The following is a 115,343-nucleotide window of genomic DNA, read 5'->3' on the forward strand; positions in this document are numbered from 1 at the left end:
TAGCAAGTCGGTACCACCCCTTCCCATCCCGAACAGGACCGTGAAACGACTCCGCGCCAATGATAGTGCTGCAACCAGTGTGAAAGTAGGTCATCGTCAGGCTTTTATTAGAAAACCCCTCAACAGATTACTGTTGAGGGGTTTTTGCTTTGCGAGGTCCAGTCCCGATCCAACTCCCATATATTCGTCTCTTTCCCCTCACTTATCGCATTATTCCCAATACTCTCCCCCAGTATATTTTGTATCGCGCTATCTGCATGCGCAAAGGGAACATTTTCTGAAAAATTATGCAGAGTATATGAATGAGAGGACGAATGCCATCCCTAAAATTTTTTAATTCAATTCAAATCAATTCTCTTATCCTTAAAATAAAATTTGTTATATTGAAACACAATCCATTGCTACAGTTGATGAAAATGAAACAAGAGTATATTCTAAACATGTCATTTAATTACTTATTTAGGTGCTGATATGCTCGTTGTCAAATCAAATGTATCAAAACTAGTAGTTCATAAGACTGGATTTACATTGAATGAGTTACTCATAGTTATATTAATATTTTCAATTATTTTACTTATTGCAGCGCCAAGCCTACGAAATATACTGCTTGAATTTCGACTTTCTGGTCATGTTAATACATTTGTGGCTGCGCATAACTTGGCGCGATCTGAGGCTATTAAGCGCGGGAGATTAGTAACTGTGTGTCGCAGCGTTAATGCGGAAACTGGTAGTAACGTTTGTAATAAAAATACGAGCGGAGATTGGGACTCGAATGATTGGGGTGTCGGATGGATAGTATATGTGGAAGATAGCACTGCTACAGGAGTTGGTGTAGTAGGTCCTGGTGAGGAGATCATCTTACGTCAAGGTTCTCTTCCTGATAAAACATATATTCCGGCCTCTGTGCGATCTGTTACGTACAACGGCTTAGGGGCTCCGTTAGGGAGTATGGCAGGGAGTAACTTTAAATTTAACTATGACGGAAAATTTGATCGTATCGTTTGCATTGCTCGTACGGGACGAATTCGCGTAATTCGCGATATGCTTGCTTGCATTTAAACACAACAGAGTATTTCTCGGAACTGAGTTCCCATGCCGCTTATCTTTGATATTTAACGTTCCGTCGAATATGTCTTGGTCAAGTAATTGACCTGCGTTACAGTGAACTCAAGCCAGCCTAATTTGAGTTATCGCATGAATATTTCAATCTATGTACTAAAAAGTAAAATCCGGAAAATGGAGGGTTTTACGTTTGTTGAGTTGATGATCACAATCACAATTATTGCTATTTTGTTGGCAATAGCGATTCCAAGTTTGTCTGCGTTCATTAATAACAATCGCGTATCAACCTCGATTAATGAGTTTGTTGGAACTGTAGCTTTAGCACGCTCTGAGGCCATCAAGCAAGGACGGTTAGTTACCGTCTGCCGTAGTGCCAACGCTACTTCCGCAACTCCAACATGTGATTCTGGTGCGACTGATTGGGCTTCCGGATGGTTGACTTATGTAGAAAGTAGCACCACTACAAATGTTGGCACATATGAAGCTGCAGAAGTAATCCTGGCGCGTAAAGCAGCACTCCCGAATATCTTAATTCCAGCAAGTGTGGCAAGTATTACCTTCAATAGCAGTGGGCAGCCCATTAGCACAGCGACGACAACTTTTAATTTTAGCTACAAAAATTTGTATCCGAGAGAGGTTTGTATGGAAAGAACCGGGCGTGTTAAAACGATTCGTGATGGCAACTCAGGAAGCTGCTAAAGGTCATATAATGAATAATCATTTACAAACGAACCGTTCCATTTGTCGACGTCAAGCTGGGGTCGGCATGATCGAGGTGCTAGTTGCCTTAGTTATTTCAGCTTTTGCCTTACTTGGTTTGGCTGGCTTGCAGATATCCTCATTGCGTTTTCAAAAGACCGCGCACTTCCGCTCACTGGCAAGTTTTAACACCGCGGACATTGCCGATCGGATGCGTGCTAACGTGGCTGGCTCAGCTAGCTATGTAACGACAGATACTTATCTGGCGAATCCTGGGTTAACTAGCGGCGCTTGTTCCACCACCGCGGGTACTATTGCGAATGTTGCCGCTCGTGATCTTTGTGAGTGGCGACTAAATCTTAAAAATACAGTCAACGGTGGCTGGGGCGAAATTGCTGGAGATGTCGTAAATGGTTTTACGATTACGGTCTATTTCAATGAGCCAAGCAAAAACGATAAGACCACCGCAGGGGTGGCACAAGAAAATAGCTTGGACATAAACTGCAGAGCCGCCGCTCTGTCTGCAACAAATGTTGATGTTCGCTGCTTTAAAACGGTATTTCTCCCATGAATAATAATTACTTACCTCACTTTGGCTTTTCTCGACATCAAGGTTTTACTTTGATTGAATTAATGGTCTCAATCACTATCGGGTTAATTATACTTTTGTTTATTACTAGTCTTTTTGTTAATAGTAAAGCCAGCTATGACATTGGAGATGATAGTTCTCGATTGCAAGAAGATGGACGTTATGCAATGGGAGTGATCGGACGTAACATTATTCAAGCAGGTTATGGCAAGTTATTGACTGCGACGACAACCGATTTTGTAAAGGCAGATGGTAGCCCAGCGCAAGCGATGAAAGGTTGTAATAGCGGTTTTGCAGATCCTAAAGCCACATCTTTGGATCCGGTGTGTGGTACCTCTGGGAAGCCAGCATTTCAGATCAGGTATCGGGTTGATGATACTTACAATGCGAATACCGGTGTCGGCGCGGATTGTAATGGACAAAATGCAGCAATGAAAAATGCAGACGGATCGGCCAATACTACAGCAACTGATCCGGGTATCGTGACTAATCGATTCTATTTGGCGACTAAATCCGGAGAGTCAACGACTTCGCTCTATTGCAACGGAAGTGGCGCATTTACTAACCCGCAGCCAATACTCAGTAATGTGGAAGATATGCTAATTACTTATGGCGCGGATACCTCTGGGAATTTTACCCCTGATCAATATACAACGGATGCTACGGTGATCGAGGCTCTGCCGATTAGTCCAAACAATAACAAAACTAATTGGAACCAGATTATTAGCGTTAAGGTGTGCTTACAGGTCGTCAGTGCGAACAAGGTTACGACTAGCGCCCAAACTTATACCAAGTGTGACGGTAGCTCAGCCACCGCTAGCGATAAAAAATTGCGGGCTACTTTTACAAATGTTTTTACGATACGTAATAACTCGACCCCAAGTTTGAAATGACGATCAGTCGGTAAAAATATGATGAACATACAATTTAAAAATAGGCAGCTAGACAAAGGCGTTGCATTGCCAGTTGTGTTGATTTTCTTGGTGGTGATGATGTTGCTAGGAGTTACAGCAATCCGCAATGTCACACTGGGAGAGAAAATGGCAGGTAATCAGCGCAATCAGCAATTGGCATTTCAAGCCGCCGAGCAAGCTTTGCGATATTGCGAAAATATGGTTCGGACCGATTCAAAATGGGCTTCGGTGATTCAACCGGTTACCACTGGTCCGAATAATTGGGAAGTTGATGCCAACTGGAGTAATACAAAATCTGTGGATATATTGACTACCGCTAAAGCTACCGCGCAAGGTTTAGCGGCACCACCTCGTTGCATGGCTGAGAATGTGAGTAAGACTCTGGCATTAGACGTTACTGAAACGGTGAGAGACCAATCTATACGTGCCTTTCGGGTTACTGCGCGTGCTACCGGCGGTGCAGACACCGCTGTTGTAATGTTGCAGAGTTATTTGAAATTTTGATAAAAATTGGGGAAGCTTCCATGTTGCGAATTAATAATTTAAGCCGCCTAGGTAAAAGTTCATTGGCGAGGCAGTTGTCGCCAGTGTTGCTCGTGTTAATGTCTGCATATTCTGGATCGGCGTTGGCAGCGCTGGCGCAAGAGCCCTTGTTTTTGGCGCTGCCTGCGCAGCCTAACATTATGTATTCTTTGGATAATTCTGGCAGTATGCAGTGGGGCTCCGTCACTGGTTATGATGGACTGTTTGAATATACGGCAACTAGTACCAGCGGGACTTTAACTGGCCCCGTATCAAATGCGACGAGGGATAAGCGTGCGTATTATTCGAGTAGTTATAATAGTATTTGGTACAATCCCGCAACCACTTATGCACCTCCTGTTGACTATTTGGGGAGTAATTTTTCGCCAAGCTCCCCTACTGGGGCAAGGTTGGATCCCTACCCTACAGTCGCTAGTCCTTTTTCAAGCAATACTCTCGATTTAACAGCTGTATGTTATGCACCGAGTAGTACGCCTACCTTGCCAATATTTACTTATACAAAAAACGCTTCGAATATTTGGAGCATTGGGCCAAACACTACCAATTGTAAGACTATCAGCGATACAGGTAGCGGTACATATAAAACAAAAGTGTCGCGGTATGCTTTCTATTATATATGGGACGGTAACACAAATATTAAAACCGCCACTCCCTCAGATAGTGCATTCCCTACTCGAATTGATATATCTACGGGCACTACCTATAGTAAGGTAGCGGGTAAAGATAGTAGACTCGATTGCGGTACAGGCACGACCTGTAGTGGTGTCCAAGAGTTGCAAAATTTTGCGAACTGGTTCAGTTACTATAGAACGCGTATTTTAATGACCAAGAGTGCAATGGGTCTGGCGTTTTCCCCTATTGATCCGGTTGTTACTCCTAACAATACACCAAGGTTTCGGGTTGGATTTAATGCGATCAATGCGCAAGCTTCTGACGGAAGTACCACGGTTGATAATACTGGTGTCACTGACTCGGCAAGTTGGCTGACTATTCGCGCCTTTGATACAGCCCAAAAACAGGATTTTTATACCAAGCTATACGGTATCAATCCTGGCAATGGTACACCCTTGCGTGCGCAAATGGATAGGATAGGCAAGCTGTATTCGGGTACTCTCGCAAGTTTTGACTATACAAATAACGACCCCTATTTTGCGACTAATCCAAGGACGGGAACCGCGGATAAGACCCTATTAAGTTGCCGGGCCAGTTACCATATTATGTCGACCGATGGCTATTGGAATAGTGCGTACTCTGGTGTTAGCGGTGATTACGATGGCACGGCGGATGGTAAGTTTGTTACACAGGCAAGCGGCACTCTGGATGCAAAGAAAACGTCATCTACCTTGGCAGATATAGCTATGTATTACTATATGACGGATTTGCGCCCAACACTCGCGGATAAAGCAGGTACCAAGAATGATCCTTTGGCCACACAACATATGCGTACCTTCACCATAGGCCTGGGCGCAAACGGTAATTTGACGTATCAATCAAATTACGACGTAGCTACGAGTGGTGATTTTTTTGATATTAAAGCGGGCACCAAGAATTGGGGTGTTCCTAAGGATGATGACAAGGCAAACATAGACGATTTATGGCATGCAGCCGTGAATGGCCGTGGTCACTATTATAGTGCAGGTAATCCTACCGATTTGAAGGACGGGCTAGTCAAAATTCTTAAAGAAATTGGCGGTAGTGAAGGTGCAGCTGCATCGGTTGCGACAACTGGTAACAAGGCTAGCGGTGCGACTAACATCATTTATGTCCCGAGCTTCGAGTCGGGCACTTGGGCAGGGCATTTGAAAAAAATTACCTTGAAGGCCAACGGAGACGAGGATGTAATCGTGTGGGATGCTGCGACACTGATCCCTGCTTGGAATAGCCGGAACATCGTTACCTGGAACCCGGTGAGTAAATCTGCCGTGGCTTTTGATTGGCTAAATTTAACTACTGGTGTAAATAGTCAACAAGCGGCATTAGGAGATACTGATGTGCTTGAATATTTGAAAGGTAATAGAAGTAAGGAGCAAGTTTCTGAGAATTCGGCGACGGGTTATCGCTACCGCACAGCTGTCGCTGGTAGTCCTTTGGGAGATATTGTTAATTCAGCACCCAAATATGTGAGTGACGAAGATTTCGGTTATTCGGGCCTATCCAGTATTGGTGCCGCTTATGATACCTATCTCGGTACAAAAACGGCGAAAACACCGATGGTCTATGCCGGTGCAAATGACGGAATGTTACACGCATTTAATGGCACTACCGGTGTTGAAACCTTTGCGTATATCCCTAATTCTGTGTACGGCAATTTAAAGTCCTTGAGTGACAAAAATTATGGACATAGGTATTTTGTTGACGGTCATTTAACTGCCAATGATTTTCATAACGGCAGCGCATGGAAAACAGTATTGGTTGGTTCTACCGGGGCGGGTTTAACCAGCAGCATTTTTGCCTTAGACATTTCGTCGCCAGACAGCTTGGGAACCGGTAGTGTTATGTGGGAAAAAACTGCAGCAGACACGGGGCTAGCTAACTTGGGGAATGTGATGGGAGATACATCAATAGGGCGTCTCCCCAATGGTGAATCAGTCATATTGGTCGCCAACGGCCCAGACAGTGCCAGCTATAAGGCGAGCTTGTTTTTAATTAAAGTCTCCGATGGTACCGTTGTAAAAGAATTTGAAGTCGATGCGACTGCTACAGCGGCTGCACCGAATGGCTTATCTGCACCTGCTCCTTTGTTTAACCGTAACCATGAACTGGTTGGTGCTTATGCAGGTGATATTAAGGGTAATTTATGGAAATTTAGTTTTGTGAATGCGGCAAGCCCGACCACGGTGGCGTACTCATATAGCAAATTGTTCACTACTAATATGGATGCAACCGGGCTGATCAATATTCAGCCTATCGTTCAAAAACCAAATATTCAGATCCATCCCAATGGTGGTTTTTTGGTCACGGTCGGTACTGGTCGGTTTATGGTGGCCTCAGACAAGGCAAATAAAGATATTCAGAGTATTTATGGAATCTGGGATAAGGCTGGCAGCACCGCTGTAATTGACCATGCTGATCTTGTGCAGCAAACTTTGACTGACGTAAGTGAGTCCGGCAAGCTTGTGGGGCGCACCTTAACTAGCAACACCATCGACTGGACCAGCAAGAAAGGTTGGTATATTGATTTATTAGTAGCAGGCGAGCGTGTGGTGGGAGATTTGTTATTTAGCAATGCAAAAATCATAGTTGCGACAACCTTTGTTCCCGTAGCGGATCTATGTGGCTCGAACGGAGATTCCCAGCTCATGGGGTTTAACGGCTTGAGTGGCGCGGCGAATAGTACACCGTTGTTTGGCACCACTACGAATCTTAGCTCAATTGTGGTTGAGGGGACGTTAACCAACCCCACCTTGATCAATACTGGTTCGACATCGATTGCGAAAATTAATACATCGAAGGGAACGCTGGAGGATAAACCATTCAATCCTGGTGCTTCTATATTCAGAACCTGGCGTCAGATTATTTTCAAAAACTGATTTTGCGCACTAAAGGATAAGTATATGCAAACTATGAAACAGAGTAAAAGAAACGGCTTTACCTTGATAGAGGTAATGATCACTGTAGTGATTGTTGGCGTGCTCGCTTCTATCGCCTTGCCAAATTACACCGCCTATGTGAAGCGCGCAAAACGTGCGGATGCAATGGCTGTGTTACTTAAGAATGCAAACTGGATGCAGCAACAATTTACTATCGACAATAAGTTCCCGGCTAGTGCGACGGTTCTTCCGTTCGCACAATCGCCGGAAGCGGGCACTGCGAGATATAACATTAGTATCGTGGTGCCAGCAACGGCGAATACTAGTCAATACACTTTGCAAGCGGTTCCTGTCGCTGCTGACGAATGCGCTACTTTTACCCTTGATCACACAGGTTTGCGTGGGCAGAGCGGTACTGCGAGCAAATCGGCGACTGCTTGTTGGGCGGGGCAATAGTGTTGGCTTTTTGCTATTGTTTGGCCGTCAGAGCTTTACTGGGCCGATGAAAACAAAGCCTTACAGGAGGCTTAGATAGATAGAAAAACGACTTGAATATAGCTGATGTTCAGGTCGTTTTTTTTAGAATTAATAAGGATGTGCGCCTTAAAGGCCCTTATTCCAACAATGAATTTTCATTTTGCAAATGGGACTATTTTTTGATTAGCTTACGTTCGTTAGTCTCAAATTCTTCGATTACATTCTGAAACTCCGACACATCCTCAAAACTCTTATAGACCGATGCGAAACGGATGTAGGCGATTTTATCAAGGCGTTTTAATTCCCGCATGACTAGTTCACCCAGGTAGCCGGAGATGACTTCGCGTTCACCGCTGGCTAAGAGTTTTTCTTCTATGCGTTGGATGGCGGTATCGACTGCTTCTGCCGATACCGGGCGTTTTCTGAGTGCTAGCATCAGGCTGGCGCGTAGTTTCGCTGGTTCAAACTCGGTTCTGCTACCGTTCTTTTTGACGATAGACGGCATCGTCAACTCGACTCGCTCGTAGGTGGTAAAGCGCTTGTCGCATTGCGCACAGCGGCGTCGGCGGCGTATGGTGTTGCCATCTTCAGGGACGCGGGTGTCGATAACCTGGGTTTCGTCGTGATGGCAGTAAGGGCATTTCATGGCGCTGTTTCCGAAGAGGAGTGGCTGGGTCTATGTTGACAGGCTATTTTAATATACTCCCTAGGATTTAATAAGTATTCTGGTCTAGTGCGCATATTCTGTGTGCGTATCAAAAAAATACTGGTAGGGAGTATCTATGGCTGCGGGTATTTCTGGTCGGTATAAAAAAACGCCACCTAACTCAGGTGGCGTTTTATGGCTAGCTTAAGCAGCGTAGACGGGGTGGGCGTCGGTCAATTTTTTAACCTCTGCTTTGACGCGTTCTATGGTCGCTGCATCGTGCGGATTGTCCAAAACGTCAGCCAATAAATTACCTACTTTAATCGCTTCGGCTTCTTTAAAACCACGGGTAGTCATGGCTGGGCTGCCCAGACGAATACCGGAAGTGACGAATGGTTTTTCTGGATCGTTAGGGATGCCGTTTTTGTTGCAGGTAATGTGGGCAGAACCGAGGATGGCTTCGGCTTCTTTTCCAGTCAAACCTTTTGGACGCAGATCGACCAGCATCACGTGTGATTCGGTGCGACCAGAAACGATACGTAGGCCGCGCTCAGTCAAGGTAGTTGCCAATGCGGCGGCGTTCTTGATGACTTGCTCTTGGTAAGCTTTAAATTCTGGGCTCAGTGCTTCTTTGAATGCCACGGCCTTACCGGCGATCACATGCATCAAAGGACCACCCTGGATACCAGGGAAAATCGCCGAGTTGATTTTCTTAGAGATGGCTTCGTCGTTGCACAGGATGATGCCGCCGCGTGGGCCGCGCAAGCTCTTGTGGGTAGTCGAAGTAACGACATCGGCGAAAGGTACCGGATTAGGGTAGACACCGGCAGCGATCAGACCGGCATAATGCGCCATATCCACCATGAAATAAGCGCCGACTTCTTTGGCGATTTTTGCAAAGCGTTCGAAATCAATACGCAATGCAAAAGCAGACGCGCCAGCGATGATCAGTTTAGGCTTAGTTTCGCGCGCTAATTTTTCCATCGCATCGTAATCGATATCTTCTTGTGCGTTCAGGCCGTAAGACACCACGTTGAACCATTTGCCGGACATATTGAGGTGCATGCCGTGTGTCAAGTGACCACCTTCGGCCAGCGACATGCCCATGATGGTGTCACCAGGAGTCAGCAGCGCGAAAAACACGCCTTGGTTTGCTTGAGAACCAGAATTAGGTTGCACATTGGCAAAGTTGGCGCCAAACAACTGCTTGAGTCTGTCGATCGCCAGTTGCTCTACCACGTCTACGTGTTCGCAACCACCGTAGTAACGCTTGCCTGGATAGCCTTCGGCATATTTATTCGTCAGTTGTGAGCCTTGCGCTTCCATGACGGCAGGCGAGGTGTAGTTCTCAGAAGCGATTAGTTCTATGTGTTCTTGCTGGCGCAGGTTTTCTTTTTGTATCGTCGCAAAAATTTCTGGATCGATATTGGCGAGGGTATGGTTCTTGGCAAACATGGTTTTCCTGTTGAGAAAGTAACTCGTGAATGATTGTGATGATTGAGCTTAATACATGAAATGCGGGTAGCCTCAATCGAAATACCATCAGGCTTACCCAGGCGCACGGTCAGACTCGCGTGTTGTCAATACTAGTACTGCTGCGAGCCTGCAAATCTCACGCTTCCCGATGGAACTCCATCATGTACTGCAAATTTTACCAAGTGATTAAAATTTGAGTCTTTGCGCCAGTTACGTGAGACGAAATGGTGGGCAGATTCTACGATATATTAATACGTTGAGCAAGGTTTGTGATTAAAGCAATAACGGTTATTTCTATGAACCAGGTTTCTGATAGCGCGGCGACGAATGTATCGGTTTCTACTGCTTACCCCAATTCGCGATAGAGCCGGTGTCGAACCTGGTGATGCTGCCTCTGCTGAAATTCACGACGCTTGGCTCTGATCTGATCTGGCCTACGCCTAGTGTTCGAAAAACATGAAATCAGGGTGTGTCAGCGCGCATTATCCATGCGGCTTTTCAGGCTGTTGGCTTGGAAAGGCGCATGGATAGTGCGGTGTGGCAGGTGGGGCTAAAAAAACCGGGCGCATCGCGTTATTACCAATTCTCCATTCCGACGAATTGCTCCGGTTTGGGTTTAACGCGGTTTCCCGATGGATGGATTTTGGACGTTCCCAGTTGAAATCTAAAATAGCAGATACCAGCTTACTCGCTATGCTGAAAGCGCATAAGACGTTGATGCGAGTTTTCAGCTGAACTTTTTAGATTAAAAACTGATGACCGTAGAGAGCGCGAATAGATGATTACTTTGCGTGTATTTTTCGTCTGCAGTTTTGAATACATTCGCGTTGGAATAATCAAATCGGTACTCCCCCTTGATACTGACGCCGGTCATTAAGGCATAGCTGAGACCCAGCGACAGCGCGGAACGATTGCTGCCTTTGTCTGGATCACTGACTATCCAATTGCTGCCGTCGTAGCTCATACCCGAGCCAAAACCGTTGCGACCGTCCGGACAGCTGGCGTCCGCTCCGGTGCTGTCTTTGCAAACACCGTCGAAGGTCGAGCCGAACAGGCCGCCGCCGTGACGTGCATTATTGATATAGTCGAAACGGGCTGTCGCATCCAGACGAGGGCTTACTTTGTATGAGGCCAAGCCAGACAGACCGTACCAGTGCTGGCGTTCATTTAAGTATGCGTTGGCCGGCGTGGCACTTTGCCGGCCATAACTCAATTGCGCTTGAAAGTTCCAGTCCCCACGGGTTAGGCTGCCATCGATTTCGACCAGGTCCAGGCGTCCGCTATCTAGCTTGTCGTCAAAGCCGCTATGGATGCCTGAAAAGCCGACGCTGCTAAATTCATCGCGGGTATAGTCGACCCGGTAAAACAGGCCGGGCATTTGTTGTTTGGCGACGTCGACACGGGCACGGTTCATATTGCCTATCATGATTTTGCTATCCCATGCTCCGCGTAGCAGGTCGACACCGGCACCGGTATAAAAATTGGCTGCTGAAAAATCAAACAAGAGATTGTGGGTGATGAGTTTATTTTGTGGCGCGGGGATCGCTTCATAGCCGGTCCAATCGGGGAACTGGCCGGCGAGCAGACGGGTGGCCGGCTCGTACAGAGGCATGGAGATGGACGCTTCGTGCACCAGATTGCCGAAATTATTCGATGAGGCTGAGCTTTTGCTGGGCATTAAAGTGAGTTTGAATTTGGTGCCGCCATCGAGTTCTTTTTCCATATTGAACATGCCGCTACCGAAGGAGCTGTTGTCGTAGCCAAAACTCTCATCGGAACCGTTAATCGAGCTATTGTTATTGAAAAACACAAAACTCGATGTTTTGGCATTGCGGTTGTAAAGGTAAGTCGGATCGACGTAACCGGAAATTTTTAAGGCTCTGAAACCGTTGGCTTCTACCGCTTCTTCCATCGCCTCGGTTTTGACGCGGATACGATTGAATTCTGCCACGTCGACTACATTTGATTTATCTGCCTGTAGCGCCTGTTTGCTCGATTCCACGATAGACAGCACTTGGGCGCTGGTCTCTGCGGCCTGTGCGGTGCTTTGGCTATTTTGCAGCGTGATTTTCTGCATCATGGCTTGCAGTTCTTTGACTTGTTTTTTTAGTGCCTCGATTTCACTTTTTTGCGAGGGTGCAGCTTGTGCCATGCAGGCGGCCGGGAAGGCGCTAGCGATGGCGATACAGATCACGAGTTTTTTTACGGTGTACATGAATCTTCCTTCAAAGGGTGGCACGTTCATATTTTTTCTACGAGTTTTGCTGCGCGCGATCTATGCTGACGCGCGCTCCGCTCGCCGTGTCGGACACAGGCGCTGCCTGTGCCGCTCAGCAAGCTCATCCGCAGGATCAGCAGCAGGATCAAATACCGGATCAAATACCGGTTTTGAATTTGGTATAGATGCGCGTCATGGTGCGCCGTATATCGGAATTGACCATTTCAGGCGGTATCATCCTTTTCATATCCTCCTGGCTTAGATAGACGGTCTTGTTATCGGCGATGTCTTTCCTGACGAATTTAAAGGCGGCAGTATTGGGATTGGCATACAAGACTTTATTCGAGATCTGGGCATGAATTTCCGGACGTAAAATGAAATTGATCCAGGCCATGGCATTATTCGGATGCGGTGCATCGGCGGGAATCGCCATGGTGTCGAAAAATAGCGTTGGATCTTTTTTCGGGATCAGTGTCACGATATGGTTGCCGTTTTTGGCGTCGATGGCGCGCTGGCGCGCGATATTGATGTCGCCCGACCAGCCCATCGCCAGACACAGTGAGCCATTGGCTAATTCATTGATGTAACCGGAAGAGCTAAACATGGTCACGTAGGGACGGATAGACTGCAATAAGCGGGCTGCATCCTGGTAATCAGAATTGACTTTCGAGTAGGGTGATTTGCCCAGATATTGAAGGGCTGGTGGCAGTACTTCTGAGGCGGCATCGAGTAGTGACACGCCGCAGGACTTGAGCTTGGAAATATATTTAGGATCAAAGACCAGATCCCAGGCATTCTCAGGCATCGGTAAGTTGCCTAGCGCCGCCTTTACTTTTTCTTCGTTGATACCGAGTGTGTCAAAGCCCCACAACCAGATGACCAGATGTTTATTGTTAGGGTCAATTTTGCCGATTTGTGCACTCAGTACCGGATCAAGATTGGATAAATTCGGTATCTTGCTTTTGTCCAGTTGGCGGAACAGGCCGCCTTCTATCTGAATTTGTGCCCAGTTTGAAGAGGGCACCACGATGTCGTAACCGGTTTTTCCTGCCACCAGTTTGGCATGCAAGACTTCGTTGCTATCGAACAGATCGTAACGTACTTTGATGCCGGTTTCTTTCTCAAAATCTTTAATGGTATTTTCGCCTATGTAATCCGACCAGTTCGCCACATTCAAGACTTTTTCTTCTTGCGCTAGGGCTTGGTTGCCGGCCGCCAGTGCGACCAGGATCGTGAGCAAGATTTGTTGACAGGTGCGCGTGAAAGGGGTTTTTTTGTGGCGGGTAGAAATGGGAACATGCATCTTTATCTCCTGATTGCTGTGTTAGCAGGCTAATGGTTATTGACAAAAATTTGCACACTGCGCCTTAGCGCAGTGCCGTTGTGTCTTCGTGTTTTATTGGGACGGCTAGCTAGTTGCGCGCTTAGTGATCGTGTCCGCACATATCGTGGCTACGGCGCTGGCGTTTGATCGCAAGCGGCATGCCGTCGCTGCGCATGGCGCTGCTCTGCATGACTCTCTTTTGTTGCATTTTTTGCGTAGTTTGCAGCTTGCTGGCGTCATATACGATGGCGCCGCCGAACAAGGTGTACAAGACCTGAACCTTGTCGAGTTGCGCGGCTGCGGTGCTGCTCAAATCGCTGTCTAGCACTACTAGATCGGCCAATTTACCGACCTCAATGGAGCCGGTGCTGGCGTCTTGTTTTATGGCTTTGGCGGCGTTGATGGTATATGCCGCCAACATGGTGTGCAGATCTGTGCTTTCTTCTATATGCAGTATTTCGCCAAAATGGGGCGAGTCACTTTGCGCGTTTTGCCGGGTGATTGCGATTTGCATAGTGGCCAGAGGTGTGTTTGGCATCGGGTCGCCAGGAATCGCGTCTACCGGCCAGTCGCTGCCGCCTATCAAGGTCGCGCCCGCTGCTTTCAGACTAGCGGCCGGGTACATATAGCGATGGGTTTCTGGACGGATGAAGGGGGCCACCGCGTCCATCGTATATTCGTCAGGTTCGGCCCAGAATAACTGCATGTTGGCGGCCACTCCGAGTTTGGCAAAGCGAGAAAAGTCGGCAGGGTCGACGATTTGCAGATGCGAGATTTGATGGCGGTTGTCACTCACCCCGTTTTTATCGCGCGCATACTGGAAAGAATCGAGCACCGCGTGGGTAGTGAAATCGCCGATGGAATGCACGTTGAGACTAAAACCCTCTTTATCGAGTCTGGCCACATAGCGATTCAAGACCCCAGGTTCAAAATAGCGACCACCGAAATTTTCGGTGGGATTACCATTTTCATCCAGAAAAGGCGACATCATGGCCGAGGTTTGGGTCGGATATTCGATCACCCCATCCGAAAAAATTTTGACGCCGTCAGCGCGTATCAAAGAATGTCCGGCAAAATGGGCGCGGATGGCGAGCAGGCGTTGATATTCGGCTTCACTATCGACGATATCGGATTTTAAATTCACGCGTACCCGCATATTGAGCTGATTGGTTTTTTCCAGCGCTTCATATACTTCCATTACTTGCGGGCTGGCCCAGGCATCCTGGATAGAGGTAATGCCTTTAGAGCGCACCAGATCGAGTGCTTGCTGGGTCAGCGTGAGTTTCTCGCTGAATGACAGTTCCGGAATAATCGCCATCACCAATCCCTGTGCCGCATCTTTTAAGAATCCGGTGGCCTGGCCCTGGCTGTCGCGCTCTATCTGGCCACCGCTAGGATCTGGCGTGTTGACATCGATATGGGCCAAGGCCAGCGCCTTTGTATTGACCCAGGAGGTATGGCCATCGATACCGGCTAACAGTACCGGACGGCTAGTGCTGATGCGGTCGAGATCGGCGGCGCTGGCGGCAAAATTAGCCGGATTGACGTTGACGATCTGTATCCACTTGTCGGCAGCCGGATTGACTTCCTTGGGCAGGCAATCTTGCAGCGCATAGGTAATGATATCGGCCACCGATAAAGCGGCCCCATCGACGCTGCACTGCGCCAGACGCTCGGCACCACTTACTGGATGGATGTGAGTATCAATAAATCCTGGCAATAGGGTCTTGCCATTTAAATTGATGACTTGGGTATTTGGTCCAATATAGCGCGCGATTTCTTCGTCGGTCCCGACTGCAACGATGCGGTTGCCGTTGACCGCCACTGCCTGTGCCGTGCGGTTGTTGGCGTCCATCGTCATGACCTTGCCGCCCCTCAATACGATGGCGGCCGGTTTGATGATGGCCGCACCATCGCCGCCAGACATACATCCAACTAGACCCAATACCAGAATACTGGCACCCGCAAATATTTTCCAAAGCATAGTCTCATCACTTTCGTATGGTCTTATTTAGGGCTTACGCAAAACCGCCCCAGCGTCATTGCACTCGCCTTGTCGTACTAAAGTTAAAGTACTGTCTTCGGCGGTACGCCTAGCTGGAACAATTTTGCGTAAGTCCTATTATTTTTAAAAATGCCAGTAATTACTGGTGTTTTAATTATGCGATCGGAAATATAGCTGTGTCAAGCACGGCCTTGGCCGTTGTATCATTATGGTTTTTTGCTATGACCGAAGATAATCTCCTGTTCTATCGTGAGCCTAGGCAGGCTCGTTCGCGTCAGATGGTGGAGCGTCTGCTCAATGCCACGCTGGTGCTGCTGGAGCGCTCTGGAATCGCTGAGCTCTCTACCAACCATATCGCGCAAGAGGCGGGGGTAGATATCGCTTCGCTGTACCGTTATTTCGGGAGTAAAGAAGCGATTCTGTGTGTGCTGACGAATAATTGGATAGCCAAGGTGCAGGCGGTCTATGCGCGGTATGCCGATTTGAATAATCTGGATTTGCCGTTAGTGGCGATGCTGCGCCAGGTTAATGCAGAGTTGAGTGCGATCCCCGATACCGAATGGGGCTACCGCTTACTGGCAAGTTTGATGGAGTCACTGCCGTGTTTACGCGAACTGGAAAAAGCGCATGAACTCGTCACTGCCAGGTTTTGGGCGCAGGTGTTTCGTCATTATGGAGCACACTGGGACGACGAAAAATTACTGACTTTTGCACGAATGTTTTACGTCGAGGTCGATTCCGCTCTGTCGCTAGCGGGGCGCCTGCCACCGCAGCAAGCGCGTCATATTTTGCGCTGGCAGCGCAGCCAGGCTATACATTTGCTACGCCTATGCTTGCCGAAAAAACGGCGCTAAATGGGCCGAATCACTAGTTTCCTTAGCGCGCTAAATTCTGCCATTTTTTCTAAGGGTGTTAGTGCATTTTTACTCGTAATATCTGGTTCGATAGTAAGCGATAGCATTGCTATTTGATCGATGCGACAAATTTTCTTAATGCGATGTTCATCAGTTCAAGTTGCTCCTTCATTTCCGAGAAAATAATTTCGACACGTTCAAAATCCCCATTTTTACCTTTCAACTCCAATTCCTTAGCAAGATTCTCGATAGGGATCGCGACGAAATTGCTGACCAACCCCTTCATGGTATGGGCACTTCTGTGTAATAAGATTTTATCGTTTTGGGAAATCGCCAGCGCGAGTTCCTGAACTTGTTTCTCGCATCCCTCCAAGAATAGCGGCGCGATGATTTGTAGAACATCACGGTCGCCTTCTAATAAAGCCGCATCGTAATCGAAACTGGCCGAGGACACATGCGCCACGTCCGTTGCTCTGCGCTTGTGGTTGAATGCAGGTTCTGGTATGGGCGTCGCATGGGCAAGTTCGCCAGCATACGACAACAAGAGTTGACGTAATTTTTCGGCGTGGATAGGTTTGGACAGATAATGATCCATACCGGCATCCAGACAGCGTTGCTGGTCGCCAGCCATGGCGTTGGCCGTCATGGCAATAATAGGGATGTGCGTACTGCCATTTTCTAACTGACGGATCAACTGCGTTGCTTCGATGCCACCCATTTCTGGCATTTGCATATCCATCAATATGACATCATAGGCTTGCTGGATAAAACTCTGCACGGCGATCTTGCCGTTCTCTGCAACGTCGGTGCTGTGCCCCCATTTTTTCAATAATGCGAGGACTAGTTTCTGGTTGATGAGATTATCTTCTGCCAGCAAAATACGCAGTTGATTTTTTGAGGTGTAAATATTGGCCTGGCTTAGATCGGTGTAATGCAGCGCAGCGCTGGGTTTGCCCAACAATGCAGATTCTATCAGCGCCTGCAATTCTTGCTGGCTAATCGGTTTTTTCAGGTAGCCTGCGATACCCGCGTCACTGCAGCGCTGGGCATCGTCTACGCTGCCGGCGGAGGATAGCATCAGTAGTTTTGCGCCTGATAATTTCCCCTCGGCTTGCAATTGTCTGGCTACGTCAAAACCGTCCATGTCAGGCATATAGGCGTCGAGAATAATCACGTCAAACGGATTAGCCGCCGCATGTGCCTGTCTCACTTCGATTAGCGCCTCGGCACCACTGGCGGCAGCGGTAGCGTGCATTTGCCAATGGCTGAGCGTTTCCGACAAAAAATGCCGGTTGACGGCATTATCGTCGACCACCAGAACAGATAAACCCCGTAAGTCAATATCGTTGGCGTCGTCAATTAGAATATCTTCACGTTCGACCTCATGCCCTGCTCCGAAGACACCAGTAAAATAAAAAGTACTTCCCTTGCCTAGCTCACTTTGAACGTGGAGCTGCCCTTGCATACTTTCGACTAAACGGGCGGAGATGGATAGTCCTAGTCCAGTTCCACCATATTTTCTAGTGGTCGAGGCATCGGCTTGGCTAAATGGCTCAAAAATTGTGGCTTGCTTGTCTTCGGCTATTCCTATGCCGGTATCGGAGACTGAAAAATAAACCTCGACCAGCGAGCCCATTTGATGTGCCAGGCGTAGCACAAGAGTGATGCAACCCTGATCGCTAAATTTAATCGCATTCGCGATCAGGTTGGTGATGACCTGTCGTACCCGCCCGGGATCACCCTGCAAAATTTTCGGTAATCGTGGATCGATCTTATAGACTAGTTCTAAACCTTTTTGATCCGCCCTCAAAGCCATCGCTTTGAGGGTCGCCGCGATTAATTCTGCCAGCGGAAATTCAATTTTTTCTAATACTAATTTGCCAGATTCAATCTTAGAAAAATCCAAGATATCATTAATAATTCCAAGCAGGGCATGTGAGGATAACTTCACCATCTCCAGATATTCGCGTTGCTCACTGCTTAGCTGCGTGTCGAGCGCCAATTCTGTCATGCCGATAATGCCGTTCATTGGCGTTCTGATTTCATGGCTCATAGTCGCTAAAAACTCACTCTTGGCTTTGCTGGCAGATTCTGCGCCTTCTTTCGCGCGTATCATTGCCGCTTCAAAGACCTTGCGCTCTGTGATGTCACGGCATGAGCCATAAATACTGCCATCAGGTAGCAGGGCGACATTCATCTCGACGGGGACTAAGCCCTGATTTTTTGTTACTAGTTGAATTTCCCGACGTATCAATTTTTCGCGTCTGAGTTTGTCGCCAAAGCGCATTCTTGAAATTTCACGGTATTCTAGTGGCAGCAAATCATAGATAGTGCAGCCGATTAATTCATCGCGGCGAAAGCCGAGCATGCTCAGCGCCAGATCATTGACATAGATCCAGCGCTCGTCTTTGTCGGCGACAAACACGGCATCGGCAGCATTATCCAAGAGCATGCGTTGCTTGGTTTCGCTCTGGCGCAAGGCAGCATCGGCAGCATGTCTGGCCGTGACGTCTTGAAACGCCGCTACCGAGCCGACAATATTGCCGTTCTCAAAAATTGGTGAGGCCACAATAGAAACCGGAAACACGCGCCCGGATTTGTCTTTAAAATATTCGTCTTCTGAGCGGTACACCTGACCGGCATTGATGCAATTACTGATCTTGCAATCGGCTAGCGCCACATGCTTACCTTCGGCATCAATCGCGTGTATCACGTCATGTAATCGTCGACCGGTTAGTTGGGCTAAACTCCAGCCCAATATTTTTTGCGCCTCTGCATTGACGAAGTTGCATCTGCCTAAGGCATCGAGTGTATACACGCCTTCGCCCAAGGTATTCATGACATTTTCCAGCAGGGATTTACTGGCTTCGATTTCTTCCTTCAGTATATGTTGCTCGGTGACGTCGGTACGAATGGAGATATATTGGTAAGGTTTTTTTTGCGCATCTAAAAACGGCACTATTGTGGCATTGGTCCAATACACAGACTGATCTTTGGCGCGGTTTCTGATCTCGCCATGCCAGACCTCGCCGCTACTAATTGTTGCCCACAAATTTTGAAAAAATGCCAGATTGTGTAGGCCAGAGTTGACTATCCTATGATTCACGCCTATCAGCTCGTCACGCGGATATTGGCTGATTTGGCAGAACTGGTCATTGGCATAAATCAGATTGCCGGCGGCGTCGGTAATGCTGACGATGGCATGCTGGTCGAGTGCAAATTGTTGATTTTTTATCGCAGCCAGTGCCTCTTGCAGCTCGCCCCGCGTGCTGAGTAATTCTGTGACCAAGCCAGCCAGTACATGACTCAATTCTTCCAGGCTATCTTCATCGGCTAAATGTTTGCCTAATTGCGACAGCACATCGTTGGTGGTACGCCTGAGCGTGTTAAGCACTTGCTGGCGCGTCTCGGCCTCGTGGCGCAGGGTTTGGTTGGCCAGACTTAATTCATCTGAACTTAGTTCCAGACTGAGTTTTCCTAAAGCCAGATCGCGGTCGGCCTGCGTATATGCTTCATCGACTTGCGACAAATACTGACGCATGCCTTTGAGCGCTGTCTTGGCTTGCTCACTCAATTGCGCCGACTGATCCAGGCTCTCGAACTCGGCCAGCAATGCCGTTAATTGTTCTTCACCCTGGATGCCGAGTAAGCGCTTGTATTGGCGCAAAGACAGCTTGTGTGTCATTACATCGTCTCGGCCAGATAGGTAATCGTCATGGTCTGGTTATGCAGGCTACAGGCCTCTAGTTGATATCCGGGGCAGATTTCTCCGTTAGAATAAAAGCCGCACAAGACCGTGTTTTCGCCCAAAATTTCTTGCACTGCTTCGACTTCTTCATCGACTCGCCCCCCCATCACTAACTTGCGCCCCACGCAGCTGACCAATAAGCCCAGCGCCTGACCTGCGCATTGTTGGCCTGCCGCGATGCTGGCCTTGGCAGCGGTTTCTGCACCGTCGACCAGGTCATTGGTATGGGCATGCATCAGCCGCAAATAGCCATCGGGATTAATCACGCCGGCTAAAATCAAACTTCCGTCATCTTCATTCACGCCCAAGATGGTACGGATCTGCCCCAATGATTCGCGCGCATCGCTGAGCATTTCGAAAGGGAACAGCAGGCCAGAGCCAGGTAAATCTTTGGCGTATTCGCCCAAATATTTTTTATACACATCGAGTGCCGGCGCGCCATCTAGTTCATACAGAATATTGCCTACGCAGCGCGTCACTTTGCGGGTCGGTCCAAAGGCTTTCCAACCGCCGAAACTGCCGTGAGAGAAAATCAGTTTTTCACCTTCGAAGCCGACCGCCACCACACTCGAACTTGATACGCCGGCATTGGATAAAGTATAGGTTTTGACAAAGGCACCATCATCGCCAGCCAGGCCGCCGGTCACCGGCATTGCATCGCCCAATGCGCTGGCCATGCCCGCGATCAATCCGCTGCCGTTGATGTTGACGCCTTGACCTAGAACCAAGACTGCTTTTAGCTCTGGAGTGAGTAGTTTTTTTGCCAAATCAGCACCTGCATCGAAAGATTTTTCCATGCTTTCCAACGCCGCCGTTGCCACTTTAAAAGAGACGGCCTCAAAGTGCAGAGCAGTCACCACGGTGGAATGATTGACCACGCCGGTCGGAGATATTTCACCCGCGGTGGTGCAACCCACTCTTTGCGCATTCGGAAAATACGCGGCCAGACTGGCGTTTAAAGCAGGATCTGCGAAGTGCTCGGTGTAGCCAAACACTAGGATAAGCTGAGGCTCGATTGCCACCAAGCTGGATAAATTATCTAAATCGGCAGGGAGATTCTTCAATACTGTTTGGGCGATTTTCATGAGCTATCCTAGTCGAAGTGCAATTCATAGATGAAATTGAGAGGTGAAATTTAGATGCTGGTGTTACTGCAACAAAAATCAATACAAACCAAAGCTTTGATCCCGCACGGTCTCTTCCTGATAGCGGGCTTTAATCTCTAAAATCTGCGGCCAGTCGGCGACGAAGGCGGCCACGCATTGTGGATCAAAGTGGCTGCCGGCGCCTTCATGCAAGAGTGCCAGGGCCTTATCGATGTCCCAGGCAGCTTTGTAGGGACGCTCTGAAGTCAAGGCATCAAACACATCGGCAACCGCGACTATCCTAGCGAACAGAGGAATTTCTTCGCCTGCTAAACCTTGTGGGTAGCCGCTGCCGTCGTATTTTTCATGGTGCGATAAGGCGATCTCGGCACCCACCTGTAGCATCTCGGATTGGCTGTCAGCCAAAATCTGATAACCCAATAGGGCATGTTTTTTCATGATGGAAAATTCTTCTATCGTTAATTTTCCTGGTTTAAGAAGAATATGATCGGGGATGCCGACTTTGCCTATGTCATGCATAGGTGCTGCTTCGAGTATTAATTGCTGTTGCGCGGCGGATAGCCCGAGCTGCTCGGCGATCACTCTGGAATAATTCGCCATACGGATAATGTGCGCGCCGGTTTCCGGGTCGCGCGAGTCGGCCGCTTTAGAGAGTCTGAGCACGGTCTCCTGTTCGCGTTTTCGGATTTCGGCGGTGGCTTTTCTGACTTCGTCATCTAACCAGGCGGCACGATCTTCCAGATAGCGTTGGTTTTTGCGCAGTGCCAGCATGTTTTTGGTGCGTGCCAGAAATTCTATTTTATCGATGGGCTTGATCAGGAAATCATTGGCACCGGCTTCCAGCGCCTGATAGCGCAACTCGACTTCATTGTTCGCGGTAATCATCAGCACCGGAATATCCTGACAGCCATAAATGCAGCGAAAACGTCGTATAAATTCGACACCATCGATTACTGGCATCATAAAGTCGACCATCACCAGATCTGGGATATGCTCTTCACACCAGGTCAGGGCTGCTTCGGGTTCGAGGAAACTGACGGGCGTGCAGTGATCGATTTTCCCCAGTAGATGGCATTGCAGGGCCACATTCATGGGCGCATCATCGATTACCAAGATGTTCATTTCCATGGAACTGTCCCCTGAGGTTTATCTGCGATGCGCTCGCCACATTTTTTTAAGTATATTTTAATGCGGGCCGTTTGAGTGTCGTTTTTGAAGCCGAAAATAAAACAAATGTTTCTGATTGTTAATTATTATTGGCTTTTATATCTGTTCCTCTGCCAAGTAAAAGTCCCGCGCGAATGATGTGTGACTGTCCGGTGGATTTTTGAGGCAGAGATGTCAATGTGGATTTTGACGGGCGAGCTTTTTGTTCTGCATATTTAAAACATGGCTGGCCTGGTGCGCAGTATGGATGCGCCTGCTGGCGGCGTCTGCCCGCCAAGCCGCATGGCGTATGCGTCTTGGCCTAGGGGGTAGCTAATCGATCTGGTTATGCGATGAGGCAATAGATTTTTTGAGTAAGGCTTACCAGGTGTAACCTACTCCAGCGAGGAAGGTGTATTCATTGGCATGCTGCACGATAGGACTGTTGGCAATGTTTTTATCGAAATGCTCAATATTTAAGGTGACCATCGCTAACCAGTTTTTGTTGTAACGGTAAGAGCTTACCAGCGCCACCATCGGCGACCAAGTGCTGCCGGTGTCGTACTGCGGACGAGTTGGCGTGGCCTCGGCGGCCGAAATTCCGCCAAAATAATAATTGGCCAGCTTGCTATTTCGCTTCATCACTCCAAATCCTGGCATGACCAGGAGCCGGTCTTTGTGTATCGGAAAATCAGCCCACAACAGTGCCTCCTGACCATGGGTGTTGCCGGTGATGTCGCTGGCAAAACGCGTCGAAATGAGGGCGTAAGGGGTGATAATATTCGCGCCCAGACCAGCTTCAAATTGCCATTTGCGTTTGATCATACCTGCCAGTGCCGGAGCATCCGCCGGATCCAGATTGCCGGTACGCACGCGACCATAAATAAAGGTCGCCAGATGTTTATCTTTATAGAAGTAATAACGGGCGCGGTCACCCAAATACATAAAATCATTGCCAAAATAGATCGCTCCCGGGATCGGCCAGACCGCATCTTTTTGTGCCTCGTAGCGTGCGTTATACGCTAATAAAACGCCACCTACGACCAAGCCTTTAGGAATTGGGGCGGTGTCGCTATCTTGAGATAGCATCCCGACTTCCCCTAAATTGATTTCAGCCTGCACCGGCAGGCCTAAACTTAGCAGGCACGCCAGACTGATTACTTTTACTAATTGGGATGCGAATCGCATGATCAAAGCCTTTATGAAAATTCAGAAAAGGCTTTTTGAAACAGAAAAGCCCATGATTAACAAAAGATGAATTATTCGCTCGTATTATAGGGGGCGACTCTCACATTTTTATCAATGAAAGTAAGGGGAACTTCTAAAAAATCCTCAACTCCAGCACTTCGCGGCCTTAGCGATTCTCGCAATATCGGCGCAGTGTTCCGGTTTGCGTCTTGCGCAGCATCCCGATTAACGGGTATTTAGATCTTTCTTAATCAAAAATCTAAAATTAGGCTGCGAACTTTACAGAATGTTGCTGTGAGGCTTACTAGCGAATGGGTTTAACTTTAATTGGAAATATGCTGGTATCTAAGCCGATTCGGCAGGTTTGCATGCCGCCAGCGCGCAGACTCCATGGACCAGCAGCCCGGCATGCCCGCCAACCCGCATGGGATCTGCGCGAGCGGGCAGGGCTTGTTATTTTAGAGCACCTTGGTGCTGTTGATTACAGCGTGACGGCCTGTTGCTCGCCCTTGCGTTCTATCAGTTCAATTTTGTAGCTATCGGGATCTTCGACGAAGGCGATCACGGTATTGCCACCTTTTACCGGGCCGGCTTCGCGCGTGACTTTGCCGCCTTTGGCTTTGACCGCTGCGCAGGCCAGCGCAGCGTCCGGTACGGCGATGGCGATATGGCCGTAGGCGCTGCCCAACTCATAGCTTTCTACACCGTAGTTGTAAGTCAGCTCTAGCTCGGTATGCTCGGGATTGCTGCCGTAGCCGAGAAAGGCGAGGGTGTATTTATATTCTGGATTATCGGACTGGCGCAGCAGTTTCATGCCCAGTACTTCGGTGTAAAAAGCGATGGAGCGCGGCAAATTGCCTACGCGCAGCATGGTGTGAAGTATCCGCATAAATGCTCTCTATGAAATATACTCTGTAGGAGTATGGGTGGTAAAAATTAAATTGCGCACGTGGTTATTGCGCAAACCAGTGATGCATATGGATACTCCCCTAAAATGCAGGAAAATCGGTGGCCGCGTGTTGCCGTAAATGATGCCTGGCCAGTTCAAAATTGGGAAACACCGCCTGTACATGCAGCCAGAAACGCGCACTATGGTTCATTTCGTGTATGTGTGACAGTTCGTGCGCGATCACGTAGTCGATCAATTCTGGCGCAAAGTGGATCAGACGCCAGTTCAGGCGGATTTTTCCTTGCGAGGTGCAGGAGCCCCAGCGCGTGGTGGCACTGGAGAGCGACATCGAGTGATAACGCACCCCGAGTTTTTCTGCATACACAGGCATGCGGGCGGCGAATAATTGTTTCGCTTCTTGCTGCAACCAGGCCTTGAGCTTGTCTTTAATCGCCAGCTCCAGTGCCTCGCCAGTCAGCGCCAGAGCGCCAGTCTGGGGCAGCGTCAGTAGTAGTTCTTGTTGCGCCTGATCGTGTCGTATATTGCTGTGGCCGGCGTGGAAGAGTCTGAGCGTGAGTGGTTTGCCCAGATACAAAAAGCTGGCACCATCTTGCCAGCGCATCGCGGTTTTTTCGCGCTGTGCCAGACGTTCATGGCGCTCGCTGAGCTTACTCAGTATCCAACGTTGTTTCTCCTGGATCGCCAGTTCTATGTCGGCGATCGTGACCCAGCGCGGCGCGGTGACGCGCAAACCATGGTGATTGATCAGGAAGCCTATGCTGCGCCGTTTCGAGCGCAGCAGACTGTATTCCAATAGCTGATCTTTTAATTGGATCTGACGGGCATTGGTGCCGACTGTGCCAACTATTTTGCCACCAGGTGGCAGCGGTGCTAAGGGTTTCGCCCTGCGAATTTTGGGAGCGACAGGCGGCGCGCTCACTTCCGGAGCGGATCTCTCGGTGCTGAAGAGATCATTGAAAAAATCTAGTTGCAAGGCTCTTTGCAGCACTTGTCCCAGTGTTGATTTCATCGTCGACTGTCTTTGATTATGCTGTACATGCGGCTAGATATTGGGGCGCTAGCGATTATCCCAAGTAGCCAAACATCGCCAGTGAGGCGACGCTTAGCATAGACCCCAAAATAATTGCCCTTATTTTTGGATTTTTTGTAGCGACCAAGGCAAGGTTCAGAAAGATGATCGCCAATAACAGGTATTTTGCTTCCACGTCTATATTTTCACTTAGCTTACTTTTTAGTCTGTTCGTGCTGATACACCTGCGGTGAAATCACGCGCATTTCGGCCTCTATCCAGTCTTCTACTTTTTGCATTAGTTCAGGTGCCGTTAAACCCTCGGGTGAAATCGGCTTACCTACCGACACCGTGACTAAGCCCGGGCGCTTGAGGAAAGAATTTTTTGGCCAGCACTCGCCGGAGTTCAGAGCAATCGGAATCACCGGGGTATTAGTTTCTACCGCCAGGCGGGTGCCACCGCCTTTGTAATGGCCTTTTTGGCCAACCGGGATACGCGTGCCTTCCGGAAACATAATCACCCACTGACCATCGGCCAGACGGATACGCCCTTGCACTACCACCTGTGCAAAGGCGTCTTTACCCTTGCTGCGATCGATAGGGATCATACGCATCAAGGCGATGGCCCAACCGAAGAAGGGGATGTAGGTGATCGATTTTTTAAACACAAACACCAGCGGGCGTGGTGTCGCCATCAACAAGAAGATGGTTTCCCAGGCGGACTGATGTTTGGATAAAACGATCACCGGGCCATCCGGGAAATTCTCAAAACCCTTGGTCTGATAGCGTATCCCGCAGATGACTTTTGCCGCCCAGATCATGAACACGTTCCAGCGGGCAGTGGCGTAATAGCGCTGGTTATACGGAAGCGGGGCGAACAAGATGCAGATCGGCGCCCAGATCACCGTGACGATGATCATGATCGATAAGAACAGAAAAGAGCGAATAAAAAGTGTTAACTTGAGCATCGTTTGTCTAATTTAAAATTGTTATTTTTTCTTTGTGGCCGGTGTGTCCGCCACTTTAATTGCCGTAGCTTCAATCGGGAATCTGAGTGCTGACGGTACTAGCTGGGCTACTTAATAAGGCATCGACCATGGCCGCCAGATCCGGGTAAATCTGGGTGCCGGGCGGCAGGCCACCTTTGTCCAAAGTCCGTTGTCCTTTGCCGGTCAATACCAAGTGCGGTAGGCAGCCCAGCATAAAACCAGCCTGCAAATCGCGTAATGAATCACCGACACTATGCACGCCTTTTAAGTTGATTGCATAGCGACGCCCGATTTCCTGCAGCATGCCAGGCTTGGGTTTGCGGCAATCGCAATTATCATCGGCCGTATGCGGGCAGAAAAAAACCGCATCGATGCTGGCCCCCACTTGCTGTGCCGCCGCGTGCATTTTTTGATGGATGGCATTGAGTGTGGACATATCAAATAATTTGCGCGCCACGCCAGACTGATTGGTCGCCACCACCACGGTATAACCTGCTTGATTTAGGCGTGCAATCGCTTGCATGGCACCAGGCAGCGCATGCCACTCATCTGGTGATTTAATGAAGTGATCAGAATCTTGATTGATCACGCCATCGCGGTCGAGAATGATAAGTTTCATGCTGCGCCTTGTGCTTTACGCCGCCAGTTTAGAAATGTCGGCAACCTGATTGAGCATACCGTGCAACTCGGCCAGTAGAGCCAGTCGATTATTGCGCAAGGCCAGATCGTCGGCGTTCACCATTACATCATTGAAAAAGCTATCGACTTCACTGCGTAGGGCCGCCAGGGTTTTGAGTGCGCCAGTAAAGTCACCCTTAGCAAATGCGGTATCGACCAGTGGCTTGACGTCGGCCATGGCTTTCTGCAACGCCCGTTCTGCGGCTTCCTGCAATAGTGCGAGATCGACGCTGCCGGGTGCGCTGTCGGCTTTTTTCAGGATGTTGGTGATACGTTTATTCGCGGCTGCCAACGAGGCAGATTCAGGCAAGGCGGCGAAGGCTTGTACCGCTTGCAGGCGCTCGACGATGTTAGCTAAATTGTTTGGGTTTTGCGCCACCACTGCTTCGACTTCGCTTTGTGAAAAACCCTTGTCGCGCAATTGGCCGCGCAAGCGGTCGTAGCAGAAGTTCAATACATCGGCCGACGGATCTTTGAAATTAGCATTGCCAGCAAACACGCTGACCGCATCGGCCAATAAATGGTTCAGTGACAGCGGTAGACGTTTTTCTACCAACATACGCAATACGCCTAGAGCGTGACGGCGCAAGGCGAACGGATCTTTGTCGCCAGTCGGTTGCAGGCCTATGCCCCAGATGCCGACTAGGGTTTCTAATTTATCCGCCAGTGCAACGGCGGTGCCAGTGTCTGTTGCTGGCAGCGCGTCGCCGGAAAAGCGCGGTTGATAATGTTCGGATGCTGCCGCCGCCACTTCTGCGTGTTCGCCATCGTGCTGCGCGTAATAGCTACCCATGATGCCTTGCAGCTCAGGGAACTCACCGACCATATCGGTCAGCAAATCGGCCTTAGCCAGCATGGCGCCGCGTTCTGCTAGTGCCACATCGTAGCCCAGTGCCTGTGCAATTTTTCCGGACAGGCTGGTGACGCGCTGCATGCGCTCAGCCTGATTGCCCAGTTTATTGTGATACACCACATTGGCGAGCAGCGGCAGGCGTGCTGCCAGGGTTTTTTTCTTGTCTTGTTCGAAGAAAAATTTGGCATCCGACAAACGCGGACGCACCACGCGCTCGTTACCTTGAATGATGTGTTCTGGCGTAGTCGTTTCCAGATTCGAGACGATCAAAAAGCGCGAACGCAGTTTGCCATCGGAGTCCGTCAGCGCAAAATATTTCTGATTGGTCTGCATCGTCAAAATCAGACATTCTTGCGGCACCGCCAAAAATTCCGCTTCGAAATTGCACTCATAGACCACTGGCCATTCAACCAGGGCAGTCACTTCATCGAGCAGCGCTTCTGGCATCAGTACAAGGTCTGCTCCAGCCTTGGCGAGCAGGGCGCTGCGGATTTTTTCCTTACGCTCGCTGACATTGGCGATAACCTTGCCTTGTTGCGCCAGTGCGGCTGCGTAGTCATCGGCATGCGCGATACTGATCTCGCCTTCGGATAAAAAGCGATGGCCCAGCGTGCTGCGATGGCTGTTCAAGCCTAGCAGTGACAGCGCAATGATGTCGCTGCCATGCAAGGCAATAATACGATGCACAGGGCGTACAAAATGTACGGTTTCACCATCCGGGCGCTGATAACTCATGACTTTTGGAATCGGCAATTTGGCGATGGCATCTTCTACTGCGGTTTGCACGCTCGCTGCGAGTTTGCTACCGGCTGCCGTATGGCTGTAGAAAAAACTCTCGGCCTTGCCATCGACAGCACGTTCCAGATCGCTCACTTGTAAATCAGGGAAGCCAAGTGCCGCCAATTTTTTCATTAAAGGTGCGCTGGCATTGCCAGCGGCATCCAAGGCGACCGAGACTGGCAAGACTTTTTCGCGCAATAATTTATCCGGTGAAGTGGCGCGCACCTTGCTGATGCTAACTGCCAGTCGGCGCGGTGAAGCGTAGCTGGTCGCGACCGAATCGCTGTCTAAAAAATCGCGCGATTTCAAACCATTGACGATGCCTGCGGCAAACGCCTCGCCCAATTTGGCGAGCGCCTTGGGCGGTAATTCTTCGGTCAATAATTCGATTAATAATGTTTGATTCATTTTTCGTATCTCAATTTATTCTGTATGGATCTAAGTCGTCTCGGTAGGGCGCTGCGCACCAATGCTTAGCTCTATCGACGGTGGTGCGCATGGCACTCCCTACTTATTTCTTGACTTAGTCTGCTAGCGCTACTATCGGTGCCGGTTTATGTTTGTCGTCCGCGGCACACATAGGAAAGCCTAGCTTCTCGCGCGAGGTGTAATAGGCCGCCGCTACGGCACGCGACAGATTGCGGATGCGGCCTATGTACGCAGCGCGTTCGGTCACCGAAATCGCACCACGGGCGTCGAGCAGATTAAACGTATGTCCCGCTTTGAGTATCATTTCGTAAGCCGGCAATGCCAGCGAAGTCTCTGTTACTTCCAGCAGACGCTTGGCTTCGGCCTCGTAATTGCTAAAAAGCGTGAACAGGAAATCGGTATTTGAATATTCAAAATTGAAGGTCGATTGTTCGACTTCGTTCTGATGGAATACATCGCCGTACGACAGGCGTATCGTTTTGCCGTTTTCTTCGCGCTCGGTCCAGACCAGGTCGTAGACGTTTTCTACGCCTTGCAAATACATCGCCAGACGTTCTATGCCGTAAGTGATTTCACCCAGAATCGGTTTGCAATCGATACCGCCGACTTGCTGAAAATAAGTGAACTGCGTCACTTCCATGCCGTTTAGCCAGACCTCCCAACCCAGACCCCAGGCACCCAGCGTTGGGTTTTCCCAATCGTCTTCGACGAAACGGATATCGTTTTGCTGTAAATCCAGACCCAGAGCCTTGAGCGAACCGAGGTAAAGATCAAGGATATTTTCCGGTGCCGGCTTCAATACCACTTGATACTGGTAATAGTGTTGCAGGCGATTCGGGTTTTCGCCATAACGGCCATCCTTAGGGCGACGCGATGGTTGCACATAGGCGGCGCGCCAAGGCTCAGGGCCGATCGCGCGCAAGAAAGTGCCGGTATGCGAAGTGCCAGCGCCAACCTCCATGTCGTAGGGTTGCAACAAGGCGCAGCCCTGTGCGCTCCAGTATTCTTGTAGGGTCAGGATGATTTGTTGAAACGTAAGCATAATGCGGTCTGCCTTTTTCGCGAATGTTAGATGGCGAATAATAATTACTCAACCTTCGATTTTAACGGGTTTTCGGCGAGATAGGCGAATTTGCTCATGTGCGCGGAAGTAAGCTCGTTGAACTTTGATTATACTTATCTATATTGTTGCTTACTGAGAAAGAGCGCCATGCCTATCGCTAATAAACTTCAGCTCGCCTATGGCCAGCTAGCGCAGAGTATTTTTATCAGAAAAGTGTTTTTTGCGGGCCTATTACTCCTTGGCGTGCAGTGCTCGTCATACGCAGACAGCGCTGAACCAGTGTTGCGCGTGTTTGACGGTCGCCAGGAGCAGGTATTTAGCCGCGCGCAATTACTGGCGCATACCGCCACCCGCGAGCTAGTATTGAGTCTGGATGTGGCGTATCAACAGCCGCGCACGGTCAAGGCAATTCCTGTGCGCATTTTATTGCCGCATCTGGCCGAGTTGGAGTCGCTGCAGTTTGTCGCTCTCGATGGCTTTGTGGCGAATATCCCGGCCAATTTGCTGGATGGAGCAGGGCAGGCATTTGTCGCGATCGAACCGGAGAATGAGGCCTGGCCAGCCTTAAAAAAAGGCTCGGCGCCCACCGCCGGACCGTTTTATCTGGTTTGGCTGACACCAGAAAAAGCACAGATCTCCAGCGAGCAATGGCCTTACCAGATCGCCAGAATAGCGGCAGCAGCACCTTTGTCTCAGCGCTACCCGCAACTATTGCCTAAGTCGACTGGCAGCGAGCTTGCACAAGGATTGCGCGGCTTTCAGGTGTATGTCGCCAATTGCGCTGTGTGCCATCAACTTAACGCGGCTGGTGATGCTAGCATCGGTCCTGATTTGAATCGTCCTTATAGCCCGGTGGAATATTTTAATTCTGAGTATCTGCGCAAATTGATACGCGAGCCTGGCGCAGTCAGGAGCTGGAAGGCCTCCGTCATGCCTGGCTTTGGTCGGCAGGCGATTCCCGATGCCAGTCTGGATGATTTGCTGGTGTATTTCAAATTGATGGCGCAACAAAGGAAATAGGTAGACAGTAAAGTCGGCTTATTTAGGTCTTTTACTACGCATATTTTGCAAGATGGTGGCCAGATCGAGTTCCACATCTTGCCCATGCTGGCGTATCAGGCGTATGTGCAACACCATATTTTCTAACACCAGTTTGGCGGCGACGGCCAATAGTGTCAGATGACGATCTTCCTCGCTGAAATTATCTAAGGCTGCGGCCATCTGGCAAATGTGATTAGCCGTAAGCAAGCGCAAATCGTCTTCTTCAAACGGCAGGTCGGCAAAGTCGATCGGATCTTCGCTTTCGACTTCCTTCATCAGTTCTTGTAGCTGTAGTACGCTGGTCAGCATTGCTCGCTCCTGATTGCCATCATTGTCCTGGACGCTGTTGATTTGATTGTAGCTTGCGGCTAGCCACTTTGCTGGTTTTTATACTGCAGTTTTTACCGCCAAAGTCCCCAGAAGACCGTCTATTCCATGGATTTGACGTCCTGTCTCATGCCCATCGCACTGAATGTATGATGTATTTAAGATGTCATTACTGAATCAAGATTTCCTTATTCAATCACGATAGAAAGAGCGTCGCCATGAAAAACATTACCAGGAAAAATAGTTTGTTGCTGCTCATCGCCTTCATCATCGCTGGCTTGGTGGCAATGTGTTTTATGGATGCGTCGGCGCTACAAATTGATGGCGAACCGATTGGTGGCGTGCTCGCATTTGGTATAGGGACTATAGGCTTGATGATAGGGGTAATTGGGCTATTTTTTGCACTCAGCGTGACTGGTTTGCTGCTGGCAGGAGTGGCGATATTTTTGGCGCTGCTGGTGGTGTTTATCCTGGGCGCACTGGCTTTGGCCTTAACCCCCTTGTTGCTGCCGTTTTTGTTATTGGCGGGTCTGTTGATGTTAATTTCCAGACGTAAAACGGTTTAAGGATGACGGCAGTTCGCTAAGCGCAGTTTCGCCGCGCTTAGCGAACTGCCTGAAAAAACATACAAAAATAAAGCTGGACAAAGTTAAATTACTGGTTTATATTTCGTCCCGTACTTGCATCAGGTCGTAATCTCGTTGGTCCCAATTCTGCATGGCTGTTTCTTCTAGTCGTTCTGTTTTATTTCCTCTGGTTTCATCTCTTGGTTTCAAGTGCCTTCAAGGCAAGCTTGCCTATATTTAAAATTTTTAAGGAAATAACATGAGCACTCAAACAGGCATAGTCAAATGGTTCAACGACGCTAAGGGCTTCGGCTTCATCACTCCAGATGCAGGCGGTCCAGATTTGTTCGCCCATTTTCAAGACATACAATCTACAGGCTTCAAGAGTTTGTCCGAAAACCAACGCGTTTCTTTCGAACGCAGTGTTGGTCCTAAAGGCGACAAAGCCGGCAATATCCAAGTTCTTTCTTAATTGAGTGGACTTCGGCAATCACGTGTTGCCGAAAACTAGAAAGACGGAAGTAGGTTCACTTATACTCTGATTCGCCTGCCTTTTAATGGCACCCTGCAGATAGCAGGGGCTGTTAAACGCAGAGAATAGCTAAGTGAACTGAAACATTCACACATTAGAATTTGGCGCATCGCGCAATTTTCTACAGCGTAGAACAATTCTGACCGGCTGACGGCACCATGCAGATAGCATGGGTTGTTGGGAAAAGGTCTAATTGTTCAGTGATACAAATCACCAGTGACAGAGTGATTGCCATGCTTCAACGCATAGCGGGACTCTGGAGCGCGCAATTAATTCTAATCGGCCAGGCACTGACAATTACAGCGACCTAGGAAAATGATTTAATTAATTTGTGGAGCAATTAATTTGTTTGACAGCATGTTAAAACCGCAAGGAGTATGGTTAACGTGCAGATGACCAGACCGCCATAGGCACCGCGCAGATAGCACGGGTTTTTGGTGTAGTGTGACACCACACAGATAGTGTGGGTTGCCAGTCAGCCAGTGACACCACGCAGATAGCATGGGTTGCAGGCGAGTCGTCGTAAAGAATGAAGAGCCCGCCTTTGGTGGGCTTTTTTGTTTTCAGGGTAATTGTTTAGAGCGTTTTAGCAGCAAATTTTTGTACGTACATATCGCGATCGGCCACTTTTAATAGTCCCACGGCATCGTTGCCATCGTCAGGGAAATGCGAGATACCGATTGCGCCGCCCAGTTGTACCTCTGGTGTCTCGGTCAGATTGGCTAACTTCAGGGGCTGCGCCAGTGCGGCCTCGATATGTTGGCGTATCGGCACAAAGTCTTCACGCTGGGCGACGTCATCGAGCATGATGACAAATTCATCGCCTGCATAACGCGCTACCACATCGCCGGCCCGTACACTGTTGCTGAGACGACGTGCCACTTCGACTAAGGCGAAATCACCGGCATCATGGCCGTACTGATCATTGATCGCCTTGAAGCCATTGAGGTCGATGAACATGACGCCAAACGCTTGCTTTTTATCGGAGGCATGGAATTGGCCGATCTTGGCGTTGAGCCCACGTTCAAATGCATCGCGATTTTTTAAACCTGTAAGTCGATCGGTTTGTAGCCGCAGTTGCATGGTTCTAAAACTATTTGCAAGTACGCCGATTTCGTCGTTACGGATGATTTCTAGCGGCGCATCGATGGCGCCATTGCCCACTTGCACTGCGGCGTACGATAAACGTTGCAGATCCGAGGCCACCCAGGTCAAAATTTTCAGACCGATTAAGATCGCCAATAAGGCCGCGAGCGCGCTAATCAAGGCCGTGCGTTTGATGTTGGTAAGTACATCGCCCATAAAGTCCTTGCTAGGCACAGCGACCACGGTAATCCACTCTAGCCCGGTATTGTCTTTGACTTTTTGATAGGCGACGTGGATGCGCTCATCGGCAGCATCTTCAAAGCTAAAGGTTTTTGCATCACCCTTGCCCTCCTTAGCAATATCGAGCTCTAGTAGCTTGCCATAGATAGCGTTTAAAAACGGATTGCCGCTGTCTTTGGCATTGATGCGGACATTGCTGCCATCTTTAGAGTGTTGTACGTTGGGGCCGCTAGAGGCGGCGATCAGATCACCATTAGGCTCTATGATGAAAGCGAGGCCATGTTGCGACATTTTTAGATTACGCACAAAATCATTGAGCGAACGTAGCGACATATCAGTCGCTACTACGCCAGCCAGTTGGCCGTTTGCGGCTGACACTTTGCGGGCGCGGGTTGCCACTAAATCCTGGGTGCCGAAATCGATATATACCGAAGTCCAGGTGTCGTTTTTTGCATTCGCGCCAGCCGTATACCAGGGACGGCTACGTGGATCAAACAATTTTTCTTCTTTCGAATGGAATTGCAATGGGCCGTCTATGCCTTTAAAACGATAACGTGTGCGGTTTTCTTCCGGCTTAGTTTTGATGCGCAATTCACCTTCTTCTAGCGAGTGGCGATACAGGCCGATCGCCTGACCAGCGGTGTTACCGTAGTAAACGTAATTATTCGGATCTATATGCAGTGAAGTCGCAATCCAAAAACGGCTGCGCAGATTGACTAAATCTTTATCGATATCGGCTTGTGCCAGCATGCCGTTTGGGAAGGCCGCCTCTAGCGTCGCGCCAGATCCGACTAAATGACGATCGATGGCCTGACCTATACGTTCTGCAGTTTCAAGTAACAGATGATCCGATACCGTTAGTACCGCGCTATCACCAGCACGATACGAGAGCCAGCCTATGGCGCTGGCCAATACCAACACCAGGGCAACATAGGGAACGATTAAAATCGTCCTTAAAGAAAATGTATTCTTGACTGCAGAAGTGTGATTCATGTGGTCGCGTTCGGTGCTTGCTAAATATATTAACTAATTAATGACAGCTATGAGGCGCAAATGGTCGCTGATATTGTTCAGCCCAAAGAAGCAAGGCGCGAATATACCATGCGACTACAGGAATTTTTATGACAAAAAGCTATTGATTGAGAGAAATTTTCAATGATTCACACAAGCATTATTTGAAAATTAAGTTTCTGCGCTTTTTACAATACGGCACGGATAGCTACTTGTACTTGCGGGTAGCTCTATGTTCAAGCTCGGTACAAAAGCGCCGCTTGATCCTGGCTTATTCAATCGCACTTAGCTCTTGCGCCAAGAAATCAAATACCGTGCGGATTCTTTGATTTGATTTGAGTTCTCTATGGCTAGTCAACCACACTGGCAAGCTTGGTAATGTCTGCTCCGGCACCACCCTGTGTAAATCCGGATATTGGCGCGCCAGCCACTGCAGGCCTATACCTATGCCCAAACCCGCTCGCAAGGCTTGCCAATTGACTAGATGATTGTCGCAGCGAAACGCAAAAAAACTTGGCTGTATCATGATGCCGGCAGCGCGGAACCCTGCCAGTAATTGGTCCGATTGATCGTAGCCTATCCATCGGTACTCTGCCATCGTTGTCACATCGGCGTCTTCGCTAAGTGTGAGCGTTTGCTTCTGATTTTTAAAGCTGGCGCTGTTCAAGTAGGAGCTATGCGCATACATGCCTAGCGGCCAATCGCCTATGTGCCTGGTGATCAAAGCCGACTGCGTCGGTCTTAGCAGACGGATCGCGATATCGGCTTCGCGCTCTAATAGATTGCTGAGTTGATTGCTGGCCACCAGTTCTATCTGTATCTCAGGATGCAGCTCTGCCAGTTTGACCAAGATGGGTGGCAACACATAGGCCGAGGCGATTTCGCTGGCGGTGATGCGCACCGTGCCGCTTAGGCCCTTATCTTGCGAGGCACTTGCCATGCTTAGCGCCCTTGCTGCCACCATCATATGGCGCGCCGGTGCCACTAAATGATCGCCGGCCACGGTGAGCTTGAGCCCGCGAGCGACCCGTTCAAACAGGGCTGATCCTGTGACTTGCTCTAACTCGGCGATCTGGCGTGATAGGGTGGCCTGACTCAGTCCCAATTGCAGTGCCGCATTAGTCAAAGAGCCATATTCGACAACGGCCACAAAGGCGCGGATCAGGTTCCAGTCGGTCTGGGCTGCTACAAATTGTTGGCTTGCCATAGCGTGGTTCTCGTTCGTTCTTATCTATTCATATTTGCATATGAGGCATGCATGTATGCGTATTGTAATGACATTCGATACGCCTGAAAATAGCGACATCATCAATCGAAGGTCTTTTCAGGGCACAGTATCATGACAGCAAATACACTCTCCACAGCCGAAGTGAAGCAAGCAAGACCTAGCGTGCTGGTGCTGGGCGCCAAAGGCAATCTTGGGCGGGCGGCGGTGCTGGCCTTTGCCGCTGCGGGTTGGCGTGTGATCGCGGTGGCTAGATCGGCGATGGATTTCCCTGTCATGGACAACCTGGAGAATCTGCTGTGCGACGCCTTAGATACAAGCAAAATAATCGCTGCGGTCGGCCAGGTTGATGTCGTGGTGCATGCACTCAATCCTGATTACGCACGCTGGGATACTTTACTCGCACCGACTACAGCGGCCGCGATCCGAATTGCGCAAGGCACTGGCGGCCTGCTCATGGTGCCGGGTAATGTCTACAATTTTGGTACGGAGTTGCCAGCCTTACTGAGTGAAGAAACCGCGTTCGCCGCGCATGCCGGTAAGGGCCTATTGCGCATACAGATGGAGCGCAGCATCGCCGCCGCCAGCGTGCAGGGGCTGCGTAGCGTGGTGATACGGGCTGGAGATTTTTTGGGCGGCAACAGATCCTGGTTAGGTTTGGCGATCACCAAGTCCCTGCATAAAGACGTGGTAACGCGCATGGGACCAGAAGATCTGTCCCACGCCTGGGCCTATTTGCCCGATCTGGCGCAGGTGTTTGTACGAGTGGCCGAGCGCCGCAGCAGCCTGAGCGGCTATCAGGTGTTTCATTACCCCGGTCTGAGCGCCAGCGCTAAGGAAATGCATCAGGCGTTAGAGTTAATCACCGGCCGCAAGCTGCGCATTAAGGCCTTGCCGTGGTGGCTATTTAAATTGATCGCCCTGGTCTCGCCGCTGCTGCGCTCGGTGGTTCAGATGCGCTATCTGTGGCAACGTCCGCATCAACTGGTCAGTACCCGGTTAGAAAATTTTATCGGTCCGCTGCCCGCAACTTCCTTGCAACAAGCCTTAGCGGCGTCAATTCGATAAATCTAAGTTAAGGCCGGCCGGGCGCGCACACCGGACGCGCATAAGCCATGCGCCTTTCCAGCATGCCTGGCCTGCAGCCCGCATGGGATATGCGCGCTGGCAGGGGCCTACTTAAGAAATATTTACCGGCAGTTGCGCTTGCAAGTGCAGTTGCATATTTTTCGCCATGATGCTGCTGCCAGGGCGCATTGCATGCGCATCCCCTACAAAGCTAAAACCAGCGCGTTGATATAGCTTGACGGCCGGTGTATCACCGACCGCGACCCCGAGTTTTACGCAGCGCGCACTGGCCTGGCTAGCCCACACAATCGCAATCTGTAGCAAGGCTGCGCCCACACCGTGTCCACGGGCCACTGGCCGCACCCACATCTGAAAAAGCTCGACTACGTGCGGCACATCGGTGGCGAACTTGGCCCACAGCAGACCTGCTGGTTCAGCCCCGACCTCGGCCAGAAAAACGTTTTCTCTGTCCGTTGCGCAGGCTAGTTGCAGGCGCTCTTGCCAGAGTGCGTCGCTACGCAGTTGCTCAGCTTCTAGCGTACTGCCGTAAGCATGCGGCGCATCGGCCAATGCGGCCAGGCGCAGCTGTTTATGGATGCGCCATTCTTCAGCTTTGAATGTGCGGACGGTGGTGGGTAGGTGCATGGCGATGCTCGATAAAATAGGTTCAGCTGTTGTCTTAGTCGATAAGGTGGATATGGCAGCATAAACTAAATTAACGATGTCAAGCGCATCGCTGTGTGATAACCGCAATGTACTTACTTGTTTTTGATTTATGGCACAATCGTTCACCTAGAGTTTTGTGTAGATAGTCCATGCCCGTTTATCCTCGTTCAGTTGAAATTTTGTTTGATGACGCGAATCGCTGTCTGGAGCAGGGTGATTTAGTCGCGGCTGAAAAAGCCTATCTAGCAGTTTTGGCTGTAGCACCCGAGATGCCCGAGGCGCTGGCGAATCTGGCGTGGCTGGCAGAGCATGCCAGCCAGCTGGATGTGGCACAAAGTTACTACCAACAAGCGCTGGCGCTGGACCCGGATAGTCTGCAGGTGCAGCTCAATCTGGGCGTGTTGCTAACCAAGCGCAAGCGCTTTGGCGAGGCTGAGCTGGTGTACCTGCAACTCTTGGCGCTGGAGCCGGAATCAGCCGCTGCCTGGTCAAATTTTGGCGTGCTGCTGGCGTGCATGCAACGCGAAGAACAGGCCGAAGCATGCTATCGCAGTGCTTTAGAAATCGATGAAAATTACGCTAAGGCGCGTTTTAATCTGGCCTATATTTTGTTGCGTCAGGGGCGCTTTGAGGACGGCTGGCGCTGCCTGGAAGCGCGCGAGTGGTATGACGTCTGGGCGAAAAATTTTAGCTTCCCGCGTTGGCAGGGCCAGGCTTTGGCCGGCAAATCTGTGTTGATAGGGTTTGAGGCCGGGCATGGCGATATGATCCATTTTTGCCGCTATGCGCAGATCCTGAAAAGCATGGGCGCGAGCCAGATCGGCCTGATATGCCATCCTGCACTCAAGCGGCTGTTTGCCAGCTTGCCCGGCGTCGATTACCTGTTCGATTTTAATCGAGAGTTGCCCGATTCAGGCTGGGATTATTGGACCCCGCCCATGAGCCTGCCACATTATTGCCAGACCCGGCTTGAGACGATACCTGCACCGATTCCGTATCTGGCCGCTCAAGCACAGCGCATCGCAGTCTGGGCGCAGCGTTTGCCATCGGATAATTTATGCGAGCTGCGTGTTGGCCTGGCGTGGCAAGGTAATCCCCTGTTTGAAAATGATGCGGATCGCTCGCTGGCCTCAATCGCATTATTGCGCCCGCTGATGGAGGTGGCTGGCGTGCAGTTTGTCAGCTTGCAAAAAGGGCAGGGTCAGGATCAACTGCCATGTGAGGGGTTTGAGCTGCTGCCTTATGGTGCGGAGTTGGAAGATTTCGCCGACACTGCGGCGCTGATCGCCAATCTTGACCTGGTGATCAGCGTCGATACCGCGGTCGCGCATCTGGCCGGTGCTATGGGTAAAACTTGCTGGTTGCTGTTGCCAGATTACCGTGCTGACTGGCGCTGGTTGACCGATAGACAAGATACTCCCTGGTATCCAAGCATGCAGCTATTTCGCCAAAGTCGTGGTGGCGACTGGCCTGCAGTGATACAGCGAGTGGTGACGGCGCTGCAGGAGCTGGCAGGTAGAAGCTAATGCGCGCCGCGCATCTGTTAAAATGTTGCCTTTGCTGCGCTAGGGGCTGGTGTTTGAACTTGCAGCACCCTGCCTTTTTTATCTCCCCTTTTTTCTGTTTGCTCCCATGTCCGATACCAAACCTGCCGACGGCAACAATAAGCCGCTGTTTTATGATCCAACCGAACACCGCATCCGCAGTTTTGTGACGCGTGCCGGACGCTTGTCTGATGCGCAGGGCAGAGCGATAGAAACCCTGGGGCCGCGTTTTTGTATCCCGTATCAAAAAGCCGAACTCGATGTGGCGGCAGCCTTTGGCCGCAGTGCACCTACCGTGTTTGAAATCGGTTTTGGAATGGGTGAAACTAGCGCTAAAATTTCTGCGTTAATGCCTGAAAAGAATTTTATCGGCGTCGAGGTGCATACGCCGGGCGTCGGTAGTTTGCTTAAACTCACCGATGCCATGGGTTTGCAAAACCAGCGCATCATTCAGCACGATGCTTTTGAAGTCTTGACGCACATGATCGCGCCTAACTCTTTGGCCGGCGTCCACGTGTTTTTCCCTGATCCATGGCATAAAGCGCGCCACAACAAGCGCCGACTGATCCAGGGCCCGCTGGTGGCCTTGCTGGCTTCACGCATCGCACCAGGTGGTTATCTGCATTGCGCTACAGACTGGGAAGACTACGCGGTGCAGATGCTGGAAGTATTAGGTGCCGAGCCCGCTTTGGAAAACACCGCAACCGGCTACGCACCACGTCCCGATTACCGCCCGGTGACCAAGTTTGAAAACCGTGGTCTTAAATTAGGGCACGGGGTTTGGGATTTGGTCTTTACCAAAAAATAAGTTGTGGGCGTCGCCGAGTTAAATACTCAGCGGTGCCAACAAAGCCTGCAGATCGGCGGCGTCGAATTTCGGCGCCAGCGCCGCATCGCTGCCCAGCACGCCTTCTGCCAGTGCCGCCTTGCGTGCCTGCAGATCGAGGATGCGTTCTTCTATACTGCCTTGCACTACCAGCTTGTAGACAAACACCGCTTGCTCCTGCCCTATGCGATGGGCGCGCGCGGTGGCTTGCTCTTCGACCGCCGGATTCCACCACGGGTCCATGTGGATCACGGTGTCGGCTGCTGTCAGATTCAGACCCACGCCACCGGCTTTGAGGCTGATCAGCAAGATCGGCACTTGCGTATCCTGAAAACTAGCTACCAACTTGCCGCGTTGCGCGACTGGGGTTTTGCCGGTCAGTGACAAATACGGCAGTGCCAGTTGCTCTAACTGTTCGGCGATCAGCTCCAGCATCTCGGTGAACTGCGAAAAGATCAGCATGCGTCGCCCTTCCGCCACCAGACTGGGTAGCATATCACTGAGCATTTCCAGCTTGGCGCGTTCCATCGTATGCGGGGTTTGTGCGCCTTTGAGCAGATGCGGATCGCAGCAGACCTGGCGCAGTTTTAGCAGGGCATCGAGGATAGTGATTTGCGCACCGGAAAAACCCTTGCGTGTTAACAGCTTGCGCACTTGTTCGTCGGCGGCGACACGCACGCTTTCATACAGGTCGCGTTGCTGGCCTTGCAATTGCAGACGCTTGATCACTTCGGTTTTAGGTGGCAACTCGGTGGCGACATCCTCCTTACGACGGCGCAGGATAAACGGCCGGATTCTTTGTGCCAGCAGTTGCGCGCGCAGAGTCTCGCCGTTGACTTCTATGGGTTTGCGCCACAAGCGGGTAAAGCTGCGCGCATCACCGAGAAAGCCTGGCATTAAAAAATCGAACTGAGTCCACAGTTCGCCCAGATTGTTTTCCAAGGGCGTGCCGGTGATGCATAGTCTATGCCGGGCGCGGATGCGGCGCACCGCATCGGCGCTGCGGCTGGCGGCATTTTTGACGGTCTGGGCTTCATCGAGTATCAAGAGATGAAACTGCTGTTGCTCTAAAATTTCCAGGTCGCGCCAGATCAAGGGATAGGTGGTCAGCACAATATCGGCTTGCTGCATCTCAGCAAAATAGCTAGCGCGTTGCGGCCCTTGCAGGCTCAGTACACGTAAATCCGGTGCCATGCGCTGCGCTTCGGCCTGCCAGTTAAAAATCAAAGAAGTCGGCAATACGATCAGCGCCGGCCTATCGAGTCGCCCAGCCTGTTTTTCTATTAGTAGATGGGCCAGCGCCTGCGCGGTTTTGCCCAGTCCCATATCGTCGGCCAGGATGCCCGCCAGATGTTGCTCGCGCAAATATTGTAGCCAGGCCACGCCGTGTAATTGATATGGTCTTAAGGTAATTCCTAAACCCGCCGGTGCGGCGACCGCTGCGACTTCTCCTATGTGGTGCAGACGCTGGGCCAGGGTGCGCAAACCAGCTTCGCCTTGCAGTTGCCAGCCACCGTGCAAGCCAGCGCGCTGCGCTTGGCTTTCTAACAGGCTTAGGCGCAAGGCTTCCAGGCGCTGGCTATCCCAGCCCGAGATTGCTAAGGGACTGTGCTGGCGCCGCTCATCGCCCAGCAGATCAAGCATATGCCTGACGATGGCTTTGAGTGGTGCAGCCTGTGCATCGATGCGTTTGCCGCCGGGAGCGCGCAGCCGTATCATGGCCATATCGTCGATCTCGGCCAGCTTTTTGGCATTGAGCCAGCGGCTATCTCTTTGCAATAAATTCGCCAGCAGCGGCACCAGATCGATGCTCTGCCCATCGATTTCTATACCTAAACTGAGCAGCCACGAACCTTCGCGTGCCGGTAAGCCCAACCGGGTGATTGTGGGTGGGCGGCCGTGCATAGGCGAAGCCACTTCTTTGCCGAGTATTTCGCCGCTGCTTTCATCGATGATCAAGTGCCAGGCCTCGACCGTGACGCTCTCATGCGCGAAGCCTGGCGCAATCACGATGGACCAGCCCAGCGCCTGCAATAGCGGTAATTGATCGGCCCAGAAATCGGCAAAAAAATCTTCTTGCAGCAAACTCCATAGCTGCCCGGGATGACTGTAGTGACTGGCTGCGGCCTCGCTGCGCCATTGCAGTGCGCTCAGTGGCAGCGGGTGCAAATCAAGCTCCCAGACCTTATCGAGCGCATCGGCCTCAGCTCCCAAATCGCGCAGCAAGGTCACAGGCTGGTCTTGCTTATCGAGAATGATCTGGCTGGAACTTGGGCGGCGATTGAGTAAAACGCTAGGGGCTGGCGTTTGCCAGAGTAACTCTGCGCCATCCACGCTGGCGCTGTACAGCCAGTCTATCTGCACCACAGTGACGTTGCCGCCGCGCGGACCGAATACGCCGGACTTAGTCATGCCGAATAAACCGTCGCCGCGCCCTAAGGTACGCAGTGTCATTCTGGGATGGAAATGGCCTATGGCATTGCGCATGATTAGCGCCAGCTCAAGTGGGAAAGGCTTAGTACTTCTGAAGCGGGAATTTCTAAATAGCTATGCGCATATTCCATGCGCCTTGCCAGCCATTTTGGTCTGGTAAGGCGCATGGAATATGCGGCTAAGCTTTGTGGTTTCATGGTGAGACTACAGCGTATCAACTCATTTCAGCTATCAAGGCCACGATCTCGGCGCCATAGCTTTCCAGCTTCTTGGCACCGACTCCGGTGACGCCGCGCAAATCGTCCAGCGAGCGCGGTTTGGTCTTGGCAATTTCGCGCAGAGTGGCATCGGCGAAAATGATGAAGGCGGCGACGTTATGTGCCTTGGCGGTGGTGATGCGCCACCAGCGTAGTTTTTCGAAAATCGCTTGTTCGCTGGCCGAGAGATCAGTCTCGGCAAAGTCTTTGGCGGACTGGCGTTTATGCTTGGTAGCTTTTTCGGCCTTCTTGTATTGGCGCAACTGTATCTTGGTTTCACCGCGCAAGACCGCACGTGATTGCTCGGTGAGTTTGAGCGAGCTATAGTTTTCATAATCAACCGCCACCAGACCTAGCGCGATGAGTTGGCGCAGCAGGGCGCGCCATTCAGCCTCGCTCTTATCGGCACCAACGCCGAAGGTCGAGAGTTGATTATGCCGCCATTGCTGCACCCGTTCAGTATCGGTACCGCGCAAGACGTCGATCACGTGACCGGCGGCAAAACGCTGATCGACACGGTACACGGTAGAGAGAATTTTTTGCGCTGCGACGCTGCCGTCAAACGAGGTCGGCGGAATTAAACAGGTATCGCAATTGCCGCAAGGCTGCGAGCCCTGGCCGAAATACGCCAGCAATTGCATGCGTCGGCAATTGAGCGTTTCGCACAGGCTGAGCATAGCATCGAGTTTAACGCCCTGCACCCGCTTGTAAGTCTCATTCGCTTCCGATTCATCGATCATGCGGCGTTGCTGCACCACGTCTTGCAAACCGTAGGCCATCCAGGCATTGGCTGTAGCACCATCGCGTCCGGCGCGTCCGGTTTCCTGGTAATAGCCTTCTATACTTTTTGGTAAATCCAGATGCGCGACAAAGCGCACGTCGGGCTTATCGATGCCCATGCCAAAGGCGATGGTGGCGCACATCACGATGCCGTCTTCGCGCAAAAATCTGGCTTGGTTACGGCTGCGTACTGTCATCTCCATGCCAGCATGGTAGGGCAGCGAATTGATGCCGTTTTCATTTAAGAATTCGGCAGTTTCTTCCACCTTTTTGCGCGACAGGCAATATACGATGCCGGCGTCGCCGCTATGCTGGGCGTTGATAAAATCGAGCAATTGCTTGCGGCCGTTGGCCTTCTCGACGATCTGGTAACGGATGTTAGGTCTATCAAACGAAGAGACGAACTGCAAGGCCGTTTCTAGTTGCAGGCAGCGGATAATCTCGTCACGGGTTTGCTGATCGGCAGTGGCGGTCAGTGCGATGCGCGGCACGCTAGGGAAGCGCTCGTGCAGCACCGAGAGCTTGATGTATTCAGGGCGGAAATCATGGCCCCATTGCGAGACGCAATGCGCCTCGTCAATCGCAAACAGGGCGATAGGGCTAGCTTCTAACATATCGAGGCAGCGCGCAGTCATCAAGCGCTCCGGTGCGATATACACCAGATCGATCTCGCCAGTACGCAGCAGCCGTTCGACCCGCTGCGACTCCTCAAAGCTCTGGGTAGAGTTCAGAAATGCGGCGCGCACTCCGACCTCTTCCAGCGCATCGACCTGATCCTGCATCAAGGCGATTAGCGGCGAGACCACGATGCCTACGCCTTTGCGTATCATCGCCGGAATCTGATAACACAGCGATTTACCGCCGCCGGTAGGCATCAGCACCAGAGCATCGCCACCATTGACGACGTGGTCGACGATCTGCCCTTGTTGCGAACGAAAGGCCGGATAGCCGAATACTGTCTGCAATAAATGCAGGGCCTGAGTTTGCTCGCTGGTTTGCTGCGCTGGGTCTGTCATACGATAAAAATTAGTCGGCCCAAACGATAGTGCCGGTATATGCCGTGATCAGGATCATGATGCCGAAGGCGATACGATACCAGGCAAAGGCATTGAAGTTATGCGTGGCGATATAGCGCAATAACCAGCGCACGCAGAAAAATGCCGAGATAAACGCCGCGATGGTGCCCAGACCAAACATAGGGATATCAGCGGCCGATAAGTCTTCACGCGCCTTGTACAGCGAATACACGGTAGCGCCGAGTAAGGTCGGTATCGCCAGGAAAAACGAGAATTCAGTGGCCGCCTTGCGTGACAGACCAAACAACATGCCGCCGATAATCGTCGCGCCAGAACGGCTAGTGCCGGGGATCAGGGCAAAGGCTTGCGCCGCACCGATTTTGAGGGCATCTAACATCGTCATGTCGTCCACACTATGCACGCGCGCATGGCTAGGATCGTGTTCATCCACGCCCTTATGTTTACGCTCTACCCACAAAATGATGAGTCCGCCGACGATGAAGGCCAGCGCCACCGGTACCGGTGCAAACAACACCGCTTTAATCTTTTTGCTGAACAACAGGCCCAGCACTGCCGCTGGCAAAAACGCGATGATGAGATTCAAGGCAAATTTGCGCGCCTTAGGATCTCTGCCCAGGCCGCAACATACGGACGCGATTTTCTGGCGATATTCCCAGCACACGGCAAAGATCGCACCGGCCTGTATCACGATTTCAAACACCTTCATTTTCTCGCCAGTGAAATTGAGCAGGCTACCAGCCAAGATCAAATGCCCGGTGGACGAAATAGGTAAAAATTCAGTCAGGCCCTCAACGATGCCCATGATGATAATTTTTGCGGCGAGAAGAATATCCATGTTTTCTTGAAAAAAGTGGGAGAAATGCGGCGGCACGAAGCTTAACACGAGGGCATCTTGTGCGCTGCGCAAGTTTTAAGCAAAACCAGTGTGCTGAATATACTCCCCTTATTTTTAGTGAAAACACCGTCATTGCGCATATGTGTATTGCGCTATTGAAATGTACTGGGCGGGGGTATGTTAATTAGTGCGGTCAGATAAATAGTTTAGGGCACGCTAAGCTCAGCACACACTGCCCGCAACTTTTCTTTGAGTTTGGAAACTTGCCTCAGACCCGGCCGCTAAAAAAATTGGAAACGCGGTAGGGCTGCATCTACAGCCGATTCGATGAGAAATCAAGATTTCCAGCAATATTTCCACTTTAATATTAGTTACCTTGATACCATGTGAAATTATCTCATTAATAGGACTTACGCAAAATTGTTCCAGCTAGGCGCGTCGCCGAAGACAGTACTTTATTACGGCAAGGCGAGTGCAACGACGCTGGGGCGGTTTTGCGTAAGTCCAAATCAACTTACTTAGGCTTTTCATGAATACTGCTGCAGACGACCCAACTATTGAATACGCAGGTTTTTGGGTGCGGGTAGGCGCGTCTTTAATTGACACTGTGCTCATGTTGATTGTGACCACACCGTTGATCGTTGCTGTCTACGGATGGGACTCTCTTTTCACTGATACATTGCTACGCGGCCCGCTCGATTTAGTCATTAGCTGGATTTTTCCGGCGGCTGCGGTGATTTTATTTTGGATATATAAACAGGCGACCCCAGGAAAAATGGCCTTGTCGCTGCGCGTTGTCGATGCCGATAGCGGTGCGCCACTCTCAAGCCGCCAAAGCATCGTGCGTTATCTCGGATATTTCGTGGCGATGATACCGCTGGGCATAGGCCTGATATGGGTAGGCTTTAGCAGTAAAAAACAAGGCTGGCACGACCTGCTGGCAAATACCGTAGTCGTAAGAGCCAAAAACCGTGGCACCGAGCCAGTGCGGTTTCTGCAGTATAAATAGAATTCCTCGCTCCAAATCCTTGCACATTTAAAGTCTGAAAGGCGTATTGCGGCGGATGGAATGCTGGAAAGCGATGTAATACACGATGCTCACACCCTACTCGCTGAGATAGAGATGGAGTTTTACGATTTCAGAGTAAGTATGGTTGAGTGCTGGGAAATTGGGGATGTAACTCCAATAATCAAGAAAATTCAGGCGTGATCAATGATGACATTAGTAGCAGAAAAACTGAGCAAAGCGCAGCTAGAAGAGCGTAAAAAATCCTGGGAGGATATTCAATTTAGGCTCGGCTATTCTGGCCGGCATACCAAAAAAGAATTGAAAATATTTGAGGCTTATTATCTGCGCGGTACACAGCCTAAGTTGGATCCAGCCTATCCTGACCCTATCCCATTAATTTATAGACTGTACTTGTGTCCAGGTCAAAGCCTTGAGTCTTGGGAGACTGTAGTCGATACTTTGTTGGCTGGCCCGCCAGCCTGGCGTACTGATGTCCCGGTTGAAGCTTGCGCGGGGCAGGAAGGTGAGTCTTGGCGGGAGACATGCCTAGGCGAGGGCTGGGGCTGGCAAATCAAAAAAAGTTTAGAGTCTACCTTTGACATTCTCACTGAGGAGCTAAATTCTCGCTGGTATGATGGCGTCACTTCTTATGTAGGTTCGTCGCTAGTTCCGCCTCTGGGTTTTTTGGGCGGAGCTGAGCAAAGACTGGCTGAATTTTTACCGACAAATACCAAGCTTATAGAGTATTGCCGGAGTAAAAATCTCACTATATTTGATGCCTCTAAGTGGTTCACGTATCCAAACTATATGGATGTTTGTCATTGGCTAGATGGCACGCGTCGTCATAATCCCACCATGCTGGCTTATTATTTATCTGAGTATTGGTATGCAGCACTCTCGGACGATTTTTTGTCGGATTTAAAAGAAAATGTGACGGGCTTATTTTATCTGGAATGTTATCTTCAGCTGATTGCCCGCTACCCTAAGCCGCTAGCAGAGCATGAGAATTCAGAGTGCCATGTTTACGCGCAAAAAATCCGCGCTATGCTGGACCTTAGACCTATCCCACCGACCTTGACGGTCTTGTGGCTGGCCGCAAAAAACTATCAAGACCGCATCGATTTAAATGCTTTGGATTTTAGGTATCCGGATACCGATCGTCCTGAGTCTGCGCCTGAGCATTATTATGTAGGCGATTTCTAGCAAGCCTGGCACGCATATCGGTTGGGTGCTGCGCACCAGGCACACCGCATTTTTCCATTCGGGCGCGCTTTGGTGTCAGCAAATTATTCTGAAATCGATACGGATTTTGCGATTCAAAGTGGGTCTGGTTTAGTGTGAATAAATTGGGGGATTTAACCTCAACAATCAAGAAAACTTAGGCGTGATCAATGATGACATTAGTAGCAGAAAAACTGAGCAAAGTGCAGCTAGAAGAGCGTAAAAAATCCTGGGAGGATATTCAGTATAGGCTTGGGTATTCTGGCCGGCATACCAAAAAAGAGTTGAAGATATTTGAGGCTTATTATCTGCGCGGCACGCAGCCAAAACAGCATCCTCTGTACAAAGATCCTATTCCATTAGTGTATCGATTATGGTTGTGCCCAGATCAAAGTGAGGAGTCCTGGCGCGCCGTGACTGAACAATTATTGGCGGGCCCGGCGGCCTGGCACACTGATATTAGTCTGGTGCCTTTAGATGGGTACGAACAGGAGTATTGGCCTGAACCAGGCACAGGGCGTAATTGGTGGCAGATACAAACGAGCCTGAATGAGTCATCTGAAATTCTCTGGGAGCATGCCGACAGTGATCGTTACGATGGCGTCAATTCATTTGAGGAGTCTTCGCTTATTGCTCCAATTGGTTTTATGGGCGGTGCCGAGCAGCGACTAGTAGAGTTTTTAACGGCACCTAAAGAAGCCGTTAATCACTACGAGTATCAAGAAAAACCTCTGTTTAAAATTTCCCAGGGATTTTCTCATGTGTGTTACCGATACATATGTATCTGGCTGGATGGGCAGAAGCCGTATAATCCTTTTCTGGTTTCTTGCTACATGGCAGAGCCGTGGTTTTTGACTTTGTCTGATCAGTATTTTAAAGAGGTTTTTAAAAGCGAGACGCTAAGCTTTCATTTAAGCTGCTATCTGCAATTGATCGCCAGATTCCCGGAGCCCGAGGCAGCGTTGGCGTCTTCAGAGCGACATATTTACGCGCAAAAAATCCGCGCTATGTTAGACCATAGACCTATCCGTCCGGTCTTGAAGAGCTTGTGGCTTACCGCTAAAAACTACACAGGTGCTATCGATTTAAATGCTTTGGATTTCAAATATAAAAATAGTCCAGATGATCAGCCTGAGCATTATTATGTAGGCGATTTTTAGGTTTCGCTTTTTGTATACCAACGCCCCTCTTAAGTTGAAAAGTTTACTAAAGAAATATTGAATTAAGGAGTTTGTTAATGACTGCTTCAGTCCTGAATAAACTTGGCAGGGCACAGTTAGATGCGCGTAAACAGTCTTGGGATGACGTGAAACTAAGGCTGGAATATTGCGAGCTTCATACCAAGGCCGAGCTCAAGGTGTTTGAGTCTTATTATTTGCGGGGTACCGAGCCTAAGCAGCATCCCGGTCGCAAAGACCCTATTCCATTGGTGTATAGGCTATGGCTATGTCCAGATCAGAGTATAGAGTCGTGGCGTGCGGTGACCGAGCGGTTATTGGCTGGGCCTGCTGCATGGCGTACCGACATTAATATCGAGCCTATTGATGGTGACAATGGCGAATCATGGAGGGATGAATGTAGAGGGGATAACTGGGGCTGGCAAATACAAAAAAGTATCAGTGAAACTTATCATATTCTTTGGCAGCATGCTGATAGCGATGCCTATGATGGCACCACTCCGGTGTTTGGGTCTAAGTTGATTCCTCCCTTAGGTTTTATGGGCGGGGCTGAGCGAAAATTGATAGAATTTTTGGCTGCAGAAAAAAATTCGGCCAATTACTACGAATATAAAAATGAAGCGCTTTTTGATTTCTCCGGGCATTCCGGATCTAATTCATGGCGATTTTATAGAGATTTTTGTTTTTGGCTTGATGCGCGAAAACCGCACAATCCTTATATGATTACTTATTACATGTATGAGCATTGGTATGCGGCACTGTCCGACGACTATATGCGTAAGCTTGAGGGTAGTGTCGGCGGGGCATTTTATTTAAATTCTTATCTGCAGTTACTGGCAAGGTATCCCGAGCCTGAGGCAGGTTTGGCGTCTTCAGAGCGACATCTTTATGCTCAAAAAATCCGCGCTATGCTAGACCATAGACCTATTCCGTCAGCCTTGAAAGAAGTATGGCTGGCCGCAAAAAACTATCAAGGCCGTATCGATTTAAATGCTTTGGAATTTAAGTATCCGGATCCCGATCATCCTGAATATCAGCCTGAGCATTATTATGTAGGCGAGTTTTAGGTTTAGTTTTTTTGTAAACCTTCCCTTTAAAATTAGAGGCTAATGAGCATGAAACCGGACGCGTTTAAAGATTTTGATACCAGTTATTGGCAGCCGAAAAACAAGGTCTGGATGGCCGAGCGCGAGCAGCAGTGGCGCGAAATTGAAAAACTGCTGTATGGGCAGCATAAGGGTAAAAAAGCCACTGCGATTATCAAGCGCTATTTTTTCAAGGGTACGCTTCCTGATTGGGAAAAGCTCCAGGATTGGGATAACGAGGATGGACATCTTGATTTGATGCTGTTTCTGTATTTGCATCCCTGCCAGGATGAGGAAGTTTTGCGGCCCTTGCGTGATGCTTATATGAGCTCTTATCAAGTCAAGCCGCGCGATATTATGGCTGGCTTGTATAGTCTCACGAGCATTGCTTGCATCACTAGTTGCGGCGGCGGCTTCCGTGTCGCTCATTGTGAGGTGGTTGAGAAAGAAATTCCTCATCTGGCGAGTGAGTTGCGCGCATTGCCGCCTGTAGGCAAAAAGCCACCGTATATTTATTATAAAGAATTGCTGATGCATACCCAGGGTAATAATGAGCGGCTGTTCCGCTTGATGCGCCCAGACCCCAAGCAAGTGAGTTTTCACCTGCCAGGCGAGCAGCATAAAACCCGAATGCCCGCGTATAGTTACGATGATCTTTGGACCTGGAGTCAGTGGCTGACTTTGGAGCTCCCTTTGAATCTTGGTGCGCAGGATATGTTGTTTCAGTACGATCTGCCTTTGGAGACTTGGTACTGTCAATGCGTCTTAGATAGCGTCCCTACATCCTACGCATACCTTCAGTTACTGCTGATCGCCCTGTACCGCATTGCTAATTTTAAGCAGCAGGCTGAAGATGATGAGCGCCGTGCACATTTCTCCCGAAAACTCATCTGCATGTTTAATGAACGGGAATTCACACCGGCTTTTAAGACTATATGGGAGCATGTAAAGACCGGCGGTGTTGAGGTGGAAAGCCCTTGGGAACATGAATATGGTGCGGTGTCGTCGGCATTGCTGGATGCGACACGGAGGGCAGAGTAAATGGGATATCAGGCGCGTAGCGGTGCTTCCTTAATTCGCATCCGTAGCGAACGCTCTTGGTCTCTGCTCGGGGCCTTGGACTATACGCCAGATGAAGACCTGAGCCGCGAGGACAATCTGATTGACTGCCTTATCGATCTCGATTGGGCGTGCGTTGATCGATCCGCTGATGCTTTCGGCTTCAGTCATGATAGGGACGAGGCAATGGACTGGCAGGCGTTCGTGAACATGGCACCATTTCTCGAAGACGGCAGTTTTTTTGAAGAGTGGCCCGATGATTATGTCCAAGATCTTCAAGGGAATAACTGCCCGGGACTGATGCAGGCCCTGGTTGAGGGTGGCGTTTTGCAGTGCCGACTGTATGCGCTGCTCAAAGATAGCGAGGGCCAAAAAATTCGGCAATTGATGCAGGTTCTTGATCCTTCATTGTTTTAAGCCTTGGGCGGGTGAAACCCGCGCTGGCAACCCGTAAGGAGTATCGCGCCGCACGCAATGCTGAACGAGCGATGTCATACCTGATACCCACACCGCGCTAGGCGAGTGCAATGCTGTGGTGGCAGTTTTATTTCAGTCCAGCGTTTAATGAAATTGTGCGGGGGCGCCTATATTCACAGCCTTGTAGGGCGGGTGAAACCCGCGCTGACTGACGTAGATAAGCCCGTTAAAAAGAACTCGTCAGGTGGTATTTTATTTCAACAATTGCAAATTTTCATAAAACGATGCGGGTTTCACCCGCCCTATTAAACGTGTTTAATCAAAATCAAGCTAGCTAGCTTGGGCTGATAAAACTCTAGCTATGAGGGATTTGCAATCGCCTGCGAAGTGCAATCAGTGCAAGACCACTCATCACTAGGAATGCTGTTGCTGGAACCGGAATAACATTTGTATTGTCGATCGCAACCATGATTCCTGCTGCAATATTGTCGGTGTCGCTCACTCCGCGCAAAAACAGCGGAATACCCGCAGCATCGAGGGGCGTCGCAATGATGATCTGGATGATATCGTTGATTACGAAGTTGAACGCAAAGTGATTTGCAGCGTCGTTTGATGTGCCCAAGCTGATTCGTACGTCGGGATGCTCTGGATCTGGAATCGTTTCATATTGAACTGAAGCAACATTTGGACCGACCACCACAAAGTGAGTAATAGGATCTAAAAATTGAAATTCCAGTGAGGTCAAAGTGCCTGGCACCACAAAGCTTGCTAGAAAGCGATTATCAATGGATGGCTGCCCGCCTGAAAGCAAAGAAGCTTCCAAGCTTTTCATCGCATCCTTGAGCGCCTTCTTCAGGTCTGACTGGTCTTTTTTCAATGCCTTGAGTTTTTTTTCCAGATCTGGATTGGGAAGAAGCCCACTGTTCTCAATATCTTCTATGAGTGTTTGAATCGATTTGAGTACCTCCACGGATTTCTCTACCTTGCTTAATAACTTCGTCTCGGCATCGGCCCTGGTTGTCTGGGCGCTAGCGACGCTCAGTGTGCCGAATAGCAGGGCGGAAATCGTGATTGAAAAAACTATTAATCTGATCAGATTCCGAATCAGGGAGTGGAATGCACAAACGAAAATTGAAAAAATGTCATTAGGCTTCATTATTTTTCTCCTTACTGCTGCCTCGGTGATTGCGGTGCAAAATGTTCTCTTGATGGTGCTTGGGATTGGAAGATGGATAGGACGGAAGTGATCCAGACATTTACTTCATTCTGATCGCCGTTTTGATGGGAAGTTTGGCGTGTTTATTGCAGCCACAAACTCCTTAAGACGTGAAGCATAAACGATGCCAAATTAAGAATTTTTAATCTAAGTTTCTGTTTTTAATCAATATTTAATGAGGTGAGCATTAAGGCTGAAATTGCTTGGGATGGCGATTGTAAAATTTATCGACAGATTGCCAATCGGAAATAAGCCGCGATCCTCCCCCCAAAAAAAGCGGATTGTCTTACCTTACTAGCGCGGCCATCTCCTGGTATGACATCAATTGTGCAATACGAATCGAGGCGACTTGCTACTGAAGTAATGCCATTCAAATTTTCGCCAGGAAATTTTTTTATTGCTAATATAAAAATATAAAAAGTGCTTTTAATTTCCCTTTTTATATGAGAATCTTTGCGTGGCAGGGATTGTGCGTTGCATCAATTTTCCCTGTCAGATGAAGCCTGATTCTCGTTACTTTTTCCAGGAGCTTATGATGAAATTGTTTCGTATTGCAATCTTTCTCGCCCTCGCTATTGCTATCACTTCAATGGCGCAAGCCAACGGTAATGTGTCGGCGAACCTGCCAGCCTTCGGCGCTAGCGGCAAGGCTACTTCGGTCTCGGGTTTGTCGTCCGGGGCTTTTATGGCGGTGCAATATCAAGTCGCTTTTTCCAGCTCGGTCGTGGGGGCCGGTGTGGTGGCGGGCGGGCCTTATTATTGCGCGGCGGGCAGTCTGCTCAATGCGGCTGTGTGTATGGGGCTGGTGCCATTTGTACCGCCAAATCCAGCTGGCATGCTGGTGGCAGCGCAGGGCTTTGCTGCTAGCGGTCAGATCGATCCTCTGAGCGATTTGAAAAATGATCGTATCTACGTCTTTAGCGGCACCAAGGATACGGTGGTGTATCAGCAGGCGGTCGATGCGACGGTCGCTTTCTTCAAGGATATTGGTGTGCCTGATGCCAATTTACTGTATGTGAATAACATGCCGTCGGGGCATGCCCTGATTACGCCTGCCTTTGGCAATGCTTGCGATGCCAATGCTGCGCCTTACATCAGTCATTGCAGCGTCAAACACCAGGCCTATGATCAACCCGGTGCCATCTTCACGCATATTTACGGGGCTATGCTGGCCCCGGCTAAAAAGCGCAGCGGTAATCTAATTACTTTCAATCAAAGTGAATTCTCGGATGCGTCTACCGGCATGGCTGCGGATGCCTATGCCTACGTGCCACAAAATTGCAAACAAGGGGAGGCTTGCAAGGTGCATGTAGCTTTCCACGGCTGTTTGCAATCGGCGGCCGTCGTAAAAGATGATTTCTATGGCAAGAGCAGCTATAACGACTGGGCCGATACGAATAGCATCATCGTGCTGTATCCGCAGGTGAACGCGAGCACAATTCCGTATAACCCTAAGGGGTGCTGGGACTGGTTCGGTTATACCGGGCCTAATTATGCATTACAGTCTGGTTCGCAATTGAAGGCGGTGCGCGCCATGGTGCAGCGCCTGACGTCGCCGCCCGCTAAGCCGCTGGCTAGTCAGTAAAATTAGCGGAAGCAATTAATCTGGCCAATTCTTCATCAAGGAAAATGATCTCTGCCCTTATTTCTATCTCTTGATTTCGATCTCCGTATTTCGATCTCCTTAGTACGCTCAGCTTGAGCCGCAGGATTGTCAAAAATACCGGACATCATGCGTGATTTTTTAACGGTAGAAAACACGCGTGGTTTTGCGTGTCGCCCACTCATTTATCAGAGTGGTGGCGCGCTCCACGGGGCAGGCTTTGGAAGATTAGATTTGTCTGCGCCTGAGTAGGTGTTCTTTGATAGCGAGCGTAGCAAGCCTGCAGGAAAGCATAGTTTATGAGCGAGCGCGCCGGGTGAGTTGTTTAGCGTAAAGATGGCGGTTTGCTGCAAAGTTAATTCGCTAGACGCAGTTAAATTACTGCGCCGATTTCGGCCTGCACCCGCTTAGGCAAACTGCTGAGTGCCTTGGCATACGAGCCATTGATCAGTTCCTTCAGATAGGCGGGGTCCATGCTACCCACCTTGACGATGCTAATCCAATGAAAGCGTTGCATGTATCGCGCCGGCTTGATGCCCGCCTGGTCCGTTAATTCGAGAAATCGATCGGGCGTCACGCGCAGGCTGAAGCGCCATTGCTCAGGCGTGCTGGTCTTGAAATAGGCAAATTTTTTGCCTTTGACCGAGTACACCAAAATATTCGAAGGTGGTCCAAATAATTCTTCCTCAACCTGCGGCAAAGCTTGGCAATAGTTTTTTACTTCTTGAAGATTCATGGCTCTCTCAAAAATAGTGTGCGGCTTATTGTCGTGCAGCTAATCAGTATAGCGTGCGTACTTGGTACGGGGGCAACAAGCATCAAGCAAACCGTATTTACGAGTCAAGTACATATAAGCCAGACTCAAATAAGCGCAGCTCGCAAGGTCGATCCGGTTCTTACAGTTGCCGGCATGTCAGCGCGGACCTTGGTTAGCGCCGCCATTTACCCGAACCCGATATGGCTAAAGCCGCTGCCATGATGAGGGCCGCCATTGCGATAAACCACATCAGCGCATCACCCTGCGTGGCCTTCATGATGACGCCGGCCATTAAAGGGCCAGCCACGGCACTGACCGTATACAGCATAGAAAGAACGCTGACATTTTGTGCCATATCGCCAAATGCGGTGGTGGTGCTGGCGATCAGAGCCAGGGTGAGGAAGGCAGTGATGCAGCCGCCGAGCAGAAATACCGTTATCTGCATCGTCAAATAAGTGATCGGTAATGTCATCGTCACCGCCACCAGCAGTGTGCCGATTGCACAGCTGATCGCCGCCGTGCCCAGACTGCTGTGGTCGGTCAGCCACCCCACAGGGTATTGTAAGAGTAAGCCGCCTAAGCCAAACAGGGCGAGTAAATCGGTGATCTGATTTACCGTATAGCCGCGCTCTTGGGCATAAACGGCAAACAGGCCGGAGACCGCCGCTTCAGTCATGCCGCCCAGCAGAGCAATGATCACGCCTTGCTTAAACAGGCGATCACGCGGCTGGCGCAGGAAACTGAGTTTATGTTCGCCGGACGTCTGTACCGAGTTCTGGTGGGTGTTGATCGGAGCCACCTTCGCAAAAGACAGAGGGACTAAGGCCGACAACGTAAACCCCGCGCCTATCCAAAATACCGCCTTACCATGGATGCCGGCATAGGCCGCCAATACCGGTGCGATTATCGGCGCTAAGGCAATCAGGGTTTCATGAAAGCCGACCAGGCGGCCGCGCGCATGGGCCGGTGCAATCAGATACAACCAAGGCTCCAAAGCGATCCAGCGCAAGCCCAGACCAAAGCCCGCCAGTCCTCCGCCTATCAGCCAAAAGGGCCAGCCGACCAGTGCCGTGCACAGCAGTGCGAGCAGGGTCGAGAATAGTCCCGCCAAGATGACTTGTTTATCGCCAAAACGCTTGCATAACCAGGGCGCAAATCCCAGACCCGGCAACTGCCCTAGCCATAAGGAGGCGGCGAACATGCCCAACTGAGTGGCGTCCAAGCCCTGCTCTACCAGCCATACCGGCAGCACCACAAAGGCGATGCCAAATTGACCGACTTGCGCCAGCGTAGAAACCGAATTGAGCGCGACGATGGTGCGCCAGTCAAACTCAGACGGTTTACGCATGGGACAACTCTGCCACTGGCGAAAAGGGTGCGCGGGCAAGTAGGGTGGCGCAGGAGTTAGCGGATAAAGACAGCATATTTTTGTTTATTTTCTAGTCAGTAAGGATGAACTTCTGCTGTGGCGCTATAGTCCGGCAAGCACAAACAAGTCAGGCCACATTATAAGGGCGGCGTGTTGAAATGATGTTGCATTAAAAACAGTGGCGGCCTGAATTCGACGATCATTTTTGAAGGGGAAATCTGTTTTGTATGGGCAGCAATATGCCGCGATTGCGTCTTAGGGATTCCTTAAAAAGTATGTAATACGCAACGCTCTCAGTCAGCGCTTTGAATATACTCCCCAAATTCTTTAAATAAATGCCAGCTTTGCGCATGTAGTTATTGCGCAATGAAAATATACTGGATAGGAGTATGTTAATTGTAGGGGAGCGTGCGAAAAAATTCGGATTGGTATCGTCGAGGACAGGAATATTTGAGAGCGCACTTGCCGTGGTCAAAAACGTGATGGTCTTTGTGTCTGCCGCACATGTCGTTTCCAACAGCGTGTCGGTGATTCAGTCAAATTTTAAGACGTCAACGCAAAAGCCACTGACGAATCAGTGGCTTAGCGTAATACTGGTGGAGATGGTGGAATCGCGTTGTTGCGCAGGCAAGCGCAACCGCGTTCTCAGGCTCGCGGCTGAATACCCCTGCCCACCACTTCGCAGCAAGTATGCTGCTCAGATTCGTGAAGCAAAGAGCTGCACATGTGTGTTGTTCTTCGTTCGCACTTACCCTCGCCGACGCGGGTTCGATTCCTGCCGTCGCAGTAAAAAACAAAAGGCCACCCGATGAAACTGGGTGACCTTTTGTTTTCGATATTGGTGGAGACGGCGGGAATCGAACCCGCGTCCAGAAGCACTCTACAGACAGTTCTACATACTTAGTGCTGTTATTTAATTTAACCCTTACGACGCGAACGCACACGCTGCGCAAAGACGAGTTACCTATTTTTTAATCTTGAGCCAAGTAACCCGACCTAAGACGATTCCCTATGAATGACTCTACTACTGTTGCCAGCCCGCCCTAGGGAAGAGACGGTGTAGAGTTAGCAAGCGATTAAGCTGCTAATGCGTACGAGTTATCGTTTGCAGTTATATATTTCTGATTGTATTTACGAGGTAGTCAGGCCTCGGTATGCCCTGCGCTGCTTTGCAACCCCTGTCGAAGCCAGGTCGTCCCCAAAGGTTGTTCAGTATACTCCAATAAATGGGGTGCTGTCCGCTAGTTTCAAGGGCGGACGATGGCTAAATGTATAGCTCTGACCAGCTCTAACAATTCTAAAGGGGCGTCAAGAATGGCATCGGCTTTCCAGTGGGTCGGTTCAATTGCTCCACAATAACCCCAGGCGGCTGCGATCGTAGTCATGCCAGCGGCTTGACCGGCTTGGATGTCGCGTAAGTCGTCGCCTATGTACCAGCATTGCGATGCCGGTATATCCAGTCGGCGTGCGGCTTCTAGCAAGGGTTCTGGATGTGGTTTTGCATGGGGGGTGGTGTCGCCAGAAATGACGCATGCCGATTTTTCTAATTTTAATAATGGGATCAATGGCGTGGTAAATCTGCTAGCCTTATTGGTCACTATGCCCCACGGAATCCCCAGGTGCTCCAGGCCATTAAGTAAGGTCGCTACATGCTCAAACAGCTGGCTGTGTACTGCAATTGAGACTTCGTAATTGTTTAGAAATTCAATGCGCAATGCTTCGTAGTCTGCATGCTCGGGAGTGATGTCGAAGCCCGCTCCGATTAAGCCACGTGCGCCAGCAGACGCGTGCGGACGCAAACTCAGGTATGGAGATGCAGTTAATCCGCGCCTGGTTTGCATCAGATTTACTGCAGCAGCCAGATCTGGGGCGGTATCGGCAAGAGTGCCGTCAAGATCGAATAATATTGCTAATGGAGCGGGTAAATTCATGGTGTCGAAAAAAGTACGCGTCACGAAAACTGACAATCATGACGTGTAGAGTTAATTGATTACACAGGGCGGGTGCAGGCTACCAGATAATTGACGCTGGTGTCTTGATTGAGCGAATAGATTTGGCTCAAAGGGTTATAGCTCATCCCTTTAATCGCATCAACTTGCAAATTCGCGTTGCGGATCGCTTGTGAGAGCTCTGCGGGGGTGATGAATTTGGCGTAGTCATGAGTGCCCTTCGGTAGCATCTGCAATAGGTATTCTGCGCCAATTATTGCGTACAAGTAAGATTTTGCGTTGCGATTGAGGGTGGAGAAAAACACGTGGCCACCCGGTCTGACAAGTTTGGCACATGCACGGATAATCGACGCTGGATCGGGAACGTGCTCTAGCATCTCCATGCAAGTAACTACATCGTACTGCCCGGCCTCTCGCTCGGCCATGTCTTCGGCGGCGATCTTCTCATAGCGTACGCAGATGCCCGATTCTAGTCCGTGTAGGTCCGCAACTGTGAGTGCCTTATCAGACAAGTCTATGCCGGTTACTTTAGCCCCTTTTTTTGCCATTGATTCAGCCAGGATGCCGCCGCCGCAGCCTATGTCTATGACATTTTTTCCGCTTAGCGAGATGCAATTGTTGATCCACTCAAGGCGCAAGGGATTAATTTCATGCAAGGGGCGAAATTCGGAGCTTGGATCCCACCAGCGATGAGCGAGGTCGCTGAATTTTTTTATTTCTGCAGGATCGGCGTTAATGGTTGTCATATATGTGGGTAGCGTAAGGCTTGTGAGTGCAATAGATCGCTATTTTATGCCACTTTTACAAATTTGCTGTTTGAATTCGCTATATGGAATGCGTAGAGACAGTGTTGCAATGGTCATGCGATGTTTTCTTGGGCAATAAAAAACCCCGCCGTAGCGGGGTTTCGCTTAAATACGCCTAGGCGTATTTAATTATTTTGCTACTGCACGTGTACCAACAACTTCGATTTCTACGCGACGGTTTTTAGTGCGGCCATCTGCAGTTTTGTTGTCAGCAACAGGTTGTTTTTTGCCTTTGCCTTCAGTGTATACACGGCTAGCTTCAATACCGCCGTTGCTTACTAAGTACGCTTTTACAGCTTCAGCACGCTTGATAGATAATTTTTGGTTGTAAGCATCAGAGCCAACAGAGTCAGTATGACCAACAGCGATCACAACTTCAAGGTTGATACCTTTCAGTTTAGAAGCCATATCATCCAATTTTGATTTCGCTTCTGGTTTCAGAACCGCTTTGTCGAAGTCAAAGAACGCATCAGCTGCGAACGTTACTTTTTCAGATGTAGGAGCAACTGGAACAACTTTAGCTGGAGCAACTGGAGCAACAACTGGAGCAACAACTGCAGCTACAGGAGCAACTTTCTCAACGACACCATCGCAACCTACAACTGCATCTGAATCAGCAGGTGTCCAATAGCCAGTTCTCCAGCACAGACCGAAAGGATCGCGAGCGATAACACCACGAGCATCTTGAACATAAGCGCTGTGTGGAGTTCTTGCTTTGATATCAGTGATTGTTTGTGCGGATGCGGAAAAAGCGGCGACTGCGGACGCTGCAATAACGAGTTTGACTAAAATTTTCATATTTCTCTTCTCGAGTGAGATTACCGCAGATTAACTGCGCAAAAAGACTGCATAAAATCGGATATTACCACGTGCTTGATGACAATACTGTGTCATGTCGTTAAACAAATATTCAATTAGTATCGTACTTGTGCAGCATTCTGACATAAAAAACGAGCTCATGCTAGTGCTTGAAGTTGGTAAAGTAACATTTTGCAAGTAATGTCGTATTTTTACTACGGAAAATACAAGAATTTTTTTGATCGATTTGAGTGGTTTTTTTTAGAGTGTATTTTTAGAGTTGCGCTATGAAATTGCGATTCAATTGCAATGATTTTTGTGGAGAGATGTACTTGTTTTTTTGTTGTTGGTTATGAGTTGCTTTTCTGGTGATTTAAGCCATAAGTGGCAGATCAAAGTGACGTGGATAGTTCGATTACGATGTTGTATTTGCAAATGTCTTGTTGTTTTTTTCTGTGATTTAGAGTGTTTCGACAAGTTTTTTTACTAATTTTTTTCTTGCTTGAATTATTTGTGCGTTTGCAGCAAATTGAGGTGATCTGTTCGTGTGTCTATGTTTATTTTCGCGTTCGTTGAGGTCTTAAATAGCTTGAGTTTGGAATTTTGCGTATCGATTTTGTGTTGGCCGAGGAAGATGCTAATTGGTTTCTGCTAATTGCCTTAACATGCCATGTCTTAGGATGAATTTCAGTGCGTTAACTTTTTAATGGTCTCGCTTGTCTTGATGTAGAAAAGTTAGTGCGTCTAGAGCATTCGCGAATAATTGGCACTTGACGGATTTTTGCGGTGTGTAAAAACGATGTTGTCACTGTATAGACATGTTAGAATCAGAAGTTCAGCGCCAAACTATGCTAGTCGCCGAATTCATTTAGATTGATGCAATTCAAAGACATATTTTTTGGACTCGAAGTCAAGCTGCGCCAGTCGTAGGCTTGCTTCGTTATTATCAACCAAGCTCTAAATCTGCCGGCCCGCCAATGGATCAATTCGCAAAAGAAACACTCCCGATTTCCCTTGAAGAAGAAATGCGCAAGAGCTACCTCGATTACGCCATGAGCGTAATCGTTGGTCGAGCTTTGCCAGATGTTCGTGACGGTTTGAAACCTGTGCACAGACGCGTATTGTTCGCGATGCACGAGATGAATAATGTGTACAATCGCCCATTTGTTAAGTGCGCCCGTGTGGTCGGTGAGACCATGGGTAAGTACCATCCCCATGGCGATGCCTCAATTTATGATACTTTGGTGCGGATGGCGCAGGATTTTTCTCTGCGTTATACCTTGGTCGATGGTCAAGGTAATTTCGGTTCTGTCGATGGCGATAATGCCGCGGCGATGCGTTACACCGAGTGTCGACTAGATAAGATCGCCAATGAAATTTTGGCCGATATCGATAAGGAAACGGTAGATTTCGTTCCCAACTATGACGGTAAAGAAAAAGAGCCATCGGTATTGCCGACCCGTATACCTAATCTCTTGATCAATGGCGCCTCCGGTATTGCGGTTGGTATGGCGACCAATATTCCTCCGCACAATATTACTGAAGTCATCAACGGTGCTCTGCACGTGTTGCGCAATCAGGATTGCACGATAGATGAACTGATCGAGATCATTCCTGCTCCCGATTTCCCGACTGCCGGTATTATTTACGGCGTTTCGGGTGTGCGTGACGGTTATCGTACTGGCCGCGGCCGTGTAGTGATGCGCGCCAAGACCCATTTTGAAGAGTACGGTAGAGAAGGCCGCACCGCCATCATCGTTGATGAATTGCCTTATCAGGTGAATAAGAAATCCTTGCTGGAGCGTATCGCTGAGAATGTACGCGATAAGAAACTGGAAGGTATTTCCGATATTCGCGATGAATCGGATAAGTCCGGTATGCGCGTAGTGATTGAACTGAAACGCGGTGAAGTACCAGAAGTTGTCTTGAATAATCTGTATAAACAGACTCAGTTGCAAGACACCTTCGGTATGAATATGGTGGCGCTGGTGAACGGTCAGCCGAAGTTGCTGAATCTTAAGCAGATGCTGGAATGCTTCTTGTCGCATCGCCGCGAAGTCGTGACACGTCGTACCGTATTTGAACTGCGCAAAGCACGCGAACGCGGCCATGTATTAGAAGGTCTGGCGGTTGCACTAGCCAATATCGACGATTTTATCGCCATCATCAAGGCCGCGCCTACGCCACCTTTGGCGAAACTCGAGTTGATGAATCGTGCCTGGGATAGCTCTATGGTGCGCGAGATGTTGACGCGTACTGCTGCGGATAATCCTGCCGGTATCGAAGCTTTCCGTCCTGAGAGCCTGCCTAAGCATTACGGTATCCAAACTGACGGTCTGTATAAATTGTCAGACGATCAGGCGCAAGAAATTTTGCAAATGCGTTTGCAACGCTTGACTGGTTTGGAACAAGACAAGATCGTCAATGAATACAAAGATGTGATGTCTGAAATCGCCGACTTGCTGGATATTTTGTCCAAGCCTGAGCGCGTTACCGTCATCATTACTGACGAATTGACTGCCTGCATGAACGAATACGGTGCCGGTAACAAGGATGTTCGTCGCTCCGAAATCGTGCACAACGCGACCGATTTGGAAACGGAAGATTTAATCACACCGCTAGATATGGTCGTGACGTTGTCGCACACCGGATATATGAAATCGCAACCGGTGTCCGAATACCGTGCACAAAAGCGCGGCGGTCGCGGTAAGCAGGCGATGGCAACGAAGGATGATGACTGGATAGAGCAATTGTTCGTCGCCAATACCCATGATTACATTTTGTGCTTCAGTAATCGCGGTCGCCTGTACTGGTTAAAAGTGTGGGAAGTGCCACAAGGCTCGCGCAATTCACGCGGCAAGCCTATCGTGAATATGTTCCCGCTCTTGGATGGCGAAAAAATTACCGTGATTTTGCCTTTGTCTGGCGCGAATCGTAGTTTCCCTGAAGATCATTACATCTTCATGGCGACCAGTCTCGGAACGGTGAAGAAATCGCCTCTGAATGATTTTAGTAATCCACGCAAGGCCGGCATTATTGCGGTGGCGCTGGATGAAGGCGATTTCTTGATCGGTGCAGCGCTGACCGATGGCAAGCATGACGTGATGTTGTTCTCCGATTCCGGCAAGGCGGTACGCTTCGACGAAAACGATGTCCGTCCTATGGGCCGTACCGCACGTGGTGTGCGTGGTATGAATCTGGAAGAAGGTCAGCAAGTGATCGCCTTACTGGTGGCTGAAAACGAACAGCAGTCGGTCTTGACGGCGACTGAAAATGGTTACGGCAAACGTACGCCAATCGCAGAGTACACGCGCCATGGTCGCGGCACAAAAGGCATGATCGCAATCCAGACTTCTGAGCGTAACGGCAAAGTGGTAGCCGCTACTTTGGTCGATACTAACGATGAAATCATGTTGATTACTACCGGTGGTGTCTTGATACGCACCCGTGTTGCCGAGATCCGTGAAATGGGTCGCGCAACGCAAGGCGTGACCTTGATCGCGGTGGAAGACGGAACTAAGTTGTCCGGTCTGCAGCGTATCGTTGAAACTGATGTGGATACCGATGTCGCAGAGTCTGCAGACTCTACTGTGGATGCTGATGCGGATACCACGTCCAACGATGATCAAGAGAGCGGCGCAGCTGAGTAATCCTTTGAGTAATAGCGCTATGTAGGGCGGCTAATAACCGGCCGTTTTTAATTGAACTGATGGCGGCTTACAAGCCGCCCTACACAAAGATATGATGAGCACGATTTATAACTTCTCCGCTGGCCCTGCTGTGCTACCCAAAGAAGTATTGCAGCAGGCTGCTGCCGAAATGCTGGACTGGCATGGCAGTGGCATGTCGGTCATGGAAATGAGTCATCGTGGTCCCGAGTTCATGTCCATCATGGCAGCAGCGCAAAGTGATTTGCGCGAGTTGCTGGCAGTGCCGGCCAACTATAAAATCTTGTTTCTGCAAGGTGGTGGTTTGGGTGAGAATGCCATCGTCCCTATGAATTTGATGGGACGCAAGCCGCAACCGGCGACGGCTGATTTTATCCATACCGGCTCATGGACTGCAAAGTCGATCAAAGAAGCACGCAAATATGGCAACGTAAATATTGCTGCCTCAGCCGAAGCGAGTGGTTTTACCGTCGTGCCAGCGCGTGCCAGTTGGAATTTATCCAAGGATGCCGCCTACGTCCACATCTGCAGTAACGAAACCATCGATGGCGTTGAGTACCACTTCGCGCCTGAGGTTGGAGGCGATACGGGCGAGGCGCCTATCGTTGCCGATATGTCGTCGCAGATCTTGTCGCGCGTGATCGATGTCTCTAAATACGGCGTGATTTTTGGCGGTGCGCAAAAAAATATAGGTCCGGCCGGTTTAACCATCGTCATTGTGCGTGACGATTTGTTGGGGCATGCCTTGCCATGTTGCCCATCGGCGTTTGACTGGAAAATCGTCGCCGACAACGATTCCATGTACAACACGCCGCCCACTTACGCGATCTATATTGCCGGCTTGGTGTTTCAGTGGTTGAAACGTCAGGGCGGTGTTGCCGCAATCGAACAAAAAAATATTGCGAAAGCCAAGCTGCTTTACGATTTTCTCGATGCCTCTGATTTTTACCTCAATCGCATTGAAAAGGATTGCCGTTCACGCATGAATGTGCCTTTCTTTTTGCGTGATGAGACGCATAATACAGCTTTTCTGGCAGCAGCCAAAGAGCGCGGCTTATTGCAATTAAAAGGACATAAGTCAGTAGGCGGCATGCGCGCTTCTATCTATAACGCCATGCCCATCGAGGGTGTGCAGGCATTGGTGAACTTCATGCGGGAATTTGCCAGTAGCCACGCTTAAGTGCTTTGTGCTAAGTGTGTAGACTGGACTCGAAAAATCCAGTCTCTGGCTTCAGATGTAAAATTTAGTCTCCTCTCTTCGTTAGCCCTTTCTTTGCATGGAATCATCCATCACCTGGAAACCGTGGCGCTGACGAACCAAGTCAAAAGCTTGGCGGGAGCAGGTAAGATGTCCAGCGTTAACTGAGATTGTTGTTAGCGGCCTTGTGATACAAAACGGTTTTTAGGTTACTTATGAGCGACAATAAATTACTCCCCTTGCGTCATCAGATAGACGCGATCGATGCCCAGATCCTTGATTTACTGAACCAGCGCGCCCGTGTAGCGGAAGCGGTTGGCCATCTGAAGGCAGAGACGAATGCGCCGGTGTTTCGGCCCGAGCGCGAGGCACAGGTCTTGCGCGGGGTGGCCGAGCGCAACCCCGGTCCTTTGAATAGCGACGATGTGCAATTGATTTTTCGTGAAATTATGTCGGCCTGCCGCGCATTGGAACGTCGCGTGGTGGTGGCATTTTTGGGGCCGGTCGGCACCTTCACTGAGCAAGCTGTGTATCAACAATTCGGCCATGCGATTCAGGCTCTCTCTTGTGTCTCAATTGATGAAGTGTTTCGTGCCACCGAGGCGGGTACTGCAGATTTTGGTGTGGTGCCTATAGAGAATTCCTCCGAGGGCGCGGTCAACCGTACCCTTGATCTACTATTGCAAACCAGTCTGAATATTAGCGGCGAATTGGCTATACCGGTACAGCATAGCTTGATGAGTAAGTCTGGCAATATGGAAGGCATCACCCGTATTTGCGCCCATTCGCAAGCCTTGGCGCAATGTCAGGCTTGGCTCAACCAGCATTATCCGCACGTAGAGCGGCAGGCGGTTACCTCGAATGCCGAGGCGGCGCGTATGGCCAGCGGTGACTTTAGTGTGGCCGCGATCGCCAGTGAAATCGCTGGGCTGCAATATCATCTGGGCATAGTTAGTGCCCACATACAAGACGATCCGCATAACCGTACCCGTTTTGCCGTGATCGGCCGTTTACGTACCACACCGAGCGGCAAGGATCAGACTTCATTAGTATTGGCGGTACCGAACAAGGCCGGTGCGGTGTACGACTTATTGGCACCGCTGGCCAAACATAGTGTCTCCATGACGCGCTTTGAATCGCGCCCAGCGCGTACCGGCAATTGGGAATACTATTTCTATGTCGATGTTGAAGGGCACGTGATGGATGCCAAGGTCGCAGCAGCGATGGCTGAGCTCAATGATAATGCCGCCTTCTTTAAAGTCCTGGGCTCTTATCCTTGTACCTAAGGATGTCTGTAGCTCAATTTAGTATGCGCATTATCCATGCGGCTTTCCAGCCATTTTCGTGCCAGAAGGTCCATGGATAGTGCGTAATAGTTTTTGGAAATTTCTAAAAAACCTATACTCGGGCGCATCGCGGCGTTGCAAATCCTCGCAATACCGACGTATTGCTCCGGTTTGCGCCGTGCGCTGCATCCCGATTAAAGGGTTTTTAGAAGTTCCCTTTTTAAAATCGAAAAAGTGAATGGCCTAGCGATGGGAAATAATAGCAATCCGGCTTCGCATGTATTTAAACGCATCGCCATCTTCGGGGTCGGTTTGATTGGTGGCTCTTTTGCCCTAGCCTTGAAAAAAGCCGGTACGGTGCAGCAGGTGGTCGGTGTTGGCCGTAGCCTGGCTTCACTACAGCGCGCGCAAGAGTTAGGCATTATCGATCAGATCGCGACATCAGTTGAGGATGCGGTGCGTGGCGCTGATCTGATTTTGATCGCCGCCCCTGTGGCACAGACTGCCACCATTTTGTCAGCGATACAGCCTTACTTGCAAGCAGGCACAGTAGTGACCGATGCAGGTAGCACCAAGGCCGATGTGGTGGCTGCCGCGCAACAGATCATGGGTGAAAAATTAGCGCAATTTGTGCCAGCCCATCCGATTGCTGGTCGTGAGTTAAATGGCCCCGAGGCCGCCTTGAGCGACCTGTATGTGGGTAAAAAAGTCGTCATCACGCGCTTGCCCGAAAATTCTGTAGAAGATGTCAATTTGGTGGCCTACGCGTGGCAGCAATGCGGTGCCATCATCCATCATTTAAGCCCGGCAGAGCATGATGGCGTATTCGCCTCGGTTAGCCATTTGCCACATTTGCTGGCGTATGCACTGGTCGATGATATCGCCAGAAAACCGCATGCCGAGCGCTTGTTTCAATATGCGGCTAGCGGCTTTCGAGATTTCACTCGCATCGCAGGATCCTCTCCAGAAATGTGGCGCGACATTAGCCTGGCGAACCGTGATGCCATGCTGCAGGAACTCGATTCCTATACCGCGCAACTGGCACGTTTGCGCGCCCATCTGCAAGCTGATGACGGCGCGGCTATCGAGGCGATTTATACTAACGCGCAGTTGGCAAGGCATAATTGGATCACTGCCATAGAATCGGCAGAGAAACAGCGCAAGGATGGCGGCGATTGAGTTTTCGAATAAACTTAGGACTTACGCAAAACCGCCCCAGCGTCGTTGTATCCGCCTTGCCGTACTCAAGTACTGTCTTCGGCGGCACGCCTAGCTGGGACAATTTTGCGTAAACCCTAAAACTAACAACTTGCTGTGGCTGCGCTTGGTCTGCTTTTTTTTTGCAAAAAGCGCAGAAAAATATCGATTCAAAAAAAGCTAGAGAATAAGCATGACACAAGAAATTAAGCATTATCCGCACTATATCGATTTGCATCCGGCCATGGAGGTAGAGGGCGTGGTGCGCTTGCCTGGCTCGAAAAGTATCTCGAATCGTATTTTATTACTGGCGGCATTGGCCAAAGGTGAAACTCGGATCATGGATTTGCTGGCATCCGACGATACTCTGGTAATGCTCAATGCTCTGCATGCGCTAGGCGTCCACTGGACTCAGGACGAAACTAGCCAAAATTACACAGTGCAGGGTGCCGATGGTGCATTCCCCAAGCATCAGGCCGATCTGTTTATGGGCAATGCCGGTACTGCGATCCGGCCTCTGGTGGCGGCCTTGGCAGTCTTGGGCGGCGACTATACGGTGCATGGCGTGCCACGTATGCATGAAAGGCCGATCGGCGATTTGGTCGACGCTCTCAACGCAGTTGGCGCACAAATTACCTACACCGGCAATCCTGGCTTTCCGCCTTTGCATATACAGCGTGGTCACTTGCATGCGCAGCGCATGCAAGTGAAGGGCAATGTCTCTAGCCAGTTTTTAACCGCGGTCTTGATGTCAGCGCCCTTGATGGCGCAGCAGCATGAGGTGGTGATAGAAGTGGTGGGCGAGCTGATCTCCAAGCCATACATAGAAATCACCTTAAACCTGATGCAGCGTTTTGGTGTTGAGGTTGAGCGCAATGGCTGGCAAGCATTCACCATTAAGGCCGGGCAGCAGTATGTTTCGCCGGGTGTGATTCATGTCGAGGGCGACGCATCCTCTGCTTCGTATTTTCTGGCGGCCGGGGCGATTGCCGGCGGCCCTATCCGGGTTGAAGGCGTAGGCTTAAATAGCATACAGGGCGATGTACGTTTTGCCGAGGCCCTAGAAAAAATGGGCGCGACCATCACCCGTGGCGATAACTGGATAGAAGCTAAATCGAATGGCGTCTTGCAAGCTATCGATATGGATTTCAATCATATTCCCGACGCTGCCATGACGATTGCGATCGCCGCCTTGTATGCCAATGGCACTACCGTCTTGCGCAATATTGCCAGTTGGCGCGTCAAGGAAACCGATAGAATCGCTGCGATGGCAACGGAGTTGCGTAAGCTCGGTGCTGTGGTCGAGGAGGGGGCTGACTATATGACCGTAACACCGCCGGCGCAGATACTAGCGGCAACCATAGACACCTACGACGACCATAGAATGGCAATGTGTTTTTCACTCGCAACGCTGGATGGTAAAGCGCGCCGCGGTGCGGCTATGCGTATCAATGATCCAAAATGTGTGGCGAAGACTTTTCCTGATTATTTTGAAGCCTTTGCCAAGATTAATCATAAGGAGTTATTTTGACTGTTCCCGTAATTACAATAGATGGGCCTACCGCTTCTGGTAAAGGAACTGTGGCACATAGAGTTGCCAAACATTTGGGCTTTCATTACCTCGATTCTGGCGCCTTGTATCGATTGACGGCGCTGTCCGCCGCGCAACAAGGCATTTCCCTTGAGGATGAGGTTGCCTTGGCAGACTTGGCACGCGTTTTGCCATGTCAGTTTGTTAAGGGACATGTCTTACTTGATGGCGAGGATGTTACCGATGCTGTGCGTGCTGAGTCTATCGGCGTGGCGGCCTCTAAGATAGCCGTATTGCCAAAATTACGTCAGGCCTTGTTCGATTTACAAGTGGCGTTTCGTTTTGCCCCTGGCTTGGTGGCCGATGGACGTGATATGGGAACCGTGATTTTCCCGGATGCACTACAAAAGGTGTACTTAACTGCAAGTGTCGAGGCGCGTGCCGGCAGACGTTATAAGCAATTGAAAGAAAAGGGAATTTCTGCTACTATGGAAGACTTGGTAAAAGATTTGGCTGAGCGTGATGCGAGGGATATTGCCCGAACTGCCGCTCCGCTTAAGCCAGCGCCAGGTGCTGTAATTCTAGATACCTCAGAGTTGTCCGTCGATGAGTCGGTACATGCGGTGCTCGAATTATATGCAAATGCAGTAAAGCTTTCTAATGTGTGAATTAAATCATCCATATTATGAAAGTTGCCGTGCCCTTATATGAAAATGATAAGGGATTGTTTAATCTAACCCGGTAAATAGCGCCTTTGCACTATTCCGGCTCACTCGTGAATATTATGTCTACTGTTTTCATGTCTCAAGGTTTCGATACCGGCGCAGATAGTTTTGCTGCTTTGTTTGAAGAATCGCTGTCTCGTCAAGATATGCGTTCTGGCGAAGTCATTTCTGCTGAAGTCGTTCGTATCGACCACAATTTCGTGATCGTAAATGCTGGCCTCAAGTCTGAAGCATTTATCCCTGTTGAAGAATTCAAAAACGACCAAGGCGAATTGGAAGTTAACATCGGCGATTTCGTTTCCGTAGCGATTGATTCGCTGGAAAACGGTTTCGGCGACACTATCTTGTCCCGCGACAAAGCAAAACGTTTGGCCTCATGGCTTGCGCTTGAAAAAGCGTTGGAGTCTGGTGAAATCGTTATTGGTACTGTCAATGGTAAAGTTAAAGGTGGTTTGACTGTTCTGACCAACGGCATCCGCGCTTTCTTGCCAGGTTCATTGGTCGATACTCGTCCAGTAAAAGACACTACCCCTTACGAAGGTAAAACCTTGGAATTCAAGGTTATCAAACTCGATCGTAAGCGTAACAACGTTGTTCTGTCCCGCCGCGCTGTAGTAGAAGCATCGATGGGCGAAGAGCGTCAAAAACTGATGGAAACACTGAAAGAAGGCACAGTGGTCGTCGGTATCGTAAAAAATATCACTGACTACGGCGCATTCGTGGATCTGGGCGGTATCGATGGTCTGTTGCATATCACTGATCTGGCATGGCGTCGTGTACGTCATCCTTCAGAAGTATTGACAGTCGGTCAAGAGATCACTGCTAAGATTCTGAAGTTTGATCAAGAGAAAAACCGTGTTTCTCTGGGTGTAAAACAATTGGGCGACGATCCTTGGACTGGCCTGTCACGTCGTTACCCACAACACACCCGTTTGTTCGGTAAAGTAACGAACCTGACTGACTACGGCGCATTCGTTGAAGTCGAGCAGGGTATCGAAGGTTTGGTACACGTTTCTGAAATGGACTGGACTAACAAAAACGTTGCACCAAATAAAGTTGTTCAATTGGGCGATGAAGTTGAAGTCATGGTTCTGGAAATCGACGAAGACCGTCGTCGTATCAGCTTAGGTATGAAACAGTGCAAAGCTAATCCTTGGGATGATTTCGCGATCAACCACAAGAAGGGCGATAAGCTCCGCGGCGCAATCAAATCTATCACTGATTTCGGCGTATTTATCGGCTTGTCCGGTAACATCGACGGTTTGGTGCATTTGTCTGATCTGTCTTGGAACGAAACCGGCGAAGAAGCCGTACGTCGCTTCAAGAAAGGTGACGAGTTGGAAGCCATTATTCTGGCGATCGACGTTGAGCGTGAACGTGTTTCCCTGGGTGTTAAACAACTCGAAGGCGACCCATTCAACAACTATTGCGCTATGAATGACAAAGGTGCCATCGTTACTGGTACTGTTAAGTCAGTCGAAGCTAAAGGTGCTGTAATTCAATTGGCTGACGAAGTCGAAGGCTACTTGCGCGCTTCCGAAATCTCCCGCGACCGCGTGGAAGATGCTGGTACTCACCTGAAAGTTGGCGATACTGTCGAAACTCTGGTATTGAACATCGATCGTAAAGCACGTGGTATCCAATTGTCTATCAAGGCAAAAGATTCTGCTGAAACACAAGAAGCAATGCAAAAGATGTCTACTGACACTAATTCTAATGCAGCTTCCGGTACAACTAGCCTTGGCGCGTTGTTGAAGGCAAAGTTCGATAATAAGAACTAAGCATCAACAGTGTCATTGAGGCTTTTGATGTTTCAAAAACTATGACGAAGTCGGAGCTAATCGCTCGGCTGGCAGAGCGATATCCGCAGCTGATTGCAAAAGATGTGGATGTCGCGGTCAAAGCCATACTCGATGCGATGGCCGATTCATTATCTAGTGCTCAGCGTATCGAGATTCGTGGTTTTGGTAGCTTTTCACTGAATAGCCGACCGCCACGTATTGGTCGTAATCCTAAATCTGGCGATAAGGTGATGGTCCCCGAAAAACGGGTGCCGCACTTTAAACCAGGTAAAGAATTACGCGAGAGAGTCGATGCAATGGTGGGGCAACCCATCCTTGATGATTGAGTGGTAGCTGGCATCTAAAGCAACAAAATTGAAAACGGCATAGCGGATTTCCGATATGCCGTTTTTTTTCACGTACAATTTCATCTCTACATTTAAATTCTTTACGCGCACGCGGCGTATAGCGCGACGCACGGTCTTACTTCTTTAGTTAAGGTATAGGTATGAAATTTATTTCAAGAGTAATAGCAGTGGTTTTGTTCATCTTGTTTTTCGGATTTGCTTTAAAGAATGATCAGATAATAACTCTACAATTTTTCTGGGGTTACGCACAATCGGCTCCTTTAGCCATTTTGTTACTTGCATTTTTTGTATCGGGCGCCATCCTCGGTATCCTAGCGATGGTCCCTATCGTATTTCATCATCGTAAGGACATTTCTAAGCACAAAAAAACCATTGCAGAAATTGAGGCTGAGCGCGCTGCTGAACAACGCGCTAGTATGCAGGCACCTCAGATCGACAGCGTTCGAAACACCTGATTCATCAGTAAAATATAAACGAATATAAAAATATGGAATTAGAAATCTGGTGGTTACTCGGTATCCCCTTGTTTTTCTCCCTAGGCTGGGTTGCCGCAAGGGTAGATATACGGCAATTGCTCGCAGAGTCACGCAGTCTGCCTAATGGTTACTTCAAAGGCCTGAACTATTTGCTCAACGATCAACATGATAAGGCGATCGATGCCTTTATCGATATCGTCAAACTCGATCCAGAAGCGGTAGAGTTGCACTTTGCGCTAGGTAACTTGTTTCGCCGTCGTGGTGAAACAGAACGCGCGATTCGCGTCCATCAAAATCTTTTATCCCGCCCCGATTTACCGATAGAGCAGCAAACCCAGGCGATGTTTGAATTGGGCCAGGATTACTTGAAAGCTGGCTTACTCGACCGTGCCGAAGAAACATTCAATCAACTGGTAGCAGGAACTTACGCGATACAAGCACGGCGCTCCTTGCTTGAAATTTACCAACGCGAAAAAGAATGGGCGCGTGCGATTGATGCTGCGCATGCTTTGCAGGAGTCGGGTGCAGGCGGCCGACAAAAAGAGATTGCTCAGTTTTATTGTGAATTGGCACAGGACGAATTGGTCCACACTAATTCGGACGCGGCTCTGGCCATGTTAGACAAGGCTCTGGCGACAGATAGACATAATGTACGCGCCGCGATTTTATTGGGCGATGTCCAGCTGAGTAAAGGCGATACTGAAAATGCCTTGTTGTCATGGCGCAGGGTAGAGCAGCAAAGTGTGCCGCACGTTGCCTTGGTTGCACAGCGACTGATGGATGGCTACCGTTCGCTTGATAGGCCGCAAGAAGGCTTGAATCTATTAAAAGGCTATCTCGCGGAGGCTCCCTCTATTGATTTGTTGGAAGTGGTGTTTAAAGCGACGCTAGAACTTGATACTGTGGAATTGGCTAATCAGTTGGTCAGCGATGAATTGCGTCGTACCCCAACTTTGCTGGCATTAGATAAGCTTTTGGACGCACGTTTGATGGTGGCGCAGCCAGAGGTTAGGCCTGAACTATCAGTGGTGAAAAATTTAGTGCATGGCTATGCGCAAAAACTGGCACGTTATCAATGCTCGCATTGCGGGTTTAAAGCACGTCAATTTTATTGGCAGTGCCCGGGATGCAGTCGATGGGAAACCTATCCACCTCGACGCACCGAAGAATTGAGTGTCATGAATTAAGCCTGGAATTATTTCAATGGCGTGTAGTAGAAAATTATCTTTGAACGTGAATAAGACATGAAAATTACAATTATTGGTACCGGCTATGTCGGTTTGGTTACAGGTGCTTGCCTTGCGGAGTTGGGCAACGATGTATTTTGTCTTGATCTTGATAAGCAAAAAATTGATATTTTGAATGGCGGTGGCATCCCTATTCATGAGCCGGGCTTGGAAGAAATTGTCGCGCGCAATCGTAGTGCCGGACGATTGGTATTTTCGACGGATATCGCGGCCAGTGTCGCGCACGGTGATGTGCAATTCATCGCGGTCGGCACGCCTCCGGATGAGGATGGATCGGCTGACTTACAATATGTGTTGGCCGCGGCACGCAATATCGGTAAACACATGCAAGGCTTTAAGGTCATCGTTGATAAGTCGACGGTTCCGGTAGGAACGGCGGAGCGCGTTGCCAATGCCATCGACGCTGAGTTGAAACAACGTGGTTCGAACGCCACGTATTCTGTAGTATCGAATCCTGAGTTTCTGAAGGAGGGCGCAGCGGTTGAGGATTTCATGCGCCCTGATCGTATCGTCATAGGGTGTGATGATAATTCGCTAGGCAATTTAGCCAGAGCGCATATGAAAAAATTGTACACGCCCTTTAATCGTAACCACGAGCGCACCTATTGGATGGATGTGCGCTCGGCGGAGTTCACCAAGTACGCGGCGAACGCCATGTTGGCGACGCGTATTTCATTTATGAATGAATTGGCAAATCTTGCGGATAGAGTTGGTGTTGATATCGAAGCTGTGCGGCATGGAATAGGCTCAGATCCGCGTATTGGACATAGTTTTTTGTACGCCGGCTGTGGTTATGGCGGATCTTGCTTTCCTAAGGATGTTCAGGCTCTGGAGCGTACCGCGCAAGATTATGGACAGGATTTGTTGATATTACATGCCGTTGAGGCGGTCAATGCCAAGCAAAAACAAGTCTTAGGTGCAAAAATTATGGCGCGCTTTGGCGCCGATTTGAGTGGCAAGCATTTTGCCGTATGGGGACTCGCATTTAAGCCAAATACCGACGACATGCGGGCTGCATCCTCGCGCGTGCTATTGGGTGAACTGTTGCGTGCTGGTGCCACGGTTTCGGTTTATGATCCAGTTGCTGTACCTGAGGCCAAACGTGTGTTTGCGCTGGATTTCGCAGAAAATCCGGAGTTACTCGAAAATATTCATTATGCCACCACGCCGATGGGCGCTTTAGATCAGGCCGATGCCTTGGCGATAGTGACGGAATGGAAGGCATTCCGTAGCCCCGATTTTGAACAGGTTAAAGCAAGATTGAAGCATGCCGTTATTTTTGATGGACGTAATCTATTTGAGCCTGCACTGATGACCGATTTAGGACTGGAATATCATGGTATTGGTCGCTCTGTTTTGACACGTAGTTGAAAATCCCTATGCAATCGATAATAACTCAAGCGAAACGCATGTTGGTGGTGGGCGATGTCATGCTGGATCGCTATTGGTTTGGTGAAGTTAATCGTATCTCGCCTGAGGCCCCTGTGCCTATTGTTCGGGTTGAGCGGCGTGAGGAGCGGCTCGGAGGAGCTGCCAACGTAGCGCGCAATGCGGTGGCTCTGGGTTTGTCCGCAGGCTTGCTGGGTGTGATTGGCCAGGACGAGGCAGGAAATATCGTTGAGGAGCTATTGCAAGAATCCGGAATTGAAAGTTATCTGAATCGGGATCAAGCGATTTCTACGATTATCAAATTGCGCGTGATTGGTCGGCAGCAACAATTACTGCGCATAGACTTTGAAGAAAAACCTAGCGCAAGGGTGTTGCAAGACAAGTTATCTCGTTTTAATGCGCTCATTGCTGATTATGATGTCATCGTCATGTCCGATTACGCTAAGGGTAGCCTGGTAAATATTGCGACGATGATCGCCGCTGCGAAGCAATTAGGCAAGCTGGTGCTGGTCGATCCAAAAGGAAGTGATTTTTCACGCTATACGGGCGCAAGCATGCTGACGCCAAACAAGTCAGAGATGCGCCAAATTATTGGTGACTGGGATAGTGAAGTTGAGTTAACCGAGAAAGCGCAAGCGCTAAGAGTTAAATTGGATTTGCAAGCCTTATTGTTGACTCGCTCAGAAGAGGGGATGACGCTTTACTCCGATACAGAGGTCATACATGTGCCAGCGATGGCACGTGAAGTTTATGACGTTTCTGGTGCCGGGGACACCGTCATTGCAACAATGGCGGCCATGCTGGCCGAAGGTAAAACTATGCGTGAGGCAGTGATGCTCGCTAATCAGGCGGGGGGGATTGTTGTGGGGAAATTAGGAACAGCAACGGCGTCCAGAGAGGAATTGTTTGCAAATATGTAAATAATTGTTATTTTTATGGTATTTTCTTTTATCTGTCAACCGTCACACAAAATCAGCGTTATCCTTAGTGGGCGTACAGATGAGGCGCTCAATTTGGAATGACTGCCGGATACAAATGTTTTGTCATAAGCAGAAAATCGAAGAATTTATCATTCAACACTTTTGGAGTATTTACATGTTCAAGAAACTATTTCTAGCATTGGCTGCTTTGATTGCCACTATGGGTTTTGCGTTTGCTGCTGTAGATGTCAATAAGGGGGATCAGGCGGCTTTAGATGGTATCAAGGGCATAGGCCCGGCAACATCGAAAGCGATTATTGATGAGCGTAGTAAAGGCGGTAATTTCAAAGACTGGGCCGATTTCGAAGCCCGTGTGAAAGGTGTCGGCGAAAAAAATGCAGTTAAATTTTCTGAGGCTGGATTGACGGTGAATGGTCAAGCCAAGGCGGGAGCCGCGGTCGCGGTAACGCCAGCGGCGGCTACAACTAAAGCCCCGACAGCTGTTGCGCCAAAAGTGGCAGACAAACCAATAGCCGCGAGCGCTGCAACTACAGAAAAAACAAAAGCGGAAATCAAAGCAGAAAAAAAGGCCGCGAAAGCTGAAGCTAAAGCCAATAAAGCGGCCGAGGACAAGGCCGCCAAGGATGCTAAATCTAGCACAGCAAAACCCGTTTCCGACGCGCCTGCAGCGTCTACTAAAGCAACTACCGCTTCCAAGTCTGCAACAACTAAGTAACTCGATACCTATTCAGCAATCCTGAATAGACGATAAAAACTCCTCTCATTTATGATGAGAGGAGTTTTTTTTCTATTTTCTTCGTCTTATCTTTTGATAGCACTCAAGCATGAAAATGCCTCAGCGTTTAGAATGATGCTCTGATCCCTATTCTCACTAGACCCTTATGCCTTACCTGACTATCGAAGACACCATAGGAAATACTCCTTTGGTTAGATTGCAACGACTTCCGGGCGAAGACGCTAAGCGTAGAAATAATATCATTTTAGGAAAACTGGAAGGAAATAATCCCGCCGGTTCTGTCAAGGACAGACCAGCATTGTCTATGATTAAGCGGGCCGAAGAACGCGGACGTATCAAGCCAGGCGACACCTTAATCGAAGCTACTAGCGGCAATACAGGGATCGCGCTGGCGATGGCTGCGGCGATGCGTGGATACAAAATGCTGCTCTTGATGCCAGAAAATCTAAGTATAGAGCGCCGCCAAAGTATGGCCGCCTATGGTGCTCAGATTATCTTAACCCCAAAGACAGGCGGTATGGAGTATGCGCGAGATTTGGCTGAGCAAATGCAAAAAGAGGGAAAGGGAACGATTCTTGATCAGTTTGCAAACCCAGATAATCCCTTAGCCCATTACGAAACCACTGGTCCAGAGATTTGGCGTGATACGAAAGGGCAGATTACGCATTTCGTCAGTGCGATGGGGACTACTGGAACCATTATGGGCGTTTCGGCTTATCTAAAAGAGCAAAATCCATTGATACAGATCGTTGGTGCACAACCAGAAGATGGTTCACAGATTCCAGGCATTCGTAAATGGCCAGAGGCTTATATGCCGAAAATATTTGATAAATCCAAAGTTGATCAGGTTGCCTCCGTCAGCCAATCAGAGGCCGAACACATGGCACGAAGACTCGCCGTGGAAGAGGGGATTTTTTGTGGTATTTCGGCCGCCGGCGCCTGTGAAATAGCCTTGCGATTGTCCCAAAAAGTAGAGAACGCTACTATCGTATTTATTGTTTGTGACCGCGGTGACCGTTATCTTTCTACTGGAGTGTTTCCCGCTTAAATATCGCTGAGTTATTTGTGGAAATTTTAAAGACGGATAGCTCAAATTTTTCAGTGCTTTCTTTTTCACTGGGCAATCTTGTGTTTTAGCTGTCGTGTATATAAGCTCAGTGTCTCTTGCGGCTGTAATCCCTTTTGGCTTTCACAAAGTTCATTTTTTAAAATGTTTTGAGTTTGCTTGACTGGATTACTGAAGGAAATATTTTTCTTTGTGGTTTAATTCACTCAAGTAACAAATTTTTCAAAAAATCGTTACCATTCTTACTAATATCACCTATAGTAAAATCGTAACGTGCTGGAACATTAAAGATTCTGGCATGTGCAAAATAGTTTTGGCATGTGGTTTTGATTATCGCTTTCAAAGGAGATCAGGATGAAAATCTTTGACAATTATGCAGCACGTTATGAACGCACTCGCGAGGAGGAATATTCTCTTTCAGAGTTCCTAGAGTTGTGTAAAAAAGAACCTCTGGCTTACGCAACTGCAGCTGAGCGCATGTTGGCTGCGATAGGCGCGCCAGAGCAAATCGATACTCGTCACGACTCGCGACGATCACGAATATTCTCCAATAAAGTCATCAAAATCTATCCTGCGTTCCGTGAGTTTTACGGCATGGAGGAAGTGATAGAGCAGGTCGTCTCTTACTTCCGGCATGCCGCGCAAGGCTTGGAGGAGCGCAAGCAAATACTCTATTTATTGGGGCCAGTAGGCGGCGGTAAATCATCCATTGCTGAGCGCCTAAAGTATCTGATGGAGAAAATCCCGTTCTATTGCATTAAAGGTTCACCTATTAATGAGTCACCTCTTGGATTGTTTAGTGAGGAAGAGGATGGTGCCATCCTTGAAGAGGATTTCGGCATCCCTCGTCGTTATTTGCGAGGTATTCCTAGCCCTTGGGCAGTCAAGCGCTTACACGAGTTTAATGGCGACATTAATCAATTCCGCGTAGTGCGACGTTACCCTTCGGTGTTGAAACAGGTGGCAGTTTCAAAAACTGAACCTGGTGATGAAAATAATCAAGACATTTCATCCTTGGTGGGTAAGGTCGATATCCGTAAATTAGAGGATTATGGACAGGACGATCCTGATGCCTACAGTTTCTCTGGCGGACTCTGTTTGTCGAATCAAGGTTTGATGGAATTTGTGGAAATGTTCAAAGCACCCATCAAAGTTTTACATCCACTTTTGACCGCCACTCAGGAAGGTAATTTTAAAGGGACGGAAGGCTTTGGCGCGATTCCTTTTGAAGGAATTATTTTGGCTCACTCCAATGAATCGGAGTGGAAGACATTTAAAAACAATAAAAATAACGAAGCGTTTCTGGATAGGATTTATATCGTCAAAGTGCCATATTGCCTAAGAGTTTCCGACGAAATAAAAATATATGAAAAGCTGATACGTACATCATCGTTGGCCGAGGCACCTTGTGCTCCCGGCACTTTAAAAATGATGTCGCAATTTGCAGTGCTCTCCAGACTTAAGGAGCCAGAAAATTCTAGTATTTACAGCAAAATGTTGGTGTACGACGGTGAAAATTTAAAGGATACCGATCCAAAAGCAAAATCTCGTCAAGAATATTCTGACTATGCTGGAGTTGACGAGGGCATGAATGGCCTATCAACTCGTTTTGCCTTCAAAATTTTATCCAAAGTATTTAACTTCGACAATACCGAGGTCGCGGCCAACCCTGTACATCTATTGTATGTTTTGGAGCAGCAGATAGAGCGGGAGCAGTTTTCAGCAGAATTGGAACAGAAGTACTTTTCGTATATTAAAGAGTATTTGGCACAACGTTATGCAGAGTTTATCGGTAAAGAAATTCAGACTGCTTATCTAGAAAGCTATTCTGAATACGGCCAAAATATTTTTGATCGTTACGTTACTTTTGCTGATTTTTGGATACAAGATCAAGAGTTTCGTGATCCTGATACCGGTGAGAGTTTTAACCGGGATGCTTTAAACAATGAGTTGGAAAAGGTCGAGAAACCTGCTGGAATTTCCAATCCTAAAGATTTCCGCAATGAGATTGTCAACTTTGTATTGCGTGCCAGGGCGCAGAACGCCGGGAAAAATCCTACCTGGACAAGTTACGAGAAGTTAAGAACGGTGATAGAGAAAAAAATGTTTTCTAATACCGAAGAACTATTACCTGTCATTTCATTTAATGCAAAAGCCAGTGCCGACGATGTCAACAAGCATCAGGAATTTGTAGATAGGATGGTTGCCAAAGGATACACCGCGAAACAGGTCAGGTTGTTGTGCGAATGGTATTTACGAGTCAGAAAGTCGTCCTAGTACAGCGCAGCGCTGGTTGGTTCATGCTACGAAGGTTTGCGCGGGCTTTGAAAGGGAGACCATTTTGGTACACTTAATTGACAGACGAGTTCAAGGGAAAAATAAATCCGCACCGAATCGCGAGCGTTTTTTACGTCGGTATAAAGGACAGATCAAGGAAGCAGTCGCGCGCGCTATTAAAGGACGTTCTATTACCGATATAGAAAGTGGCGAGAAGATCACGATACCAGTCAAAGATGTCAATGAACCGACATTTGGTCATGCGCATGGAGGGGTTTGGGAAACCGTCCAGCCCGGTAATCAGGAATACCTAAAGGGCGATCAGATACAACGACCGAAAGGAGGATCTGCTTCAGGAAAGGGCCAGGCTGGCAATAGTGATGATCTGACTGAAGATGAATTTGGTTTTCAGCTGAGCCGTGAGGAGTTTCTCAATTATTTTTTTGAGGACTTAGAATTGCCAAATTTAGTCAAAACCCAGCTTGCCGCAACCACTGATTTCAAGAGCCAGAGGGCTGGATATACAACATCGGGTACTGCTTCTAGCTTGCACGTATTACGCTCACTACGTGGTGCGCTGGGGCGACGTATTGCCGTTGGCGGAAAATCTGCGCGACGTCTTAAAGAAGCCGAAACAGAAATGACCGCGTTGCTCGATTCTGGCTTAGATATGACGGATCTGCGCGTCCTTGCATTGAAGCAGGAAATACACCATTTACGCACTCGTTTGTTGGCTATTCCTTTCATTGATCCTTTTGATCTACGTTACAACAATCGTATCAAAGTGCCTAAACCATCCACCAAGGCTGTCATGTTTTGCTTACTGGATGTCTCTGGGTCTATGGATGAACAGAAAAAAGATATGGCCAAGCGCTTTTTTATTCTGCTGTATCTTTTTCTGACCAAGGCCTACGACAAGATTGAGGTGGTGTTCATCCGGCACCATACCGCAGCCGCAGAAGTTGATGAAAACGATTTTTTTCATTCACGTGAATCGGGCGGTACTATCGTTTCATCAGCCCTACATTTATTGACTAAGATCATAAAAGAGCGCTATCCAGGTTCTGATTGGAATGCTTATGTGGCGCAGGCATCAGATGGTGATAATTGGGACAATGATTCTGTCGCTTGCCGCGATTTGTTGATTAATACCATCATGCCCCTTGTTCAATATTATGCCTACGTTGAAATTACGGAGGGAGAACCACAAAATCTGTGGGAGGAATATACACAGGTGCCTGCCCATCACGGGCATTTTGCGATGCAAAGGATAAGGACACAGGCAGATATTTACCCAGTGTTTAGAGAGTTGTTCAAGAAACAAAGTAAATGAGGTGAGTCATGAACAGCCCTGAAGGTATCGCTAAAAAAGTCAATCCGAATCGGTTGCAGGAACAATCTGAGTGGACCTTTGAATTGATTGAGCAGGCACATGAGGAAATTCGTCGGGTGGCGCAAAATTTCGGTTTGGATACCTATCCAAATCAGCTTGAAGTCATCACAGCAGAGCAAATGATGGATGCCTATGCATCGGTCGGTATGCCTGTGTCTTATCATCATTGGTCCTTCGGCAAACATTTTGTCGCGACCGAAAAAAGTTATAAACGCGGGCAGATGGGTTTGGCATACGAGATTGTCATCAACTCAAATCCATGTATTGCCTATTTGATGGAAGAAAATAGCCTGACCATGCAAGCTCTGGTGATTGCGCATGCGGCATATGGTCACAATTCCTTTTTCAAAGGAAACTACCTTTTTCGCACATGGACCGATGCCGACGCGATTATCGATTACATGGTGTTTGCCAAAAACTATGTCAGTGAGTGCGAGCAACGCCACGGTGTAGAAGCGGTGGAATTGTTGCTCGACTCTTGCCATGCGCTACAAAATTACGGGGTAGACCGCTACAAGCGCCCAGCTAAATTATCTTTGGCCGAAGAACGTGAAAAGCAAGAAGAGCGTGAGCGTTATATGCAGTCTCAGATCAATGATCTTTGGCGTACTTTGCCACGTAGAGAGGATGCCGAAATCAGCCAGGTGGAAAAGCGATTTCCACCTGAGCCACAGGAAAATATTTTGTATTTCATCGAAAAATATTCTCCTCTTTTGCAGCCATGGCAGCGTGAATTAGTTCGCATTACCCGAAAAATTTCACAATATTTCTATCCGCAACGTCAGACTCAGGTGATGAACGAAGGCTGGGCCACTTTCTGGCATTACACCATCTTGTACCAGTTGTATGAGGAGGGAATCGTCGGCGATGGTTTTATGATGGAATTTTTACAAAGTCATACAAATGTGGTGTACCAGCCACCAGTGACCAGCCGTTACTTTAACGGGATTAACCCCTACGCTCTGGGTTTTGCCATGATGCGTGATATCCGTCGTATCTGTGAAAATCCTACTGATGAGGATAGAGCCTGGTTTCCAGATATTGCCGGATCAGACTGGCTTAAAACTTTAAACTTTGCGATGCGCAATTTTAAAGATGAAAGCTTTATTGCTCAGTTTTTATCACCCAAACTAATCCGTGATTTTCATTTTTTTTCGGTTCTTGATGACGATAGTAAGGAACAGCTGAGTATCTCAGCAATTCATGATGAAAGTGGTTATCAAGCAATCCGTCAGCAATTGGCAGGGCAATATAATTTGGGGAATCGCGAGCCGAATATACAGGTGTGGGCAGTTGATATGCAGGGTGATAGAGCATTGACCTTGCGGCATAATCAATATCTGCGCCGCCCCTTAAATGCACAAAGTAGCGATATGCTAAAGCATGTGGCGAGGCTCTGGGGCTTTGATGTTTATCTGGAAATCGTTGATGAGAATAGCCGTGTCTTGAGTACCCAAGAGTGCAAATGGGAAAAACGTAGCCGGATACGCTAGTGCGGTTTATTCGAAACACCAAGCCTGCTAATGTTGGCTGTTGCCGAACAGATCAGATAGAATGAAGTAAATCGACTAGACGGAGAACGAAGATGTATCTGGATCATGCAAAAATTTCTGCGACACATAGCGAAACAGAGCCAGATCGCTTAGAGCGCTTGTTCCGTGTTTATGGATATGCGATTGCGATGGCAGATGTCGACGGGAATGCCGAGTGCATCGTCAAGTTGGCCAAGTTACATGATCACAAAGGCACCTTGATGGCGATCTGGCACGTGGCGCCGACCGAAAGAGAGAAAACCTATTTTCTCAAGGCATGGAAGAGTAAAGTCGGAGACGAATCTAGCCATGTCGAACATGCCTTGATGCTTCAAGACTCAGATGATGCTGAGTCGCTTGAATCCTGATAGCGCAGTAAACGCAAGCCATTTAAGACCACTAATAAGCTGGTGCCAGTATCGGCGAATACCGCCATCCACATACTGGAGTGACCGCTTAGCGTTAGTGCAAAAAACAGAATTTTGATACTAATGGCGAAACTAATGTTTTGCCACAAAACTCTGGCAGTCTGTTTTGAAATGCGTATGAATTCTGGCAGTTTGCGTAAATCGTCTTGCATCAATGCCACATCAGCCGTTTCTAATGCCGTATCTGACCCAGCAGCTCCCATCGCAAAGCCTATATGGGCACGCGCTAAAGCCGGTGCATCGTTGATGCCGTCGCCTACCATGCCGGTACACAGGGTTTCGCTGAAGTGTGTAATGGCCGCTAATTTTTCTTCAGGAAGCAATTGGCTGCGAACTTCGGAAATGCCAGCTTGCTCAGCGATCGCCTTAGCTGTCTGCGCATTGTCTCCGGTGAGCATGACCAGATTGATACCCATCGCCTGTAATTCACGAACTGCAGTTTGACTGCTGGCGCGCAGACTATCGGCGACCGCAAGCAGGGCCAGCGCTTGACAAGTATCAGCAAGTATCAAGACGGTTTTGTTTTGCTGCTCCAGTTGAGTCAGATGCTCACGGAATATTTTTAATGCCTCAGGCGCTAACGATAAATTCAGAGTCTCGAACATGCGTAGATTCCCTAAAGAATAGCGCAACCCCTCTATCTCGCCATTGACACCGCTGGCGGTAATGGACGAAAAATGGTCGACCTGCATCAATTTTTCGCCTGATTCAGCGTGACTCGATAATATGGCATGTGCAACCGGATGTTGTGACCCGGCTTCAAGGCTAGCGGCTATGCGCAAAATTTCAGATTGACTAAGATGTGCCAGCGTAACGACATCGGTCAGGCGTGGTTTTCCCTCGGTTAGCGTGCCGGTTTTATCTAGTGCAATGAGCTGCAAGTTCTTACCTTGCTCAAGATATAGACCTCCCTTGATTAAAATTCCACGCTTGGCAGCTAATGCCAATCCGCATACCACGGTAACCGGCGTCGATATAACCAAGGCGCAAGGACAGGCGATTACGAGTAATACCAAGGCTTGGTACAGACTGTCGTGCCATGAAGTGCTTCCTAGTATTGGCGGCAATATAGCAATCAGGATCGCAATGATAAAAACTATCGGGGTATAGTAGGCAGCAAACTGATCGACCAGACTCTGGGTTGGTGCACGCTGACTTTGCGCTTGCTGCACCGAGCGGGCAATTCGAGACAACATGGTATCGCCCTGGAGCGAGCCAACCCGTATCTGTAAAGTGCCTGATTGATTTAGCGTACCTGCGTAGACTTGATCGCCAACTCGCTTTTCTACCGGCATGCTTTCTCCGGTGATGGCGGCCTGATCAACGCTGGAGTGGCCGCTGTCTACTAAGCCATCAAGCGCAATGCGCTCACCGGCGCGCGCTCGTATCAGTTGACCGAGAATGATTTCGTTTACGGGTTTATCTTGCCATTGGCCATCAGCTTGTAAAGTATTCGCTGTCTCCGGGGCATGTGCCATTAAGCCGGCAATCGCATTGCGGGCGCGATCGAGGCTGGTGGCTTCTATCATCTCGGCAATGCCAAACAAGACGATGACGACCGCTGCTTCTGGCCACTGGCCGATGGCGATGGCGCCGATGACGGCAGTCGTCATGAGTAGATAAATGTTTAAACTCAAGTGACGTAAGGCAATCCAACCTTTTTTCAAGGTCGGAATTCCGCCCGCAAATACCGCAATCAAGGCCAGCAGTATGACCGCCAGCGAGTCGTTGGCAGCTCCCCGCCAGACTAGTAACTCGGATGAAAAAGCCGCCAGCGCAGCGAAGCTCATGATGACGATTTGGCGGCGTGAGATAGCGGATGCTTGGGCGTGGTTTTCTGCTGATATCGCTTGAGTGTCGGACAAGGGCAGAGCTGACATTCCTATCTCATTGAGCTTACTAAATACGATGTCGGTATTCGAGAGCGTGTGATGCACCGTCAGTATGCGATTGAGCAGATCAAAATCGAGAGCAAGCACTTCCTTCACAGACTTCAAACTTAGTCGTATGAGTTTTTCTTCGGTCGGACAATCCATGTTTTGGATTTTGAGCGCTAATCTTTGTGTATCGAGGCCGCTAGCGGGGGAATTGGAGGGCTGATCTATAGATTCGGTAGACACGCTGCTGCTTGCATCCAGAGGGGCATGCTCGCAACTACAGGACGCTTTTTCTGACATGAATTTCTCGCTTTTCGTAACAATGAAGCCAGTGTAGACTCTGTAGCGACTACAGAGTCAAGTGCAATTAGTTTGTGGTTTTTTAAGTATAGTTGTTATTCGGGAGGGACAGATGATGCGTATCAGTGAATTAGCAAACGCTACCGGCGTCGAGATTGAAACCATACGTTACTACGAGAAGCAAGGTTTAATGGCGGAGCCTGAGCGTCAGCCCAACGGCTATCGTAGTTATGCGATAGCGCATTTGGAGAGACTATCTTTTATACGGCATTGTCGCGCCTTGGATATGCCTTTGGCCGAAGTACGCGCTTTGTTGGTGTTTATCGATAAGCCCGTTGCCGACTGTGCCGAGGTCAATCAGCTGATCGATGCGCAACTGGCCCGTGTGCGAGCGCGCCTAAAAAGCATGAAAGCTTTGGAAAAACAACTGGGGCAGCTACGCAAACAATGCACGCATAATGATGCCGGACAAGTTTGCGGTATCTTGCAAGAACTGGTCGCTGCTGCTCACGGAGAAGCATGCGCCTGCCATGCTAAGGTGTAAGCCGATTGAAATTTCAATGAAACTTTAATTCCTCGATCAGGGCAGATAAACCCGTCCAGCCTATTTCTATTCCTATGCAAAGTAAGATAAAGGCCGACAAGCGTAACAGCACGGTCGCCCCTACTGTGCCCAGGAAACGCTCTAGATTGCGCGCATAGCGATAGCATAAGTAAATGCTCACGGTCGTGAGTAAAACCCCTAAGACGGAGGCAAAACCCGTGAGTAACCAATCGATCGGTTTGGTGGGGAGTTCGGTGCCTATCGTGATTGATGCCGCTATTGTGCCTGGACCTACCGTCAATGGAAAACTGAAAGGATAAAAGCTGTGCTGTCGTAATTCGACTTTGCTCCAGGTATTGGCTGATGCTTCTACCGAGGAATGCAATTTATCCTGGCCATTGTCATTGAGCAGACGCCAGCCAGCCATCGCTACCACAATGCCGCCCGCCACGCGCACGATAGGTAGGGAAATACCAAAAAAATCCAACACGTGCGAGCCGATAAACAAGGCACCCATCAGCAAGAAAAAGCAGTTAATCGCAATACGCTTTGCCAGTCGGGTCGCTACTGCCTGCTCCAGAGGCCCAGTCATCGATAAGAAAATCGGCGCAATCGCAATGGGATTTAAGATCGGCAACAGTGTGATCGGTACCACGATCAAGGCTTTGCTAAAGGCAATTAATTCTATGCTCATGAAAGGCTTTCAAAATCGTAAGCATTGATTATGCAATAATTTTGCGGAGGTATGAATGAAAAGTATGCGTTTGCTTTCACTTCTCGTTCTGGAATCGCAAGAGCATGTCGCACACGCTAGGTTTTGCATAGAGGTAACCAGCTTCCAAAAAAATAATCGAAGCACCGCGGAGACGCATATTCCATGCGGCTTAGCGGGCATGTGTGCTTGAAGAAGCGCATGGAATATGCGCAGTGGCGTGCTCGGTTTTTAAATAACGGAGCAGCTGGTATCGTGTTTGTCTGGGATGTAGGTCAAGCTTGGGGGCGGCATTGTACCACTGTCTGCCCGCTTATCAAGTGCACGCGTGGCAGGCGTTAAAATTTCGTTCCGCTGATGCCAATACCAGTGATTTTGCAGATATTATTACGCTTTTTGATGGCTTAAGCCTCTCTATCAGCAGGCATACTCGTCAATAGAATCTGCAGGCTTACGCGCCCGCCTAATTACAATATGAAGAGGAATTCTCTTGAGACAAGCAACATTCTTACAGCGCCTGATCCGTACCAAGCCGGTAGACAACGCAGATCAAGCCACGTCAGCCGGGCAGGCCCATAGTCTGCATCGCTCTTTGGGTTTATTTCCGCTGACCATGATAGGGGTTGGTTCGACCATCGGTACCGGGATATTCTTCACTATGGTAGAGGCGGTGCCTAAAGCCGGTCCATCGGTGATACTGGCGTTCTTATTGGCGGCGCTCACCGCGGGTCTGACGGCTCTGTGTTATACCGAATTATCGGCGAGAATTCCATCATCCGGATCTTCTTATTCGTTTGCCTATGCCACCGTCGGTGAGTTTTCTGCCTTTATCGTGGCCGCTTGCTTGTTGCTTGAATATGGCTTGGCCGCCAGTGCTACCGCGATAGGTTGGTCCTCCTATCTGAATCATTTTCTTAGCAATACCGTAGGCTGGCAGATCCCCGAGATGTTGCGTTCACCTATGTTGGTAGCTGGTATTAAAGGCATGGAAGTGCATGCGGGGCAATTTAATTTGCCGCCCGTCATCCTGGTGGCGATTTGTGGCTTTTTATTGTTACGCGGCACTAAAGAATCTGCCACCGTGAATGCGATTATGGTGTTGGTCAAACTGGTGATTTTGACGTTTTTTGTGGTGATCGCGTTTTCTGGATTTAATGCAGAACACTTCACGCCATTTTTTAATCAAGATAATAGTAAGGGACTCGGCGGCATGGCTGGGGTGACTGCCGCCGCCGGAACCGTGTTCTTTTCATTTATTGGACTTGATGCCGTCGCTACTGCTGGAGCCGAGGTGAAAAATCCGCAACGTAATGTGCCGTTGGGCATTTTGGCTGCACTCATCATCGTCACAGTATTCTACTTGTTGGTATCAGTCGCTGCAGTAGGAGCCCAGCCTGCGAGTATGTTTGCCGGGCAAGAAGCTGGTCTGGCGGTGATTTTGCAAAATGTCACAGGTAAAGCCTGGCCCGCATTAGTCTTGTCGGCAGGTGCCGTGATTTCGGTATTTAGTGTGACGCTGGTGACGATCTATGGACAAAGCCGGATCTTGTATGCGATCAGCAAAGATGGTTTGATCCCCTCTTCATTCCAAACCGTGCATCCGCGCACCAAGTCGCCAGTCAGCAATACCGTGATTGTCTGTTTGTTGGTGGGTATCGTGGCAGGCTTGGTGGATTCCGGCTTTTTATGGGATATGGTGAGTATGGGTACCTTAGTCGCCTTCATCGTGGTGTCGATCGCGGTGCCGGTGATGCGCCACAAGGGTATAGGAGCAGATCGCGCTGGTTTTCGGGTGCCATTTGGCCCTTACCTGGTGCCCGGCCTGAGTATTGCTGCCTGCTTGTATATCTTGAAGGATTTATCGGCTGCGACTTACCATATCTTCTTCATCTGGATGGCAGTGGCAGTCGTGGTGTATTTTGCTTACAGCATGCGCAATTCAAGTTTGAACCAAGATCAAGCAAAATGACTAAATTTAAATTAGCCATTTTTTTGATGGGCAGCCTGTTTTCTGGCTGGGCTGCCAGCGAAACCATAGGTAGCGTCGATACTGCTTTTATCTTGTTAGGCCCGGACCATAAAGTGGTGGTGGATGCGTATGATGATCCCAAGGTGCGTGGCATCACTTGCTATGTGTCGCGCGCCAAGACTGGCGGTATTCAAGGTGGATTGGGCTTGGCGGAAGACAAGGCCGAAGCCTCTATCGCATGCCGCCAGGTCGGGCCTATCAGCTTTGTCAAACCGCTGAAACAACAGGAAGAGGTTTTCAATCAAAGCCTGTCCGTACTATTTAAAAAATTACGGGTAGTGCGCATGGTGGATAAGCAAAGGAATACGCTGGTCTACCTGACGTATTCCGATAAACTGGTGGACGGTTCTCCGAAGAACGGCATCACAGCGGTGCCGGTAGATCGTGCTAACACCATACCGCTGCAATAGCCCTAGTAAATGCAGAGGTCTGCATGGCACGTTTTTTTGCAATAACGCTGGCGGTGACGGCAGCCAGCTTGCTGGCTTTAGCAGCAATGCTGAGCTATCTGGATCGAGCACCCGCCGAATTGGCCAACTACCTGCAAGCTAGCTTAGAGGGTAGTGCTCCCTTTACCCGCCAGCTTGGTCTGGCCGTGGCACGCCATCTATATGCTATCGACAGGGCTGCAGCACTCAGGGCTCAGTTACCAGAACTGAAAATAGGCGCACAGACTACAGCGTCGAACCTAGCATCGTCCGCCCATTTGCTCACGGTCAGCTCTGTGGCGCAGGCACGCGCAGCAATCGCGCAAGCGCAAGCCGGTGATGTGATTAACTTCTTACCTGGCACCTATGTTTTCTCGGGAGAAAACATTTTACTCAATCGGGCCGGGCGCAAAGACGCCCGAATAACTTTGCGCGCAGCGCAAGCAGGATCGGTGCAGCTGGAATTTTCTATCAGTGAAGGTTTTCGGGTGTCGGAGGCCTATTGGCTTATTGAAAATTTACAGATACGCGGTAACTGTGTGCCGCAAGAACTGTGCGAACATGCGATTCACGTGGTCGGCAAGGCCCAGCATTTTATCGCCCGTAATAATACGATGATTGATTTTAATTCCGCGATTAAGATCAATTCGGAACAGGGGCAAATGCCCGATGAGGGTGAACTAGATCACAATAGCTTAAGCAATCACAGCAGCCGTAATACCGCACGCGCGGTCACGGTGATCGATCTGGTGGCGGCCAGCGGCTGGCACATTCACCACAATCTCATTACGGATTTCATCAAGATGCGGGCAGATCAAACCAGCTACGGCGTGTTTGTAAAAGGGGGCGGTGCGAATAATCGCATCACGCAAAATATCGTTATTTGCGAACATACTTTAAGAAACCGCGCCGGACATAGGGTAGGTTTATCCTTGGGTGGCGGTGGCACGGATGCTGCCTATTGCCGCGACCAGCAGTGTCGCGCTGAGCAAACAGCTAGCGTGATCGCGAATAATCTGGTGATAGCTTGCTCCGATGAGGGTATCTATTTAAATAAAGCGAGCGCCAGCCGTATCAGCCAGAATACCTTAATCGATACGCTGGGGATAGGTCTGCGCTTTCCTGAAACTAGTGCCGTCATTACGGGCAATCTTGTTGACGGAGAGATCCGTGCGCACGATACAGCCGTGATGGAGTTACAGCAGAATGAAGACAGCAAGCGCTTAGGGCGCCTTGCTCGTTTCGTCGGCTACCATCCGCAGCGTGACCGCTTCCGAGATCTGTCCGTGTTCGATTTAGCTTGGCGCAACCCGCCCGCAATTCTGAAATCGCCATTCGTCGCTGGCCCCGATCTGTGCGGAACGATCCGGAGCGAAACAGCAATGGCCGGTGCCTTTGATGATTTCTCCGATTGCCTGCTAACGAAGACACTAGCGCGCTAATGCCAGACTAAAGTTAAGCATACAGTTGAACATCCACTATCCATCTATTCAGATACAAACTTGTAGTGTGATGCGCTGCTATGTTTTGTTTTACTACGCAGTCTTCTCTTGCTTAGACTCGCGGCAGGGAATATCCGCATTGCCAATAGCATGCCCATAACGATGACGGCAACTGCCGATGTGTAGAGTAGGCACCAGCGCATGAATAGCGAAAATTCAGAGATGAGCGCTGTGCGATTTTCGCCCAGGATGAATTGTATGCCAGAGAAAACCAGACCGTCTTTGACGATCAAGGTGTCGATCCCCTGATTGAGCAAATACCAACTAACTGGCAATATGGCTAAGCTAATCAGGCCAGGCTTTATGTAAGTGCGGGCGCGATACAGATGTTCGGTCAGCAGACTGGCGTGGAGCGCTAGCAAGGCAATTATGGCGGCTAGAAATACAATGCCATTTGGCGCAATCAACTCTACCAGGTTGTCGGTAATGGCATGCTCGATCACCACTAATTTTGCGGCATACCAGAACGGCGCCAGGAACAGGCTATAGCCCATTAGACGTGCCAGTCGCTTGGAATTGGGCAAAGCCAAAACCGCTAATGTCAGCGGAATCATGAAAAGTGAGTAGAGAGCGCAATAGCGCAGGCTAGTTTCTAATGTTTCTATCAATGCCACCGGCATTACCGAAAAACGTAGTCGCCAGGCTTCACCCCAGTAGTTTTCAGTGACAACGCGCCGATACAGATCTGGCGCCCCGATAATTTTATTCAACATGATCTCGGGTGTTGAAAAATACAGCAGGCCCAGACTAATTAAGGCCATCGCTAGCAATGCCAGCGGAGTCCAGAGCAAGATGTGGCGTTTTTGTGCATTGCGTCGGATGATGGTTTGCGCCAGCCACCAGGGGCCGATACCCAACCATAGCAGTACCAACGAAAAAATACTCGAGCCTAACAACATCTGCTCACCGAAAATTTTTCTGAGGTTATAAGGAATACCGGGTAGATGTAGCAAAATCCAAAACGCCGCAGTCAAGGTAAGACTGGCGCCAAGCAGCCAGCGCCAGTGTGAGGCGGCAGTAACTGAGCTGACGGGAGCAGGGGGCGCCACACTCAAAGCCGAGTCCGATGTCTGGCCCGACCGAATCAACTGTGAAGTATCATTTTCTTGCTCAGCGTGCACTGCCGATGCAAACCCGCTGACCTCAACGTCATCCATTCTAGCCATGGTGCTTGCGCTAATCGCAAATGGACTCAAGACGAGTGCTACGATCAAAGGGGTGGTATCGCCATGGTAGCCGACAAAAAACACCCTCAATACTTCCAACAGGCTCAGTAGCGCCAAGATACAGACTACCCAGATAGATAAAAAAGCTTGCTTGCGTCCAGCTCGCAAACTGCCCGACCACATCATGATACCGATCGCCAGTGTCTCAAAGGCGACCGGCGGGATGTCTTTGGTGATGCCATGCCATAGTAAATTAGAGAAGGGAGTAAAGGTAAAGCTCGCGTCCCAAGGCTGCGCCCGGTAGGGCGTAAAAATCGTGAGTAGGTACGTGCCCAGCGCCAGCCAGAAAATCGCATGACGCGTTTGGCTCTTTAAGCTCATTTCTAAACCATACGCGCTGCACAGACCTAGGCCTATACCGAGCAAGGTCTCTCTGCGCAAACTGCCATAGGCGACGAACACCTCCATAAAAATTGCCGCGGCGCCTATTACCAATAGATTGAGTCGGCGTGGTCGTAAGCAATGGACTTTCAGCACTGCGCAGCCAGCCAGCGTGGCGGCCAGCCAGTGTTGCGTTAGTCGCATTAATTCAAATGGTGGCGCAAATACTGCAGACTTCACATGGTCGCGTAGCAGACCTATATCCAAGGTCGGCACAAACGGAAAAGATTCATAGAAAAACCAACATAGGACCAGCAGCATAGGGAAATAATCGTGCTGGGGTGCAGCTGTATCGGCGTGTATTAAGCGTTTTTGCAGGGCGCGCCAGACTCTGGCAGCAATCAGCAAACCTACACCCATGCCCACCGTGTTCCAAAAAGCATCCGACAGTGAGGCGGTGCGACTGGGCAAATACAGTTGAACTATCTGTATCCCAAACGCTAAGATCAATATAGAAAAAAAACTGGCGACGATGCGTGCGCCTTGGCTCTTAAAGCTGGCGTGTAGCGCAATTCCTAATGGAACGAAGAGTAAAAAATTATCCAGAACATCGGGAATATTTTGAAACAGATGCCACTCTTCCAAAAAGCGATCAAAAGGCATAGGCGTCGCCTGAAAATCAAAAGGAAACAACGAGCCATAAATTATAAAGACCACCACTGCGCAAAAAAATACCCAGGCCGGGAGTCGGGATGCAGGCGTTTTTTCTCTGAGCACGCCGATATTTTCTTGTGCTGAAGGATGGTTGCTAGGCATAGGCTTGGCTTTTTATTGATTTTATGGAGATTGCGTCTGAACGTGTGCATTTGTGTGGAAGAGCCGATACTGGAGTAAGCCCAGCCATTCGTGCATCGCATAGTGCGATCGTCGCAGACCTTCTACACCAGGGATAAAACTGAGCAGCCCGAAATCACTGCTGGAAAAAAATAGAGTCGGTGCCGGTATCACCACTAAACCAGTTTGATCGAAGGCAAACTTGGCGCGCCGCATATGCATGGCATCGGTGACTAACAGAACGCGGTTAATCCCTGCCTGCCGCAAGATGCGCGCAGAAAATTGCGCATTCTCGTAAGTATTACTTGCCTGGTCTTCTTGCCACCGTACCGGGATCGCAAACTCATACTGCAAAGCGTTCGCCATGGCGCTGGCGAGCGAGTCTCTGGCGGGAGCTTTGCTTCCAAAACCGCCCGTCACCAGGATAGGCAGAGCCGTATCTCGATAAAGTTTGGCGGCGTAGCGCATGCGGCCTAAACCTATGTAGTCGGGAATCGCTTTACCGCCATATTCAGGGCTATGCTCGAGTGACCCTGCGGTCAGGATCACGATAGCCTGCGCACCGGTATTTTTGGTGTCAAGTAAAGCTTGCTCCAGATGCTCTAGCGGATACACCAAGAGCCAGGCACCGGCATTGGTACTGATCACCACAAAAATGAAGAGTACGCTAAGGCTTAACTTCTTCGCCAAGCGAGGGTATTTACTTTTGAGTGCGTAAGCGATGCCAAACAACAGCAGCAAGCTTAGAGGCGGCGTGATGAAACTACGAAAAACGGCAATCAGCGTGCCACTGGCCATGAAAACTCTTTCTTGGTGAAGTCCTCAAGCTACGAGTATTGTTTGATTTTATGCAATTATATCTTAGTAAATTTGCCCTAAACTGTGCTGTGTGCATTTGTCGCTATGCTTTTGCATTTGAAATTTTCCTTACTGTTATTTGATTTTGCCTGAGAAGTGCGGTCTAATTACCTTGGTCTAAAAAATTTCCATGTGGAAAATATATTTAAATTGCAATGAATAAAAATATTAAAGCTGCTGCGAGCTTAGAATTATCGATGGATGCTCTGGTCAAGACCATACGCATTCCTGCCCGTCCCAGTTTGTTACTCGATATCCAGACTGAATTGGCGCAGGCAGAGCCTAATCCTAAAAAACTGGCGGGAGTAATTGCCAATGATGTCGCACTGTCTGCCTCTTTATTGAAACTGACTAATTCGTCTTTTTTTGGCTTGCGCTTAAAGGCCAAGTCTATCGAACACGCTGTGAATTTACTCGGCCTTGAGCAAAGTGCAATGCTGGTGATGGGTATTCTGGCGCGCCAGGCAGTGAATGCGCCGAATACCGCGCATGAAAAATTTTGGGATTTTTCTAGTAAGCGCGCTCAGGCCATGACTTATCTGGCACGGCATATCCCGATATGTTCCAGCGACACGGCGCATACCTTTGGCCTGTTTTGTGATATCGGCATACCGCTGCTATCCGAACGCTTTCCTGATTACCCCAGAACTTTAAGACTTGCCAATGCAGAGTTTGAGCGCAGTTTTACTGAAGTAGAAGATCAACAGCATAGTACCAATCACGCAGCAATAGGGGCCTTGATGGCGCGTACCTGGGGTCTGCCGGAGGAGGTAGCCACCGCGATACTCTTGCATCACGCGTATATCGAGATGGACGATGTCGCTACCGATGAAACGGTCAGGGGCTTGATCGCTTTGGCTCTAATGGCAGAGTATGCAATACAAAAATATCACGGTCAGGAATTGTTTGCCGAATGGGAAAAAGGCGGTGAGTTAGCTTGCCAGTTCCTTGGCATTACGGCCGACGATGCAGCGGATAGGTTTGACGAATTGCAAGAACTATTCAATCACAGTTAGGGACTGGAAATCCGTTCCGGCACAGCTACATCCTAGGTTTTTCCGCGTAATAAGCGTGCCGGTAACATGATCACGGCACGGAATAATTCAAGTACACCATCTACCGCAATTCCAAGTAATCTAAATGGTAGCAACAGCAGCCAAAACAGCGGATACAGACAGAGTGCCAGCAATGCCAAAGGCCAGCATATGCTCAGTAAAATTAAGAACAGAAGCAAGCTCAACATGGCAAGCTCAGTTCAGCACTTGTATTAGCAAATGATTGCTAAGGAATATGCTAATCGACGCAGCGATGACCAGGCCTATCGTTGCGATCAGCAGTCCATCCATGTTTTTACTCAATACCATGATCTTCTCCTTAAACCATTGTTAGTTTTCCTAGCCAATCTAGCCGCTCACAAGCGATCAGATATTGCTACTTTAGGCTGGTGCAAAAACAAATTCCAAGGCTTTGCGACGAGCTGTCAATTCTTGGGTCTAATCAGAAATGTAGCCGGATAAACGGTGTGCCTATTTAGATTGCGGCAAGCTTGCAGCAGCTTGTTCAGTTCAGGCGGAAGCTAGTCCGCGCAGTTTCTTGTCCTACGCGGTTAATCCTGGTAACCAACACTTCCTTGAGCGCGCCATGCCGGCTATCGTCAGCCAGGCTGATGCTCGGTATTGAGATTGACTGGCTAGAGAATACCCAGCCACTTTCGTAACGTTTCCAGATCGCCAGCATACTAAAAGCCGTTGTGGCGGCAGGCTCAACGCTGAGTGATTTCTGAGTAAGATCAGCCACCAATACCGGTGCCGCCATTGCTTCGTGCGTGAGCCAGGGGCTAGCCGGTACCAGCGCCTGGCTTTGATATTTTTCTGCGCTTAAAGCTTGCCGGATATTCTTGCGGTTTTGCGTCAGGGCCGTGATGCTGAAATGCACATGCCCCTTGCTCTGCGTGTGTAAGCCTGGCTCGCGGCTTGCCTCTATTTGTTTCAAAATTTCTTCGACTGGCCAGGATTTATCTTTATGCTCGAGATTATTGGTAAATAAGCCAGGCCAGATATGTCGTCCATGAGGATTCTGCGCATGCCAATAGTCACGCAAAACAGTAAAACTTTGCGCTGTTTGCGCCATAGGCCAATACAGTTGCGGCGCCAGATAATCGATCCAGCCGCGCTCTAGCCACAGCTCAACATCGGCGTACAGCTGATCATATTGGCTAAAGCCCTTGATCCCCGCTGGCATGCGGCCAGGTCTGCCTATGCCAAATGGACTGATGCCAAATTTTACCCAGCTTTTTTCTTGCCTGACGCGCTGCTGCAGCGCCTGCACCAATTGATTGACATTCTCACGTCGCCAATCGGCGCGCGATAATTTTCCAGCTTGTTGCTGATAACGGCCCCAGGAAGCATCATCCGGGAAAGGCAGCTCTTTGCCTTTGGCGTTATTTAGTGGATAGGGGTAGAAATAATCGTCCAGTTGTATGCCATCGACGTCATAGCGTTTCACGACGTCGCTGATGACCGCCAAAGTATGCTGCATCGCTACTGGCTCACCTGGATCTAGCCACCATAGATCGCCATAGCGTTTGATCGGATTGGCCGCGAACTGCTTGAAATGTGCCTCGGTGGCGGGCGCTTTACCAATCGCGGTTTTCGCACGATAGGGGTTAAACCAGGCATGCAACTCCAGACCACGGGCGTGCGCTTGCTGTATCCAAAACAGCAAAGGATCATAGTAAGGCTTGGGCGCTTTGCCTTGTTCGCCAGTGAGAAATTCTGACCAAGGTTCTAACTCAGAGGCGTACAGCGCATCGGAACTGGGGCGCACTTGCAAGACGATGGCATTGAGTTTGAGTTGCACCGCTGTGTCTAAAATAGCGATGATTTCGGCTTGTTGCTGGGCGCTGCTCAGGTTTTTTCGGCTGGGCCAGTCGAGATTGGAAACCGTTGAAACCCAGGCCGCCCGAAATTCGCGCGGTGCGGGAGGGGGCAGCGCATCGTTACTCGCGGGTGTCAGCCCCTGCATCGCACCAGAGGTAGTTGTTGCGGGAAATGTTGCAATCCCTGGCGAGACGTTAACGGAGCTGGCTTTTGTGCTTGATGTGCTAGTGCAGGCGCTGATTGACAGCAACAAGCAAACGGTAATGAGTAGTGACAGTCGGCGCACAAATAATGGCTCGCTGGCCTGCGTGTTCTGAGTCAGGTCGAAACAACTTGAGAGTAAACGCATGCACCGATTTCGTTGTTAAATAAAAGAAGCTAGATGCTACTGCATAGGGCCGCATCACACCAGAGTTTCCCGTCAGTCGGCGCTGACTGAGGCAGCAAGTGCGTATGGCTGACAGTCAACATAAAAACCATAAAAACGGGCATGGCTGCACACGCAATCGCCATGCGGCTTGCAGAGCAGGCAGGCTGGAAACCCGCGTGGATATTGCGCACTGGGCTAGGCTCCTGCGCAGTTGGCGTTGTAGGTTTTCCAGGTTTGTTCCTGAATTTTTCGGATACTGCCATCTTTCTCCATTTTTTTTAATACTGCGCTCAAGCGTGGTATCAAGTCTTGATGTCGTGCGCTGAGCCAGTGATAGCCGAGTATTTTATCCAGCGCAGGCTCTAGCATGATGATCTGGTCGAGACCAAGTTTTTTCACACGGCAATAACTGCCGCGCGATTCAATCACGGTATCGGTACGTCCCGCCGCGAGTTTTTTAAATAATGAATCCATACTTGGCGCAGTCTCTATCCGCATACCCTGTAAATTGTCGTCCAGTACTTTGGATCCAGCCCGGTAGCCGTTCAGGTAGGGAGTGAGACTGGAGTAGCCCGCTACGGTGAAATTTTTTTGGACCGTGAAGACCGCGAATTCTTCATAGGTAAGCGCGGGAGTGATTTTTTGCAGGTCATAAAGGGGGCTGTCGGCTAGTCTGTACACCATGCCGTCTATGCTCTGATTCTCTAGCATGGCCTTAATTCTGGAATTTGGTAACTCAAGAATTTTAATTTCTATCGCAAGCTGCGCGTAGGCCTGAAGCAAAATTTGCCGCGCCATTAAAGACGGCGGTAATTGATCGGCGATATCGGCCAAGACTAACTGTGTGGCGGCCGTTGCCGTGCTAGAACAGACTAAACAGATTATCAGGCTAATGCAGAACCGGTAAAGTGATGAGAGAGGCTGAGTGAGAAATTTTGGTAAAAAAGTCATGAACGGCGGTATAACGTTTGCTTGGAAGATGTTTAGACGAATAAGCTAATGAATGCATTGCACGTTTCGCTAGTTAGCACATGCCCTGATGCAGTTCTGCCGTAATCTGGTAAGAACGCAAGCGCGCCGCATGCTCAAAAATTTGTGAAGTGATCATCAGTTCATCGGCGCCGGTATGGGCGATAAAGGCCTGCAATTGACGCGCTACCGTCTCTGGCGAGCCTATCGCCGAGCATGACAGAACTTGATCGAGCAGGGCGTGTTCTTGCGGACCTAGGCGACTCAAATAGTCAGCCTGAGGCGGTGGCAGGCGTTTCGGATGACCGCTGCGTAAATTGACAAAGGCTTGTTGCATAGACGTTGCCAGTAATTGCGCCTGGGCATCGGTGTCGGCCGCAAAAACATTAAAACCCAACATCACATACGGTTTTTGTAATTGCGCGGATGGCTTGAAAGTGGCGCGATACAGCTCGATTGCCTGCATCATCTGGGCTGGTGCAAAATGCGAGGCAAACGCATACGGTAAGCCCAATGCTGCCGCTAATTGCGCGCCAAACAGGCTAGAACCTAAAATCCAGATCGGGACATTCAGGCCAGCCCCCGGAACGGCCAATAAGCCACGCCCGGCGCGCTTAGGTTCAGACGAGAGATAATCCATCAGCTCGACCACGTCTTGCGGAAATTGATCGGCGTCGGTGGCCAGATTACGGCGCAGCGCGCGTGCGGTGAGCTGGTCTGAGCCCGGTGCCCGCCCCAAGCCTAGATCGATACGTCCAGGGAATAGGGATTCCAGAGTGCCAAATTGTTCGGCGATGACTAAAGGCGAGTGATTCGGCAACATGATGCCGCCGGCACCCACCCGTATGCGCGAGGTACCCGCTGCGACGTGGCCGATCAGGACTGCTGTGGCAGCACTGGCGATGCCGGGCATGCCATGATGCTCCGCCAGCCAGTAGCGCTGGTAACCCCAACGTTCGCCATGCTGGGCTAAATCCAGGCTGTTCTTAAATGACTGGGCGGCATCACTGCCCTCGGTGATAGGCGAAAGATCGAGAATGGAAAGAGGTTTCATCGTTTGCAGATTAGGGCAGTGTGCTGAAACGCAAGCCTTATTCGTCTAGCATTATTCGCCAAGCCGCATCGCCACACCTGGTCGTTTTGCGCTTATCGATCCAAAGGCATGATGTTGGTGATGATTATCGTGGCTTTTTCCAGCCCCTTGTTTTGCTTTTGTATATATTGCTGGATTTGATTGATGCCTTCTTCAGTCTTGGTTTGCTGGCTATCACCGCAAAAATAATTTGCACCGTTGCTGCTGATGCCTTTGGTGCTGAGGGCCAGATAGGCGACATAATATTTTTTTTGACCTATTGGGCAATCGAGCGCATAGGCAGAGGAGAGCGTAAGCAGTGCTAGTAGTGACACCAATGATTTTAGCAGCGTAGCAGTTTTCATCTTAAGCCTCGGTAAGTACTGAAGTGAATATTCGGACTTAGGCAAAACCGCCCCAAGGTCCTGGTATCGGCCCTATCGTACAAGCAGTGCTGACGTAGGCGGCGGTTGGTCAAGCTGGAACAACTTTGCGTAAGGCCTAAGTGTAATCTGCTTTTGCCGAAAAGCGTGTATCTTTTGACTATTTTCATCCTAAGACTGAGATCGTCTTCGTGCGCTTGCCGACATTGCTGTCATCTTGCCGGCGACCGTTACTGCATCGACGGCCTTGGCGTTTGCGGGTGTCGAGGAAAGTCGCATGTTTTTGTTCTCGTCTATCGCTGGCACGCCGTTCTTCTCTGTAGCGGCGTTCAACTTCTGGCAAGCTGCGTTCGGCTACCTGGTCGGGTTCGCTTGCGCTGGAGGTCAGGCGCTGGCGCTGTGGAACCGGGGAGTTAGGAAGTTTGGGGGCGGCTTGTTCAAAAAAACGTAGTGCCTGGAGTGAAAACATGGAATAACTACATAATTGTATAAAAGATAGTTCTGTAACGGCAGATGCTCAGATAACTTGAAATAAATGCAAACTTTTAGTGTGATTTATCAAGGTTTACTATGGTTTTGGATAATTTTAGGCACTCAGGCTGTCTCGCTGAGGCTGGGCGTGCTGCTGCTGTCGGTCACGCTTAAGCCGTTGGCTGCGTAGGCCATGCTGGTATTTTCCTGCATGAGTGACATCGTCGTTGTTTTAAACGCGTCATCCATTTCTTTTGTCGCCGCTTGCGCTTTTTTATCGTCCTCGGCTTTTTTGCTTTCTATCGCGATAAGTAACTTGATCTTTCCCATCAAGATTTTCGCTTCCGCCAGAAAAGCACGATCTTGCGGACTCAAGCCGGCGGTGTTCACTTGCGCCAATGCCGCCAAGGAGTTGCTAGCTTTACTGGATACTGTCTCGTCGTTGTTCTGTTCGGTCTGAGTGAAATTTTTTGCCTCGCTTACCAGCGCTGCTGCTTGCTTAATTTGTGCTGCGGCTGAGTTTTGTTCTGAGTCTTGTATTGAGTCTAACGTTGAATTTTGAGCCGTCTCTTTGCTTGAAGGGATGCTCGAGTCGCTCGCCACTTGCGCATTCGCAGTCACTTGCGCTGCCAGGCTTGCAGCTGTGCTGGCTTCGCTTGCAGTGCTGGCAGACGTCGTCGCGTCTGCCGTGTTTGCTGGCGCATCGGCGACTCCCGCCTCGCTAGTGTTCTCCGTTTGTGGTGCAATGTTGAGTGTTGCTTGCGGCGCTGCGGGGGCGGAATCGCTGCCGCCATATTCACGTACCGCCGCAGCCAGCTCTTTTGCCAGGCGTATCGCCTCACGAGGGTTACCTGCGACACCGGCAAATCTCATCAAGCCCTCTAACTGCATTTTTATCCAGGCAATTTTTTGTCTGGCGGCATCTTTATGAGACGTAAATTGCATGGCCCCGTTACTGAACGAGGCTGCGGCCACGGTATTCTTCGCTTTTAGCGGACTCAGGCTCACGCTCACATTCGTGCTGCTAACTGCTGGCGTTAGCGTTTTGGTGCTCTCCTTGTCTGCGCTGCTTTTAACTTGCGGCACTTGTTGTGAGGCGAGAGATAGATATTTGCTGATGTTGAGCACTGGAGTTTTTCCGCAGAAAATAATTTTTGATGAGCTGATACTGAGGTAACGGTGAAATCGGCAAAAAATGAAGCGTTCAAAGTGAGAAACATGTCCGAAATACAAATTTAATGCTAATCTGCTGGCTAGCCGGGGCCACAAGGCTAGCCCGGATTAACCCTCACGCTGCCTATTGAATGACTGAAAACCAAGAAAAGAAGTGCCACGCCATTATCCATGCGCATGCCGTTGCCGCCGCCGCGGGGAATGCGGTGCCGGTGCCCGGTCTGGGTGTGGCCACCGATATGCTGTGCATGACGGCGATGGCGATGAGTTTATGTGCCGTATTCGGCGGAAGTATCACGCAAGAAGCAGCGAAGGTACTTGCCATTGCTAGCCTGAAAAACAGCATGCTCAAGCAACCCATCAAAGTTTTGAGTAAAGAACTATCCAAGTTCATTCCGTTGCTCGGGCAAGTCGTCGCGCCTGGTATCTCGGTGGTAATGATAGAAGCCGCTGGCTGGACCCTGGCCAAAGAGCTGGAAGCGAAAGCGCGGCAAGTCGCTGCTAATGATTAGGCGAGGTATAAGTGAACGATGCTCTGGATGCCAAGAATAGGCTGAGCGCTAGCTGCCACTGCGGCCGTATTCAAATCAAGGTGCCAGCACCGAGCGCATTTTTAATCGATTGCAATTGCTCTATCTGCCGTCGTTATGGCGCACTGTGGGCTTGCTATAGTTTGAAGCAGGTTGAAATAATTGGGCATCCTGAGCATAGCGTCGCTTATCTGTGGGGCAAGCAAAGCATACAGACCATGCACTGCGTGGTGTGCGGCTGTGTCACGCATTGGGAAGCACTAACAAACGAACCGGACCGGAAAATGGCGGTCAACGCAAGAAATTTTGAGCCCGGAGTATTCGATGGTGTTCCTATCCGGCATTTTGATGGTGCCGATAGCTGGACTTTTCTCGACTAATATAGGTCGCAATGCATCATTGAGCGCTCATGTCTTACGCAAAAAACCACCTTGTGGAGCGATTCTGCCAGGGTGATTTAGTAGAAATCCAATTTAAATGAAAGCAACCAGGATGAACACGACCGAACAAGAAATCCGCACGCTGGAAGAACAGCTACGCCTGGCCATGTTAACTGGCGATGTCGCCAAATTGGATCAGCTCATTTGTGCCGATATTATCTTCACCAATCATCTGGGGCAGCTATTTACGAAGGAGGATGATCTGGCCCTGCATCGCTCCGGAGTGTTGAAATTTATTGGCATGCAGCTGTTAGAGCAGCATATAAAAATCCAGCAAAACACGGCCGTGGTATCGGCCCGTATGCTGCTCTCTGGTACCTACGCCGATGCCCCATTTGACGGCGATTTGCGCTACACCAGAGTCTGGCAGCAGAGTGATACGGGGAGCTGGCACATCATCGCCGGCCATATCAGCGCAATCAGTGTTTAAAACAAATCCCCTCAGAGCAGCGTACGAAGCTGCGGACAATTCGGCGGACTATTCCGCGGACAATTCATGACTCAGGCATTTGCCCACATCCTCAGTACTAGGGTACAGCACAGGGTGCGTACCAGTATGGTGCGCGACGACATGCTCGGCTATATCGTCTCTGGCAGTAAGCGCTTATTGCGCCCTGGTGTGAGCGCGCAATACAAAACTGGCGAGTTCTTCCTGATTGCGCGCGGCACACTATGGGATATGGTGAACGACACTGCGCCACAAGGGGCCTATGTGGCGCATGTTATCTTGTTGACGCCTGCACTAATCGAGCTTTTTCACGAAGGTTTTGCACAGTTTTCTGTACTTGAACCCGTGCAGGCCTGCGCCAAAATTGCGCAAGATACTTCACTGCAAGAAGCCTACGCGCGTGCCTTTGAGTCCCTGAGAAATCCGGATATTTCAAGCGCGCTGAGCCAGCATCGCTTGCTAGAATTGTTGCTGATGCTGGCCGAACAGGGCCTGGTTTTTTCACCTGCGTCTGGTCTAAGCTGGGCCGATCGCGTGCGTCGTATGGTAGCGCAGCGTCCGCACGATGCATGGACCGTTAATCAGCTGGCGACTAGTTTTAATCTCAGCGCCAGCACCTTACGGCGTCGCCTCGATAGCGAAGGCAGTACCGTCAGTGACTGCGTGCGCGAAGTGAGGCTAGAGACGGCACTGTTACTGCTGCAGACCACCATGCTGCCGGTGTCCGATATTGCCTACCGCTCTGGCTATGCCTCGCACAGCCGCTTTTCCGCCGCGTTCCGAGAACGCTTTGGATTTACGCCCTCACATTTGCGCCCAGCCATGAACTCTGGCGCACAGCATTTGGCGTAATCGGGCTAGTGGGGCGGCGACAATAATGCGATGATTCAAGTCCCTTCAATTATCCAAGGATATCCCATGAAAACTCAGCTTCTTAAGACCGTCTTCAGCAGCGCAGCGCTATTGGCTGCCGTCAATCTGGCGCACGCCGCCGATTTCCATCTGAGTAGTAGCGAGATCAAGGCAGGCGCTTTGATGGATAAAAAATTCGAATTTAACAGTTTTGGTTGTTCTGGCGAGAACAAGTCGCCCGCCTTGCAATGGAAAGGTGCACCGAAAGACGCAAAAAGTTTTGCCGTCACCGTCTACGATCCGGATGCGCCTACCGGCTCTGGCTGGTGGCACTGGTCAGTGATCAACATCCCGGCTAGCGTGACAGAATTAAAAGCCGATGCCGGCGCCGTCGGCGGTGCTAATCTGCCAGCCGGCGCCGCGCAAGTGCGGATCGATTATGGCGTCGCAGCCTGGGGCGGAGCCTGCCCGCCAGTTGGCGATAAAGCACATCGCTATATCTTCACCGTGCATGCACTCAAAGTCGAAAAATTAGAGATCCCGGCCGACGCCACTGCGGCATTGGCAGGCTATATGATCAACGCCAACAGCATCAAAAAAGCCAGCTTCACGGCTAAATATGGTCGTAGCAAATAGGTAGAAAAGAAGTAAAAAATAAGCAGAAAAAAGCAGCTAGCGCCATCTCTGGCTTTATCTAGGGATGGCGCAATGACCGCAATAAATTTTTTAAGCACCTAGCCGCTCGCGCATATCCCATGCGGGTCTCCAGCATGCATGGCCTGCAAGCCGCATGGGATATGCGTGGTGGCCGGGGGGGATGAAGAAATGCCGTGCGGTGCAATCCGCCGGTGACGTTTGACTTGCTTAGTGTGGGTTATGGCCATATAGACCATTAACAATTGAGATGAAGTTTTCTTGTTCTTAAATACGACGCGATGCTGAAGGCAAAAAATCCGCTACCCATAATTACCATGAACCATTCAGGATTTCTGTTTTCCGTTAAAGGATAAAGCCCAAATCCAGCGAAAATAAACGCAAAAAACATAGAAAATAATATACCAGTGGATGGCATCCTGGATTTACTTCCAATGCTGTAAAGTTGTTTGGCTCTGTCATTGAGCTCATTAATGATTAAAATTTCGTTTGCGCACCGGTCACCACAAACTAGACCTCGCCCAGTATCTTTGACGCAGGCCTGACAGACTGCCTTAGCGCAATATTTGCATATTCCAATTGCGTCATTCTCTTGATGTTGGTAACAATGCATAACTATCCTTAGTTGTTATATTTGATTCTATTTTATCAATAAAGTTAACAAAATCGAAAAGTATTTATTAAAAATCTTATCTGTACTAGCGATCAAAACATTGCTTAAGATATAATTTTTCTCGTCTATGTTTATGTTTGCTGTGTAGGTATTTCGCCGTGAATCGTCATTAGCACTTGCTTCGCCCTAGTTGGGCGCTTACTCTGCAGCATGGATTTTTTCTAGCTGCGTCTTTTGACGCTTTGCTTAACGATGGCTGCCACAATATTTTTATGACTTTTACTTCGTCTCCGAACGCAGCGCAATGGAGCGCCGATATTTTGCCGGGCTTTGAACAACTGAGCCTGAACGTGGCGTCGGGCGAGATGGACGAAGCGCTGGAAATTACCCTGGTGCGCCGTCTGTGCAGTAGCCAGACCGAGGCTGGCAAAGCGGCGGTGTTATACATCCACGGTTTCGTCGATTACTTTTTTCAGACCGAGCTGGCTGATTTTTATCATGCGCAAGGAATGGATTTTTATGCGCTCGATTTACGTCGTCACGGCCGATCTTTGCGGCCGGGGCATTTGCCGAATTTTACGGTGGATGTGAATGATTATCTGCAAGATGTGGATGCCGCAATTAGCTTGCTACGCCAAAACGAGCATGTGACTTGGTTGATGCTCAATGGCCATTCTACCGGCGGTTTGGTGGCAGCACTGTATGCGCATCGAGGTGCGCAAAAGGAGCAGGTCAAGGCGCTGTTTTTGAATAGTCCGTTTCTGGATATGAATCTGCCGGCCTGGCAAGAGAAGTATGCCGAACCAGTGCTGGCCTGGCTGGGCAAGTTTTTCCCTTACTGGCGTCTGCCAGGTTTGCCGACCATGTACGGTCGCAGCCTGCATGTGAAGCATCAAGGGCAGTGGGATTACCGTACCGATTGGAAACCGATCGCCGGTTTCCCTGTGTATGCGGGCTGGTTTCGCGCCATCCATCTGGCGCATGAGGAGGTGGCGCGGGGCTTGCAGATCGCTTGCCCTTGTCTATTGCTGCACGCCGGACATAGCTTGCGCCCTAAGGTCTGGAGTGAGGCTGCGATGAGCGCCGATATCGTGCTCGATGTGGCTGATATGCAGCGTCTGGCACCTGGTTTAGGCTCGCAGCTAGAGTGCCATGCAATACCTGATGGCATCCACGATCTGGTGTTGTCGCGCCCGGCGGCGCGCGCGCAAGTCTGGCAATTGCTGGGGGCATGGCTGAACCGGGTCAGGACAGATAGCGCAAGATGACCCTGCCAGAGGCGCATATTCCATGCGCCCTGCAGGCCATGCAGGCTGGAAACCCGCATGGAATATGCGCCTCTGGCCTGCCATCGTGAAATATGATCAGCAGAAAAAACTTTGCCTGCGAATAATAAAATTCTCGCCATGGTGACTATGCATGGCGCTAATCCGCTATCATCTTGCCTATGACCTCTGAAGAAATCCTCCTGCTGCCCTCGTATCCCGGTATCCCCTTTGACAATATCTGCCTGGTGCGTTCCGAGTCGGACACCGAGCGCGCTTATGCCGCCATGAGTGCGGCCGATGTGCTCGGTTTTGATACCGAATCGAAGCCGATATTTTTCAAGGGCCAGCAATCGGATGGCCCGCATCTGATACAACTGGCTACCGACACCGAGGTCTTTTTATTTCCGGTGTTGCAGCCTACCCAGATACCGGCGGTGCAGGCGGTATTGGAATCTAAGCTGATACTCAAGGTTGGTTTTGGTTTGAGCGATGATAATAAACGTCTGCATGCCAAGTTCGGCATCGTCCCCGCCAATGTGCTCGACCTGTCGCGCCTGATGCGCGAGAGTAAGCACCGCGACATGGGCGCCAAGGCCGCAGTCGCTAAGTACTTCGGCATGAAACTGCAAAAATCCAAGAAGACCTCGACCTCAAACTGGGCCGCCGCCGCACTCAGCGAGCGCCAATTGCAATACGCTGCCGATGACGCGCAGGTGGCCTTGCTGGTCTACCGCAAATGGCTGGCGCTGAAAATTTGTGGTGTCTGAGTGGTTGAATAAGTTGTTAAGCTCAGCTGACTAATTTTTTAGGACTTACGCAAAATTGTTCCAGCTAGGCGGTCCGCCGAAGACAGTACTTTAGTACGGCAAGGCGGATACAACGACGCTGGAGCGGTTTTGCGTAAGTCCCATTTTTAAATCATACGCATGCGGGGTTCGCCCACATGCAGAATACCCTCCGCTATGACACCTAGATCTGCGATGAAAAACTCTTGCGTTTTGCCCTCACGTTTGCCTTCTTTTAGTGTGATAGCTATGTTGGCGCTCGCTGCGCTCTGTGGCCCGGTCTGGCCAGCGCTGGCGCAAAGCCCGGCTGGTAAGGTCGCCGCGGCAGAGCATTTACTGCCTGCGACTAGCGCGAAAAAAGCGATCAGCCACGATGTGTATGCTAACTGGCGCAGTATCGCCGGCAGCGTCCTGAGCCGAGATGGCAAGTGGGCCGCCTACGCTTTGCTGGCGCAAGAAGGCGATGGCGAAGTAGTCGTTAAAAATCTCATCGACGGTCGCGAATGGCGCTCGCCACGCGGCACGGCACCAGCCTTTAACGCAGACGGCAGTTATCTGGCCTTTGCCATCGCGCCGACCAGAGTCGAACTGGATCAGGCTAAGAAAGATAAAAAGAAGGGTGAGGACCTACCTAAAGCGGGCCTGGGCATCATGGAGTTGGCCAGCGGCAAAGTCGAGAGCATGCCGCGCGTGAAGCGCTTTGCCTGGCCGGAACAGGGCGGCCAAGTGCTGGCAGTATTGTTGGAGGCTAGCCCAGATGGCAAGAAAACTGCAAGTAAAGAGGACGACAAAAAAGACGATAAAAAAGACGCCGCCAAGAAAAAACAGCCAGGCACAGAACTGCTTTTAATCGACACGGCCAAGGCCAGGCGCGACAGTTTTAAGGACGTTGCCGATTTTTCCTGGGATAAGTCTGGCGCGCATCTGGCATTTACGGTGTCGCTCAAAGATGCGATCGCTGCTACGGCCAAAGCCGACGCAACGCCAGCCGAAAATAAGCCAGAAAAAAACAATGACGCTGAACGTGAAGGCGTGTACCTCTACAGCACGGCCGACGGCAACGCGCAAGCTTTACTCAGTGGTGCCGGTCATTATAAAAATTTGAGTTTTGATGAACAGGGCAGGCAATTGGCGTTTGTCACGAATCGCGATGATCTGGCAAAAAAACCTCAGGCCGAGCCAGCCCGGTTAGCGTCGAATGACGCGCCAAATTCAGAACAGAAAGATCAGGCCAAAGACAAAACCAAAGAAGTCAGCAGCTTTAGCCTGTTTTACTGGAGCATCGGGGAGCAGTCTGCCAGCGCCATCGTGGCCGCAGATACGCTAGGTATGACGGCAGGCTGGAGCGTCAGCGAATTTGCCGAGCTCAGTTTTAGCAAAGATGGGCAGCGCCTGTTTTTTGCTAATGCAGAGTTAGCCAAGCCTGAAGCCAAGGATGCGCCGGAAGCGATCAAGGTCGATCTTTGGCACTGGAAAGATCCTGAGCTGCAATCTATGCAGAAGGTAAAAGCTGAGCAAGAGAAGCAACGTAGTTATAGCGCGGTCTGGCATGTCGCGCAAAGACGCATGCTGCAATTAGCCAGCAAGAGTATGCCTAGCATCGTGGTCAACGAAAATAGCCAGATCGCCATGGGTATCAGCGAGCTGCCTTACCGTATGCTGCAATCCTGGGACAGCCTGTATTACGACGCTTATGCCGTCGATTTGCAAACCGGTGCGGCGCGTCTGCTGGCTAGAAAATTGCGCTTTGCTCCGACGTTGTCGCCAGCCGGCAAATATCTGTTGGCCTTCGACGCCGATAGCAGCAACTGGTTTAGCTGGTCTACGCTAGACGGCAGCCAGCGCAATCTTAGCGCCAAACTGAAGGTGCATTTTGAGGACCGCAGTAAAGATACGCCGGAACCACGCTCGGCCTATGGCTTTGCCGGCTGGACTAAGGATGACGCTAGTGTCGTGCTATACGATCAGTATGACTTGTGGCAGATCTACCCTGAGACCTTAGTTAGCCGCAATCTGACGCAAGCCTACGGCCGCAAGAATAAGTTGGAAATGCGTTTTGTGAAGCTCGATATCGATCCTAAACATGAAAAGAAAATGCAGGCAGCACCGGCCGGTGAGCCGCTCTTGCTGCCAGAAAGCAAGCCGCTGCCAGATCAATTACTACTGAGCGCAACCCAGGAAGAGAGCCGTGCCAGCGCTTATTATCAAGTAGCGCTAGAGGGCGGTGAACCTAAGCAACTGCTATATGCGGACAAAATGTTGGGCTGCATGATCAAGGCCAAACTGGCCGATACCCTGCTGTTTACCCAGCAGAGTTTTACCGAGTTTCCGGATTTGTGGAGCGGCGATCTGGCGCTGCAGTCGCTACAAAAAATCAGTGCGGCCAATCCCCAGCAAGGCAACTATCTGTGGGGTAGTCAGCAGATCATCCATTACACCAGCGCCGACGGTAAAAAACTCAAGGCCTTGCTGGCCTTACCGGAAAATTTTGATCCGGCTAAAAAATATCCGCTGATGGTCTACATCTACGAAAACATGTCGGACAATCTGCACAAACATATCGTGCCGGCACCGGCGCAAAACATCAACGTCACACGCTATGTCAGTAATGGCTATGTGGTGCTGCGCCCCGACATCGTGTATCAGACTGGCTCGCCAGGTAAAAGCGCGATGAATACGGTATTGCCAGCGATACGACAGTTGATCGCCAAAGGCTATATCGACCCCAAGCGGATCGGTATACAGGGCCATAGCTGGGGCGCGTATCAGATCAATTATCTGTTGACCAAAACCACCATGTTTCGTGCCGCAGAAGCCGGCGCCTCGATGGCGAATATGGTCAGCGGCTACGGTGGTATACGCTGGGGTACCGGTATGAGCCGCGCTTTTCAATACGAAAAACAACAAAGCCGCATAGGCGGCACGCCATGGAATGCTACCGCCAAATTTATTGAGAATTCACCGATTTTTTCTGTCGATAAAATTAGCACGCCTTACCTGACCGTGCATAACGACGATGATGATGCGGTGCCCTGGTATCAGGCCATAGAGTTTTTCACGGCCTTGCGCAGGCTCGATAAAGAAGCCTATTGGTTTAACTATAACGGCGAAAAGCACGGACTCAAAGAGCGCGACAACCTCAAACATTTTACGGTGCATATGAGCGAATTTTTCGATCACTATCTGCAAGACAAGGCGCGCCCGGAATGGATGGATAAGCCGGTACCGTATCTGGAAAAAGGCAAACGTGATGTGATGGGACAGTTCAAACCGCTGCTGCCGTAAGCTCAGCGCAACCCGAGTCAGCGCAAGCTGGAGGCTTGCTTCTAATCTTGCGTGAGACTAAACGTGTAAAATTTACAAAAAATTAAGTTTGTATAGTAAAAAGCAAGGCAGGCCAGAGACGCATATCCCATGCGGCTTTCCAGCCTGCCTGCTCTGTAGGCCGCATGGGATATGCGCGCCGGGCTTGTCGCTATTTTTTTTGTCGGTAGCCAGGCTGCAGATAGATGGCGCTTTCGCCAGAATAACAACACCTAAGCAAAAAGTGAGCATATGCGAAAATTAATCCCCGGTCTGATCTTGGCATTGAGTCTGAGCTTGAGTTTGAGCGGCTGCGTTGGCGTCGAAAATAAACTCTCTAGCTGGGCCATAAACGGCGAGCGTGCACTGGCCAGTGTGCAGAAAAAACAAGTAGTGGTAGGCGATTTTACTGTGCCGTATCTGGAGGGTGGTCAGGGTGAAACGATTTTTTTAATCCATGGTTTTCAGTCGAATAAAGACATCTGGATCAGATTGGCAGCCCAACTGACTAAGCATTATCATGTCATCGCCATCGATCTGCCGGCGCACGGCGACAGCAATATTCTGATGGAGCAGAGTTACACCATCCCCGCGCAAGCGCAGCGTGTGGTGGCGATCATGGATGCGCTGCATCTGATGCAGCCGGCACATTTGATGGGACATTCCATGGGCGGTGCAATTGCCTACCATGTCGCGCTGCTGGCACCGCAACACGTCAAGAGTCTGGCCTTGATGAACGCAGCCGGGGTGATGTCGGCACAGCCTAGCGAACTGTTCCTGCTCAATCAACAAGGTGAAAATCCGCTGATCGTGCGTAATCCGCAGGAGTATAAAAATATGCTGGCCTTTACCATGACAGATCCGCCGTATCTGCCTTCGCTCTTGATCGCCTCGCTGACCCGCGAAGCGATCGCGCGCGAGCCGATAGCCCGCAAAATTTATCAGGATATACAGCTGCAGTATTCGCTGGATATAGAAAGCAGCTTACCAAAAATCAAAGTGCCGACCTTGATTATCTGGGGCGATAAAGACCGCGTATTAGATGTCTCCAGTACCGAGGTGTTTAAACGACTGATCCCACAGGCGCAGCTAGTCATTTTCAAAGACGTAGGCCATGCGCCGCAACTGGAACGCACCAAAGAAACCGCCATCGCGTATCAGACGTTTTTGGCGGGGGTAAAACCAAACTGAGCGCAGCTTAGGGGAAATGATCTAGCCTGGACCAAAGCTTCATCGGTTCTGAATCATTGATCGAATAGACGGTCAGATTTCCTGCTCTGCGCGGAGCAGAGTTATGGTATTTCACAGTGCGCCGTCGCCAGCAGGCGGGCAGCGGCGAGAAAGTTATCTTTACTCACGCCCGGCGCCTTCCAATTGCCCGCAACCGGAAGCTCTCGTTTGTGGGCAATCACCATGCGGTTTTTAGGAATTATCAGTAGGTACTGCCCCTGCAGACCCCAAGCCATATAGGCTCCGTTCAGGGGCGAAGCTGTCGGCTCTTCCAGCACCCACCACATATAGCCATAAGCAACATGGCGTGCTGCGGTACTGGCAGGATGCATTTCTGATGAGGGCGTAAAGCTAGCAGTGGTCTTTGCTAACCAGGCGGTGGGCACTATTTGTTGATTTTTCCATTTGCCGTTGGTGAGTGCCAGGTAACCGATACGAGCCATGTCCCGGGTCGACAGGAAAAAGTGATAGGGCAAATACCGTGATTTATTTTTGTCACCAAATTTGTGCTGTTCTTTTAATCGAAAATCCTGCAGTTGCAAAGGCTGCGCGATATCTTCTTCAAACGTGCGGTAGATATCGCGCTTGGTAAGACGTTCAAATATTTCGCCTGCAAGATTGAAGTCCCAGTTGTTATACAGAAAATAGCTTCCTGCCGCTTGCGAACCTCTTTCCGGAGCCTGCTTGAGATCGTCGCCAGCATTGGCGGCCAAATGAAATACTCCGGAACGTGCCGTTAACAAATCTTGCACTGTGGCTTGCTTCTCCTGCGCTAGCAAACCACCTATATCGTCGACGCCAATTTCTTCCAGTGTCTTATTCAAATCAATGCTGCCGTTCTCTACATAGTTACCGTATAACATGGAGAGCAGACTTTTTCGGGCTGACTCGATAATACTAACTTTGTCGGTTTGACCGTAGCTAAATAATATGCGCCCGTCTTGGACCGCGATGACGGAACTAGTCGCCAGCGTCTGAAATAGTGTGCGCGCTTCAGACAGCTGGTTTTTGCATGCTGGCGTCAGTGTTGATGTCTGAATTGTTTCCCACTCTCGCCCCGGATAGTGAAATTCTTCCTTGTTCAGTTCGGTGGCTAATCCCAACTGTATACCTAAGCTAAAACCGAGCACAACGATGCAAAGGGATAGGTATAGTCGAAACGGAGATCTGCGCAATATGGGCATTATATTTTTGCTGTGCTTAATCATCAGTAAGTAGGCCGGCTTAAGCTTCATCAACTCAGCATTTGAAGCAGAATACCTTGCCGGTCTGCTTAATTCAAACGGTGAATTCAAAATCAGCCAGTTTGTATTTCGTCGTAGTCTAGCGTGTTTGGGTACCCCCTGTCTGCGAGTCATCGCAAATTGCTTAACTCACCTTCCGCCTTGATTTATTCTCACCCCGTACTTTTAGCCTTTGCCCGTAAGGTGGCGCAATGCCATAGCGTCATATCGCCACCAGCTTGCGGGCAATCATGTTTTACCAATGCATGTGGAAAAAACTATTTAGGAGTGAGTAAAATGAATCAAGTTTCGGTGTTTCGTCTCTACGTGCTACGCGCCTTGTATCTATTGGTTTTCATTGGTCTTGGCGTCCAAATATGGCCCACTATTATTCGCCATGCGACGCCATGGGAATTTATGCACGGCGTTGAACTTTGTATGTTGGCCGCTTTTTCTTTACTGTGTGGACTAGGCATACGCTATCCCTTGCAGATGCTACCGGTACTGATGTGGGAATTGATCTGGAAAACGATCTGGCTCGCTATTGTCGCCTTGCCGCTCTGGCTATCAGGTAATTTAGAAGAAAAAATGCTGCCTAATGTGTTTGCTATTTCTTTAGTCGTGCTGGTGTACCTCGCTATTCCCTGGCCTTACGTTTATAGTCATTACGTGAAAAAACCTGGTGATAAATGGAGCAAGACCCAGCATCAAGCATAATTTTCTGTCGTCTTCAGAAGCAATTGAAGTAGCGATTGAAGTAGCGATTGAAGTGGCGTGTTTTATGCAAAATGAGACTGTGGCAGCGGAACAAGATTAAATAATAAGAGTACATTAGGAGAGAACTATCATGAAAAACTACAGTCTTGAGACTTCCCCGCAATGGTATGCACGCGCCGCTGGCGCGCTGTATCTGGCAGTAATTGCCCTCGGTATTTTTGCCGAGGCCTATGTGCTCAATCATTTTCGTGCTTCGGCTGACGTCGCAAGCTTAGCCCAGAATATCCTTGCAGAGCCCATCCTCTGGAATCTGGGCGCATTCGCCAATTTACTACTGGTGTTGTGCGCTATTGCTCTATCGTGGTTGCTGTACCTATTACTGCGGCCAGTCAACCGCAATCTGATGTTGCTCGCTGCGTTCTTTAATATCGTCTCACTGGCGGTTGAAACCATCAGCAAGCTGTTTCAGCTTATGCTTAAACCTATCTTGACCAGCACTAGTATGGCGAAAGCCTTTGAACCTGGGCAATTACACGCTTTGGCAAATTTTGCTTTAAGGTCGCATGATATCGCCTTCAATGTGGCGCTGATTTTTTTTGGTGTTGCCTGCATCCTGTATGGTCAGCTAATTTTTAAATCAGGCTATTTGCCGAAGTTTGTTGGCGTGTTAATGCAAATTGGCGGGGTCAGTTATTTGATCGCCTGTTTTGCTGCACTATTTGCTCCAGCGTTCTCGAATATGATTAACCCGGCCATTTTGATACTGCCGCTGCTTGGCGAAGCTTCACTGTGTCTTTGGCTGCTAGTGAAGGGCGTTAATCTGAGCAAGTGGAATTATCAACTCGTCGCACAGTCTTAATCGAAAATAGGCAAAAAATGCGTCTCATCATGAAAAAATTCTTCACTTTTCTGCGTTTCTGTTTTTATGGCTTACTCGGTCTCATTGCACTGGGCGCTGCGCTGTTCTGGTATTTTATTTATTCGCCTGACCCCGAAATGCCACAACTGTCTGGCACGGTGACCAAGGCTAGTATCGAGGTGGACGGACTGACGCGTAGTTATCGAAGCTATCTTCCTAAAGGGCTTGCGAAAGGCGCGCCTTTAGTCATGGTGATGCATGGCTCTGGCCAAAATGGTGCGCAAATCCGACTCGAGACTGGCTATGGATTTGAGCGTCTTGCCGACCAATATGGCTTTGCCGTGGTTTATCCGGATGCCCGCAGTTTCGATTGGAACGACTGTAGTAAAGTGGGCGACTACACTTTTGAAGGTCGCGCGGTCGACGATGTTAATTTTTTAGACGTGCTGGCCGACAAACTTATTGCCGACATCGGCATCGACAGCCACCGCGTATTTGCGACCGGGGTTTCGTCTGGCGGCTTTATGGCTATCCGGCTGGCGCTGGAGGCACCCACAAAATTTCGTGCGGTGGCAGCGGTATCGGCAAACTTGCCTAGCGCAGAGAACTTTAAATGCAAGCCCGCAGCGCAAGGCACTTCGGTCATGTTCATGAACGGCACCAAAGATCCTCTGGTGCCTTACGCGGGGGGCGAGTCTAGCCTGTTTGGCTTGTTCTTTAAGAGCGGCATGTTGCATTCATCACGTGAGTCGGCGGATTACTTTGCTAAAAAAAATGGAAACTCGGGCGTACCTACTATGACGCCGTTAGCCGTGCCGGGCGACGCTCAGGTCGAACGTCAGGTCAAACAAAAGGTCGAACGTGCAGTGTGGCGTGACGACAGCAAACTGGAAGTAGAACTGGTTAGCATACACGACGGTGGCCATGGTCTGCCACAAGCCTACTGGCGTCGCCCTAGACTATTGGGTCCATCACCCATGACGCCAGATGGACCTGCATTGATCTGGGAATTTTTTGCACGCCAAAAACCATGAGTGACCAACCAGCAAACTGAGCG

General features: G+C 49.7%; 96 protein-coding genes, 1 rRNA gene, 1 other RNA gene and 1 riboswitch. Of the genes, 57 read left to right on the forward strand and 41 right to left on the reverse strand.

Features of this window, described 5'->3' with window-relative positions:
• The 8 genes from rrf to ACO0K8_RS14240 form a co-directional block, all read left to right on the forward strand.
• Positions 1 to 102: ribosomal RNA gene (rrf, locus tag ACO0K8_RS14205) — 5S ribosomal RNA — on the forward strand; the annotation flags it as partial.
• Positions 103 to 471: 369 nt separating this feature from the next.
• Entirely contained in the window at positions 472 to 1,059 is a 588-nt protein-coding gene (locus tag ACO0K8_RS14210) for a GspH/FimT family protein (RefSeq protein ID WP_422947318.1), read from the forward strand.
• 135 nt (positions 1,060 to 1,194) lie between these two features.
• On the forward strand, positions 1,195 to 1,761 hold the full coding sequence (locus tag ACO0K8_RS14215) for a GspH/FimT family pseudopilin (protein WP_422947319.1): 567 nt from the start codon (positions 1,195 to 1,197) through the stop codon (positions 1,759 to 1,761).
• Positions 1,739 to 2,332, forward strand: a complete 594-nt coding sequence (gene pilV / locus ACO0K8_RS14220) for a type IV pilus modification protein PilV (RefSeq protein WP_422947320.1) — start codon at positions 1,739 to 1,741, stop codon at positions 2,330 to 2,332. Before ACO0K8_RS14215 ends, pilV begins: the two co-directional genes overlap by 23 nt.
• Complete coding sequence (locus ACO0K8_RS14225) at positions 2,329 to 3,243, forward strand: PilW family protein (protein ID WP_422947321.1); 915 nt, start codon at positions 2,329 to 2,331, stop codon at positions 3,241 to 3,243. Before pilV ends, ACO0K8_RS14225 begins: the two co-directional genes overlap by 4 nt.
• An 18-nt stretch (positions 3,244 to 3,261) precedes the next feature.
• Positions 3,262 to 3,768, forward strand: coding sequence for a pilus assembly PilX family protein (locus ACO0K8_RS14230; protein WP_422947322.1), 507 nt, complete (start codon positions 3,262 to 3,264; stop codon positions 3,766 to 3,768).
• 20 nt (positions 3,769 to 3,788) lie between these two features.
• Positions 3,789 to 7,337 carry a pilus assembly protein gene (locus ACO0K8_RS14235; protein WP_422947323.1) on the forward strand — a complete coding sequence of 1,183 codons (3,549 nt, stop codon included), beginning with the start codon at positions 3,789 to 3,791 and terminating at the stop codon, positions 7,335 to 7,337.
• 24 nt (positions 7,338 to 7,361) lie between these two features.
• Entirely contained in the window at positions 7,362 to 7,793 is a 432-nt protein-coding gene (locus ACO0K8_RS14240; RefSeq protein ID WP_422947324.1) for a type IV pilin protein, read from the forward strand.
• 193 nt (positions 7,794 to 7,986) lie between these two features.
• Here the strand turns inward: ACO0K8_RS14240 and nrdR are convergent, their stop codons facing one another.
• From nrdR to ACO0K8_RS14265, 5 genes are all read right to left on the reverse strand, one after another.
• Positions 7,987 to 8,460 (reverse strand): transcriptional regulator NrdR, encoded by a 474-nt coding sequence (nrdR, locus tag ACO0K8_RS14245; protein ID WP_422947325.1) that lies wholly within the window; start codon positions 8,458 to 8,460, stop codon positions 7,987 to 7,989.
• 204 nt (positions 8,461 to 8,664) lie between these two features.
• On the reverse strand, positions 8,665 to 9,915 hold the full coding sequence (glyA, locus tag ACO0K8_RS14250) for a serine hydroxymethyltransferase (protein WP_422947326.1): 1,251 nt from the start codon (positions 9,913 to 9,915) through the stop codon (positions 8,665 to 8,667).
• An 88-nt stretch (positions 9,916 to 10,003) separates the two neighbouring features.
• Positions 10,004 to 10,160: riboswitch (ZMP/ZTP riboswitch) on the reverse strand.
• Between the two features lie 521 nt (positions 10,161 to 10,681).
• Positions 10,682 to 12,151 (reverse strand): DUF3138 family protein, encoded by a 1,470-nt coding sequence (locus ACO0K8_RS14255; RefSeq protein WP_422947327.1) that lies wholly within the window; start codon positions 12,149 to 12,151, stop codon positions 10,682 to 10,684.
• Positions 12,152 to 12,311: 160 nt separating this feature from the next.
• Complete coding sequence (locus tag ACO0K8_RS14260) at positions 12,312 to 13,457, reverse strand: polyamine ABC transporter substrate-binding protein (RefSeq protein WP_422947328.1); 1,146 nt, start codon at positions 13,455 to 13,457, stop codon at positions 12,312 to 12,314.
• 121 nt (positions 13,458 to 13,578) lie between these two features.
• On the reverse strand, positions 13,579 to 15,462 hold the full coding sequence (locus ACO0K8_RS14265; RefSeq protein WP_422947329.1) for an amidohydrolase: 1,884 nt from the start codon (positions 15,460 to 15,462) through the stop codon (positions 13,579 to 13,581).
• A 242-nt stretch (positions 15,463 to 15,704) separates the two neighbouring features.
• On the opposite strand from ACO0K8_RS14265, the gene ACO0K8_RS14270 reads away from it, so the two are divergent.
• Positions 15,705 to 16,337 (forward strand): TetR/AcrR family transcriptional regulator, encoded by a 633-nt coding sequence (locus ACO0K8_RS14270; protein ID WP_422947330.1) that lies wholly within the window; start codon positions 15,705 to 15,707, stop codon positions 16,335 to 16,337.
• Positions 16,338 to 16,446: 109 nt separating this feature from the next.
• Here ACO0K8_RS14270 and ACO0K8_RS14275 read toward each other — a convergent pair whose 3' ends face one another.
• From ACO0K8_RS14275 to glyQ, 10 genes are all read right to left on the reverse strand, one after another.
• Entirely contained in the window at positions 16,447 to 20,022 is a 3,576-nt protein-coding gene (locus ACO0K8_RS14275; protein WP_422947331.1) for a response regulator, read from the reverse strand.
• Positions 20,022 to 21,170 (reverse strand): FIST signal transduction protein, encoded by a 1,149-nt coding sequence (locus tag ACO0K8_RS14280; protein WP_422947332.1) that lies wholly within the window; start codon positions 21,168 to 21,170, stop codon positions 20,022 to 20,024. Before ACO0K8_RS14280 ends, ACO0K8_RS14275 begins: the two co-directional genes overlap by 1 nt.
• A gap of 78 nt (positions 21,171 to 21,248) precedes the next feature.
• Positions 21,249 to 22,319: an HD domain-containing phosphohydrolase gene (locus ACO0K8_RS14285; RefSeq protein ID WP_422947333.1), complete on the reverse strand. Its 1,071-nt coding sequence runs from the start codon at positions 22,317 to 22,319 to the stop codon at positions 21,249 to 21,251.
• A 399-nt stretch (positions 22,320 to 22,718) separates the two neighbouring features.
• On the reverse strand, positions 22,719 to 23,525 hold the full coding sequence (locus ACO0K8_RS14290) for a MipA/OmpV family protein (RefSeq protein WP_422947334.1): 807 nt from the start codon (positions 23,523 to 23,525) through the stop codon (positions 22,719 to 22,721).
• Positions 23,526 to 24,006: 481 nt separating this feature from the next.
• The gene (gene gloA, locus ACO0K8_RS14295; protein ID WP_422947335.1) at positions 24,007 to 24,414 is read right to left on the reverse strand and encodes a lactoylglutathione lyase; all 408 of its coding nucleotides are present in this window, start codon (positions 24,412 to 24,414) and stop codon (positions 24,007 to 24,009) included.
• A gap of 100 nt (positions 24,415 to 24,514) precedes the next feature.
• Positions 24,515 to 25,444: a M48 family metallopeptidase gene (locus ACO0K8_RS14300; protein WP_422947336.1), complete on the reverse strand. Its 930-nt coding sequence runs from the start codon at positions 25,442 to 25,444 to the stop codon at positions 24,515 to 24,517.
• 215 nt (positions 25,445 to 25,659) lie between these two features.
• Positions 25,660 to 26,412 carry a lysophospholipid acyltransferase family protein gene (locus ACO0K8_RS14305; protein WP_422947337.1) on the reverse strand — a complete coding sequence of 251 codons (753 nt, stop codon included), beginning with the start codon at positions 26,410 to 26,412 and terminating at the stop codon, positions 25,660 to 25,662.
• Between the two features lie 70 nt (positions 26,413 to 26,482).
• Positions 26,483 to 27,052, reverse strand: coding sequence for a D-glycero-beta-D-manno-heptose 1,7-bisphosphate 7-phosphatase (gene gmhB, locus ACO0K8_RS14310; protein ID WP_422947338.1), 570 nt, complete (start codon positions 27,050 to 27,052; stop codon positions 26,483 to 26,485).
• Positions 27,053 to 27,067: 15 nt separating this feature from the next.
• The gene (gene glyS, locus ACO0K8_RS14315; RefSeq protein WP_422947339.1) at positions 27,068 to 29,152 is read right to left on the reverse strand and encodes a glycine--tRNA ligase subunit beta; all 2,085 of its coding nucleotides are present in this window, start codon (positions 29,150 to 29,152) and stop codon (positions 27,068 to 27,070) included.
• Between the two features lie 115 nt (positions 29,153 to 29,267).
• Positions 29,268 to 30,215 carry a glycine--tRNA ligase subunit alpha gene (gene glyQ / locus ACO0K8_RS14320; protein ID WP_422947340.1) on the reverse strand — a complete coding sequence of 316 codons (948 nt, stop codon included), beginning with the start codon at positions 30,213 to 30,215 and terminating at the stop codon, positions 29,268 to 29,270.
• A 168-nt stretch (positions 30,216 to 30,383) separates the two neighbouring features.
• Here glyQ and ACO0K8_RS14325 point away from each other — a divergent pair, with 168 nt between their 5' ends.
• Positions 30,384 to 31,256 (forward strand): c-type cytochrome, encoded by an 873-nt coding sequence (locus ACO0K8_RS14325; protein WP_422947341.1) that lies wholly within the window; start codon positions 30,384 to 30,386, stop codon positions 31,254 to 31,256.
• Between the two features lie 18 nt (positions 31,257 to 31,274).
• Here ACO0K8_RS14325 and ACO0K8_RS14330 read toward each other — a convergent pair whose 3' ends face one another.
• Complete coding sequence (locus tag ACO0K8_RS14330; RefSeq protein ID WP_422947342.1) at positions 31,275 to 31,586, reverse strand: hypothetical protein; 312 nt, start codon at positions 31,584 to 31,586, stop codon at positions 31,275 to 31,277.
• A gap of 236 nt (positions 31,587 to 31,822) precedes the next feature.
• Here ACO0K8_RS14330 and ACO0K8_RS14335 point away from each other — a divergent pair, with 236 nt between their 5' ends.
• Both ACO0K8_RS14335 and ACO0K8_RS14340 read left to right on the forward strand, forming a co-directional pair.
• A complete protein-coding gene (locus ACO0K8_RS14335; protein ID WP_422947343.1) occupies positions 31,823 to 32,170 on the forward strand; it encodes a hypothetical protein in 348 nt (115 codons plus the stop codon).
• 259 nt (positions 32,171 to 32,429) lie between these two features.
• Positions 32,430 to 32,642, forward strand: coding sequence for a cold-shock protein (locus tag ACO0K8_RS14340; RefSeq protein WP_126126694.1), 213 nt, complete (start codon positions 32,430 to 32,432; stop codon positions 32,640 to 32,642).
• Between the two features lie 636 nt (positions 32,643 to 33,278).
• On the opposite strand, the gene ACO0K8_RS14345 is transcribed toward ACO0K8_RS14340, so the two are convergent.
• Both ACO0K8_RS14345 and ACO0K8_RS14350 read right to left on the reverse strand, forming a co-directional pair.
• Positions 33,279 to 35,021, reverse strand: a complete 1,743-nt coding sequence (locus ACO0K8_RS14345) for a diguanylate cyclase domain-containing protein (protein WP_422947344.1) — start codon at positions 35,019 to 35,021, stop codon at positions 33,279 to 33,281.
• A 289-nt stretch (positions 35,022 to 35,310) separates the two neighbouring features.
• Positions 35,311 to 36,246: a LysR family transcriptional regulator gene (locus tag ACO0K8_RS14350; RefSeq protein WP_422947345.1), complete on the reverse strand. Its 936-nt coding sequence runs from the start codon at positions 36,244 to 36,246 to the stop codon at positions 35,311 to 35,313.
• Positions 36,247 to 36,378: 132 nt separating this feature from the next.
• Here ACO0K8_RS14350 and ACO0K8_RS14355 point away from each other — a divergent pair, with 132 nt between their 5' ends.
• Positions 36,379 to 37,332, forward strand: a complete 954-nt coding sequence (locus tag ACO0K8_RS14355) for an NAD-dependent epimerase/dehydratase family protein (RefSeq protein ID WP_422947346.1) — start codon at positions 36,379 to 36,381, stop codon at positions 37,330 to 37,332.
• Between the two features lie 111 nt (positions 37,333 to 37,443).
• On the opposite strand, the gene ACO0K8_RS14360 is transcribed toward ACO0K8_RS14355, so the two are convergent.
• A complete protein-coding gene (locus ACO0K8_RS14360; RefSeq protein WP_422947347.1) occupies positions 37,444 to 37,977 on the reverse strand; it encodes a GNAT family N-acetyltransferase in 534 nt (177 codons plus the stop codon).
• A 170-nt stretch (positions 37,978 to 38,147) separates the two neighbouring features.
• On the opposite strand from ACO0K8_RS14360, the gene ACO0K8_RS14365 reads away from it, so the two are divergent.
• Positions 38,148 to 39,524, forward strand: coding sequence for a tetratricopeptide repeat protein (locus ACO0K8_RS14365; RefSeq protein ID WP_422947348.1), 1,377 nt, complete (start codon positions 38,148 to 38,150; stop codon positions 39,522 to 39,524).
• A gap of 106 nt (positions 39,525 to 39,630) precedes the next feature.
• The gene (gene trmB / locus ACO0K8_RS14370; protein ID WP_422947349.1) at positions 39,631 to 40,350 is read left to right on the forward strand and encodes a tRNA (guanosine(46)-N7)-methyltransferase TrmB; all 720 of its coding nucleotides are present in this window, start codon (positions 39,631 to 39,633) and stop codon (positions 40,348 to 40,350) included.
• An 18-nt stretch (positions 40,351 to 40,368) separates the two neighbouring features.
• Here the strand turns inward: trmB and ACO0K8_RS14375 are convergent, their stop codons facing one another.
• From ACO0K8_RS14375 to ACO0K8_RS14385, 3 genes are all read right to left on the reverse strand, one after another.
• Positions 40,369 to 42,855 carry a DEAD/DEAH box helicase gene (locus ACO0K8_RS14375; RefSeq protein WP_422947350.1) on the reverse strand — a complete coding sequence of 829 codons (2,487 nt, stop codon included), beginning with the start codon at positions 42,853 to 42,855 and terminating at the stop codon, positions 40,369 to 40,371.
• A 160-nt stretch (positions 42,856 to 43,015) separates the two neighbouring features.
• The gene (gene recQ / locus ACO0K8_RS14380) at positions 43,016 to 44,854 is read right to left on the reverse strand and encodes a DNA helicase RecQ (protein ID WP_422947351.1); all 1,839 of its coding nucleotides are present in this window, start codon (positions 44,852 to 44,854) and stop codon (positions 43,016 to 43,018) included.
• A 10-nt stretch (positions 44,855 to 44,864) separates the two neighbouring features.
• Entirely contained in the window at positions 44,865 to 45,710 is an 846-nt protein-coding gene (locus tag ACO0K8_RS14385) for an undecaprenyl-diphosphate phosphatase (RefSeq protein ID WP_422947352.1), read from the reverse strand.
• A gap of 529 nt (positions 45,711 to 46,239) precedes the next feature.
• On the opposite strand from ACO0K8_RS14385, the gene ACO0K8_RS14390 reads away from it, so the two are divergent.
• The 6 genes from ACO0K8_RS14390 (at position 46,240) to ACO0K8_RS14415 (ending at position 51,679) form a co-directional block, all read left to right on the forward strand.
• Positions 46,240 to 46,719, forward strand: coding sequence for an RDD family protein (locus ACO0K8_RS14390; RefSeq protein ID WP_422947353.1), 480 nt, complete (start codon positions 46,240 to 46,242; stop codon positions 46,717 to 46,719).
• Between the two features lie 204 nt (positions 46,720 to 46,923).
• A complete protein-coding gene (locus ACO0K8_RS14395) occupies positions 46,924 to 47,922 on the forward strand; it encodes a hypothetical protein (protein WP_422947354.1) in 999 nt (332 codons plus the stop codon).
• 188 nt (positions 47,923 to 48,110) lie between these two features.
• Entirely contained in the window at positions 48,111 to 49,100 is a 990-nt protein-coding gene (locus tag ACO0K8_RS14400) for a hypothetical protein (RefSeq protein ID WP_422947355.1), read from the forward strand.
• A gap of 77 nt (positions 49,101 to 49,177) precedes the next feature.
• A complete protein-coding gene (locus ACO0K8_RS14405; RefSeq protein ID WP_422947356.1) occupies positions 49,178 to 50,185 on the forward strand; it encodes a hypothetical protein in 1,008 nt (335 codons plus the stop codon).
• Positions 50,186 to 50,233: 48 nt separating this feature from the next.
• Positions 50,234 to 51,244 carry a hypothetical protein gene (locus tag ACO0K8_RS14410; RefSeq protein WP_422947357.1) on the forward strand — a complete coding sequence of 337 codons (1,011 nt, stop codon included), beginning with the start codon at positions 50,234 to 50,236 and terminating at the stop codon, positions 51,242 to 51,244.
• On the forward strand, positions 51,245 to 51,679 hold the full coding sequence (locus ACO0K8_RS14415) for a hypothetical protein (RefSeq protein WP_422947358.1): 435 nt from the start codon (positions 51,245 to 51,247) through the stop codon (positions 51,677 to 51,679).
• A 355-nt stretch (positions 51,680 to 52,034) separates the two neighbouring features.
• Here ACO0K8_RS14415 and ACO0K8_RS14420 read toward each other — a convergent pair whose 3' ends face one another.
• Complete coding sequence (locus tag ACO0K8_RS14420; RefSeq protein ID WP_422947359.1) at positions 52,035 to 52,835, reverse strand: hypothetical protein; 801 nt, start codon at positions 52,833 to 52,835, stop codon at positions 52,035 to 52,037.
• 595 nt (positions 52,836 to 53,430) lie between these two features.
• On the opposite strand from ACO0K8_RS14420, the gene ACO0K8_RS14425 reads away from it, so the two are divergent.
• Positions 53,431 to 54,480 (forward strand): depolymerase, encoded by a 1,050-nt coding sequence (locus tag ACO0K8_RS14425; protein WP_422947360.1) that lies wholly within the window; start codon positions 53,431 to 53,433, stop codon positions 54,478 to 54,480.
• A 391-nt stretch (positions 54,481 to 54,871) separates the two neighbouring features.
• Here ACO0K8_RS14425 and ACO0K8_RS14430 read toward each other — a convergent pair whose 3' ends face one another.
• The 6 genes from ACO0K8_RS14430 to ompA form a co-directional block, all read right to left on the reverse strand.
• Complete coding sequence (locus ACO0K8_RS14430) at positions 54,872 to 55,234, reverse strand: MmcQ/YjbR family DNA-binding protein (RefSeq protein WP_422947361.1); 363 nt, start codon at positions 55,232 to 55,234, stop codon at positions 54,872 to 54,874.
• Positions 55,235 to 55,427: 193 nt separating this feature from the next.
• Positions 55,428 to 56,603, reverse strand: coding sequence for an MFS transporter (locus tag ACO0K8_RS14435; RefSeq protein WP_422947362.1), 1,176 nt, complete (start codon positions 56,601 to 56,603; stop codon positions 55,428 to 55,430).
• Between the two features lie 860 nt (positions 56,604 to 57,463).
• Positions 57,464 to 57,824: a transfer-messenger RNA gene (ssrA, locus tag ACO0K8_RS14440) on the reverse strand.
• Between the two features lie 47 nt (positions 57,825 to 57,871).
• Positions 57,872 to 58,555: an HAD-IA family hydrolase gene (locus ACO0K8_RS14445; protein WP_422947363.1), complete on the reverse strand. Its 684-nt coding sequence runs from the start codon at positions 58,553 to 58,555 to the stop codon at positions 57,872 to 57,874.
• Between the two features lie 59 nt (positions 58,556 to 58,614).
• Positions 58,615 to 59,319: a bifunctional 2-polyprenyl-6-hydroxyphenol methylase/3-demethylubiquinol 3-O-methyltransferase UbiG gene (gene ubiG / locus ACO0K8_RS14450; protein WP_422947364.1), complete on the reverse strand. Its 705-nt coding sequence runs from the start codon at positions 59,317 to 59,319 to the stop codon at positions 58,615 to 58,617.
• Positions 59,320 to 59,508: 189 nt separating this feature from the next.
• Positions 59,509 to 60,177 carry an outer membrane protein OmpA gene (gene ompA / locus ACO0K8_RS14455; protein ID WP_422947365.1) on the reverse strand — a complete coding sequence of 223 codons (669 nt, stop codon included), beginning with the start codon at positions 60,175 to 60,177 and terminating at the stop codon, positions 59,509 to 59,511.
• Between the two features lie 977 nt (positions 60,178 to 61,154).
• Here ompA and gyrA point away from each other — a divergent pair.
• The 18 genes from gyrA (at position 61,155) to ACO0K8_RS14545 (ending at position 83,356) form a co-directional block, all read left to right on the forward strand.
• Entirely contained in the window at positions 61,155 to 63,827 is a 2,673-nt protein-coding gene (gene gyrA, locus ACO0K8_RS14460; RefSeq protein WP_422947366.1) for a DNA gyrase subunit A, read from the forward strand.
• Positions 63,828 to 63,921: 94 nt separating this feature from the next.
• Complete coding sequence (serC, locus tag ACO0K8_RS14465) at positions 63,922 to 65,025, forward strand: 3-phosphoserine/phosphohydroxythreonine transaminase (protein ID WP_422947545.1); 1,104 nt, start codon at positions 63,922 to 63,924, stop codon at positions 65,023 to 65,025.
• A 233-nt stretch (positions 65,026 to 65,258) separates the two neighbouring features.
• Complete coding sequence (gene pheA, locus ACO0K8_RS14470) at positions 65,259 to 66,329, forward strand: prephenate dehydratase (protein ID WP_422947367.1); 1,071 nt, start codon at positions 65,259 to 65,261, stop codon at positions 66,327 to 66,329.
• Between the two features lie 249 nt (positions 66,330 to 66,578).
• On the forward strand, positions 66,579 to 67,508 hold the full coding sequence (locus ACO0K8_RS14475) for a prephenate dehydrogenase (protein WP_422947368.1): 930 nt from the start codon (positions 66,579 to 66,581) through the stop codon (positions 67,506 to 67,508).
• 211 nt (positions 67,509 to 67,719) lie between these two features.
• On the forward strand, positions 67,720 to 69,057 hold the full coding sequence (gene aroA, locus ACO0K8_RS14480) for a 3-phosphoshikimate 1-carboxyvinyltransferase (RefSeq protein ID WP_422947369.1): 1,338 nt from the start codon (positions 67,720 to 67,722) through the stop codon (positions 69,055 to 69,057).
• Positions 69,054 to 69,725: a (d)CMP kinase gene (gene cmk / locus ACO0K8_RS14485; protein WP_422947370.1), complete on the forward strand. Its 672-nt coding sequence runs from the start codon at positions 69,054 to 69,056 to the stop codon at positions 69,723 to 69,725. The genes aroA and cmk overlap by 4 nt, the downstream gene beginning before the upstream one ends.
• 116 nt (positions 69,726 to 69,841) lie before the next feature.
• Complete coding sequence (rpsA, locus tag ACO0K8_RS14490; RefSeq protein WP_227869551.1) at positions 69,842 to 71,563, forward strand: 30S ribosomal protein S1; 1,722 nt, start codon at positions 69,842 to 69,844, stop codon at positions 71,561 to 71,563.
• Between the two features lie 14 nt (positions 71,564 to 71,577).
• Positions 71,578 to 71,910 (forward strand): integration host factor subunit beta, encoded by a 333-nt coding sequence (locus ACO0K8_RS14495; protein ID WP_227869835.1) that lies wholly within the window; start codon positions 71,578 to 71,580, stop codon positions 71,908 to 71,910.
• Between the two features lie 161 nt (positions 71,911 to 72,071).
• Positions 72,072 to 72,386: a LapA family protein gene (locus tag ACO0K8_RS14500; RefSeq protein WP_422947371.1), complete on the forward strand. Its 315-nt coding sequence runs from the start codon at positions 72,072 to 72,074 to the stop codon at positions 72,384 to 72,386.
• Positions 72,387 to 72,418: 32 nt separating this feature from the next.
• On the forward strand, positions 72,419 to 73,594 hold the full coding sequence (gene lapB, locus ACO0K8_RS14505) for a lipopolysaccharide assembly protein LapB (RefSeq protein ID WP_422947372.1): 1,176 nt from the start codon (positions 72,419 to 72,421) through the stop codon (positions 73,592 to 73,594).
• 57 nt (positions 73,595 to 73,651) lie between these two features.
• Positions 73,652 to 75,025, forward strand: coding sequence for a UDP-glucose dehydrogenase family protein (locus ACO0K8_RS14510; protein WP_422947373.1), 1,374 nt, complete (start codon positions 73,652 to 73,654; stop codon positions 75,023 to 75,025).
• An 8-nt stretch (positions 75,026 to 75,033) separates the two neighbouring features.
• Positions 75,034 to 75,963: a D-glycero-beta-D-manno-heptose-7-phosphate kinase gene (gene rfaE1, locus ACO0K8_RS14515; protein ID WP_422947374.1), complete on the forward strand. Its 930-nt coding sequence runs from the start codon at positions 75,034 to 75,036 to the stop codon at positions 75,961 to 75,963.
• Between the two features lie 175 nt (positions 75,964 to 76,138).
• Complete coding sequence (locus ACO0K8_RS14520; protein WP_422947375.1) at positions 76,139 to 76,699, forward strand: ComEA family DNA-binding protein; 561 nt, start codon at positions 76,139 to 76,141, stop codon at positions 76,697 to 76,699.
• Positions 76,700 to 76,865: 166 nt separating this feature from the next.
• Entirely contained in the window at positions 76,866 to 77,768 is a 903-nt protein-coding gene (gene cysM, locus ACO0K8_RS14525) for a cysteine synthase CysM (protein WP_422947376.1), read from the forward strand.
• Positions 77,769 to 78,140: 372 nt separating this feature from the next.
• Entirely contained in the window at positions 78,141 to 80,063 is a 1,923-nt protein-coding gene (locus ACO0K8_RS14530; RefSeq protein WP_422947377.1) for a PrkA family serine protein kinase, read from the forward strand.
• A gap of 64 nt (positions 80,064 to 80,127) precedes the next feature.
• A complete protein-coding gene (locus tag ACO0K8_RS14535; protein ID WP_422947378.1) occupies positions 80,128 to 81,396 on the forward strand; it encodes a YeaH/YhbH family protein in 1,269 nt (422 codons plus the stop codon).
• Between the two features lie 8 nt (positions 81,397 to 81,404).
• Positions 81,405 to 82,949: a SpoVR family protein gene (locus ACO0K8_RS14540; protein ID WP_422947379.1), complete on the forward strand. Its 1,545-nt coding sequence runs from the start codon at positions 81,405 to 81,407 to the stop codon at positions 82,947 to 82,949.
• Positions 82,950 to 83,041: 92 nt separating this feature from the next.
• Entirely contained in the window at positions 83,042 to 83,356 is a 315-nt protein-coding gene (locus ACO0K8_RS14545; RefSeq protein ID WP_422947380.1) for a hypothetical protein, read from the forward strand.
• On the opposite strand, the gene ACO0K8_RS14550 is transcribed toward ACO0K8_RS14545, so the two are convergent.
• On the reverse strand, positions 83,320 to 85,593 hold the full coding sequence (locus tag ACO0K8_RS14550) for a heavy metal translocating P-type ATPase (protein WP_422947381.1): 2,274 nt from the start codon (positions 85,591 to 85,593) through the stop codon (positions 83,320 to 83,322). The two genes, ACO0K8_RS14545 and ACO0K8_RS14550, sit on opposite strands and share 37 nt — an antisense overlap.
• Before the next feature lie 115 nt (positions 85,594 to 85,708).
• Between ACO0K8_RS14550 and cadR the strand changes: the two genes are divergently transcribed.
• Positions 85,709 to 86,137, forward strand: coding sequence for a Cd(II)/Pb(II)-responsive transcriptional regulator (gene cadR / locus ACO0K8_RS14555; protein ID WP_422947382.1), 429 nt, complete (start codon positions 85,709 to 85,711; stop codon positions 86,135 to 86,137).
• A gap of 13 nt (positions 86,138 to 86,150) precedes the next feature.
• Here the strand turns inward: cadR and ACO0K8_RS14560 are convergent, their stop codons facing one another.
• A complete protein-coding gene (locus tag ACO0K8_RS14560; protein WP_422947383.1) occupies positions 86,151 to 86,831 on the reverse strand; it encodes a MarC family protein in 681 nt (226 codons plus the stop codon).
• Positions 86,832 to 87,339: 508 nt separating this feature from the next.
• Between ACO0K8_RS14560 and ACO0K8_RS14565 the strand changes: the two genes are divergently transcribed.
• From ACO0K8_RS14565 to ACO0K8_RS14575, 3 genes are read left to right on the forward strand one after another with little or no spacing between them, the layout of a single operon-like run.
• Positions 87,340 to 88,818, forward strand: a complete 1,479-nt coding sequence (locus ACO0K8_RS14565) for an APC family permease (RefSeq protein ID WP_422947384.1) — start codon at positions 87,340 to 87,342, stop codon at positions 88,816 to 88,818.
• Between the two features lie 26 nt (positions 88,819 to 88,844).
• Positions 88,845 to 89,288, forward strand: coding sequence for a CreA family protein (locus tag ACO0K8_RS14570; protein WP_422947546.1), 444 nt, complete (start codon positions 88,845 to 88,847; stop codon positions 89,286 to 89,288).
• Between the two features lie 23 nt (positions 89,289 to 89,311).
• Positions 89,312 to 90,748 carry a chondroitinase-B domain-containing protein gene (locus ACO0K8_RS14575; protein WP_422947385.1) on the forward strand — a complete coding sequence of 479 codons (1,437 nt, stop codon included), beginning with the start codon at positions 89,312 to 89,314 and terminating at the stop codon, positions 90,746 to 90,748.
• Between the two features lie 44 nt (positions 90,749 to 90,792).
• Here ACO0K8_RS14575 and ACO0K8_RS14580 read toward each other — a convergent pair whose 3' ends face one another.
• Entirely contained in the window at positions 90,793 to 93,171 is a 2,379-nt protein-coding gene (locus tag ACO0K8_RS14580) for a VanZ family protein (RefSeq protein WP_422947386.1), read from the reverse strand.
• Between the two features lie 21 nt (positions 93,172 to 93,192).
• Positions 93,193 to 93,987, reverse strand: coding sequence for a YdcF family protein (locus ACO0K8_RS14585; protein ID WP_422947387.1), 795 nt, complete (start codon positions 93,985 to 93,987; stop codon positions 93,193 to 93,195).
• Positions 93,988 to 94,202: 215 nt separating this feature from the next.
• Here ACO0K8_RS14585 and ACO0K8_RS14590 point away from each other — a divergent pair, with 215 nt between their 5' ends.
• A complete protein-coding gene (locus ACO0K8_RS14590) occupies positions 94,203 to 95,063 on the forward strand; it encodes an HDOD domain-containing protein (protein WP_422947388.1) in 861 nt (286 codons plus the stop codon).
• A 32-nt stretch (positions 95,064 to 95,095) separates the two neighbouring features.
• On the opposite strand, the gene ACO0K8_RS14595 is transcribed toward ACO0K8_RS14590, so the two are convergent.
• The 7 genes from ACO0K8_RS14595 to ACO0K8_RS14625 form a co-directional block, all read right to left on the reverse strand.
• Complete coding sequence (locus tag ACO0K8_RS14595; RefSeq protein WP_422947389.1) at positions 95,096 to 95,290, reverse strand: hypothetical protein; 195 nt, start codon at positions 95,288 to 95,290, stop codon at positions 95,096 to 95,098.
• A gap of 317 nt (positions 95,291 to 95,607) precedes the next feature.
• Positions 95,608 to 97,275 carry a glycoside hydrolase family 10 protein gene (locus ACO0K8_RS14600; protein WP_422947390.1) on the reverse strand — a complete coding sequence of 556 codons (1,668 nt, stop codon included), beginning with the start codon at positions 97,273 to 97,275 and terminating at the stop codon, positions 95,608 to 95,610.
• 216 nt (positions 97,276 to 97,491) lie between these two features.
• Positions 97,492 to 98,247 carry a substrate-binding periplasmic protein gene (locus tag ACO0K8_RS14605; RefSeq protein WP_422947391.1) on the reverse strand — a complete coding sequence of 252 codons (756 nt, stop codon included), beginning with the start codon at positions 98,245 to 98,247 and terminating at the stop codon, positions 97,492 to 97,494.
• 73 nt (positions 98,248 to 98,320) lie between these two features.
• Positions 98,321 to 99,319: an LLM class flavin-dependent oxidoreductase gene (locus ACO0K8_RS14610; RefSeq protein ID WP_422947392.1), complete on the reverse strand. Its 999-nt coding sequence runs from the start codon at positions 99,317 to 99,319 to the stop codon at positions 98,321 to 98,323.
• Positions 99,320 to 99,411: 92 nt separating this feature from the next.
• Positions 99,412 to 99,702 (reverse strand): hypothetical protein, encoded by a 291-nt coding sequence (locus ACO0K8_RS14615; RefSeq protein ID WP_422947393.1) that lies wholly within the window; start codon positions 99,700 to 99,702, stop codon positions 99,412 to 99,414.
• A 184-nt stretch (positions 99,703 to 99,886) separates the two neighbouring features.
• A complete protein-coding gene (locus ACO0K8_RS14620; RefSeq protein WP_422947394.1) occupies positions 99,887 to 100,189 on the reverse strand; it encodes a hypothetical protein in 303 nt (100 codons plus the stop codon).
• A gap of 125 nt (positions 100,190 to 100,314) precedes the next feature.
• Positions 100,315 to 101,319, reverse strand: a complete 1,005-nt coding sequence (locus ACO0K8_RS14625; RefSeq protein WP_422947395.1) for a hypothetical protein — start codon at positions 101,317 to 101,319, stop codon at positions 100,315 to 100,317.
• Between the two features lie 176 nt (positions 101,320 to 101,495).
• On the opposite strand from ACO0K8_RS14625, the gene ACO0K8_RS14630 reads away from it, so the two are divergent.
• The 9 genes from ACO0K8_RS14630 to ACO0K8_RS14670 all read left to right on the forward strand — a co-directional run bounded on the left by ACO0K8_RS14630 (position 101,496) and on the right by ACO0K8_RS14670 (position 111,448).
• The gene (locus ACO0K8_RS14630) at positions 101,496 to 101,876 is read left to right on the forward strand and encodes a hypothetical protein (RefSeq protein ID WP_422947396.1); all 381 of its coding nucleotides are present in this window, start codon (positions 101,496 to 101,498) and stop codon (positions 101,874 to 101,876) included.
• An 11-nt stretch (positions 101,877 to 101,887) separates the two neighbouring features.
• Entirely contained in the window at positions 101,888 to 102,274 is a 387-nt protein-coding gene (locus ACO0K8_RS14635; protein ID WP_422947397.1) for a GFA family protein, read from the forward strand.
• A gap of 112 nt (positions 102,275 to 102,386) precedes the next feature.
• Positions 102,387 to 102,764 carry a nuclear transport factor 2 family protein gene (locus ACO0K8_RS14640; RefSeq protein WP_422947398.1) on the forward strand — a complete coding sequence of 126 codons (378 nt, stop codon included), beginning with the start codon at positions 102,387 to 102,389 and terminating at the stop codon, positions 102,762 to 102,764.
• A 66-nt stretch (positions 102,765 to 102,830) separates the two neighbouring features.
• Entirely contained in the window at positions 102,831 to 103,634 is an 804-nt protein-coding gene (locus ACO0K8_RS14645) for a helix-turn-helix transcriptional regulator (RefSeq protein WP_422947399.1), read from the forward strand.
• Positions 103,635 to 103,700: 66 nt separating this feature from the next.
• Positions 103,701 to 104,270, forward strand: coding sequence for a YbhB/YbcL family Raf kinase inhibitor-like protein (locus tag ACO0K8_RS14650; protein ID WP_422947400.1), 570 nt, complete (start codon positions 103,701 to 103,703; stop codon positions 104,268 to 104,270).
• A 903-nt stretch (positions 104,271 to 105,173) separates the two neighbouring features.
• Entirely contained in the window at positions 105,174 to 106,169 is a 996-nt protein-coding gene (locus ACO0K8_RS14655) for an alpha/beta hydrolase (RefSeq protein WP_422947401.1), read from the forward strand.
• Positions 106,170 to 106,348: 179 nt separating this feature from the next.
• Positions 106,349 to 106,936 carry a 3'-5' exonuclease gene (locus tag ACO0K8_RS14660; protein WP_422947402.1) on the forward strand — a complete coding sequence of 196 codons (588 nt, stop codon included), beginning with the start codon at positions 106,349 to 106,351 and terminating at the stop codon, positions 106,934 to 106,936.
• A gap of 213 nt (positions 106,937 to 107,149) precedes the next feature.
• Entirely contained in the window at positions 107,150 to 110,239 is a 3,090-nt protein-coding gene (locus ACO0K8_RS14665) for a prolyl oligopeptidase family serine peptidase (protein ID WP_422947403.1), read from the forward strand.
• A gap of 270 nt (positions 110,240 to 110,509) precedes the next feature.
• On the forward strand, positions 110,510 to 111,448 hold the full coding sequence (locus ACO0K8_RS14670; protein WP_422947404.1) for an alpha/beta fold hydrolase: 939 nt from the start codon (positions 110,510 to 110,512) through the stop codon (positions 111,446 to 111,448).
• 101 nt (positions 111,449 to 111,549) lie between these two features.
• Here the strand turns inward: ACO0K8_RS14670 and ACO0K8_RS14675 are convergent, their stop codons facing one another.
• The gene (locus ACO0K8_RS14675) at positions 111,550 to 112,617 is read right to left on the reverse strand and encodes a serine hydrolase domain-containing protein (protein WP_422947405.1); all 1,068 of its coding nucleotides are present in this window, start codon (positions 112,615 to 112,617) and stop codon (positions 111,550 to 111,552) included.
• Between the two features lie 390 nt (positions 112,618 to 113,007).
• Here ACO0K8_RS14675 and ACO0K8_RS14680 point away from each other — a divergent pair, with 390 nt between their 5' ends.
• The 3 genes from ACO0K8_RS14680 to ACO0K8_RS14690 all read left to right on the forward strand — a co-directional run bounded on the left by ACO0K8_RS14680 (position 113,008) and on the right by ACO0K8_RS14690 (position 115,320).
• Positions 113,008 to 113,427 (forward strand): hypothetical protein, encoded by a 420-nt coding sequence (locus ACO0K8_RS14680; RefSeq protein ID WP_422947406.1) that lies wholly within the window; start codon positions 113,008 to 113,010, stop codon positions 113,425 to 113,427.
• Positions 113,428 to 113,557: 130 nt separating this feature from the next.
• The gene (locus ACO0K8_RS14685; RefSeq protein ID WP_422947407.1) at positions 113,558 to 114,286 is read left to right on the forward strand and encodes a DUF4386 domain-containing protein; all 729 of its coding nucleotides are present in this window, start codon (positions 113,558 to 113,560) and stop codon (positions 114,284 to 114,286) included.
• A 29-nt stretch (positions 114,287 to 114,315) separates the two neighbouring features.
• Positions 114,316 to 115,320, forward strand: coding sequence for an alpha/beta hydrolase family esterase (locus ACO0K8_RS14690; RefSeq protein ID WP_422947408.1), 1,005 nt, complete (start codon positions 114,316 to 114,318; stop codon positions 115,318 to 115,320).
• Positions 115,321 to 115,343 lie beyond the last annotated feature (23 nt).

This window comes from Undibacterium sp. Ren11W (assembly GCF_049340485.1).
GTDB lineage: Bacteria > Pseudomonadota > Gammaproteobacteria > Burkholderiales > Burkholderiaceae_D > Undibacterium.

What these genes read in the sequence shown, in the direction of transcription:
- ACO0K8_RS14410 (WP_422947357.1), top strand. Translation starts at nt 50,234, where the DNA reads ATGAAACCGGACGCGTTTAAAGATTTTGATACCAGTTATTGGCAGCCG.
- ACO0K8_RS14390 (WP_422947353.1), top strand. Translation starts at nt 46,240, where the DNA reads ATGAATACTGCTGCAGACGACCCAACTATTGAATACGCAGGTTTTTGG.
- ACO0K8_RS14615 (WP_422947393.1), bottom strand. Translation starts at nt 99,702, where the DNA reads ATGAAAACTGCTACGCTGCTAAAATCATTGGTGTCACTACTAGCACTG.
- pilV (WP_422947320.1), top strand. Translation starts at nt 1,739, where the DNA reads ATGGCAACTCAGGAAGCTGCTAAAGGTCATATAATGAATAATCATTTA.
- ACO0K8_RS14360 (WP_422947347.1), bottom strand. Translation starts at nt 37,977, where the DNA reads ATGCACCTACCCACCACCGTCCGCACATTCAAAGCTGAAGAATGGCGC.
- ACO0K8_RS14690 (WP_422947408.1), top strand. Translation starts at nt 114,316, where the DNA reads ATGAAAAAATTCTTCACTTTTCTGCGTTTCTGTTTTTATGGCTTACTC.
- ACO0K8_RS14545 (WP_422947380.1), top strand. Translation starts at nt 83,042, where the DNA reads ATGTATCTGGATCATGCAAAAATTTCTGCGACACATAGCGAAACAGAG.
- ACO0K8_RS14350 (WP_422947345.1), bottom strand. Translation starts at nt 36,246, where the DNA reads ATGGCAAGCCAACAATTTGTAGCAGCCCAGACCGACTGGAACCTGATC.
- ACO0K8_RS14415 (WP_422947358.1), top strand. Translation starts at nt 51,245, where the DNA reads ATGGGATATCAGGCGCGTAGCGGTGCTTCCTTAATTCGCATCCGTAGC.
- ACO0K8_RS14540 (WP_422947379.1), top strand. Translation starts at nt 81,405, where the DNA reads ATGAACAGCCCTGAAGGTATCGCTAAAAAAGTCAATCCGAATCGGTTG.
- ACO0K8_RS14575 (WP_422947385.1), top strand. Translation starts at nt 89,312, where the DNA reads ATGGCACGTTTTTTTGCAATAACGCTGGCGGTGACGGCAGCCAGCTTG.
- rpsA (WP_227869551.1), top strand. Translation starts at nt 69,842, where the DNA reads ATGTCTACTGTTTTCATGTCTCAAGGTTTCGATACCGGCGCAGATAGT.
- rfaE1 (WP_422947374.1), top strand. Translation starts at nt 75,034, where the DNA reads ATGCAATCGATAATAACTCAAGCGAAACGCATGTTGGTGGTGGGCGAT.
- ACO0K8_RS14385 (WP_422947352.1), bottom strand. Translation starts at nt 45,710, where the DNA reads ATGGATATTCTTCTCGCCGCAAAAATTATCATCATGGGCATCGTTGAG.
- ACO0K8_RS14645 (WP_422947399.1), top strand. Translation starts at nt 102,831, where the DNA reads ATGACTCAGGCATTTGCCCACATCCTCAGTACTAGGGTACAGCACAGG.
- gmhB (WP_422947338.1), bottom strand. Translation starts at nt 27,052, where the DNA reads ATGAAACTTATCATTCTCGACCGCGATGGCGTGATCAATCAAGATTCT.
- ACO0K8_RS14500 (WP_422947371.1), top strand. Translation starts at nt 72,072, where the DNA reads ATGAAATTTATTTCAAGAGTAATAGCAGTGGTTTTGTTCATCTTGTTT.
- ACO0K8_RS14585 (WP_422947387.1), bottom strand. Translation starts at nt 93,987, where the DNA reads ATGGCCAGTGGCACGCTGATTGCCGTTTTTCGTAGTTTCATCACGCCG.
- ACO0K8_RS14290 (WP_422947334.1), bottom strand. Translation starts at nt 23,525, where the DNA reads ATGCGATTCGCATCCCAATTAGTAAAAGTAATCAGTCTGGCGTGCCTG.
- ACO0K8_RS14610 (WP_422947392.1), bottom strand. Translation starts at nt 99,319, where the DNA reads ATGAAACCTCTTTCCATTCTCGATCTTTCGCCTATCACCGAGGGCAGT.
- ACO0K8_RS14475 (WP_422947368.1), top strand. Translation starts at nt 66,579, where the DNA reads ATGGGAAATAATAGCAATCCGGCTTCGCATGTATTTAAACGCATCGCC.
- ACO0K8_RS14580 (WP_422947386.1), bottom strand. Translation starts at nt 93,171, where the DNA reads ATGCCTAGCAACCATCCTTCAGCACAAGAAAATATCGGCGTGCTCAGA.
- ACO0K8_RS14285 (WP_422947333.1), bottom strand. Translation starts at nt 22,319, where the DNA reads ATGGAAATGAACATCTTGGTAATCGATGATGCGCCCATGAATGTGGCC.
- trmB (WP_422947349.1), top strand. Translation starts at nt 39,631, where the DNA reads ATGTCCGATACCAAACCTGCCGACGGCAACAATAAGCCGCTGTTTTAT.
- gyrA (WP_422947366.1), top strand. Translation starts at nt 61,155, where the DNA reads ATGGATCAATTCGCAAAAGAAACACTCCCGATTTCCCTTGAAGAAGAA.
- ACO0K8_RS14680 (WP_422947406.1), top strand. Translation starts at nt 113,008, where the DNA reads ATGAATCAAGTTTCGGTGTTTCGTCTCTACGTGCTACGCGCCTTGTAT.
- ACO0K8_RS14685 (WP_422947407.1), top strand. Translation starts at nt 113,558, where the DNA reads ATGAAAAACTACAGTCTTGAGACTTCCCCGCAATGGTATGCACGCGCC.
- ACO0K8_RS14330 (WP_422947342.1), bottom strand. Translation starts at nt 31,586, where the DNA reads ATGCTGACCAGCGTACTACAGCTACAAGAACTGATGAAGGAAGTCGAA.
- ACO0K8_RS14520 (WP_422947375.1), top strand. Translation starts at nt 76,139, where the DNA reads ATGTTCAAGAAACTATTTCTAGCATTGGCTGCTTTGATTGCCACTATG.
- cysM (WP_422947376.1), top strand. Translation starts at nt 76,866, where the DNA reads ATGCCTTACCTGACTATCGAAGACACCATAGGAAATACTCCTTTGGTT.
- ACO0K8_RS14240 (WP_422947324.1), top strand. Translation starts at nt 7,362, where the DNA reads ATGCAAACTATGAAACAGAGTAAAAGAAACGGCTTTACCTTGATAGAG.
- ACO0K8_RS14280 (WP_422947332.1), bottom strand. Translation starts at nt 21,170, where the DNA reads ATGAAAATCGCCCAAACAGTATTGAAGAATCTCCCTGCCGATTTAGAT.
- cadR (WP_422947382.1), top strand. Translation starts at nt 85,709, where the DNA reads ATGCGTATCAGTGAATTAGCAAACGCTACCGGCGTCGAGATTGAAACC.
- ACO0K8_RS14595 (WP_422947389.1), bottom strand. Translation starts at nt 95,290, where the DNA reads ATGTTGAGCTTGCTTCTGTTCTTAATTTTACTGAGCATATGCTGGCCT.
- ACO0K8_RS14650 (WP_422947400.1), top strand. Translation starts at nt 103,701, where the DNA reads ATGAAAACTCAGCTTCTTAAGACCGTCTTCAGCAGCGCAGCGCTATTG.
- ACO0K8_RS14405 (WP_422947356.1), top strand. Translation starts at nt 49,178, where the DNA reads ATGACTGCTTCAGTCCTGAATAAACTTGGCAGGGCACAGTTAGATGCG.
- ACO0K8_RS14600 (WP_422947390.1), bottom strand. Translation starts at nt 97,275, where the DNA reads ATGCGTTTACTCTCAAGTTGTTTCGACCTGACTCAGAACACGCAGGCC.
- ACO0K8_RS14560 (WP_422947383.1), bottom strand. Translation starts at nt 86,831, where the DNA reads ATGAGCATAGAATTAATTGCCTTTAGCAAAGCCTTGATCGTGGTACCG.
- glyA (WP_422947326.1), bottom strand. Translation starts at nt 9,915, where the DNA reads ATGTTTGCCAAGAACCATACCCTCGCCAATATCGATCCAGAAATTTTT.
- ACO0K8_RS14300 (WP_422947336.1), bottom strand. Translation starts at nt 25,444, where the DNA reads ATGAAATCAACACTGGGACAAGTGCTGCAAAGAGCCTTGCAACTAGAT.
- pheA (WP_422947367.1), top strand. Translation starts at nt 65,259, where the DNA reads ATGAGCGACAATAAATTACTCCCCTTGCGTCATCAGATAGACGCGATC.
- ACO0K8_RS14435 (WP_422947362.1), bottom strand. Translation starts at nt 56,603, where the DNA reads ATGCGTAAACCGTCTGAGTTTGACTGGCGCACCATCGTCGCGCTCAAT.
- ACO0K8_RS14670 (WP_422947404.1), top strand. Translation starts at nt 110,510, where the DNA reads ATGCGAAAATTAATCCCCGGTCTGATCTTGGCATTGAGTCTGAGCTTG.
- ACO0K8_RS14355 (WP_422947346.1), top strand. Translation starts at nt 36,379, where the DNA reads ATGACAGCAAATACACTCTCCACAGCCGAAGTGAAGCAAGCAAGACCT.
- ACO0K8_RS14260 (WP_422947328.1), bottom strand. Translation starts at nt 13,457, where the DNA reads ATGCATGTTCCCATTTCTACCCGCCACAAAAAAACCCCTTTCACGCGC.
- ACO0K8_RS14235 (WP_422947323.1), top strand. Translation starts at nt 3,789, where the DNA reads ATGTTGCGAATTAATAATTTAAGCCGCCTAGGTAAAAGTTCATTGGCG.
- ACO0K8_RS14620 (WP_422947394.1), bottom strand. Translation starts at nt 100,189, where the DNA reads ATGTTTTCACTCCAGGCACTACGTTTTTTTGAACAAGCCGCCCCCAAA.
- ACO0K8_RS14605 (WP_422947391.1), bottom strand. Translation starts at nt 98,247, where the DNA reads ATGACTTTTTTACCAAAATTTCTCACTCAGCCTCTCTCATCACTTTAC.
- lapB (WP_422947372.1), top strand. Translation starts at nt 72,419, where the DNA reads ATGGAATTAGAAATCTGGTGGTTACTCGGTATCCCCTTGTTTTTCTCC.
- ACO0K8_RS14665 (WP_422947403.1), top strand. Translation starts at nt 107,150, where the DNA reads ATGAAAAACTCTTGCGTTTTGCCCTCACGTTTGCCTTCTTTTAGTGTG.
- gloA (WP_422947335.1), bottom strand. Translation starts at nt 24,414, where the DNA reads ATGCGGATACTTCACACCATGCTGCGCGTAGGCAATTTGCCGCGCTCC.
- aroA (WP_422947369.1), top strand. Translation starts at nt 67,720, where the DNA reads ATGACACAAGAAATTAAGCATTATCCGCACTATATCGATTTGCATCCG.
- ACO0K8_RS14375 (WP_422947350.1), bottom strand. Translation starts at nt 42,855, where the DNA reads ATGCGCAATGCCATAGGCCATTTCCATCCCAGAATGACACTGCGTACC.
- ACO0K8_RS14230 (WP_422947322.1), top strand. Translation starts at nt 3,262, where the DNA reads ATGATGAACATACAATTTAAAAATAGGCAGCTAGACAAAGGCGTTGCA.
- serC (WP_422947545.1), top strand. Translation starts at nt 63,922, where the DNA reads ATGAGCACGATTTATAACTTCTCCGCTGGCCCTGCTGTGCTACCCAAA.
- glyQ (WP_422947340.1), bottom strand. Translation starts at nt 30,215, where the DNA reads ATGCTTACGTTTCAACAAATCATCCTGACCCTACAAGAATACTGGAGC.
- ACO0K8_RS14345 (WP_422947344.1), bottom strand. Translation starts at nt 35,021, where the DNA reads ATGAATCACACTTCTGCAGTCAAGAATACATTTTCTTTAAGGACGATT.
- ACO0K8_RS14210 (WP_422947318.1), top strand. Translation starts at nt 472, where the DNA reads ATGCTCGTTGTCAAATCAAATGTATCAAAACTAGTAGTTCATAAGACT.
- ACO0K8_RS14420 (WP_422947359.1), bottom strand. Translation starts at nt 52,835, where the DNA reads ATGAAGCCTAATGACATTTTTTCAATTTTCGTTTGTGCATTCCACTCC.
- ACO0K8_RS14570 (WP_422947546.1), top strand. Translation starts at nt 88,845, where the DNA reads ATGGGCAGCCTGTTTTCTGGCTGGGCTGCCAGCGAAACCATAGGTAGC.
- glyS (WP_422947339.1), bottom strand. Translation starts at nt 29,152, where the DNA reads ATGAATCAAACATTATTAATCGAATTATTGACCGAAGAATTACCGCCC.
- ACO0K8_RS14335 (WP_422947343.1), top strand. Translation starts at nt 31,823, where the DNA reads ATGAAAAACATTACCAGGAAAAATAGTTTGTTGCTGCTCATCGCCTTC.
- ACO0K8_RS14400 (WP_422947355.1), top strand. Translation starts at nt 48,111, where the DNA reads ATGATGACATTAGTAGCAGAAAAACTGAGCAAAGTGCAGCTAGAAGAG.
- ACO0K8_RS14655 (WP_422947401.1), top strand. Translation starts at nt 105,174, where the DNA reads ATGACTTTTACTTCGTCTCCGAACGCAGCGCAATGGAGCGCCGATATT.
- ompA (WP_422947365.1), bottom strand. Translation starts at nt 60,177, where the DNA reads ATGAAAATTTTAGTCAAACTCGTTATTGCAGCGTCCGCAGTCGCCGCT.
- ACO0K8_RS14590 (WP_422947388.1), top strand. Translation starts at nt 94,203, where the DNA reads ATGAATAAAAATATTAAAGCTGCTGCGAGCTTAGAATTATCGATGGAT.
- ACO0K8_RS14425 (WP_422947360.1), top strand. Translation starts at nt 53,431, where the DNA reads ATGAAATTGTTTCGTATTGCAATCTTTCTCGCCCTCGCTATTGCTATC.
- ACO0K8_RS14325 (WP_422947341.1), top strand. Translation starts at nt 30,384, where the DNA reads ATGCCTATCGCTAATAAACTTCAGCTCGCCTATGGCCAGCTAGCGCAG.
- ACO0K8_RS14640 (WP_422947398.1), top strand. Translation starts at nt 102,387, where the DNA reads ATGAACACGACCGAACAAGAAATCCGCACGCTGGAAGAACAGCTACGC.
- ACO0K8_RS14660 (WP_422947402.1), top strand. Translation starts at nt 106,349, where the DNA reads ATGACCTCTGAAGAAATCCTCCTGCTGCCCTCGTATCCCGGTATCCCC.
- ACO0K8_RS14270 (WP_422947330.1), top strand. Translation starts at nt 15,705, where the DNA reads ATGACCGAAGATAATCTCCTGTTCTATCGTGAGCCTAGGCAGGCTCGT.
- nrdR (WP_422947325.1), bottom strand. Translation starts at nt 8,460, where the DNA reads ATGAAATGCCCTTACTGCCATCACGACGAAACCCAGGTTATCGACACC.
- ACO0K8_RS14510 (WP_422947373.1), top strand. Translation starts at nt 73,652, where the DNA reads ATGAAAATTACAATTATTGGTACCGGCTATGTCGGTTTGGTTACAGGT.
- ACO0K8_RS14305 (WP_422947337.1), bottom strand. Translation starts at nt 26,412, where the DNA reads ATGCTCAAGTTAACACTTTTTATTCGCTCTTTTCTGTTCTTATCGATC.
- ACO0K8_RS14530 (WP_422947377.1), top strand. Translation starts at nt 78,141, where the DNA reads ATGAAAATCTTTGACAATTATGCAGCACGTTATGAACGCACTCGCGAG.
- ACO0K8_RS14365 (WP_422947348.1), top strand. Translation starts at nt 38,148, where the DNA reads ATGCCCGTTTATCCTCGTTCAGTTGAAATTTTGTTTGATGACGCGAAT.
- ACO0K8_RS14255 (WP_422947327.1), bottom strand. Translation starts at nt 12,151, where the DNA reads ATGTACACCGTAAAAAAACTCGTGATCTGTATCGCCATCGCTAGCGCC.
- ACO0K8_RS14275 (WP_422947331.1), bottom strand. Translation starts at nt 20,022, where the DNA reads ATGACACACAAGCTGTCTTTGCGCCAATACAAGCGCTTACTCGGCATC.
- ACO0K8_RS14430 (WP_422947361.1), bottom strand. Translation starts at nt 55,234, where the DNA reads ATGAATCTTCAAGAAGTAAAAAACTATTGCCAAGCTTTGCCGCAGGTT.
- ACO0K8_RS14265 (WP_422947329.1), bottom strand. Translation starts at nt 15,462, where the DNA reads ATGCTTTGGAAAATATTTGCGGGTGCCAGTATTCTGGTATTGGGTCTA.
- ACO0K8_RS14395 (WP_422947354.1), top strand. Translation starts at nt 46,924, where the DNA reads ATGATGACATTAGTAGCAGAAAAACTGAGCAAAGCGCAGCTAGAAGAG.
- recQ (WP_422947351.1), bottom strand. Translation starts at nt 44,854, where the DNA reads ATGACAGACCCAGCGCAGCAAACCAGCGAGCAAACTCAGGCCCTGCAT.
- ACO0K8_RS14340 (WP_126126694.1), top strand. Translation starts at nt 32,430, where the DNA reads ATGAGCACTCAAACAGGCATAGTCAAATGGTTCAACGACGCTAAGGGC.
- ACO0K8_RS14445 (WP_422947363.1), bottom strand. Translation starts at nt 58,555, where the DNA reads ATGAATTTACCCGCTCCATTAGCAATATTATTCGATCTTGACGGCACT.
- ACO0K8_RS14630 (WP_422947396.1), top strand. Translation starts at nt 101,496, where the DNA reads ATGACTGAAAACCAAGAAAAGAAGTGCCACGCCATTATCCATGCGCAT.
- ACO0K8_RS14550 (WP_422947381.1), bottom strand. Translation starts at nt 85,593, where the DNA reads ATGTCAGAAAAAGCGTCCTGTAGTTGCGAGCATGCCCCTCTGGATGCA.
- ACO0K8_RS14225 (WP_422947321.1), top strand. Translation starts at nt 2,329, where the DNA reads ATGAATAATAATTACTTACCTCACTTTGGCTTTTCTCGACATCAAGGT.
- ubiG (WP_422947364.1), bottom strand. Translation starts at nt 59,319, where the DNA reads ATGACAACCATTAACGCCGATCCTGCAGAAATAAAAAAATTCAGCGAC.
- ACO0K8_RS14215 (WP_422947319.1), top strand. Translation starts at nt 1,195, where the DNA reads ATGAATATTTCAATCTATGTACTAAAAAGTAAAATCCGGAAAATGGAG.